Origin of the sequence: Sphingobacterium wenxiniae (assembly GCF_900116225.1) — a bacterium.
GTDB lineage: Bacteria > Bacteroidota > Bacteroidia > Sphingobacteriales > Sphingobacteriaceae > Sphingobacterium > Sphingobacterium wenxiniae.
Genome location: NZ_FOZZ01000006.1, coordinates 173,015 through 275,944 on the forward strand (window position 1 = coordinate 173,015; position 102,930 = coordinate 275,944).

Sequence of the window (102,930 nt, forward strand, 5' to 3'; positions counted from 1 at the left end):
TCAGTATATGTCGGACTATAAGGTATTGATAACTAATTCCAAATTCTTTAAGGAGACAGATGGAAAATCTTTTGGAACATATCAAGCGAGTGAATTATTAAAATCGATCGAGGATAACTCCTTTTTTGAGGCTGGTCATAAGTTTGTTTTGGAAGATGGAACGGAGATAACTGATTCTCAAGCCTTAAAAGATGTTGTTAAAACTGAAATAGATAAGATTGTTAATGATGTTAAACTGAAAGCCTCTTTTGAGAAAGTTGATAAGGCCATTGCTTCAAATGTAGAGTTGAGAGCTTTCAAAAGAGCTATTGAACGAGATAATTTGCTGCTAGTTGAGTTGAAAAATTATGATGCTTTTAAAAAGAAAGTGTGGGTTAGTTTTTTGTCTGAACTTAAATCAGACACGGAACTATTGGTTGGATTTTATCTGTCAAAAAAGGCAGAGTTAGAACAAATTATAGAAGAAGCAAAGAGAGAAGTTGAATTGTGGAAGCAAATTATCACCACATTTAATAGTCGTTTCTATGTGCCATTTAAAGTTGGATTAACTAACCAAGAAGATGTAATATTAAAGCAACAAACAGCAAATTTAGAGTTCCATTACTTCGATGGAGTAGAACCCCCAGTTCTGAAAGGAAGGCAAGATTTACTAGACGTGTTGAGTAGAGGTGAACGGCGTGCGTATTTTATCCTTCAGTTTCTTTTTGAAATTGAGTCAAGAAAAAATAGTGGTATTAAAAATCTTTTAATATTTGATGATGTAGCTGATTCTTTTGACTATAAAAACAAATACGCAATAATCGAGTACATAAGAGATCTTAGGGAATCAGACAAATTCAAAATGATTCTTTTGACACATAATTTTGATTTTTATCGTACTATTATTGCTAGGCTATATTTGTATCAACCTCACTGTTCATATTATATAGCAACTAAGAATAGTAATAAAGATATCTATTTATCGGAAGGATTCAATACCAAGAATGTGTTTGAAGATTTTGTCAAGGAGATTGATCAACCCAAGGCGTTTGTTAGTTGTATTGCTTTTGTACGTAACATTATCGAGTTTTCAGATTCAAGAAAATGTGATGACTATAAGCTGTTAACAAACTCTCTACATCTAAAGGAGGCCTCTAAAACTATTAAGGCTTTAGATGTATTTAGTGTTTTTCAAGGACGTCTCACTGGAGTGACAGATAAGACTATTAGTTTTGCAGAGGAGAATATTGTTGATTTGATAGGTACTACCGCTGATAGTATCTTAGCAGAGGAAAATCCTAGCGAGGTTGACCTATATAATAAGATTGTTTTAGCTATAGCTATAAGAATTGAGGCAGAAAGATATTTACTAAGTAAGCTGCCTGAGGCTAAGGAAAAAGATCACCCTAATCCAACAAACTATTTGTATAATAAATATCGGGGCAAATATCCCGATAGCTCAAACTTAGGAGTATTGGATCGTGTTAACTTAATGACCCCAGAAAACATACATATCAATGCATTTATGTATGAACCTTTAGTGGATATGTCTTTTTATCACTTGTGTGATTTGTACACTGATATCAAAGCTTTAGTTTAAGAAATTTAAGATAATTTATAGGATTGATTTAATGTAACAAGATGGGATGGTTAAAGTCAATAATAGGTAGTTATAAATCGACATTATCGAGAGACATGAAGATAAACAATCAGATTGTGATTTTTTCGGGATTGTTTAGTTATAGTGTATGGGAAAAATCATTGATTCAAAAACGAACATACTATAAAAAAGCAAAATTCAATACTGACCTAGTTGATATAATTAAAAGTCAATACTACCCAGTCTTTGGGAAATTTATCTTAAATGACTCTCCGAATGATTACTTAGAAATAGAGTCATCTTCAACTTACACATTCGATGTTGTTGATATAAGTGGAACCGAAAATAAACAAGTAATACTTGAGGATATAAAACTGTCTTTCTTTGATGATACGATTGGCTTGGGGATATATAGCTTTAGTGTCAAATTACCCGAGAATATATCTTTTGCTGAAGATATTCGAATGTTACGTATACTTCGTGATTTTGAATCAGAAGTGAGGGTGAGGTCTACAAGTTATTCTTTAAGGGAGTTTATTCAGTTAAATATATTGAGATGTGAAGATAATGTTGATACGGCATTTAAGATGAACATTGACAGTAATTCAGATGTTTTTGGTTATAGTGGTTCAAAACTAAAATCATTTATAGCCGTAGAGATTGACGAGTTTGCACCAAGATATACAATAGAAGAGGCTCTTTATGAATTAGGAACTTTCACTGAATACTTAACTTCCAAACAGAATGTAGGATCTCATTCTCCTTCCTCAGAATACTTCGATTCAATATTGTCGAATCAAATTTCAGTTTTCCAAAATTGGTCGGCGTTGGCTTTATTTGATTCTTTTATTTTAATTGGAAAGCAGGGATATTTGAAAAAAACTAATACTGTTAGTACGATTCGAGGTTCATACTTCAAAATTTTCCTTTTTAATTTATATTCCAAATTCTATCTTTTCAAAACAAATTCTGATATAGAGACCAACAAAAGAAAGGAGATTACTCATACATTGTATTCTTTTCTAAGAAATTATGATATTTCGTATATATCTTTCAATTTTCTGCCAAACCTCTTGCACGAAAAGATTAGAACTGCTTTTCAAATACATTCAGAATTAAATTCCGTTCGATCAAAAATTGAACTTATGGAATCTCAGAAAAAAGAAAAGGAAACAAATTTGATTAATGCATTACTCTTTTTTATTGCTGCATTGGGGATTGTTTCGGTACTTGCTGATCTTCCTGCTGTATTAAAGAATGTTTTTAATAATTTTAATGAGAGAGAAGCAACATTTTTAGGTGTTGGTCTTGTTTTCATTGCCCTTATGGCGTTGGTTTGGTATTTTAAGATTTTTAAGAGTAAACGATAATGTTAAGCTTTAAGTATTTCCGTCCATTTTTTTAAAACTACTGCTCCCCCTACTAAAATATTTGTAATAATATGAGTATATGTCTTATCTACATAACCCAGTTTGTGCATTAGCTTATCGTAATCCTTATCTTTATTATGAGCGACACTTCTAGAGCGGATAGACTGAATAGTTCTCAAGATTGCAACGAATTCCTTTTCATCTGATAAGTGAGTTCTAGTAAACTCTTCTAAAGCATCAATTTTATATTCGTAATGCTTTTTAACGAAATTATTGATTGATTTAATATCAATGGCATCACATAAAAGCTTACTTAGGTTTAGGATTATTTTATCAAACTCGTGTATACTTTCAGTCAACGGTACCCTGACCGTAACTAAATAGGCCTGATCCAATTCATGTAAAGGTTTAAATAGTGAGAATTTAAATTCTTCCTTAAATTTTTCGGAAAATATTACATAGTACTTTCTGAAAAGCAAATCAGGCATTTCTGGATCAAGAAATGGGACTGCCAATACATCTCGTTTATATTGTACATCGCTTAAATCCTGGGATGAAGCTACGTTGTGTGCCAACCAATGACTCTGCTCAGATTTATCTAAACAACCTAAATCGCCGAGGTATACCTTAACTAAGTGAGGGTTATTGTTATCTATGTTTAGGCGCCAACTTCCCATTTTGATTATCGTTCCATCAGTAATGGTATACAGATTTGGAAGCTCATAGTACCGTTGTAATACAAGTCGGTTAAAACTAATTACTTTATAGTAATTAAGATCATATTTCTTGGTATTGGAAGATTCTAAAATTTCTTGTCCATTTTCGTCAATTTCTGTTATAAAGGATAAATAATCACTTTCACACCTGTCTAGGAAAATACTGAACTGATCTTTGTGTTTATAATCCTTATATCCAGAGACAAAACATTTTCCCAGTAATCTACTATCGTAGGATTTTGACGGTATTGAATAATCATTAAAATTGATTAGGAAGTTTCCATTTGTAGTTTTTATATTATACTCTTTTTCGATATCAATCCCATATTTAGATAGTGGGGTCACCGTACTTCTATAAAAATCGTATTGCACCGCTAATACATAGTTTTTTACAGATAGGAACTGTCTTAATTCATGGGTTCGAACTCTGAAGGTGGTTGTTTGGCTGTCATACTGAATGACCAGATTTTGGTCGGAGTTCATATTTACACTATAGAAATGTCCATTTCGACTATCTTCATGTAGATTAAAGAATAGAATAAACTCTTCCAACACTTTGTACTGAGTAGGGTATATATTATTGTAGAATCTTTGATAAACAAGTGGGACTATACCACGTTCATTTCCCCAGCTATAGTATTTATCTTTTTGTTTTTCAGAATATCTGACAAATCCAGGTGTAAGATGAGCGATATTGGATATCCATTGATAGTCGTTATGGTGACTGTTATATACATTAGGAATAAAAACGCTTTGTATTGTGTCTCTGTAGGTTATTCCTTCCTTAAGGTATTCGTTTTCCGCAAATACGGTAATATAGTCGTCCAAAGCTAAGAGTTCAGTGTCAGCTATCTTTTTCTCGAACATTAATATTTCTTTCATGAACACCTGTTTATAATTCAATCATGTAAGCTAGGGCGTCTTCTGTTCTTTGTTTTAGTAGCGATAACTGTGTAGTATTGAATTTGCCTGAATTTCCATGTGTGCCATCATTCAGTGTGCGGAAAAGTGATAGAATTTCATTTATATCAGCATCGAGAAAGCTGATTAATTCATCAGAATGTATCGAGTTCTCAGTTAATACATATTTTATTTTAGTGCGCCTAGTAGGTGAGCTATTATATAGCTCACAATCAGGGAATCGGTTTAACACCATCTGATCAGGGGCTTTGATATCTAGTAATAATGTGAAAATTTCTCTTACGCTTGTACAAAAGTGGCGACTGGCATCAGGGTTAGATGGGTTCAGGGAAAACAAGGCACCTTTCCACCTGTCTCCCAAATCAAAAGAAATATTAGTAAGCTCTTCATGAATATAGCTGTTTTGGAGACTTTCTGTAGGCGTGATTTCAGCGTGATGTGGATTGTTAAGTGCATTATATAACTCCAAGCTATTTTGGGTTTCTTGGAGTGGATAATCTACAAAGATATTAGAGTTCCTTTGATTGGACTCATTGTAGTAGTTAAGGTTGTCGTAACTTTTCTCTAATCTTTCAACGCTATTGGTATAGCTAGTCGAAATATTTGACGAGTGCTTAATACTATTAAAAGAGGAAATTGCGTGATTCAACTTTTGTCTTCTAGTTCTTTGGTCTGTATTGAATTTTCTTACTGCACGGTTATAGTTTTCAATATTTCTTTTTACCTGCGTATTATGTTGTTGAGCTAAACGATTATAATCATTAACAGATTTTTTAACAGCAGAGTTATATTTTCTTACTGCCTGATTGTATTTGTTGATTGCTTGACTAAGTTTAGCTGTGGATATACGTTTTGCCATGTTAATTTTGATTATTAGTGATATAAACTGAAACTGCTTGAAAAGAATTAATGATCGAATTTATAATCAGCTTTGTTCTACCAAAAATATTATATTAGTTCCTGTCAGATTGAGAGCATAACGTGTCATCTCGTCGTCAACCTTTTGTGGAATCTTTCCCTGTCCATGTCCTCCAAGATTATTGCGTAGTGTAGGTATGCCGCTTTCTAGCAAACTTCGGAGTGAAGTAAATTGATTTTGTGTGAATGTTGGTATCAGTCCATTATCAAAACATATTTGTATTAGTCCTTTTGCTGTAATATTGGGTGCGAACGACCATCCTTTTTCTTGGCAGATTATTTTTAGGGTACTTTCAAATGCTTTTAAGCATTCTGTGAGACACTCTTTGTTTCGTCCATTTTTGTAGTGTTCATGTGCTTTTAGATATTCTTCATTTGCACCTTTGAATTTGCCTCTGTTTAGTAAATTTAAGGTAGGTTTGGTTATTTCAGAATGAGTGTATGTCGAATCTATACGTATGATATGACCGGACTCGTACGAATATCCTATACCGTTCTCTTTAAATCTAATGTTCAAATCTTGAATAGCCTGATCAGGATGTATTTTACTATGATAGAGATGTCGAAAATCATGGTGCTTTGGTAATATAATTTTCTCAATAACTTTGCAAGCCAGTTCAATTACGTCTAAGGCTTTTTCTACATCATCTGTTTCTAAGAAAAAATCTAGTAATTCATCTTTTGCTTCTCCCCCATATAAAGAGGTTGTTGTTCTTAATTCAAAAACACCGTACTCTCTACGTAATATATCTCGAATGTGCTGATAAATATCGCTAGGGAGATCTTCTCTGAAATCGTGGTCGTTATAACCGAAGCAATCCTTTATAATATGCACGATTTGTACTTTTAATGTATTAGGTAACACATCATATGTGAATATATCTAGTACCTCACCACGAAGTCTTTTTTGCCGTTTAGAATATAAGTCGATTATTGCCATACCAAGTCATATTAGTTTTTTTAATGTTTTTAAAGTATAAGTGTTTCTTGAAAGAATTTTTTATTTGTCGGGGTGCCTTTTTTTTAGCAGAAACCCCGACAAAACTCTTACCTTTTGCTTATTTCTTGATACAGTTCTTTTGTTTTGGTTTCATCAACCAACAGTTCTAAGAATTTTTTGGTTTCGTCTTTTATTTCAGGCTTATTTAACAAGATGTCTCCCAAAGTTCTCAGTCTCCTTAATTGTTCAGTACCAGATATCCTAGATTTTAACGTGTTATTTTTTTTAATTACACCAACAAATTCTTCAGCGGATTTGTTATCAAAGTTTTCAAACATCCTAGAAATACGAGGAGCAGCAGCATTTGAGTAGAATGCTGTTCTGTTAAAACGATAGCTGTTTCCTTTATATCCGACAAAAGTTAAGGTTAATGCTGACACGAGACGGCCAATATATTCTTCAGGAACAACTGAACCATACGATTCAAGGATCTTAACAACCTTAGCTTCTTCGTTCCAATCATCTAAATTGTCTTCTAAAAACTTAATTTTAGGCTCATAAATTAGGCGTCGTGTTGTTGTACTTGTGTATCTTAAACCATCAACTAGAGAAAGTAATTCTACTGATTTTTGATTTTTTGGAGCATCTCCTTCTAAATATGTTTTATCAAACCTTTGTCCAATCTGCTGCCTTATTTCTCTAGGGGAGACTTTCCATAAAATCGGAAAGCTGAATTCAATGTTGCTTCTAAACCTTGTGGATATTGTATCACTTGTATAATAAGTGAATAGCTTATTGCACATTTCTCCCTTATATAATTCAGGTAAATCAATAAATGCTTGTTCAACTGCCAACTCATGCTTATCATAAGTGTCAGTATCCATTTTCAAGAGATAATCATTTACATTGATAATAGGAATTGGATATTCTTGAGAAAGAACGTACTGGTTGCAGTCAGCGATCATATTCAGAACCTTAAATAAGCTAGGATCGGAACTATCTGGATGTCCATCGTAAATATTTCTTGTTTCCCTTGCTTGATGCATTATTTTCTTTGCTTCCCAACTTAATGCCCCAATTTTATATGCTCCTTCGATGAGGTCGTTGTCAGTAACATGGGTTTGGAAGTCTTCATATGTTTTGACATTTTTGTTCATCTCCTTGTTAAATAAATCAAGGCTTCTATGTATCACTTTTCGTCTAAGATCATCACTTACGGCGTTCCAGTAAGATCCTATAGCACTTCTTAAACCGCCCGCCTGTAAAACTCTTCTAGCTTCTAGAATGTACTTGTTATCGGTAAGCTCGTGCCTTACATTTGTTAGTTCTCTTTGTAGATATTCCAATTTTTCCTGAGGTAGAACTATTTCCTCGGTAGTTTTATTTAATATTGTTGTCATTTATATTAATCACTAAGTTGTCAAATATTTTTTTTTAATAGAGCAATCTGTAGAGACGATATACTAAAGAAAGCTTTATGCTTGGTTTATCCCTTCCCCTTAAATAGGGGAAGGGGAAAGATGTTAAAGATTATTCTTTAACCATTCATTTGAGCATTCTACGTTTTGCCAAGCAGCTTCTTTTCCTGACTTAACAACGAAGATGCCGTCATCGCTATCCATAACAGATAGTAGATGATCTCTTACTTGTTTAGCAGGTTTTGTCGTAACCACCGCCCAACACGATTTTAGAATTCTTGCCCATGTTCCATAAGATTTTATAGCCTCGTATAAGCTTTCGTAATCCTTGGAGTTGTTTAGATCATAATTGATAATGTAACAATTAGCCATATACACATGATTATCCGTCTCAACAAAACAGGTGAGATTGCATTTCCTGTTGTTTGAATTTTCTAAAAGTGTATATTTGCGACGCTAATTCGAATATTCCTTCGGGTATTCAAACTTTAAACCATTCTAGTCATATCAATAAGGATACCTTTTAGGTAAAAATATGACAGAATGGTTTGTTTTTTTTGTGTATGGAGAAATGTCTGTGATAGAACTGTCATATTGACGTAAAAACTACTTTTTACGATTGGTAATATGTCATAAAATAGTTTCGAATGTCAGTGTTGTGCATATCCACTTCTCGTATTACCACCATCAGCCACACGGATGACCTTTCCTGTTATGGTTTGGCTTAAACAAGCTTGAGAAATGAAAAATAAAGCTATAGATATTATTGTCTTCATATTATTTGCCTGTATTAACTATTGGTTTTGATTTCAAGGTATCACAAAGTGTGATACCTTGTTACTTCCTCTTATACCAATGCGTTCCTCCCTTAGTAGAGTGAGGTTCAACTTGAACCTTTGGATGCTTTTTCAGCTCGTTTTGTAGGTTGTCCCCAACATTCTACACACTCGGTTATTTATTTTTTCTTGTATACATTCACTTTATTTCCATCAACTATCTTAGTGCCTGCAACATATATTTGTTTTTTATGCCTGCTCATTGAACTAGATATGTATGAGCTAGAATACTCCCACCCTAAGGAATTGAAGAAATCGTTGATCTTGTCTACAATCATACCTGATGTTTGAAATTCGTGGTATTCTAATAAATAGTATTTTATAGCATAAGTTATAGTTGGACGTTTTTCTAATACAGCATAAAAAGATGTGTTGGATTTGTGGATATCTTTGAGTTTATTGCGATAGTTTTCTTCGAATTCAACTTTTATAGTATTTAATTCATCTAAAGTCTTATCGAAGAATTGTGTTGCAATGTTAATACTTTCAATAGTAAATAACGCCTCGCCCTTACGTATTCTAACCATCGTTCTTGATGATTTCTCAATGAGGTTTGCAAAATCACTATCCGCAACTCCACTATAATCGAGTAGTTTAAGGATGTTTTCTGTAATAAATTTTCTGTCAATACTAGTCATTAATCAAAATTGACGCGTATTCGAATTACAAAAAGTGACATTTAATTCTTTTTTTGTAATTAGGTTTTTGTATATTTGTTTTATTAATAGAGGATTAATGATCTTCTTTGGTGTTTAAACTATAGAGTCTTGCGGCTACAATTTCTGAGGTCACGGCGCAAGGCAGCAGATTAAACACCCATGTCTATGCTTTTATGCTATCTTTGCATATCAGATAGATGTGGGGCTGCTGTAATTCCGTGTCGTGTAAAGCCTCAGAAACTTTTGTAGCCACGGTTTGTAGCCCCACATGTATCAAATATGGCTACTTCCAAGAGACTCGCTAATCATAAGCGAGTATGAACCATAAAAAACAAATTCTAAAAAACAAAATCTCAGCCCCCGAATAATCTCGGTAGGGCTTGTCTGCATTTGCGGACATTCCTAAAATCGGTAAATGCTTCAAAGAAAACCGTTTTAAAAGTTATGAAAGAGAGTAATAGCATTCCGATAAGTAATCAACAATTGTACTAACTGTGTGACCTAAGCAAAGCTTAGGAGCATAGATGTTTTGACAGCCGAAAAAAGGTAAAAAGCACAGACTTAGGTCACACCCTAAAAACCTTAAAAACCGAGTGAAACGAGCTCTTTCATTCCATTAAGGTTCAATTAAATCCATGAAAAAATGAAGAATTTTTACAAGGGTGGGAGAGGTCTGTGCCTTTTACAAAGTGACAAACATAACCATCCTACTAAGCAAACCACAAGATTAAAAAGCTTATGGCTTAATGCATATGGCTTACTGCTGATATTTGTTTCAATGTTTAGTTTATCTGACGCCTGGGCGCAGTCGGGTCGTACGCTCTCCGGAGTGGTACGCTCGGCTGCCGAAGGGCAACCTTTGCAGGGTGTATCCATTCGAACCGATCAGCGACAGGCCATAACCGATAAAGACGGCCGATTTCAAATCCCAACATCACAGCAGGAGGGAAGCTTTGAAGTAAAGCACCTTGGGTACAAGACACAGCAGATTGCTTTTGATACGCGTTTTACCGTCTTCGACATTCAGCTTGAAGCCGATGAAAGTTATATCGAAGAAGTGGAGATTGTCAATACAGGTTACCAGTCCATCCCAAAAGAAAGAGCGACAGGGAGTTTTGTGCAGGTGGATAATGAGCTGTTTAATCGAAGGGTATCGACAAATGTCCTTGACCGTCTGGCAGATGTAACACCGGGTTTGATATTCAACAACGGTAAAGGAGCAGCTGCGCAAATGCGTATTAGGGGGCAGAACACCATCCGATCGGACGCATCAGCGTTAATCATCGTTGACAATTTTCCTTATGAAGGTGATATCAGCAATATTAATCCCAATGATGTCGAAAGTATAACTGTGCTTAAAGACGCGGCAGCAGCAAGTATCTGGGGTGCGCGTGCTGGCAATGGTGTGATTGTCATTACCACAAAAAGAAATAATATAACTCAACAGCCAAAGGTCACTTTGAATGCGAATACTACTTTTGGACAGCGACCTGATCTACATTATCAGCCGTTGATATCAAGTGCAGACTTTATCGATATTGAGCAGATGCTTTTTGAAAAAGGTTTTTATACTACGTATGAAAACTCGCTGAATAAAGTCCCACTTAATCCTGCCGTGGAATTATTTATAGAAAAGAGAGATAATCCCGAACGTGCAGAAGAGATAGATGGAAAGATTGCGCTCTTAAAGACCTATGATATCCGTTCGGATTATGAAAAATTCTTATACCAATCTCCTCTGATGCAACAGTATGCATTACGTATGGAAGGAGGTAATTCCAATAATCAGTACTATGCTTCCATTGGGTTCGATAAGAACCGTACCGAAGTTATACGAAACAACAATGATCGGTACAGTGCTACCTTGGGCAATCGCATTGTTTTCTTTGGTGACAAGTTGCAGCTTTCTACGCAAGCTGCATTCTCTCAACGGAAAGTTGAAAATAACGGATTTGGTAGCCTAACTTACAGTAGCCATAGAGGAGTACCTTCTACACCATTATTTCCCTATGCTCGATTGGTGGATGAAGATGGGAACCCCTTGGCCGTAACCAAAGATTATCGTGTCAGTTATCTGGAATCTGTATCGAATGATGGTTTATTGGATTGGTCTTATATTCCTCTGCTCGATCGGGACAACAACGACAACACTACTATTGGAAAAGACCTTCGACTAGACGCAGGGATTACATATAAATTACTGGATGCTGTGACATTAAGCGCCCAATACCAATATTGGAGTGGTAGTACGGTAACTCGTGGGCTGAATAACTTAGATAGCTATTTTACCCGAAATGAGATAAACAGGCTGACACAGCGAGATCCGTTAACCGGAAACCTGAGTTACGCTATTCCAATGGGAAGCATATTGGATATAAATGATGGAAGTACCCACGCACACAACTTACGTCTACAAGCCGATTTTAGCCATAGACTACAAGATGTACATGAGATTAACGGACTTGGGGGGTATGAAATTCGTGATCAGCAGATGGTTGGCGTACAATCGCGTCTTTACGGTTACGATGAACGTGTTGGAGTAAGCCAATCTGTAAATTACAAAGGAAGATTTACATCTTATTTCAATCCTTATAATACGTATAACATTATTCCGTATGTGGATAGGGAAATAGGAACTGTAGACCGATTCCGTTCTGTTTTTGGGAATATAGCCTATACCTATGATAGGCGTTATACGGCAACTGGAAGCCTGCGTTTTGATGAGAGTAATTTATTTGGCGTGAACACAAATCAAAAACGTGTACCGTTGTATTCCGTTGGTCTGGGGTGGAATTTAACAAATGAACGTTTCCTTAAGGTTAATGGTATAGACAGGCTTCACCTACGGGCAACGTATGGCAAAAGTGGAAATGTGAACAGAAGTATGACTGCCTATACAACAGCCTATTATAATATGCAGGATTACCTGACAGGTTTGCCTATGGCTAGCATTGCAACGCCTCGGAATCCTGATTTGCGGTGGGAGAAAATTACGACCTATAATGTAGGTCTTGATTTCTCTTTACTTAAATCAAGAATTTTTGGATCTGTCGAGTTCTATAATAAAGACGGAAGTGATGTCATCAGCCAGATGCCATCTCCGGGTACAAGCGGAATAAAGCTTTTGACAGGCAATTTCTCCGCGACAAATACAAGAGGGGTAGAAGTCATGATCAATACCCGACCTATTGATAAAGTTATCCGGTGGAGCAATCAGTTTCATTTTAACACAGTAAGAGATAAAGTGACCGATTATAACGGACCATCGTTTACAGCGTTAAATCTCATGAGCAATTCAGACGGTCTGACGGCCTATCCGATTGAAGGACGACCACTATGGGCTTTGTACAGCATGCCGTGGGGTGGCCTTGACTCCGAGAACGGTGATCCAATTGGATACTTAGAAGGGCAGCCCTCGAAAGACTATACTGCGATTATGAGAACACTTTCTGTAGACGGTCTAATTTATCATGGATCGGTTAGGCCGACATGGTACGGTTCATTTCGTAATATGTTGGAATGGAGGCGGTTTATGCTTTCTTTTAATATCAGCTATAGGGGCGGTTATTATTTTAAGAAACCCACGGCAAGCTATTATGATCTGCTAACTGGGATATCAACACATGGTGATTTTGAAAGAAGTTGGCAAAAGCAGGGTGACGAACAGCATACACAGGTGCCATCTTTTCAAGAAACTATAAATACACCAAGGGCACAGGTTTATACCTATTCTTCTGTACTTATTCATCGGGCAGATCATATACGTTTGCAGGATATACGAGTAGAGTATGAGTTGCCTTTGGAAAAGCTCCGTACGGATCGCAATATGCGATTGCGGGTATACGGTTACGCCAATAATTTGGGACTGCTCTGGAAAAAATCTAAAACTGAATATGACCCTGATTACGCTAGTGTCAACTATTTGCCAGTCAAAACCTTTAGTATCGGGTTAAATGCAACGCTCTAATTAAATAGTTCTAATTTAAAAGCATTCACATGAAAATTCAATTTATCTATTTATTGCCTCTGGTTATTTTGTCAGCCTGTTCTGCTGAATTCCTCGAGGTAAAGCCACAAAAGCAACAGGTTATAGTCGAAACGCTGAATGATGTCACAGCATTATTAGACAACTCAAGTTCGGTAATGAACCTTATAGATTACTGGCGGTTGATTTCCGATGGTGATTTATATTATACCGCTGATAAGTTATCCTCTATGTATGATTTTGATAGAAATCTATATCTATGGAAAAAGGATTATGACCCCAGTGGACTGTATACCTCGGCATGGGATTTACCTTATCAGCAAATCTTTTATGCCAACATAGTCATAGAAACCATTGATGATATAAAGAAAAGAAAGGGTAATGAGTTGAATTGGGAAAATCTGTATGGTAGAGCCTTATTCCATCGAGCATGGGCGCATTATCATGCACTACAGGACTTTGCAGAAGGTTTTGATATGGAGGTTTCTTTTCAATTGGGTATTCCCATTATTAAAGATAGCAGTTTTCCAAAGACTACTACACGAAATTCATTAATGGAAGTCTACGAATTTATTCTAGATGATCTTGATAAGGCGGAGGAATTACTTCCTGAACAGGCGGAGATAAAAACCAGAGCTTCCAGACAGGCGGTCTATAGTTTGAAGGCTAGGGTATACCAGAACTTAAACGATTACGGTTCATCATTGGTGAATGCAGAGAAAGCTCTAAACATAAGTAATCAATTGTTAGATTATAACCAAGTTTCTTTGACAGGAGGTTTACCCTTCTCAGGGTTTACTTACAATACCCACCCTGAAATTATCTTTTTTGCCAGTTCCAATATGCCATTTGTGGGCATCGTCGGAATAGAAGTAGCCGAGGATATTCGATCTTCCTATGAAGAAGGAGATATACGTAAGCTTGCTTATTTTGATGATAAAGGACTTTATATAGGTACCTATTCTGGAAATGCACAATACCAGTTTACTGGTTTGTCCATTGACGAGCTTTATCTAGTAAAAGCTGAGTGCTTGGTGAGGTTGGATAGGGTGGACGAAGGTATTGACGTGTTAAACACACTATTGAAGAACAGGTATAAAAGCAATCAATTTACACCTATTGGACATCTGCAAGCCGATAAGGCGTTGCAACTGGTGCTTAAAGAACGTCAGAAAGAACTGATTGGAAGAGGAACCCGTTGGACGGATTTGAAGCGTCTTAATCAGATGGAATCGACTAAAATCGATCTTTATCGAACCTATTTAGGAGAGACATATATGCTGCCAGCGAAAGATAGCCGGTATCAATTTGAGATACCAAAAGATGAACTGGAAATGTCAGGTCTTGAACCAAATGTCAGATAACAAGTATGGAAAAAATCAATTTAAAAAATACATCGTTCCTTTTTTTACTACTACTGAGTAGTTTAAGCGGAGTATCGCAAACCGAAATGCGAAATATCAATATCGGGCATGACGTTTCGGAAATCATTATAAACGGTATTCACGATGCACCATTCGAAAGCGTTATACTAGCCGATTATACCAAGGATAAATTATTAGTATTGGATTTTTGGGCTACTTGGTGTGTATCGTGTGTACACGAATTACCGAAGTTAGACACGTTGCAGAAGGAGTTTGCTGGTCAGTTGCAGATTATAACGGTCACATCACAAAGTCAAGAGGTCGTTAGAGGTTTTTTTGATAAAAGAGCAGTTAGGGGGCAATTCGTGTCGAAGTTGCCGAAAATATTTGCTGATACTACTTTAAAACAATTATTTCCGCATAATATAATACCCCATTATGTCTGGATTAAAGACGGTAAAGTTGTGGGAATTACAGAGAAAGTTGAAAAAAACAACATCCTAGAAGCACTAAGGGGCAGGACAATCAGCCTGCAAGAAAAAGTGGATATCCGGAAGGCAGACTATGACAGATATAAAACGTCGCTACTGGAGTTTTTTAACGGTCGAGGGACATCTTCACATCTTATGACAAACTATTCTTTTTTAACGCGGTTTGTACCTGAATTAGGCTATAACGGAGGTTATTCATCTATTCGTGATTCTACTGGGAACAGACGGATTACTGTGACCAATTTGAATCTGTTGAGCTTGTATAGAATAGCTTATGGACGAATGAAAACTTTTATCAATTTTGGCGCAATAGATGTATTGTCTACGGATAGTTTGGTGAAAATTTTTGATGTTTCTGGCCTAGTAGCGATGCCGATAATAGAAAACACATCGCTGTGCTATGAAGTTGTTTGGAAAGATGATCCAGAAGGCACTATTTTCGAAAAAATACAACAAGATATTAAAGTCGCATTTCCGCAATTTGAAGCAAGTTTAATTCCTGCAAATGACACCTGTTTAGTGATTGAAAGACTTAACGAAAATTTACTACATTTTACTTCTGTCAACACTTCAGATAAGACAAAGTATACTTTCGAAGAAGATTGTATTGTTATAGAAAATTGTCCAATGGATGGATTTCGTACGGCATTAGAATCATTGGTGTTTCAAAATAGTATGTTGCCTGTCGTCGATCAAACAGGCTTTACTGGCAGATTTGACATCAAGTTATGTGGGGATCTGAAAAATCTAGCGGTGTTAAACAAATCGCTCTTACCTTATGGACTGCAAATTGTGAGAAAAAAAGCAGAACATTTACGGCTCGTAATAACCCAAAAATAAAAAAAAGGGAGCATTTACAATGCTCCCCTTTTTTACAAACCAGGATAATTACCTCGTTGAACTTCTTGAAATTCGTTATTTGAATCTAAGATGGCCTTACATGGTCTGTTGGGATTTGGGGTGCAAGTTGCACTTCCAGCCCCTCCGGGAACAATTGTTTCCCAATTTGGTGTTTGGTCCTCGGCATCTGTTGGGGTAGTATTATAATGCGTTGCAACTTGAGTACTTGTCGCTCCGACATAACCTACTCCGGCGGAGAGCATAACGGCTGCTGCAGCCATTACTCGCCATAAATTGAATTGTTTTTTCATGATTCTTTAATTTTTATGAAATAAGATTTTAATGCCTACTCTTTTCTAGGTTTTCGGCTTTCCCCTTTATTCTATCATATATGATTAATCCTAATATGGCTATCAGTAACATGCTTATATTAAAAAAAAGATGGGTCTTGTGTCCCATACCCTGAAAGATGCCTCCACATGAACAGGGAATGTCTCCAAAGACGTGTAGTAAAATCAACCCGATATATAAACTAAAAGCACTTAAAAGGGTGATGGAGAGTAAGAAACCTGTTCTAATTCGAATCAATAGGAATACTACAGCCAAGAGTTCCGATATGGGTACAGTGTAGGCAAGTATGTTGGCAACGGGTTTGCTAAAAATCTGCTTCTGCATGGCATCAAAGTTTGCTTCCATATTCCCTAACTTCACAAAAGCAGCATAAACCCATAGCATAATTAATAATAGCCTGATGAGCTCAATGCTCGTATAATTCATTTTATTTTGAGTAGTAACTATCATCTTGATCTTAAACTTTACACCTCAAAGTTCGTGGCTAATAATTTCCAAAACGTACGCTATAGCGTACATTTTAAAAAAGTTTTGAAAACTATGAATGACGAAGATAATAGGCCAAAGCATGGTAATACTGACGGGTCGTGCTGTACCCTAGAAGGCTGCTGATCTGTCTGACGGTGAGTCGGGTCGCTAGGTTTGGAAAGTGTGTATGGAAATAAGCCAATCGCTCTTCCCGCGAAATCTTGGCCAGCCGTAAGAAATGCCGAAGCCTATTGAGTTGCTGTTGTTTCAGGATATGGTAGAGGTGTTGTAGCTCTGTGAATTCCTCGATAGCCTTTCTAAAATGTATGTGTGGAAGTTCGTAGATCGCGCTTTGCTTGTAGAACCTGATGTGGGTCTGTTCCGCACTTGCGCTGAAAGGATGCTTGCTGCCGTTGAAATAATCGTTTTCGGCAAGCACCTGCTCAATCTGGATATTGCTCGATGCGTCATGATGTTCCATTCCGACTACGCCCTCGAGGATAAAGCACCAATTATTTTTGACTTCATCTGCATGCAGATAGGTGTCTTGGCGATTATAGACCATGACCCTGCCTCGGTTCCTCAGGAAGTCCTGCGCATCTTCGCTTAAGATACCATAGCGTCCAAAATATTGAAACATCCTTACCATTTCCGAAGGGCTTATTGGCTTTTATGGTCAATATCTGCATCACTTAATAAACAGCAAAATAAAAGCGCAAACAGGGAGAAACGAGCGTGAACAGGGCAGTTGATGGCGTGAACCTGCCCTCTTTAGGCCAAAGTAGCCCTAGTTGCACCTTTTGTTGTTTTCTGTCTTTTTACTTTTCCATCTTCGGGCTATTGATTCAATAACCTCTGTCGACGGAGTCTGGGAAATCCAACCCTGCGATGTTTGGATACAGATTAAACAGTATAAACTAAACAATAATGGCCAATACAGTATCATTGGAAGAACTTGTTCAGGATGTAAGCATTTCGTTGGAGGCTATCTCCTTGTGTGAATTTGTAGCGCTGTTTTATGGCGGCGATGATGACAAGCAGGAGCCTGTTGACAAATGTGATATCTGGACATTTTAGCTACATGACGATCCCCGGCTCCGTGCCGGGGATCTTAAAATTTTCTGGAATAAGCATATGAAAAATGAACATTTAAATTTTACGTTTTTTAGCGCCAATATTCACCGATTCGCTCCCCATATCGGCTGGGATAAACATGAAGAACTGTACAAACAGTTTAAGGCATTCCATACCGTGGCGGATAAATGGGAGACGAAGGTGAACATAAAGACTTCTGGTGACCTGAAAAAAGCGGGTATTTTGACTGTTTTTCACTTGGGAAACCATGAAATATTACCTGTTGCGCTGGCCCGTTATGGCCTGGATTTCGACATTCTCCTGAGCCGGGATGTGTACAAACGCTTTGCTGCAGTATTGCAACGCCATCAAGCATACTTTCAGAGGCAGGGGAAGTCCGTGAATTTTCTATTTGCGGAAGAAAATGGGGTTATTTTTCAGCTCAAGAAAAGTATTCTGGAAAACCGACATATTCTCATCTTTGCGGATGGTAATCTAGGAAGTGGCGATCATAGGGCGAAGATGCTCCCTGTATCTTTTATGAATGGAAAGCTCTGGGTAAAATCAGGAATTGCATTTTTATCCTATCTCTTGCAGATTCCTGTATACGTCCTGTTGGACGATATGCGAAAAGAGGAATTGGTCATCGACATACAAAGCCCCATTGAAATCCATGCTGAGGAAAAGGGAGAAATCTTTATCCAACGCTGTATGCAAGAAATCTATGATAGATTGGCCACCCGTTTGGAACAGAGACTGTTTCACTGGGCTTGTTGGGCTTCTCTGCATACCAACGGTATGTTTAAAGAAGAAAGCCAACCGGCAGAAGTAGAAGCTGGTGCACAATTGGTTTGTTTGGAAGTTGGGAACGAGACATACCTTTTTGATAAAAGCAGCTATCGGTCCTTTAGGATAGAAAGGCAGATACCTTGACAACATACCTTGAAATTATGTAAATTTAGGCCTAAATAATCATTCCATAATTGGCCAATGTGGAAGACTAGCGTACGATATAGACCTCTTTTTGTGGTTTTTCTTGTAGTAGGTGTATTGTTGGTAGGCAATTACCTTACCTACGGCATTTTGCTGACTTTGCCGAAGGTGGGGGCGGTTCTATGTCCGTTCATATTGTACTACGGTTTGTTGTATAAGGTATTGTGGATGTTTTTGGATGATGGTACTTGGGAGAAGAACAAAGTTGTTCTGTTGTTCATAACAATCATCGTCAGTGTATATCCCGTATGTTACCTATTGATCTATAAGCTATACCCCATGTTGGGCGTTGTATTGTACAAGGAACACATTGTGTTTAGGTGGCCGGCTTTTTTAGGAAAGATAACATCAAGCCTTGTCACGTTGGTGCTTTTTAGCTTTGGGGCGGTTATCCTTTCTTATACACGGAGCAAGAGGCAGACGTGGAAAAATGAATTGGAAGAGGCTAAGGTACAACTGGAGGATATGAGTTATAGGCTAGGCCTGCGCGACATTAATCCACATTTTGTACAGGCGGTGATGATTACTGGTATTGGACGGACATTGATGGGGGCGGGTAAGCAGAACCACACCGCCATTATAAAGCTGACGGAGGTGATGCGGTATGTTTGGAATCTGGATGATGTGGGTATGCCCGACGTGATGCTTCTAAGGGAATGGGAACAGGTGAAAAACTTATGGGATATTCTGCTGTGGAAATATGGTCAGAAAAAAGTGAAACTGATACAGGAGGGGGATCCCGACAGACAGATAATGGTTGTCTCTATGTCCTTGCTGACTTTGATGGAAAATGCGATTAAGTATACGGATTTCCAGAAAGAGAATGCTTTGGTGATTTCTTTGTCATGCTGTGGACAAGGGTTCCGGTTTGTCTGTCAGAATTATTATGACCCACAACAGCGGATGCAACAAAAGTCTTCGAGATATGGCCTACAAAATCTTAAGCAGCGGTTGAAGCGATCTTCCTTGCCACTCGATCTGATTATACAAGAAGGGCAAGGATATTTTAAAGCCGAACTAAACAACATCAACACACATGGAAAACAAAAAGACATATACTGTAGCGATAATAGATGACTTCTTGGAGGAAATGTTCCTGATACAGAAATATGTGGAAGATCTGCCTTTTCTGAAACTACAGATCGTTGAGTCGGATCCTGTATTGGGGTTGGAGGAAGTGGAAAGAAGGACCGTTGATATACTGATATTGGATATGCAGATGCCCCGTCTTAACGGTGTGGCGTTTCTTCAAGCTTTGGAGCATGTGCCGGTATTGATCGTATGCTCCAATTATACGGAATACGTGTATGATACGGCTTTATACCAGGTGGCTTATATTCGTAAGACGATCGGAAGGCTTGACTTTGAAAAGGTTATTCAAAAGGCCATTCAGGAATGTGACGAACGCCGGGCGGCTTTAAAGAAAGAAGAAAACGTCATTTCGGTAAAGGCAGTCAAAGCTGCAGAGGGCAATATCTTAGTAGATTGTGATAAGCTCGGATATGCCGAGATTAGGGACAAGGTGATGCATTTCTATGGCGATGGTTACTTCTTGTCTGGGCGGATAACCATGCAAGAATTGAGTGAAGTGCTGAAGGCGCCACCTTTTATGCGCATACATAAGAGCTTTTTGGTCAATCTCGATTATATCGACTCATTCAACAGCAGGGTGGTCGTCATGAAGAAATCCAAAGAGATAATCAACATAGGGGACGAATATTACCCCAGTTTTAAAGAAGCTATGAAAACGTGGCAAACTAAGCCACAGACATAAACCTATTTTAATTTTGTTTTTAATTGTATGTAGCTATCAATTTTCCAGAATAGATACTGGAATGGTCATGCCCTGTTAAAAATGATGAAACGTAAGATTAATCAGTTAATTGAAACAGTAGCGACCATGAAAGATTTATTAGAACAGATTTCGGCAGTTCTTGTGCCGACTGACACCCCTGTGCAACAGCATGCGCTGATGACTGCAAAGGAAGTGCAGCACTTATTCGGCATTGTGCACAGTACGTATTACAGGTGGATTGAACGAGGTTATCTAAAACCCATTATTCTCGGCGGGAAGCATTATTATCAAGCGAAAGATATCTATCTGCTCTTAGAAAAGAGGAAATATCGGGAAAGGGGAGGCATGGAACAGGCTCCTTGATTTCTTCGACTTCTGTTCGAGAGTTGTTCGAGAGTTGTTCGACTATTGTTCGGCTGTGCTTCGGGACATGTTCGAGACAGCTTCGGGACAGCTTCGGGTTTTCTTCGACTGCGCTTCGACAATCCTTCGACTACGACTCGAAGGATTGTCGAAGCGTTCCCGAAGAGTTGTCGAACCCGAGTCGAACATGATAGGGAGAAGGTCGGGAGCATATCCGAAGAAATGCAGACCCATTCCCCGAAAATTATTCGAACAATATCCCATCTTATCCCACTTTATCCCGTATTGTCCCTTTAATTGTTGAACCGCCTCAATAGCGATAGTTTAGCTCTCGATATCAAAAAAAAGAGAGTTCGTAGCGCGCACGACGACAATGGTTTAACAAGTAAAGTAAAAAAGAAAATGGCAAGATTTTTAAAAGGAATCAATGGTGCCTACTCCGGGAAGGTAGGCAGTGTAATCGGAAGTAGATGGCGCAGTGTGGACTATGTACGTTCACTTTCTCGTCCAAGTAACAAATCGGCCTCTGATCTTCAAGTGGCACAGCGTGCAAGATTTAGATTGGCTATCGCTTTTTTATCCCCGATCAAGGATCTGCTGAATCTTGGTTATTCCGACAAACTGGAGGGACGGGCAACAGGCTACAATAAGGCTGTTCAGCATGCGATTAATCATGCGATTGTAGGCGACTATCCGGATTATGAACTGAACTATGCGGCTGTCCAGATAGCAAAAGGAGGGTTGTCCAACCTGTTGGCTGTACAATGGGAACAAAGCGCTCCGCAGGAAATATCCCTAACCTGGGATACCAGTACCAATAGATTCAATGCTTTCTCGGACGATACCGTGATTCTGCTCACGTACAATACAAACAAATCGTTTTTCAGCATCTTGGAGTCGGGAGAAAGAAAAGATGGAAGCTTGATAATTAACCTGCCGGCAGCCTATGCGGGTGACCATCTAGTCGGATGGGTGTTCGCAGGGCATCGGAATGGAGTGAAAACCTCCATGAGCTATTACCTGGGTGAAATTCTTCTCAATTAATCCTGTACACAGAATAGCCTAAGCGTAGAGGCACGATTAAATCGTGCCTCTTATTCAAAGAGCGCCTGTAACACAAAGACGAATCTGTTACATGATGCATCGCTTAACAAGAAGGATAGATAGAAAGAAATCTAATATCTCACATCTAATATCACAATACGCAAATCTCAATACCCAATACTAACAAAATGAACACACAACAATTACAACTCCCTCGGTCTATCCAGGATATCACCAAGGAAATAACCACAGCGCATAAAATAGGTCTTACGCTTACCTTCCTGTTGGGGCTGTTCCTCTTCTCGGGTACGCTCTTGCAGATCCTTGACCCCGCAGCAGGCGTGCTGGACATCGGTATGCTGTCGGTGCTGCTGTTCGGACTATTGGCCGGACTGGTCGCCGTTTTCGTTAGCCTATGGCTGCAGGAGATACTCTGGCGTCCGTTCAAATACTTTCGCAAACAGTTCTTTCACCATTTTAATCAATTGACATCATGGCAACAATGTATAATCTATTTTTCGGTATTCTTTTTATTGCTGTATGCAGCGCTGTATATGTTAAAAATTATGCTGTAGGGGCAGATGTGTCTATCCTTCGACAGGCTCAGGATGACAACTTTCGACAGGCTCAGGATGTCAACTCGGGCATTGTTAGGCTGAGCATTTTTAGACCTGTCACGTTGAGCCTGTCGAAACGCAACAGGTCTACCCCTGCGGATCCCAATATCTACCGTGAAAAAGATGTTCCCCCTTTGGCCTGTCTCGCCCAAGGCGATGGGCGTAGGTGGACTATCCTCCAGATCGCTACTGCCGAAATCGGCGTACACGAGGCCACGGGAAACAACGACGGCAAAAGGGTAGAGGAATACCTTGCCTACACAGGTTTGGGCAAAGGTCACCAATGGTGTGCCGCCTTCGTATCGTGGTGCTACGGACAGGCAGGGCTGTCCCGGCCCCGCAACCCCTGGAGTCCTGCATTATTTCCAAAGGAAAAGACATATCGCAAGGGCACCCACGAGGGGCGCCCCTACGAAAATCCTATCCAATCTGCAGATGTCTTTGGCATATACGGCATATCCGCAAAACGCATCAACCATGTCGGCTTGGTGAAATCCGTGCAGGGCAAATACCTCATCACGATCGAAGGCAACAGCAATGATCGCGTCGAATCCCGCCGCAGGCATCTCTCCACCATTTACGCCCTGGCAGATTGGTTGAAGAAAACGTAGGGGCAACCCTTGTGGTTGCCCTACTATCCGTAGAGTTGTCAGGGATTTGGAAGGGGCTCTCTACGGATTGCCCATAAAGGGGAGTCTTTGACTCCTGATGTCACATTGATTGGGGATATCCAAAAAGGTTGTTAATCATTAAAAAAACGCGTTCCCGAAAAAGCATTCGGGACGAGGAAAAATGACGAAGCCTGCCTACCGTAGGCAGGCTCATATCTCAATACTCATATCTCAATACCCAATACTATTAGACAATGAAAAGAATAATCTATATTATCCCGCTATTCACCATCACGGCCTGCCTCTCCACCAAGGAGAAAGCACAATGGTCAAATAAAACACAGAGTACACAGGAAGTAAGCAATGACAAACGTTACGGTTATACTTGGCAACAGGTGGACAGCTTCGGTCGTTGGTGGCATTTCCAGACCGATAGCAGTTTTCGTTACCATGCCGATAGCGGTATTACCGCAGGCTCCGGTTCACTATGGCTATGGGAAAAGGGGAGCAGTCTTACACAGCAGCAGGAACAGCTTGACCAACGGACAATCGAGAAGAAAGAACAAGCCCGTAAGGAGCAGTACAGCCAAAGGCAGTCCTTTAGGATGGAAGTCTATTGGCTGTTCGCGCTGCTGGCTATTGGGATTGTCGTTTGGTTAAAAATCAGGAGGCGAGTTTAAGAATTTCCCATATCTGTAGAAGAGTCAGCGAAAATACATTCCCATCGCGATCACTGATTATTCACCAGAATCGTTATGAGATGAACTTGATCTTTTATCCGGTCTCCGTCCGCGTTTGTAGATAATCAGTCCGTTGAGGAAATTGCGGAGAAACTGGTCACCACAAGGCTTGAAGTTCGGGTGGTCGTCTTTGCGGAATATTGCGCTCAGTTCAGTTTTCGTCACCTTGAAATCCACTAATTCCATGACCTTGATAATGTCGTCGTCCGTAAATTTTAAAGCCACACGGAGCTTTTTCATGATATCGTTGTTACTCATACTGTAAAAGTAGTGAAAACTCTGAAAAAATAAGATGCGTTTGGCCTGATTAGTTGATGTGCAATTTATTTTATTGCGTCTCTACGTCGTGGGGGATAGAAAAACGTATAAAACAAAAAAAGTCCCGCTCATAGAGCAGGACTTCTTACGTATTTTTAAATACTGTTGTTCGGATTACTGAACGTTTTTCAAAGAATCAGCGATAGAATCACCTTCAGCTTTGATTGAATCAGCTACATTGTTCAATGAATCAGCGATTGAATCAGTAGTGTTTTCGATTTCGTTAGCCAATGAATCAGCAGTCTCTTCTGTTTTAGTTTCTGCACCACCACAAGCAGCGAAAGCAACTGTCAAAGCTAAACCTAAGAATCCGAATTTGAATAAATTTTTCATTTTTTTAATTTTCTATTTAATTGAAACAAATTTGTTTTACATCCCTTTATACCTGTTACACGAACAAGGTAACCCAACTTTGTAAAAATATTTTAAAAACGTTTTGTCATATCTTTTTTACAAAGCCGGCGCAAATATAGGATTGTTTTGTCAAACTGCAAGAAAAAAAATGTTTTTTTTATGACTTTTTTAATTTCTCTCTGCTGTCGCAAGCTTAATGTCGTTAAAAAGCTTCCCCAACTCTCTCGCAAGATTGAGCGTAGCGGTATCTTGTGAGTATAATATAGCCTAAGTTTTCAACTTAGAAACGATGAGGTGGCAAGTTGAAAACTTGCTTTATTGCCCTTCCAAGTTACACTTCGTTAACCGAACGAAGTGAGTTCTGCGAAGTAAAACTTGAAAGAGGTGGGAGGCAACGAAGTCCCGCCTGAGGCGGGAATGATGTCAAAAACGCAGATTGGTTTCCTTCGGAGCTGCTTCGCGGTCGTCGCTGCGCTTCTCGCAATGACGCGTTTTGCGAACCTTTTTAGGCATCCTCCTACCGCTGGTGTAGGCGTGTCGCGTGTACCTCTATTTATAAAGCCACATCTGTTACCTTACCTCAGATTCCAATCACTCCCTCCACTTTCTCCCACGCATAGCTGTAAATACGCATTGTTGGCGTGAATTTATCCCTGCTTGATTGTCCTTTTATATATAAGGTACATATTACTGCCACGAAGGGTAATCGGATGAAAAGCCGTTTTAAGTGATTGTAGGCTATGTTTTTCTAGTAATTTGTAGCTTTTCTTCTATGTGGAAAACTTTTTTGTGTGATATTGTGGGGGAAAGTGGGAGAAAGTGTATACTTTTACTTTAAATTTAGTTAGGTATATAGACTAATGAACTATTTGATCGGAGAATACGAATGCAAGCTGGACGCCAAAGGAAGAATGGTGGTTCCTGCAGCGCTCAAAAGGCAACTGCCTGATGTTGAGCGTGAAGGGCTTGTTGTGAACCGTGGCTTCGAGCAAAATTTAGTGATTTATACCCGTGCGGAGTGGAACAGGATTCTGGGGCAGTTGTCTAAGTTGAACCAGTTCCAAGCTAAGAACAGAGAGTTTGTGCGCAAATTTACAAGTGGTGCAACGGAGCTGTTGTTGGACTCGGCGGGAAGAGTGTTGTTGCCTAAAAGTCTATTGGCGTATGCTTCTATTGATGCGGAAGTGGTGTTGATGTGTAATCTGGAGAAAGTGGAAGTGTGGTCAAAAGCGAAATATGAAGAGCAGATGGGTTCGTTGTCAGAGGAGGATTTCTCGGATTTGGCAGAACAGGTGATGGGTGGTCTTAATTTAGATGGAGGTGAAAATGGCTAACGAAATCGTATATCACGTGCCGGTGATGTTGCAGGAATGCATGGATGCTTTGGCTATTAAGCCGGATGGTGTTTATGTGGATGTGACATTTGGTGGTGGTGGGCACTCGCGGGAGCTGTTAAAGCGCCTAGGGCCAAAAGGACGTTTGATTGCCTTTGATCAGGATCCGGATGCGGTGCGCAATGCGATAGATGATGAGCGGTTTACCTTAGTGCATCAGAATTTTAAGTTCTTGAAAAACAACCTTCGCTTGTTGGGTATCAAAGAGGTGGATGGTATTTTGGCAGATTTGGGAGTTTCTTCCCATCAGTTTGATTCGCCGGGTCGTGGTTTTTCCATTCGTTTTGATGCGGATCTGGATATGCGGATGGATCAGATTTCGGATTTGGATGCCAAACGTGTGCTGAATACGTATGCGGAGGAAGATCTACATCGGATTTTTGGTATGTACGGTGAGATCCAGAATGCCAAGACGCTGGCCAAGACGATTGTAACGGCACGTCTGAATGGATCTATCGAGACAGTAGAGCAATTGAAAGAAGTGGTGAAAAGGCATGTGCCGAGAGGGAAAGAGCATAAATATCATGCGCAGCTTTTTCAGGCGTTGCGTATCGAGGTGAATCAGGAGCTGGAGGCTTTGCAGGATTTTCTGGAGCAAACGGTAGCGGTTCTGAAACCGGAAGCGCGTTTGGTGGTGATGTCTTATCACTCGTTGGAGGATCGCCTGGTTAAGAATTTTATGCAGAAGGGTAAGTTTAAAGGTGAGGTGGAGAAAGATTTTTTTGGAAATGAAATCAAGCCCTTCAAGGTGATCAGCCGCAAGGCGATTACTGCGGGTAAAGAAGAGCTTGAGGTGAATAATAGGTCGCGCAGTGCGAAACTGCGTATAGCTGAGAAAATGGCTTAATTTTTTTTGAAGATGTCGGGCAATACGATTAAAAATAAAGAATTGAGCGAAGAGGTCCAGAAGAAAATGGACGATAGCGTAGAGCAAAAGGTTGAAGAAACGCAACATTTCCTGCGCAGTATCTTCTCTGCAAAAAAAGTATCGAGTTATCTGGTTGCCAGAAACCTGCCTTTTGCGGCTTTTGTGGCTTTGCTGGGATTGTTGTATATCTCCAACAGGCACTTGGCAGAACGTACGGTACGGTCTATTGATAAGTTGGGAAGAGATGTGAAAGAGTTGAGTTGGGATTATAAATCGCTTTCGTCGGAATTGATGAAGCTAACCACGCAAACGGAGATTGCAAAGCGGGCGGATACCTTGGGTTTGAAGGAGCGCATGGAGCCGCCTATTAAGATAGAAGTAGTAAACGAGAAAAAATAACGCTTTTTGTCAATGAATATTAGGAAATCTATACTTATACGAGTGTACCTGGCGTTCGGGCTGATGGTGTTTGGGGCTTTATTGGTCTTCGGGAAGTTGCTGCATCTGCAATACGTGGATGGTGGTGAATGGCGTGCGATGGTGGATAGCTTGACTATACGCGAGCGTGTTATCGAAGCGGCGCGTGGTAATATTTATTCCAACGACGGAAGCCTTTTGGCTACTTCGGTGCCGGAATATGAGCTGCGTTTCGATGCAATGGCTATTCCGGAAGAGGAAAGTGATGTATTCAATATGAAGGTGGATTCTCTTGCGGAGCGATTGTCTGCGCATTTCAAGGATAAATCTTCGCGGCAATATCTGAATGCGCTGAAAGAAGCAAGGGCTAAGAAGCAGCGTTATATGCTGATTAAGCGGAATGTTTCGCACCAGGATTTGAAGGTTATCAAGACCTTTCCGCTGTTTCACACATTTAAAGAAGGAAAAAAACGGTATTCGACCAGTTTGGTGACGGTAAGGGAAAACAAGCGTATCCTGCCTTTTACCAACTTGGCGGCGCGTACCATTGGGTATAAAAATACCAAAGGCGATACGGTATTGGTGGGTCTGGAAGGAGCTTACGGTTCGTATATCGATGGAAAGAGCGGTTCGCAGTTGATGCAGCGCATTGCCGGTGGTGTATGGGTTCCGGTGAACCGGGAAGTGGAAGTTGCTCCAGTGGATGGTTCGGATATCATTTCCACTCTGGATGTTAACATGCAGGATATGGCGCAGCGTGCGCTGGAAAAGCAGCTGATTGCCAGTGATGCGGATAATGGCTGTGTGATTTTGATGGAGGTGGCGACGGGGGAAGTACGTGCGATTGCCAATTTCACGCGCGATAGCGAAGGTGTATTCCGGGAAAAATTTAATTATGCTATTGCGCAGGGTGCCGATCCGGGCTCTACGTTCAAGCTGGCGAGTTATTTGGCCTTGCTGGATGATGGTAAGGTCGATACTTCTTCTACGGTAGATATTGGAAATGGTACATACAAAGTGCCATCGCATACGATTAAAGATTCACATGCACCTAAAAAATCGGTTTTGACGGTTAAAGAAGGTTTTGAGGAGTCTTCTAACGTGGCGATTGCCAAGCTTATCAATACGCATTACGGTAGCAATCCCGCAAAATATACGGCTAAGTTGCATCAGTTTGGTTTGGGTAAGCCTCTTGGTCTGCAGATTCCGGGCGAAGCGACGCCTTGGGTGAAGACACCGGACAGCAAAACCTGGAGCAAATTGTCGTTGGTGCAGATGGCATATGGTTATGAATTGCGCTTGACGCCATTGCAAACCTTGACTTTGTACAATGCAGTAGCGAACGATGGTAAAATGGTGGCTCCTTTATTTGTAAAGGAAATCCGTCATTTGGGCAATACGGTACAACGATTTGAAGCGAAGGTGATCAACGGGCAGATTGCTTCTAAGGAAGCGATTAGCAAAGCGCAGAAGATGCTGGAAGGGGTGATGCTGGAAGGAACGGGCAAGCGTTTGCGCTCGCCGTTGTACAGTTCGGCAGGTAAAACCGGTACGGCACAGATGAATGATGGCGCACGTGGTTACGGTGCAAGACGTTATCAATCTTCTTTTGCGGGTTATTTCCCGGCTGAAAACCCGAAATATTCCATGATCGTGGTGATCCGTAATCCACGCAAAGGTTATTACGGTGGAGCGATTGCGGGTCCGGTATTTAAGGAACTGGCAGATATGGTTTACGCGAATGATCTGTCTTTGCACGGTACGTTGGCTAACCGGAAAGTAAATGTGGCGGGAGCGAAGGCGCCTTCTACATTGCAGGGCTCTAAAGAAGCTTCTTTAAAAGTGTATCAGGCGCTGGATCTTAATCCGACGAACCTGAATGCATTGATACAGCATAAAGATACGGCTGCAAAAGGTGTTCCTTTTGTGGAAGTGCAGATCAAGGAAGGTGTTGTTCCGAATGTAGCGGGTATGGGCTTGACCGATGCTATCTACGCGATGGAAAATGCTGGATTTAAAACGAAGGTAGCGGGCAAAGGTCGTGTAGTGAGTCAGTCATTGGCTGCCGGAGCGAAAATGAAAATGGGGTCATCTGTTGAATTGTTATTGAATTAAGTATGAAACTCAAAGAACTATTGCATGCGGTTCCTGTAAAACAGTTGGAAGGTCAGCTTGAAGTTGACGTTCTTTCCGTTTGTTTCGATTCACGTAAGGTGGTCGAGGGCAGTATGTTTGTTGCGGTGCGTGGAGTGCATACGGATGGGCATCTGTATGTGGACAAGGCGATCGGGCTGGGCGCAAAGGTTCTTTTGGTGGATACACTGCCGGAAAATGTAAGCAAAGAGGTGACTTATGTGCTGGTAGATGATACGGCTTATGTGCTGGGATTGGTCGCAACAAATTTCTATGGCGATCCTTCCAAAGAGTTGAAGCTGGTCGGGGTGACAGGCACAAATGGTAAGACCACGGTGGCAACCCTATTGTTCAACTTATTTGCAAAATTGGGCTATCACGTAGGTCTGCTTTCTACGGTTGAAAATAAAATTGGTGACCGGGTGATTCCGGCTACCCATACAACGCCAGATCCTATTGCGCTTAACGCATTGTTGTGCGAGATGGTGGATGAAGGCTGTGATTATTGTTTTATGGAGGTCAGCTCGCATGCGGTCGTGCAGCAGCGTATTGCCGGACTGCGTTTCGCAGGTGGGATCTTCACGAACATTACCCATGACCACTTGGACTTCCACGGCAGCTTTGACCATTATATCAAGGCGAAGAAGAAGTTCTTTGATGATTTGGACCGCTTTGCTTTTGCCTTGACCAATGTGGATGACCGCAATGGTTCGGTGATGTTGCAGAATACCTTTGGCTATAAAAAGACCTATGGCCTTAAAAATATGGCCGACTTCAAGGCGCGCATTGTGGAAAGCCACTTTGACGGAATGTTGTTGCAGATTGATGGGCATGAGTTGTGGGTGAAATTGGTAGGTGGTTTTAATGCCTACAATTTGCTTGCGGTGTATGGCACGGCAATTTTATTGGAACAGGAAACCATGAAAGTGCTTACGGCAATGAGTGAGATCAGCGGTGCAGAAGGGCGTTTTGAAACGATCCGTTCCAAGAATGGGGTTGTCGGTATCGTTGATTATGCACATACACCGGATGCAGTGGCGAATGTATTGGATACTATCCGAAACTTGCGCCAACCGACACAGCAGATCATTACCGTATTGGGCTGTGGAGGCGACAGGGACAAAACCAAACGGCCAGAGATGGCTGCTACAGCGGTGAAATTGAGCGATAAGGTTATCATCACTTCGGACAATCCGCGTACGGAGGATCCTATGCAGATTATCAAAGATATGGAGGCCGGGGTTGATGCAAAGGACAGAAAACATGTATTTACCATAGCTGACCGCAAGGAGGCTATTCGGGCAGCTTGTCATCTGGCGCAGGAAGGGGATATTATCCTGATTGCGGGCAAGGGACACGAAAAATATCAGGAAGTAAACGGTGTGCGTCAGCATTTTGACGATAAAGAGATTTTAGAACAAACATTTAACGAACAATAAAAGAAACGATGCTGTATTATTTATTCACTTGGTTGCAAGAGCAGTTTCACATTCCAGGAGCAGGATTATTCCAATATATATCCTTCCGTACGGCTATGGCTGTTATTGTTTCGTTGATTATTACCACGGTCTATGGTAGCCGATTGATTCGCGCCCTGCACAATAAACAGGTTGGGGAGACAATTCGTGACTTGGGCTTGGAAGGCGAGAAGCAAAAAGCGGGTACGCCAACCATGGGTGGTTTGATTATCATTGCCGGTATTTTGATTCCGACCTTGCTCTTTGCCAAGCTGGACAATATCTATGTCATCATCATGATTGTGACGACGGTATGGATGGGGGCTATCGGTTTCGTGGATGACTATATTAAAGTGTTCCGTAAGAACAAAGAGGGTTTGGCTGGCCGTTTCAAGATTATCGGTCAGGTTGGCTTGGGAACCTTGATTGCCATTACCATGTATTTCCATCCGGAAATTGTCGTGCGTCAGCAGGTCAGTAACCCGACTTCCATGAAGGCGGTGGAAATCATGACGGACACCCAAACAGGACAGCACTATTATGCAGAGAATGTGAAATCGACCAAGACGAACATTCCTTTTTATAAAAACAATGAATTTGACTACGCGAAAGTACTAAGCTCTTTCGGACTGAATGGAAACTTGGTTACGTTCTTGGTGTTTTTGGTGGTGGTGGTGTTCATTGTCACGGCCGTATCCAATGGTGCTAATATTACCGATGGTATCGATGGGCTCGCCACGGGAACCTCGGCTATTATCGGGATTACCTTGGCGATACTGGCGTATGTATCGGGTAACGTTATCTTCTCCGATTATCTGAACATCATGTACATCCCGAACTCGGGTGAGCTGGTGATTTTTGCGGGGGCATTTGTAGGGGCCTGTACAGGATTCTTGTGGTATAATGCCTTCCCTGCACAGGTGTTTATGGGCGATACGGGTAGTTTGGCGATCGGTGGTATTATTGCTGCTTTTGCGATTCTTATCCGCAAAGAATTATTGATTCCTGTATTGTGTGGTATTTTCTTGTTGGAGAACGTATCGGTCATCTTGCAGGTGTCGTATTTTAAATACACGAAAAAGAAATACGGTGAGGGGCGAAGGATATTTTTGATGTCGCCGTTGCATCACCATTATCAGAAGAAGGGGTACCATGAATCAAAGATCGTTATGCGTTTTTTCATTGTATCCATCATCTTGGCAATTTTAACAATAGTAACCTTAAAAGTAAGATAGTATTATGCCCAACATCGCTCATACATATTATCCGCAGCAAGGCTCTTTGGTTGTCTTAGGGGCAGGAGAGAGTGGTGTTGGCGCTGCTATCTTGGGTAAGGACAAGGGGTTTGATGTATTTGTTTCTGATAAAGGAGCAATTGCGGAGAACTATAAAAACACTTTATTAAGTGAGGGGATTGCTTTTGAAGAGTTGAACCACTCGGAAGAGCGTATCCTAAAGGCGGACTTGGTGGTGAAAAGCCCGGGGATTCCGGAGAAAGCGCCCTTAGTGAAAGCCTTGCGTGCAGCAGGGGTGCCGATGATTTCGGAGATTGAGTTTGCGGCGCAATATACCGATGCCAGATTGTTGTGCATCACGGGATCAAACGGGAAGTCCACCACGACGATGCTGACATATTACATGTTGCAAAAGGGTGGTGTGGATGTAGGATTGGCTGGCAATATCGGAAAGAGCTTTGCCTGGCAGGTGGCTCGCGAAAAGCATGCCGTCTATGTCTTGGAGATCTCCAGCTTCATGTTGGACGATATGTACCACTTCCGTGCGGATGTGGCGGTATTGTTGAACATCACGCCGGATCACCTGGATCGTTACGATTACAAAATGGAGAACTATGTGGCCTCCAAATTTAGAATGATAAGAAACCAGACAGCAGCGGATTATTTCATCTACTGCCTGGATGACAGTGAGATTGTCAAGGGACTGGAAAAATATAGCACCAAGGCTGTGCATCTGCCTTTTACACAGGAGCAGATTGTTAACGTTGGAGCTTATTTAGACGAACAGAAAGATATACAGATAAACGTACCAAATAAAGAAACATTCGCCATGAATATTGAAGAGTTATCATTACAGGGAAAGCACAATGTCTATAACAATATGGCATCGGGTTTAGTTGCCAAAGCGCAGGAATTGCGCAATCAGACGATGAAGGAGAGTATGGGCTCTTATGTGAATATTGAACATCGTTTGGAACATGTGGCCTGTATTGGTGGCGTGAACTATATCAATGATTCTAAAGCGACGAATGTCAATTCGGTATGGTACGCATTGGAAAGTTTTTCGCCGGACATCATCCTGATTATGGGCGGGGTGGATAAAGGCAATGATTACGAAATGCTGCGCGACCTGGTGAAAAGCAAGGTAAAGGCTATCGTGTGTATCGGTGAAGATACAGTACGCATCCATGAATCTTTTGAAGAAGATACGGATGTGATCGTTAACAGTTCGTCTATGCAGGATGCTGTAGAAATGGCTTCCCACTTAGCGCAGAAAGGGGATACGGTGTTGTTGTCTCCGGCATGTGCTAGTTTCGATTGGTTTAAGAATTACGAAGAGCGTGGCGATAAATTTAAAGAAGCGGTAATGGAATTGTAGTAGTGCGATAAGCGTATTGCGATGTGCGATATGCGAGTTGCGATAAAAGAGATGTTTAAATGGATAAGTAAAAAGGATTTTAGATAAAATTAGATGTTAGGCAGGTTATCTCAATACGCAATACTAAAATCTCAATACTAAAAAAATAAGAACAAATGAGTAAGGTATAGCGAGGTTATCTCAATAAGCAATACTCAAATCTCAATACTAAAAAAATGGTTGAACAAATTTTTAACAAACTAAAAGGCGATAAGTGGATCTGGATTATAGTTATCATCCTTTCTGGTTGGTCGTTGTTGGCTGTTTACAGTTCGGTGGGTACGTTGGCCTATAAAGAGGGTAAGGGTACAGAATTGTATTTGTTCAAACACTTCTCCATTGTTGCCGTGGGATTGGTGCTGATGTATCTATCGCATAAGCTGGACTACCGCTATTATGCCGGTATCTCCAAATTGCTGATGATTATCACAATTCCGTTGTTGCTGTACACCTTGATTTTTGGTAGTTCGGTCAATGATGCCTCCCGTTGGGTGACTATTCCGGTTATCAACCAAACGTTTCAGACTTCGGATTTGGCAAAATTAGCTTTGATTACCTTCTTGGCAAGAATGCTGTCGCGTAAGCAAGAAGAAATTAAAGACGTGAAGAAGTCCTTTGCGCCGATTATGGGAGCGGTCTGTATCGTGTTTGTGCTTATTGCTTGGGCGAACCTTTCGACAGCGGTAATGCTATTCGGAACAAGTGTATTGTTGTTACTTATTGGGCGTATTTCTTTTAAGCAGATAGCACTGGTGTCTTTCGGAGTTGGTCTATTGGGCTTGATTGTAATCTCCGTTGGCCCTCGTCGTGCGACTTACTTTAGCCGTGTGAAAGGATTTTTCGCTACGGAAGAGGTGCATAAATCGAATGTGCCTTTTCAGGAGGATAAAAACTATCAGGCCAATCTGGCAAAGATGACCATTGCATCCGGCGAACTATTTGGTAAAGGAGCAGGAAATAGTGTTGGCAGGAATCTGTTGCCTCACCCGTATTCCGATTTCATCTTTGCAATCATTATTGAGGAGTACGGAACGATTGGCGGTGCAATCTTATTGTTCCTGTACATCGCGTTGATGTACCGCTGTATACGTATCGTAACATTGAGTCCACGTGCATTTGGGGCCTTCCTGGCTGCGGGATTGGGCTTCAGTCTGACGATACAAGCATTGGCCAATATGGCAGTAGCGGTAGGTTTAGGGCCGGTAACCGGGGTGCCATTGCCATTGGTGAGTATGGGAGGAACATCGATTTTGTTTACAAGCGTTGCATTGGGCATTATTCTCAGTGTGAGTAGAAATATTGAAGAACTTAAAGGCAAAGAAGAACTAAATGAGGTTCAATTGCCGAAGAAAGTAGTTGTGGGGACGATATAGGAGAGCAAAGAGCAAAGAAGAAAGAGCAAAGAGTAAAGAAGAAAGAGTAAAGAGTAAAGAAGAAAGAGTAAAGTTTAAGGAGGTTATCTCAATACGCAATACTCAAATCTCAATACTAAAAAAATAGGAACAAAAGAGTAAAGTTTAAAGAGGTTATCTCAATACGCAATACTCAAATCTCAATACTAAAAAAATAAGAACAAAAGAGTAAAGTTTAAAGAGGTTATCTCAATACGCAATACTCAAATCTCAATACTAAGAAATGGCGCATAAAATAATCATAAGCGGAGGGGGTACAGGAGGACATATCTTTCCTGCCATTGCGATTGCTAATGCATTGCGTCGCTTGGATCCTCAGATTGAAATTCTATTCGTTGGGGCAAACGGGCGGATGGAGATGGAGCGTGTGCCCGCCGCAGGGTATGATATTGTTGGGTTGGATATTCAGGGGATTTCCCGCGGTTCTATATTGAAAAATCTGCAATTGCCATTTAAGTTGCTGAAAAGCCTTAGAGAGTCAAAGCGTATTATTAAAGAGTTCAAAGCAGATGTGGCTGTTGGTGTGGGTGGTTATGCCTCGGGGCCGCTTTTGTGGGCTGCCGGACGAATGGGCGTGCCTACACTGATACAGGAGCAAAACTCATACGCTGGTGTGACGAATAAAATATTAGGAAAGAAAGCACGGAAAATCTGTGTGGCATACGAAGGTATGGAGAATTTCTTTTCTGCTGAACAGATTTTGCTGACCGGCAATCCGGTACGCAGAGCATCTGTAGAGATTGAAGGAAAACGCAAAGAAGCGTTGGATTTCTTCGGATTGGAAGAAGGTAAGAAAACCATTTTCGTTACCAGCGGAAGTCTGGGCGCAAAAACGGTGAACGCATTTATGTTGGAAGCCATGGACGAAATCCGGGAACGCAACGATTTACAGGTTATCTGGCAGACCGGGCCAACTTACTACAACAACATGAAGGAGGTGCTGGTCATGGATAAATTGATTCCTGCGCATGTCAAGGTTATGCCTTTTGTGGATCGTATGGATTATGCGTATGCAGCGGCTGATCTGATTATTTCCCGCGCAGGTGCAGGGACGATCTCCGAGTTGTGCATTGTCGGTAAACCGGTGATATTGGTGCCTTCGCCAAATGTGGCTGAGGATCACCAGACCAAAAATGCAGAGGCATTGGTATCCAAAGGGGCAGCTGTGTTGGTAAAAGACGATGTGGCGAGGGATACATTGTATGAAGAAGCGATGAAATTGTTTGCCGATGAAGCAAAATTAGCTTCCTTAAGTGCAGCGATAAAGAAAATGGCCTTGCTGGATGCAGATGAGGTCATAGCAAAAGAGGTGTTAAAATTAATTAAGTAGATAGGATGAATCTTGAACGTATAAAGCGGGTTTACCTTTTGGGTATCGGTGGTATAGGGATGAGTGGCCTGGCGCGTTACTTCCATCATTTGGGATGTGAAGTGCAGGGATATGACCGTACCGAAACTGAGCTGACGCAAGCTTTGGTTGCTGAAGGTATTGCGGTGTCGTATCAAGATGAACCTGAAAATCTTCCGATAGATTACCGAACGCCATCGGAAGAAACGCTATTGATTTTCACGCCTGCGGTTCCTAAAGATTTGAAATTGAAAAATTTCTTTCAGGGGCAGGGATGCAGATTGTATAAGCGTTCGGAGGTGTTGGGTATTATCAGTGGTAGTCGGTATACGATTGCTGTAGCGGGCACGCATGGCAAGACGACAACCTCGAGCATGATAGCCCATCTGTTGAAAGCGACAGGATATGATTGCTCAGCCTTCCTGGGTGGTATAAGCGCCAACTACAACAGCAATGTGCTGTATGGTGATAATAATGTGGTGGTGGTTGAGGCCGATGAATATGATCGTTCGTTCTTGACCTTACATCCCAATATTGCGATAGTGACTTCGACAGATGCAGACCATTTGGATATCTACGGTGATGAAAGTCATCTGATTGAATCTTTTGAGCTGTTTTTAGATCGCGTGATAGAAGGTGGAAAAGCCATTGTGAAGAAAGGTTTGCCTTTTTCGGGTGAGATAACTTATGCGAAAGAAGAGGAATGTGATGCCTATGCGCAGCATATTCGTGTAGAAGATGGTGAATTCTATTTTGACTATGTGTCGGGTGAATTGCTGATTTCGGATATACACCTGGGGATTCCGGGTACGCACAATGTGGAGAATGCAGTAGCAGCGATCACTGTAGCGCTGCTATTGGGAATTGAAGTAGAGAAAATCAAAGAAGCGTTGTCTTCTTTCTGTGGGGTAAAACGGCGGTTTGAGTATATCGTGCGTCAGGCTAATCACGTTTATATCGACGATTATGCCCATCACCCAGAGGAATTGCGCGCTTTCTTGTCATCGATGCGGAAGCTATATCCGGAAAAGAAATTGACGGTAGTATTTCAACCGCACTTGTTCAGCCGTACACGTGATTTTGTGGATGGTTTTGCTGAGGTGCTGGCTATGGCAGATGAGCTGCTTTTGATGGAAATCTATCCGGCTAGGGAATTGCCGATTGAGGGCGTAAATTCTACATGGCTATTGGAGAAAATAGCGTTGGAAAATAAACGGGTTGTGGCTCCAAACGAGGTGTTGGAGCTGGTGGAAGCCGAGAGACCGGAGTTGATCGTGACTGTTGGTGCAGGTGATATTGACAGATTGGTGAAACCGTTAAAAGAAATATTGTCAAATGCTTAAAAAGGTGCAAAACATACCGTGGAGAATAGTGGGTTATGTATGCTTGGCTTTCATAGCCTTGGTGGGGATAGGTATGTTGATGGGATTGGTGAAGAAAAAGGATGTCAACCAGCCTTGCACGGCGATGAAAGTAGTGGTGGAAGGCAAAGAGACATTCATCGACCAAAAGGATATTTCAGAATTGGTGAAAAACAAGTTTGGTGCGGTAGTGGGCAAGCCGATGATCGATATTCCGGTACAGCAGATGGAAGAATCCTTGACAGAATTGCCTTATGTATCTTCGGCAGAAGTGCATACAGACATGGATGGTGTGCTGCATATTGCGGTACAGCAACGCGAGGTGATTTTGCGGGTGATTAATAGAGATGGACAGGAATATTATATCGATACAAAAGGGGCAAAAGTGCCTGTCACGCTAAAATACGTGCCACATGTATTGGTGGCGAATGGAAATATCGCAGAAGGTTATAAGCAGGCTCTGGATACAATACATACGCAGGTGGTAAAAGACCTGGTGAAGATTGTGGACCATGTCCGAGGTGATGCGTTATGGGAGAATCAAATTGTGCAGCTTTATGTGAATGATAACCGTGATATCGAAATCATCCCACGCTTAGGTACGCAGCAATTGATCTTAGGGGATGCGAACAACCTCGATGGTAAGTTGAAACGTTTGACGATATTTTATAAAAATATCCTACCAAAAGTAGGGGAAGGGGCTTACGAGAAGGTCAATGTGAAATATGACGACCAGATTATCTGCGAACGCAAAAAAGGATGGTTTTTGGACAGCTTGCAGATGACAATGAAAATGAATTAAAGTAATACAGGAAATATACAGCAACAAATACACAGCATATGAAACCAAGATTAGCAGAAAACGAAAAAGAGAATCCAATCATCGTAGGATTGGATATCGGTACGACCAAGATTTGCGTAACGGTAGGACGCCGTAGTGGTACTAACAAGATTGAGCTTTTGGGTGTAGGTAAAGCCGAATCGTCTGGGGTGAACCGTGGGGTGGTAGCTAATATCCAGAAGACGGTAAGCAGCATCCGGGAGGCGGTCTCTATTGCGGAATCGCAGTCCAATGTAGATATCAAAGTTGTAAACGTAGGTATTGCTGGCCAGCATATCAAAAGTATACAACACCGTGGTATCTTGACTAAGCGGGATTACGATGAGGTAGGCCGATTGGATGTCGAGCAATTGATTTCCGACATGTATAAGCTGGTGCTCCCTCCGGGAGAAGAGATTATCCATGTCTTGCCGCAAGAGTTCACCATCGATAACGAGCCGGGAATCAAAGAGCCTATTGGTATGGCTGGTCGTCGTGTTGAAGCTAACTTCCATATTATTTCTGGTCGTGTGACCGATATCCGTAATATTAAGCGTTGTGTAGATAATGCGGATTTGGAAGTGTCTTCTTTGGTTTTGGAACCTCTTGCTTCATCCGAGGCTGTGTTGGATGAAGAGGAGAAAACTGCTGGTGTTGTTTTGGTTGATATCGGTGGCGGTACAACGGATGTGGCTATCTTCCATGAGGGAATTATCCGCCATACTGCTGTTATTCCATTGGGTGGGAATATCGTGACGGAAGATATCAAGCAAGGTTGCTCTGTATTGCGTAATCAGGCTGAACAGTTGAAAGTGCGCTATGGCTCTGCTTTGGCAGATGAGAATAAAGATAATGAGGTTATCTGTGTGCCAGGGATCCGTGGCCGTGAGGCGAAAGAGATTTCGGTGAAAAATCTGGCTTATATTATTCAGGCACGGATGGAGGAAATCATCGAGCACGTATACTACGAGATTAAATCTTCAGGTTATGAGGATAAGCTGATCGCTGGTATTGTGATTACAGGTGGTGGTGCTCAATTGAAACATCTGGTACAATTGGTGGAGTATATCACGGGCATTGGTTGCCGCATTGGTTATCCGAACGAATATTTGGCTAAAACCGAAATGTTGAACCGCCAGGCATTGGAAGAACTGAAAAGCCCGATGTATGCGACTTCGATCGGTTTGTTGATTAAAGGTGTGCAGACCCTTGAAGAGGAAGAAGCAACGCAGCAGGAGGTGGTTTTGAAGAAAACGCCTGCAAAAGATAAAGATAAGGTTGCGGAGATCGCAAAAGGAAAAGATAAAAAGGAAAGCTGGTTTACAAAAATCCTGTCGGATTTCATCAAGGATGATGCGGGAATTGATGACGATACGTTTATCGGTAAGAAGTAAGTTTTCCACAAGGGGTAATTTTTCCACATTCTAACAATTGTGGAAAACTCTTGTTAAGATTTTGGTATAATTACATTTGTATTGCTGAGCCTAAGTTGGTTTTGTAAGTGGTTTAGCAAGAGTTAAATAGGGTATTTTTATGTCGATACAATTTGAAATGTTAAAGGAAAACTCATCAATAATTAAGGTTATTGGTGTGGGAGGTGGTGGCGGCAATGCCGTAAACCACATGTACAAGCAAGGAATCAGCGGGGTCGATTTTATCGTTTGCAATACAGATGCGCAAGCTTTGGAGCTGAGTCCAATCCCGAACAAGGTACAGTTGGGCGCGAGCTTAACCGAGGGTATGGGAGCTGGAGCAGATCCTGATGTTGGTGAGAACTCGGCTATCGAGAGCATCGAGGACATCAAGCGTATGCTGGGGACGAATACCAAAATGCTTTTTATCACTGCTGGTATGGGTGGTGGTACAGGTACGGGGGCAAGCCCTGTATTGGCCAAAGCAGCAAAAGAATTGGGTATCCTGACTGTGGCTATTGTGACTACTCCTTTTACGTTTGAAGGTAAACGACGTCGTTCACAGGCGGAAGAAGGTATGGCCGAACTACGTAAATATGTAGACTCATACTTGGTCATTTCCAACGATCGCCTACGGGAGATTTTTGGTAACTTGACGATGCAGGCCGCTTTTGCGAAAGCAGATGATATTTTGACAACTGCAGCCAAAGGTATTGCCGAGATTATCACCATTCCGGGTTATGTGAACGTGGATTTTAAAGATGTGCGTACGGTGATGAACGATAGTGGTGTGGCTATCATGGGTAATGGTGTTTCTACAGGTGAGAACCGCGCGATAGAAGCCGTTACTGGTGCATTGGCTTCACCGTTGTTGAAAGATAACGAAATTGAGGGTGCACGCTATATCCTATTAAACATCACTTCGGGTAAAAACGAAGTAACAATGGATGAAGTAGCTATTGTTACGGATTATATTCAGGAAAAAGCAGGCTTATCTGCGGATCTTATCTGGGGTAACTGTATTGATGAAAATCTGGATGACGAGTTGTCTGTAACGATCATCGCTACAGGATTCCAAACGGCTGAAGAGCGTGTTAAAGAGAAAGAAAAAGAGAAAATTGCTTTGCCTTTGACACCTGAGCCTACAGCAACACAATTTGTTAAACCGGTTGCGCAAAATCAGTTTGTGGCTAAACAAGAGCCTGCTGCACAGCCTTTCATCAAACCGGTTGAAAACACAGTAAACAATATTGTACCTCCGACGCAACCTGTGGATTTGTTCACGACACCAAAGCCCATTCATGCGGCAGTGGTGAAAAATGAGGAACCACAAATCATCCGCCACACGCTGAATGTGGAAGAGCAGGAAGAAGAGCAACAGCCGGAGCCTGATAATTCTGGCTTTGAATTGAAGACTTCGCCTTCGATGTTTGAATTCAAACTGCCATCGATGTTTGACGCTTACGGAGCTAAAGAAGAAACGAAAGAGGAGGAGTATCCATCTTTTGAAGATAAACAAGAAGAGGAAGTTGTTGCGTATGTTGCGCCAGAGCAACCGAAAGAGATTGATTTCGAAGATCAGCTGATGAAGACCAAGGAGCGTATCTTGCGTCTGAAAGAGTTGAGTATGAAATTGAAATCGTCTAACGGATTGCAGGAATTGGAGAATGAGCCGGCATATAAAAGAAGACAGAAGTCGTTAGAAGATGTGCCGCACTCTTCGCAATCGCAGATTTCCAGATTCACTTTGTCCTTTGATGAAGGAGAAACTGAAATCCGCCCGAACAACTCGTTCTTGCACGATAACGTAGATTAATCTTATCCTATTTAAATAAAAGGAGCTGTTCATTATTGGACAGCTCTTTTTTTGTCCTATCCTTGGCTCTAATAAAACCCTCCATTTTACCTCAACACAGATTCCATTGAAAATAATTTATGATGTGTTTACCTTGGGAAGTCCGGGGATATCCACTATTTTTATAGTTGTTTTTTTATATATTTACATGTGAAACTAATCCTAATAAAAAAATATGTCAGCTAAATTGAATAACCCGATTTGGGTCATGAGTTCGGCCTACGATAAATTATCTTTGGACGAATTGATTGATACAGCGAAAGAAGTTGGTGCCCAAGGTATCGATTTGTGTGTGTTTAGAAAAGACGGAACACGCGAGGATCATACGGCAACTCATTTAGAATACGAAAACTTTACGGCAGAGGACGGTAAACGACTAATTGAGAAGTTTAACCAAGCGGAGCTGCGCTTATCCTTAGGTGCTTTCGAGAATATGATCGGTGGTGATCCAGAGCAACGTGTTAAAAACCAAAACCACTTGTTGCGTTTGATCCGTATTGCGTATTTGCTAGGGGGCGATGCTAACGATGTTAAAGTAGGTACTTTTGTGGGCTATAACCATGAACTAGGCAATGAGATTGATGGCTTCCAGAAAAACTTAGATGAATATAAGCGTGTTTTTGAGCCTATTGTTAAGTATGCGGAAAGCTTAGGGGTGACTATCGTATACGAGAACTGTCCGATGGAAGGCTGGCGTTCATCCCGCTATTCTTCTACTTATAATAATTTACCTGCGGTATTGGCTGCACGTAAACTGATGTATGCCATGATTCCGAGCAAGGCACATGGAGAGATATATGACCCGTCGCATGATATTTGGCAAAATACCAATCCAGTTGATGTTATGGAGCAGATGGATATTAGCCGGTTAAAGCGTATCCATGTGAAGACCACACGCAACTTGAAAAATGAGGCACGTGTAGCATGGGGCGGTATGTACCCGATGCAGCATGTGGATGTTGCACTGGCAGAAAAAGCAGGAGTAGACATTCCGAAACATGACTGGGATCGTCATCACTATGAAGCGATGTTGCCTGGCTTTGGCGGAACGGATAATATGGATTGGAACGATTTTGTCTCGGTGTTGCACAGACGCGGTTTCGATGGCGCTTTTGAAATAGAAAACGAAGCGAAGAACTCGAAAGATACGGGTATTTTGGCAGCGACCAATCAAGGCTTTAAAAACTGCATCAACTTCTTAGCACCTTTGCTGTGGGATTTGGATGCAAGCGAAGGATATGTGTATAAGTCCTATAAGGCCTTAACTATTCCTGATGTGCAGGATATTCCGGAAGTAACGGTAGGGGAGTTATAAGCCTTAAGTTAAGCCATGGCTCAAAATAAAATTATCATTTTGAATGAGCGGTAAAGAAGAGAGCCTGAATCTAATCTGCAGATTAGATTCAGGCTCTTTTTCTTTCCTATAGTATTCGAGAAAATATCTCGAAAATGTTGTGTCGATTTGACTTATTGTTCTTCTGCGTGTAATTTGAATAGCTCAATCAGTTCAGGAACGTTGTGTACATTGAGCTTTTCGAAGATACGGCTCTTATAGGTGCTGACAGTTGAAGAACTTAAGTTTAGTAGACTGGACATCTCCATGATACCAAGTCCCTTGATAAGGTGCTTAGCGACATCCATTTCCCGATTGGATAATTTGTTAAGCTGGTTGCTGCCATCTACCGATGATTTTGTTGTGGTGAGCTTCTGTATATAAAGGTCTTTTACCGCTTCTGACATATATTTACCACGTAGCATTATGCTGCTAATGGCATTGTTCAGCTCAGACATGGCAGTGTTTTTATTTAGGTAGCCGCTGGCTCCGGCAGTAATATAACGAAGAGCGTATATATTTTCTTCATACGAGGAGAATACCAATATTTTGGCGTCTTCTTGGATTTGAAGAATTTCCTTGATGACCTGTATATTATTACCGCCTGGCATGTTGATATCCAGCAATAAGAGGTCAAACCTTTCTTGTTTTAAATGCTGATAAACTTCGTCATAGCTCTGAGCTTGTAGAATCTGCACATCAGGAAAATTCTCTTTAATGACTATGGACGCTCCCAATATCACGATGCTATGGTCGTCAGCTATTAATATCTTTTTCATGTAATTGCGATTAACTCGTTCAGTTTCTGGTGTTTGAAAATTAATTTAATGGTGATGTAGCTTACCTATTAGAGGCAAATATACATAAATTGATAAGAAAATCTAAGCCTATGGCAGATATTACGGTTTTTTTATGGATAGATGTTAAAAAAAAGTTTTAATCTTTTTGAATATTGCGCTTTTAATTATCATTTTTGTTAGGAATTATATAATTTTAAGGTATGGGGTTTTTAAAAGAATTTAAGGAATTTGCGATGCGCGGCAGCGTTATCGATTTGGCTGTCGGTGTGGTTATCGGCGGTGCATTTGGTAAGATAGTGACTTCCTTGGTGGATGATGTCATTATGCCACCTATTGGATTCATCACCGGAGGAGTAGATTTCTCCAATTTGCAATATGTCTTGACCGAAGCTAATGAAGCAGAAGGTGTTGCAGAAGTAGCGATTAAATATGGTAACTTCATCAATGTGATCATCCAGTTTTTGATTATTGCTTTTTGTATCTTTTTGGTAATTAAAGGGATAAACTCGTTGAAGAGAAAAGAAGAGGTTGCGCCTGAGCCGGAAGCTCCTGCAGAACCATCGAAAGAAGAAGTGCTTCTTGCTGAAATACGTGATATCTTAAGAAGTAAATAATCGAGTGGTTATCTTTTTTTAAGATTATTTTGCTTCTTTTCTAAAATAACTGTACTTTTGCGTTCCCTTGTAGGGAAACATATAGATTAAGAAAAATTAAAATAAGCATATTAGCGTCATGAAAAGAACATTTCAGCCTTCGCAAAGAAAAAGAAGAAATAAGCACGGATTCAGAGAGCGTATGAGTTCTGCAAATGGTAGAAGAGTATTGGCTTCTCGTAGAGCTAAAGGAAGAAAACGCCTTACAGTATCTGACGAATACCGTCATAAAGGATAATAATCTTCGCCGGTGACTAACTATCCGAGCTCACGAGCCGGCACGCAGTCATCCATGAACCATAGATTTTCAAAAGAAGAACGGTTATGTAGCAAAAGACTTATTGATAGTCTTTTCCATAATGGTTCTTCTTTTATTATGTACCCCTATAGGGTGGTGTTCTTGGTTATTGATGAACGTCCTCATAAGGCGGAAGCACCTGCACAGGTAATTATATCTGTGCCTAAGCGCCGCTACAAGCATGCGGTAGATCGCAATCTGTTGAAGCGCAGGATGCGGGAGTGCTATAGACTTCAGAAATCAAAGTTATATCCTTTTCTACAGGAACATTCTTTACATTTGCTTATTGCCTTTCAGTACGTAGGGAAAGAAAAATTACTTTCTTCCTACCTGTATGAACGTATGGACGGTGTATTGACAAAGATAATTGATGAGCTTGCTAAAAAATATGTGGAACAAACTGATTAAGCAGCCGTTGCAATGGCTTTTTGTGCTTATCATTCGCATGTATCAGCTTTTCATATCTCCATTATTGGGAGCTAATTGTCGTTATACACCAACCTGCTCGCAATATGGGAAAGAGGCTATCTTGAAATATGGTCCGTTTAAAGGCGGAGCAATGGCTATTAAGCGAATATTGCGTTGCCATCCTTGGGGTGGTCATGGGCATGATCCTGTCCCTTGATTATTTATGGAAAATAGTTATATACTACATATCGAAACGGCAACGCCTGTTTGTTCGGTTGCCTTGAGCTTGAATGGAGAAATCATTGCGTTGAAAGAGGCCAATGAGCAAAACTTGCATGCAACCCATCTGACCCAATTTATAGCGAAGGTAATGGAGCTAGCTGGGGTAGAGTTATCGGCGCTTAATGCGGTGGCAGTGAGCCAGGGTCCGGGTTCCTATACAGGGCTTCGTATTGGAGTGTCTACGGCTAAGGGGTTATGCTATGCCTTGGATGTTCCGTTGATTGCAGTGCCTACATTGGATGCTATGGTACAAGGTTTCTTAGGTAAGAATCAAGGGGAAGCGTATAACGTATTATTTCCGATGATAGATGCACGCCGCATGGAAGTGTATACGGCTTCTTATGATATACAAGGAAAGCCTTTAAGCAGTACCGTGGCCAAGATTGTGGATGAAACCTCGTTTGAGCAGTGGAGTGGACAGCAGGTAGTATTGTTCGGAAGTGGTGCGGATAAGTTCAGCGAACTATTTCAGCAGACACCTTATGTCACAGTACATCCGGCGTTTGTTGCTTCAGCAGCCTTTTTAAGCAGCATAGCTTTTCAGAAATTCCAGGCTAAGGATTTTGAGGACGTTATTTACTTTGAACCTTTCTACCTCAAGGACTTCATACCAACGACGCCGAAGAAAAGAGTTTAAAGCCACTTTTTCCGTTTGAACCAAAAGTAGATCAATAGCGCTAAGAGCATCATGAAAATCATGATCGCTGGATAGCCGTAATACCATTCTAATTCGGGCATATTTTTGAAATTCATCCCATATACCCCGACAATAAACGTCAAAGGCATAAAGAACACGGATATGATGGTGAGTGTGCGCATAATATCATTCGTGTGGTTGGACTCGATGTTGAAATATACACTGAGCAATTGTGCGGTGTTCTCCGCAATGTTACGGTATAAGGTGGCTGAGCGGGCATAGATGTCTTTCAGGTCCTGCGTATATATATTCTGGAATGCGGGTAGATGGAAATAGTCAACAATATCCCGGTATAGGGTCAATATGATGCGGATAACATCGATTTGCCGTTTTATATAATACAATTGACGCAGGAAGCCTTTCTTGCGTTTGTTGAGAAATACCATTTCCTCGTAGTTGTCCAATTGCGGGTTTAGCTTATGGATAACAAAATTTTCAAATGTCTTTAGTGCTTCTGATGTGATATGATTGATGAATGTTCGACTGGATTGTAGCTTTGTTGTGGGGTAACGGTCTATCAGGCGTTCTAAATAATCTACTTTTTCGCGATGAACGGTGATGACAAAACTTTCGCTGAAAAACACGGATACACGTTCTGTTATCTCCGTCAGCGAATCAGAGAAATTGTCAAAATCCGTCGGAATGGAACGCAGGATAAGAAAGTGGTAGTTGTCGAACTCTTCAATTTTTGGCAGTTGTCCGGTTTGAAGACAGTCTTTGATAGAAGCTTCATTCAGATTGAAGAGCGGTTTTAATTGTACGAAGTCTTCTTCTGTTGGATTCGTGATGTCATACCACTCAAAAGTACTGTTCGTTTTGTCCAAGATGTGCCTTACCATAGCCTGTCGTATTTATGTTTTAAGTAAATGTAAAAGCCCGCATCTGCGGGCTTTTACATTTACTTAAAAAAAGTCTTATTTTTTCTCTTTCGCTTTTTTGTCTTTATATTCTTTGTTCAACGATTCGATCACTTCGTTTGTAATTTCCAGTTTGGAGTCAGCGTATAATACTGTTGGGTTAGATTTTGAATAGGTTAACACTAAGGTGTATCCCTTTTCTTCCGCATGTTTCTTTAAGTATTCTGTGATGCTATTGTACACATTGTTGAACTCGGTAGCTTCGTCCTGTGCTAGTGAAGCGGAAGCATTTTGATCTAAACGTCCCAATTCATCTTGCTTGCGAGCCAATTTTTCTTCCGTTGCCTGACGCTCAGATGCACTCATAGACGGGGCTTTTTGCTGATATTCTGCTACCTCGCGTTGGAAAGCCTGACCTTTAGACTGCAAATCGTTCTGTGCTTTCTTTACTTTAGCTTCTAAGTTAGCTCTGATGTCTTTGAAATATTCATATTTTTCAGAAAGGGAATCTGAATTGATGTACACAATCTTTTCCTCCTTAGCAGACGGAGATGTCGAAGTGTTAGATGAATCATTGGTTTTGTTTGCTGCTGTATTGGCATTTTGATTACATGATGCAATGCTTGCCACTACGATCAACCCGAAGGCTGCTTGTGATAAAGTTTTAAATAATTTATTCATTCTTTCTATTAATTTTCCAATTTTTGAATTTCAAGCAACAAACCTACTATAAAAAAATTAAATTTCCTTAGCTTCCTCCGTAATCTTGATAAAAATCTATTTTATCTTGCTTTGGTTCAAGGCAAAATATAGCATTCTTGGTTTGATTTTTATGGATAAAATTCGTATTTTTGACTGTTAAACATTCTCATTTTAATTTAGTTTCATGAGCGAAGAAAAGAAGAACAATTCCACGTATTCAGCCGATAATATTCAGGTTTTAGAAGGGTTAGAGGCGGTACGTAAGAGACCTTCCATGTATATTGGGGATACGGGTGTCAAAGGTTTGCACCACTTGGTATATGAGGTGGTTGACAACTCGATAGATGAGGCGGTCGCAGGCTATTGTACGGATATCCAAGTGACTATTCATGAAGATAATTCTATATCTGTAAAGGATAATGGGCGTGGTATCCCAACAGGAATAAACAAGAAAGAAAATAAATCGGCTCTGGAGTTGGTTATGACCGTTCTACATGCCGGAGGTAAATTTGATAAAGATACGTACAAGGTTTCCGGCGGTCTGCACGGGGTAGGGGTATCCTGTGTGAATGCACTCTCTACGCTCCTTTCGGCAGTTGTGCATCGTGAAGGCAAGATATTCCAACAGGAATATGAGAAAGGTAAACCATTGTATGAGGTAAAAGAAATCGGTGTCAGTGATGTTACCGGGACGATTGTAACTTTCCATCCGGATCCCGAAATCTTTACCATGACAACGGTTTATAACTACGACACCTTGGCAAACCGCTTGCGTGAGCTTGCGTTTTTGAACAAAGGTGTACGTCTGGTATTGACCGATGAACGTGAGAAAGACGATAATGGTAACCTTAAAACTGACGAATTCTACTCAGAAGACGGTCTGCAAGGATTTGTAAAGTTCTTGGATGGCACGCGTCAATCGCTTATTCCTACACCGATCTATGTAGAAGGGGTAAAGCAGGGCGTTCCTGTAGAATTGGCTTTGCAGTATAACGATACGTATGCGGAGAATGTGCACTCCTACGTCAATAATATCAATACCATTGAAGGTGGTACCCACGTGGCGGGATTTCGTCGCGGATTGACTCGGACGTTGAAAGCGTATGCGGACAAGTCTGGTTTATTGAAAAATCTGAAAGTAGATATTACGGGTGACGACTTCCGTGAGGGCTTGACTGCGGTAATTTCTGTGAAAGTTGCTGAACCACAGTTTGAGGGTCAGACCAAGACCAAATTGGGTAACAATGAGGTAATGGGAGCTGTCGATGTTGCGGTAGGAGAGATCTTAGGCGTCTATCTGGAAGAGAATCCGCGCGAGGCCAAAGCTATCGTGCAGAAAGTGATTATCGCTGCGCAAGCGCGTGCAGCAGCGCGAAAAGCACGTGAGCTGGTACAGCGTAAAACCGTGATGGGCGGCTCTGGACTTCCGGGTAAATTAGCAGATTGTTCGGATAATGATCCAAAAACATGTGAGATTTTCTTTGTCGAGGGAGATTCTGCGGGTGGTACAGCCAAGCAAGGTCGTGACCGTCGCTTCCAAGCAATTATGCCGTTAAGAGGTAAGATCCTTAACGTGGAGAAAGCCATGGAGCACAAGATATACGAAAACGAAGAGATCAAGAATATGTTCACGGCTCTTGGTGTGAGCGTGGGTACGGCAGAGGATTCTAAAGCACTTAACTTAGACAAACTGCGTTACCACAAAATCATCATCATGACGGATGCCGATGTGGATGGTTCGCACATTGCTACCTTAATTTTGACCTTCTATTTCCGCTATATGAAAGAGTTGATCGAAAGAGGGTATGTGTATATCGCCACTCCACCTCTTTATATGGTGAAAAAGGGTAAAGAATTTGAATATGCTTGGAATGAAGACCAGCGTATAGCTGCCATTCAGCGTCTGAAAGGGGCTGGTAGAGAGGATTCAGTACACGTACAGCGCTATAAAGGTTTGGGTGAGATGAACGCGGAACAATTGTGGCATACGACAATGGATCCTGATCAACGTACCTTACGCCAGGTAACCATCGAAAATGCTGCGGAATGTGACCGTATTTTCTCGATGTTGATGGGTGATGAGGTTGCTCCTCGTCGTGAATTCATCGAGCGTAATGCAAAATATGCGAAGATTGACGTGTAAATGTTATTCTCAATATTATATAAAAAGCTCCCAATCAATTTGATTGGGAGCTTTTTTATTATAGTAAGATATTATTCCTCAATTTTTATACTGATGTTTCCAGAACGGGCATTGACTGTAGGGTTGTACATACCTATTATCTGGGCGATTCCGCTACTGAATGAACCACTATTATTCGTTTTTACTTCATACTCATACAGATGACGACCTGGGGGTAGGAAATCGAAGAAATAATTAGTGGATGCATCATTTATAGTAAAATAATACCCTTTCCAAAACTGATAACCTGATGACTGATAAACTGGTTCGAAACCTGCGGCTCTGTCGTCTCGTAGATGAACATAGTGCAGAGGTTCATTGTTAACCACCATTAATTGTACCTTTATCTTATCGCCTGTCTTGAACGATGTGCTTTCAATCCATTCCGCTCCTTTCTGAACGAATACCTTTTTAGAGATAGAAAGCTCTTTTTGCGTTGATCGGACATCTTTCAGTGACACAAAGTATTGATGATAAATACCACCATATATTTTTCGGTTATTATTGTTTATGATATTGATCGCTTTATCTGTCCTCAGTTCTGCTGAGGTTAATACTTTACTGACTTGTCCCAAGACCTTATCATCGGTTATTACAGGTTTATTATCTATGGCTATGCTGACGTTATTATCCAATGTGAAGTCCAGAGGATTATTCGTTAGCAACAGCGCATAAATGGCATCGACTGTGTTCCAGGTGGTTTTCCAGTGTTCGTTTTGTTTGCTATAGTAGACCCATTGGGCAATGTAATCCAGTTTGGTTGAATCAAGTTGTTTGTAGGCTTCGATCATATAGCTCTGCATGCTCATACTATTATAATATCGTGCATTGCTTTCCCAATACATTCCCCGCTCTTGATCGTATATGGCTTCTTGCAAAATTCTGTTTTTAACTTCTACGCTCGCAATGCAATAGTCATATTGCATGTTGACCAACCAAGCTTTGGCAGCGAATCCTGCCGGTTGATCTGCTGTATAGGACGAAGTTAGATCGATATGCTTGCGTAGGTGCTCGATTTTTTCAGTAGATAAAGGCTGTTCGTTCCACAAGGAGCGTGCATAAAGATAGTCCAATGCTATCTGCGTAGAGGCATGTGTTCCATATACTGTGGTATCTTGATCTAAGAAATGGATTAATTGTCTCCCTATATTGCGGATGTCGTCTGTTATTAACGCTTCATCGAGTTTACCTACTTTCCCAAATATTTCCAGAAGACGTATGGATATATTTGTGTCTGATTTCCCGCCTGAGAACCAACTGAAAGCACCATTCTCCAATTGTGCTTTTTGAAGTTTCTGTTCTAATGTGTATATCTCCGAACGGAAATTGGTTTTAAATAACCGAGCTAAAGATTTTACCTTGTCTTTATCGTTTTGAATTTGCTTCACCCATGGCATTTCTGCTATAACCAATTCACTAAGCGTGCTGTTTTCCTCCAGTTTGGTCGTTGCTTTGTCCGGATTGATTCGGTCAAAATAATTGTGTATTGAAGGATAATGTGATTGTATGTATTGGAGCATTTTTAACGCATACCATTTGCTTGCAATCTGTTCGTTGCACTCATAAGGATAATTTTTCAGGTAATCCAATGCGGAGATAATTTCCAGTATTGGATTGCTCTGTATCTGAATTTTGGCTTGCAGATTGTCTTTTGCGGCAGCAGGAATAGTAAATGTATCTGATTGATCAGATTCTAATACGATTTTCCTACTGTCGGTAATCAGAATACGGTTAGGCAATATAGCCAGTTCATGTACTTCGCCGTCGGAGAACTCTTCGGTCGCCCCAACCACTTTAATCTGTACAATAGGGTAGTCTTTGGGTATTTGCAATTTCCATGATACCATGGTGTTCCCCTTGGCCTCGACGGAGAAATCACGTAATTCCGTGTCGTTAAAAAATGCAGCAGAAATTACTTCGTTATTTTCTGGATTTATAATTTCAAGCTTGGCTGTTCCTGTTTGGATAACCGTGCTAAGGTTTTGGATTTGTGACTTAATGACAATTTCATCCCCTTCCCGTAAAAACCGAGGTAGGTTTGGTCGAACCATCAGCTGTTTTTGTGTTTGAGTAAAGAAAGAAGAGGTCCCTGCTTTCAGATCTTCTGTATGGGCGAACAGCATCAATTTCCATCGCGTTAAGGCTTCTGGACTTTCGAATGTAAAGCGGATATTTCCTTCCGCATCTGTGTGGAGATCGGGCAAAAAGAAAGCTGTTTCCTGCAAATTGCTACGTGTTTGAGCCTGTGCAAGTTGGTTCACTTTGTGTCCCTCTTTCGTAATAATGAGGATAGCACCATTCGCGGCATCTGCTCCATATATCGCCACAGCTTCTTCGCTTTGTAGAACAGAGATGGTATGAATGTCATCTGAGCTTAATGTGTTTTGCTTAAAATCAACGATGATGTTTCCATCAATGATGTAAAGAGGCTGTTGCTCACTATTTGTTGAAACAGCTCCTCGGACTGCGACACCCGATGTATTGCTTTCTAACCGATCTGTAAAATCGCCATCGTATCCCACAACGACAACTTCATCTAAAGTCCCTTCTCCACCAATAAACATGAGGTTAGTTTCTCCTAATCCATAATTTCTGAAGGTGGGAGGACTTGGAGGACGCATGGAAATCTGTCTGTCCCAATTGTTGGAGAATAGGTTATGAGCTGGTATATAATGATTGTAGTTGTACATTGACCATCCGCTTCGTATTTGATGCCAATATGAGTTGCGTGACAAAGGAAAAACACTTGGAAAAGTATGTTCTCTGAATTGATCCAGCGCTGTATCGTACATAGAGGCTAATACCTCGATATTATCGGTTTTGTTCTCTTTGTTTTTGATGGTAAAGCTCCATGTTTCTTTTTGACCGGGGGTGATTTTATCCCGAAATGTATTTGTTTGGATAGCAAGGGATTTATCGGTTCGTATTATCGGGATATTTTTGCGTCTGGTTACCATCTTATTCTCTTGCATCATCATGATTTCGAACCAGGTGTTGTGCTGGAAATCTTCTTCTGATATGGATTGGGTATATGAGGTGTGTCCACCTTTAAAAGGAAGAAATACAACTGGACTTTTGGTGTCCCCTTTTACTTTCCAAAGATATATGCCTCCCGCTTGCTCAAAGTCGGTTTTGAAGTCCATTGTAACTTTATCTCCGATCGCATAGGTGGATCTGTCCAACTGGACCGTCAGAAACTCTTTGTCCGTTGTTTTCTGGCTGTTTTCTATAAATAGCTGTATTGTCCGACTTGCTTTGATGGTGTCGCTTCCTTGGATACTATGGGCTTCTATGAGATATGAACCATAAGTATAGTGTTTGCTGTCAATACGAACGGTGTCTATACCTGTACTTTCAAAAGCGAAGGTGCCGACCAAGGTTTTCGGTCTTTCCGTCATGATGTCCTGCTTGTCAAAGTCGTGGGGGAAATAAGTCTGATAATCGGCAGTATCCAAGATATGGTATTCGCTTTTGAAGTCGAAAGCTTTGCGGTCGCTTTGAATGATGGTGGGACTATCGTATTTGTAAACGTGGAGGATGCCTTTGGCTGATAAAGGAAATCCATTTGGATTGGTAGTTTTGACGATTATATTTTCCCATTTTTCTGCGGCGATTGGACTTGGTGTAATAATCGCTATGTCCAAAGGTTGGTCTGCGTAGTTATAGCTCCCGTATCCTTGTTGAATTTCTCCAGTTTCATTGATTGCTTCTGCGTAAAATTGTAGGGAGATCTCCTTTTGGCTATGAAAGATTGGATCCGTCAGTGGAATGTTGAACGTGAATTTGCCGTTAAGATCGGTGGTTGTTATGCTGTCTACATAGTCGATTTGTTTATAGTGTTCCTCATCATAAAATGAAACTTTGTACTTCACAGAGGTATGGGATAGACTGGCTCCTGATAAGGTCTCTACAGTTCCAGTAAATCTGGCCGTGTCTTGCTTGGTGTAGGTATTCTTATTCTCGTTAAAGCTCACCTTAAAGGTTGGGCGTTTGTATTCTTCGACAGAATAATATTTTTCAGCCAATAGACGATTGTTTTGGTGGATCTCTAGATGAAATGAACCGTTTAGTGTCTTTTGAGGGATTTGAAAACGCCCATCAACTGATCCAAAAGCATTGGTTACGAGGTTCAGTGTGTCTATGGGTTGATCGTTAGCATCTTTATGTACTATTTTTACAGATTGGTTTGGTATTACCTTGCCTTTTAATGCATCATCAATATAAAGGATAGCTTTAAAGAAGACTTCTTGTCCGGGACGATAAATAGCTCTATCGATAAGAAGCAATGCATCATTCTGCGGTGTTTTAGTCTCTTGTTCGCGTATGTGATTGGGTATATTGTTTAGATAATCCAATGGAATAAATTGGTCTTCGGAAGGGATAAACAGCAGCTGGTCTTCCAGCTCATATCGGTTTTTATGATAATCTGCTAGGTAATTGAATACACCATTTTTGTCTGTTTTTAGCGTACTTATCTGTGTAGGTTTGTCTTTTTCAAAATAGTAAAGACTTATGTTTTCGTTGGCATAGGGCAGACCTGTTTTACGATTGACAAGTAGCGTAGTATAGAGATAATCGGTTGTGTGGTTCCCTTCTGCTTCAATGACTGGAGAAACAAAGATATTGCTTACTATAAAATCTATCTGCGATACATCGTATTCTTGTCCGTTATCAAGAAAATCAGGATTGTTGGCAATGAGCACTTTATAATTTCCGTAAGGCAAAGGGTTGATTTTATAATTGGTAATATGCGAATTATAGTCGTCAAAGGACTTTAGATATACTGTTTCTTCATAGGATAAAGGCGCATTTATGTTTACTCGATGGCTTAGACTGTCGTATTGGGTTTTATACTCTTTGTAGCTTTGGGGTGTATTCGTAATGTTGTAAACCCGAATAAATACTTTGTCTGTGTTTCGCGCGTGCAGTTTGACGGGCGTGTATTTGTTGGGCAAAGCAAAGTTCGATATTTCCATCGTAGCGGAGGCTTGGGTCAATTCATCGTACAACTTCTTCACATCGTCCGCCCACGGGGAGGTAGGGTAGTCTTGAAGTGCTTTGTTTAGGTATTGTATTGCTTTCCGGTTGTCGTCGTGTATTTTCCAGGCATTGGCCAAGAGCAAGAGTATGTGGGCATTGTAATCACTCTGATGGTCATTCAACAGCTTTTCGATCTGCGTTTCCTGTCTGTGGATTTCCCAAAGATTAGTATGGGTATAGGGATAGAATAGGAGATAGGCGTAGGCATTTGTATATCCCTGTGTCTTGTTTATTTGCTGCAGGGAATTGAATAGTAATGTCCCATTTTTGTTTATTTCTTTCGCAGACCCATAACTATTCAAAAAATCATTGTACGCATACACCAGTAGATGATATACAGTGGGAGCCAAACTTTGGTTTTGTTGGTGGCTTAATAAGGTATGCCATTTTTCGATCGGTTGCTTTAGCAATAAGTCTGGATCATTTAATGAACTGTTGAAAATTGAATCGACAAATGATTTTCGGCGGTTTTCTTCCCATGATAAGAAGTGACCTGTGTTCTCTACTCTGGTCTGGAATATGTTTCTGGACAGAAATTGAGCGTATAGGTTGTTTAAAATATTTTTTTCTATCTTATTTGCAATGGACAGTTGTTCTTCAAAATGTCTTTGAACCCGATAAAATGCCGAATCTGTAGTCATATTTACGGTTAAGGCATGGTGTTCTGCTAAGATGGCTCTAATCCATTCGGGGCTATTTCCAGTAGCTTTTGCATCCCTTTTTATTGCGGAGAGTATCGGTTGTGTCTGTGCATAGTTTTTTATCTGGATCAAACGCTCTACTTCTTTCCATTGTGCCTCAAAGGATTGAGCAAGACCCAATAGGGGGAGTATGCTGATAATTACCGATATAAAAAGAGATTTCATGCTGCCTGTAGGTTTAAAACTATCCTAATTTAAGCAATTTTTAAATACATTAATTCGTTTTTGTTATTGTAAGCGTTGTGCTTTTTTGGAATATCATCATATTATGTGAAAAGTAGTGTTTGCGCATACTGTTATACTTTTATTATTTGCGATCTTTTTAGATTAGGAACTAAATCTATATCAGTTTAGAGCCGTCCTGAATGTTTCGGGACGGCTCCTGCAAAAAAAAGTAATACGATTTAACATGCCATGAAATATGGCATTAAGAAAGGCAAAAGGATAAAATTCTTATACCTGAAAGGTAAGAACCTAAAACTTAAACGTAATGCCGACATTCAGTACAGATACACCATAGCCTAACTCTGCATATCCTCCTATATTTTGACTGAAGAACCAGCGGCCACCTAAGAACCCAGAGAATCCAACTCCGCTACCGTAGGTGTTCGACATGTTCACATCACTGCCATCAGAGCTGTATTTTACTATATTGTAACCTAACATTGCGCCTCCGTATACATCTAAATTAGGTACAGATGTAAAACCATTATAGTGATAAGCTCCGCGGACACCGGCAATGATATAGTTCCACTTTGCTGTATATCCCGCATCGGTATATTTATATCCTGTATTTCCAATGTAGCCTCCCATGCTGATGACGCCAGGACCACCGACTTCCCATAAGCCATGATCCAATGAGGCACTGATGGCCGGGCGTGCTTTCCCGAGTCCCCCTAAAGCTGTTCCTAGACCTATACCAACGTTTGCTGTGGTCGTTCCTTTCTGAAAGGGTTGCGCGTGAGCAGCTACAGCGATAAAAATCGCGACGAGAATAAAGATTGATTTTTTCATTTTCTTGTGTATTTAAATATGTTTATGATGTATTCTTTAGTTTGCTTGTTCGTAGGTGTATGTACGGGTTTCTATTAGGGTATTGGAAGTTTTATCATACACCTCTGCCTTAATAGGATAGCCTGCACTATTATAGGTGAACTCCCAATGTTGGGTTATTGCCGTGCTGCCGCCTATTCCCGATGTAGTCTGGGAATACGAACGGGCATTGTTCACTGAGCTTAACTTCCAGTTCCAAGGGTAGCCTGTATAGCGGTAAGGTTTGTCGTCATAGTCACCCAGGGTCTGGGTGCTGGTCATTGAATTGTTTGCTGCGGTTATCTGCCAGATGAGCGGATTGCCTTTGTCATCAAATGTATAGGTAGAGGTTATCACATGTTCACCATCCTTGTTAAACGATTTTTCTGTAATCGATTTGCTCGAATAGCTGTAGGTAATATGCGTCATGAGCTCTCCTTTTTCATCTTTAAGAGCTCCTGTTGCGGGCTTATTCCCGTTGCCGTAAGTATATTCTTCAGACATCACAAGCTGACCATTGGATTTTCGTTCGATTTTCGTCAGCTTCTCTCCATTGTAGGTGAAATTTTCGACAGTTATGTTTCCCTCTCTGTCATGTACATGGCGTACAACAACCTGATTGCGGTTATTATACTCAAATTTTAATTCTGTTTTACCATTATTCTTTTCTTCGATAAGCAGTAGTTTTTCACCCGGCTTTACTCCTGCATAACAAGGGCTTTCTTCATCGTCGGGATTGCAGTTGTCTTCATCCTTAGAACAGGACGTAATTGCAATGGCTATAAATAGTAGCCAGATTGTTTTTTGGATTATTGTTTTCATCTTGTTTATCATTTAGTTTTATAACTCGTGTTCTTCATGAGAGATGTTATTCATCCACTGTAAGAGCAAAGTTACACGGGATACCGTGCGTGGCTTACCCCCCAAAAGGGGGGATTTGTTCTCACCCTGCCCCTCTCCAAAGGAAAGGGAGTTCGTTTACTACCTATATAACTATAAAGCAATCCTTATACGAGGTGATTATACACCACAGATTCACTCCTTCTTCAAGGTTATTATATGCGCCTGGTCGTCTTTTAGGATGAGTTCACGATCGGTAAGGCTTAATACCGAATAGCCTGTCTTTTTTCCGTTTTCAACAAGTATTAACCGGTTTTCAAGGATGTTAAATGTTCCGGAACTTCCCGACACCGGCGTGCAGTCTTTGCTATACAGTAAATGAGTATAGTTACTTCCCGAAAAGGTGAAATACGATTTTGCCTGACAGTTGTCTTCCGGCTTTCCTGTTTCAGAAACATAGTACCATTTCCCGGTATATTTTGTTACATCTCCGATCTGCGGACTGTTGTTTTCACGCTGAGCTTGTTGTTCTTTTTTGCGTTTTTGCTTTTCCCGTTTCTTTGCTGGATCGCCATCTACCGCCCGGTCAATGGTCTTACCTACTTTTTCCGATGTTTTCTGTTCGGTTTTCCGCAATACGGTACGCTCGGCTGCCTTTTCTGCACTTTTCCCCACTTTCTCGAAGAACTGGGCTTCTGCCACAAAGGCACACAGCAGCATAGCCAGCGCGAACAAATGTTTTAAGGTTTTCATAGCTTTGTTTTTTAGTTGGCTTTTTTATAGAAATATTCGTGTGTTTGTACCGCGACATCAGAACCTCTGTTATAGACTTCGGCTTTCATCGGGTAGCCGGCTTGGTTGTATGTGTATTTATATATCTGGTCTGTTACCCATCCGGGCGAAGTTGTTTTTATCGCTTGTGGGTTATTGACTGCACTGAATTTCCATGGCCAAGGTTGGCTGGCTAAATTTCCGTTCTTGTCATCATAATTGCCATTTTCGATAATGCTACCGGTCGTGACTAAATTCGCATTTATCAGGTTTCCTTTATTATCAAAGGTGTAGGTATTCGTGACTGTACCTCCATCATCCTCATCAATAAAGGTTTGCGTAACAGTGTTTTGGGAATAGGTGTAGCGAATGGTCAGTGGATCGTTGTTATCGTTCGGACTGTACAGAATGCCCGATACAGGCTTATCGCCAGTTCCTCCGTAACTGTATTCTTCTCTCAAATGGACGTTACCCCCAGCCGCTAAATGGTCGAGCCTAATCAGTTTGCCTGTATTGTCTCGGGTTAAATCAAAACCTCCGCCTGTCTCCGGATTACGGACGTCAGTCAGCAGGTTTTGGGTATTATATTGATACGTCTCGATTATTTTTCCATTCACCTTCCACTCGACGAGCAAAAGTTTATCCCCCGGAGATACTGCCGATGGTCCGGCATAGCACGGGCTTTCTTCATCGTTGGGGTCACAATATTCTTTGTCCTTAGAACAGGATGTCACCACAATGGTTATAAAAAACAGCCAGATGGTTTTTTTGATTATTGTTTTCATTCTCTTTTTCTTTAAATCATTCATTATTTTATTCATAACTGATTCGGAAAGGCACCTGTATTTCACCTCCAAAAGGGAAACGGATCGTAATCTCGTGTGTAATATCGCCACTTCCCTGAAAGAGGTTAGGTGAATCGGTGTGGCTTATCGTCCATTCCGTTTGATAATAGATTGCTGTATTGGATAGCAACTTGCCCAGATTACCGAAAATACTGATTAGCTGCCGAGCATCTTTGGCATACATGAATGCTCCTCCGGTCGCTACTGCCTGCTGTTGTAAATGTACCGTATTTACATCGCCCAAACCGACATTATACAAGGACACGTCTTGACTTAGAGCATGCGACGCTACATTATCGGAAGAACCGCTTCCTTGCCCATCTGTAAATGTTAAAACAGCTTTATTGGGTTTGGCGGAATTACTTTTTGTATAGGAGATTGCTTCGTATTGGGATTGGTACAGGGGCGTCCCGCCTCCTTCCTTGCCACGAAGCTTTTCAATTTCCTGTATCACCATGGCGGTGTCGGTCGTAAAAGCCACTAATTCGTTATGTGTCGAACCAGAAAACGACCACAAAGCCACATCATTTCCTGTACCTAAGTTATTGCAGAAAATTTTGGCAGCATCTAGCCGGTAATTCTCTCTATCGGTTGAGCTGATGCTACCACTTTGATCCATTAGCATTAGAGCTGAATAGTTTTTTTTAGCAGTTCCGTTGATCAGTTTGGAGAGGTTATGCGAAAAACCAAAATCATTACCCCGAAACGTCAGACTGTCTATACTAAAGTTTTCAGATTTTAGGTTGTCTTCGATATTTTCTGAATCGCGAAATACCGCCAGATCCAGCCGGAATTTGAGCCTATCATTTGTTTTTTCCAACACCACGACACGTAGAATAGCCGCAGAAGGCAAGGAATTATCATCAATAGGATCGATAATTGGTGCTGGACCGTTATCTTTTTTACAGCCGAAAAGACAGCCCAAGAGTAAAACTCCTGTCAAAATAAATTTAATGTTCGTTTTCATCTTGTTTACCGTTTTGTTTATAAAAATGGGTTCAATGCCTGAACTTTTGATTGCTTTCATGATTGATGTGACTTATATAATTTCACCTGTCTCCCTTACCTCATACTTGCAAAAAGCATCCTCTATCTCCTTTTGTAAAAGCAAAGTTACAGGAGCATGTCCGCCCGACTTACCCCCAAAAGGGGGTTTTTATTGGGGATAAATAACTTACCTTTGTTATAGCATTGCTAACAGAAGTTGTAAACACTTAATAAAGACCATGATGGGAAGGTATCGGAAAATAAGGATAAGGATGGGTGGGTTATTTTGCTGTATTTTATTGGGACTAACTTTTCCTTTGAATCTTTTGGCTCAATCTTTAGATTCTTTGATTTTGAAACATACGGATAGTGCAGGAAAAGTGCATATAAAATTGTTGTTAGAAGATAGTAAAAAGCATATGTATAGCCATCCCACCGAAACTTTTCATTTAGCTGAGCGAGTACTTAATATTGCTGAAATGCAAAAAGATAAATTAGGAAGAGCTCGAAGCTATCAATTTTTGGGAATCTGCCATTTTCAGGTTACGGCCGATTATGATTCGGCTGTTTTTTATTTGCAGAAAGCTGAAAGGTTATTTCTATCCTTACCAAGTAAGGAAGCTATTGAAGGGAATGCCATGGTGCAACATAACTTCGGAACTATAAAGCAGGTGAAAGGTGAATATGCATTAGCGATTGATTATTATATTCAAGCGTTGAAGCTATTTGATGAGGTAGAGAATACAAAATTTTATGCTTATACGCTGAACAATATTTCTACGTTGTACGCCTTGGTGAAAGATAACCAAAAGGCTGAAAAATATGCAAGAGCGTGTATTAAACTCTCTCAACAGCAAGGCGATGCTTTTATGAAAGCAACGGGTAGCATAGCTTTGGCTGACGCATTATTGCAACAAGGGGAGTATAATGAGATAATGCCTCTGTTGGAAGTCATTCTGGAATATGGACAAACTCATAATGACCCATATAAGGTCTTATTATACCACTTAAATTATGGGACTTATCTTATGAAATATAAGAAGGATTATGCATCTGCGGTGAAAGAATATGAGAAAGCACTCGCGTTAACAGAATCCATTGGAGACGAATGGGAATTGATGCGGCAAAACTCTGCCTTATCAGAAGCCTATTTGCAAAATAATCAATTTGACGAAGCTTATTCATCAGCTCAACGCAGTATGCTGCTGAGTGAAAAGTTGGGTGCTAAGGATAAGAAGGAAATTGCCTTGTTTGTTTTGGCACAAGTTAATGTCCATAAAAGAAAATTTGAACAAGCATATCAACAGCTATATTCAGCTTATTTGCTTAAAGACACTCTTTTCAATGATGACAGTCAGCAACATACTGCATTTATAGAAACAGTATACCAAACGGAAAAGAAAGAACTCAAAATCGAAGCTTTGGAAAAACAACGGCAACTCTATATTTGGCTTGGTATTGCCGGGGGGACTATTCTGCTTACGGTACTCGCATTTGCTTTGATACGTTATCGATTAGCGGTTAATAAACGTAAACTGGCCGAAGAAGAAGCCCAACGTTTGCAACAGGAAAAACAGCTGGTGGCCGTGCAGGCCACCTTGGATGGTGAAGCAGCTGAACGCTCGCGCTTAGCGAAAGACTTGCATGATGGCTTGGGGAGTATGCTTTCTTTGGTGAAATTTAATTTGCCACAGATGAAAGGAGAGGCTGCTGTATTGGATACAATTGACGTTACCCGTTTTCAGAAAGCTTTAGGAATGCTGGATGATTCCATACAGGAGTTACGACGTGTAGCACATCATATGATGCCAGAATCATTGCTTCGTTATGGCTTGAGAGTATCCCTGACAGATTTCTGCGAAGCAATTCCGATTGCTGATTTTCATTACTTCGGCGATGAAAGTCGTCTGTCCGAAAAAATGGAAATCATGATTTACCGCTGTATCCATGAATTGGTTAACAATGCCTTGAAACATGCCCAAGCAAATCACATCAATGTGCAACTGGTACAGGAGGAAGACCGTATCTCATTTACTGTGCAGGACGACGGTATCGGTTTCGATCAGGAAAAGGTGACGGAAGGCATGGGCTTGCAGAATGTGCGACAGCGTGTTGCCGCTTTTGCAGGGGAGATGCATATCTATTCTACGGAACAGGGTACTGAGATCCACGTTGAAATAGAATTACCAAAAACCGAAAACAATGATTAAGGTAGCCATAGTTGACGACTTGGACTATCCTTAGACTGTCGCTAGGGAAAGTGTGTTGGAATCTAAGGATTTTTATAATAAAGGTAGTCTGAGACTACCCTGTATTTAAAGGTTCGTAGAGCGCTTTGCTAACTCTACGAACAGTATAGAATATCCCAAACAATATGATTAAAGTAGCCATCGTAGACGACCATAAGATATTAACAGAGGGTTTACAGAATCTTATCGAGGAATCTGGTATAGCCCAAGTAGTCGGCGTTGCACACAGTGCTGTGGAATGCCGTTTGTCACTGGGGTTCTGGAGACCCGATGTACTGCTTCTGGATGTTGGTTTGCCAGATATGAGCGGCTTGGACTTCTGCAAGGAAATCAAAGCACAATTTCCGGAAATCAAGGTTTTGGCACTAACAACGCATAATGAATATGCGGTGGTGCGTCAGATGTTGGATAATGGTGCTTCGGGTTATCTCATTAAGAATGCGATGGCGGATGAGGTGTTGGCCGGTATAGAGGCTGTAACCCAAGGGGAAGTGTTTCTATGTCATGAAGTGGATGTGCTCTTAAAGCGTCCTTCGGAGAAAAATATATGGTTAAGTCCTCGTGAACGTGAATTGCTAAAATTGATTTCTGAAGGACTCACGAATGCAGAAATTGCAGATCGTATTTTTTTAAGTGCAGAAACTATTCGGGGGTATCGCAAAAATCTCTTACTCAAATTAGGTGCGAAGAATACGGCGGTGTTGGTCAAGATAGCGATAGAGCAAAAGTTAATATAAAAAAAGCGGCTGTCCTTTTGGACAGCCGCTTTAGAAAGTTATGGGGTTAAAACCTAATTATTTAGATTTTTTTTCGTCACCTTCCATTTGCTCTTTCAATTGAGCAAGAACATCTAAATCACCTAAAGTAGATTTCTCAACAGAGTCTTTTACTTTTTTCACGGCTGAAGTAGCAGCTTTTGCTTCTTTTTTACGAGCATTGAATTCTTCAATACGCGCTTCAGCTTTTTGGTCTTCCCAAATACGTGAGTGAGAGATTACAAGACGTTTGTTTTCTTTGTTGAACTCGATGATTTTGAATTCGTTAACCTCGTCAACTTTCAACGCAGTACCATCTTCTTTTACAGAGTGTTTAGAAGGACAGAAACCTTCAACACCGTATTGTAAAGCTACGATATCACCTTTGTCACCAACTTTGATTACTGTACCTTCGTGAACTGAACCTTCAGTGAAGATCGTTTCGAAAGTATCCCAAGGGTTTTCTTCTAATTGTTTGTGACCTAAAGAAAGTTTGCGGTTTTCTTCGTCAAGTTCCAACACAACAACCTCTAATGTTTCACCTACTTTAGTGAATTCGTTAGGGTGGTTGATTTTCTTAGACCAAGAAAGGTCAGAGATATGGATCAATCCATCGATACCGTCTTCCAATTCTACGAACACACCGAAGTTAGTCATGTTCTTAACAACAGCTGATTGTTTAGAACCTACTGGGTAACGCTCAGTGATGTTTTTCCATGGGTCAGGAGTCAATTGTTTGATACCTAAGCTCATTTTACGCTCTTCGCGATCCAATGTCAAGATTTGTGCTTCGATTTCGTCACCTACTTTCAAGAACTCTTGAGGTGAACGCAAGTTTTGCGACCATGACATTTCAGAAACGTGAATCAAACCTTCAACACCTGGAGTGATTTCTAAGAACGCACCATAGTCAGCTACAGTAACGATTTTACCTTTCACTTTAGAACCTACTTCTAGTGCAGTGTCCAAAGATTCCCAAGGGTGCTCTGACAATTGTTTAAGACCTAATGCGATACGTTTTTTCTCGTCATCAAAGTCTAATACAACCACGTTGATAGTTTGGTCTAAAGACAATACTTCTTTTGGATGCTCGATACGGCCCCAAGAGATGTCAGTAATGTGAAGCAATCCGTCAACACCACCCAAGTCGATGAACACACCGAAGTCAGTGATATTTTTAACAGTACCTTCCAATACTTGTCCTTTTTCCAATTTCGCAACGATTTCTGATTTTTGGTTTTCTAAATCGTCTTCGATCAATACTTTGTGTGATACAACAACGTTTTTGAATTCATGGTTGATTTTAACCACTTTGAATTCCATAGTTTTACCTACGTAAACGTCATAGTCACGGATAGGTTTGATGTCGATCTGTGAACCAGGTAAGAAAGCTTCTACACCTTTGATGTCCACGATCAAACCACCTTTAGTACGTGATTTTACGAAACCATCGATAATTGCATCGTTCTCCAATGCTTCGTTGATAGCTTCCCAAGATTTTTGTGTTTTAGCACGTTTGCGTGACAATACCAACTGACCGTTTGCATCCTCTTGTGATTCAACAAATACGTCAACTTTGTCACCAACTTTCAAGTCAGGTAAGTCGCGGAACTCAGATAATGCTACAAGACCGTCTGATTTGAAGCCTACGTTCAAAACAACATCTTTATTATTGATAGATACTACAGTACCTTCAATAATCTCACCTTGGTTGATTTGGTTGAACGTTCCAGCGTACTGCTCTTCTAATTTAGTACGCTCAGCTTCGCTGTAGTTACCGAAAGCTTTTTCATCGAAATCCCAGTCGAAGTCACCTTCTGGTGTGCTCCATGTGCTGGATTTGATGTCGTCGATTAATTTTGAATCTGCTTCAGACTCGATTTTCTCAGTGTCTTTCACTACTTTAGTGTCAGCACCTTGTAGCTCTGCGTTTTTCGCCGCTAACTCTTTTTCTGCTTCTTGTTTTTTTGCCATTAATTATTAATTCTCCTTTTCCCTGCATTGCAAGGACTGCAAAGATACGAAAAACTTTTATTTACAAGAGATTATATAGAAAAAAAGTAAGTCGAGAGAGAAAAGTCGTTTGCGTATGATTTGTCTCACTGTTTAAAGGAGTTATACACCCGCGGTTTCACGATTTTAATGCTCTGTTTGGAAAGAGCAATAGCGGCGTTCAGTTCAAAGCCTATCAGGAGAATCAGCGAGTTGAGGTACATCCAGATCATGACGACAATCAATGTCCCGATGGAGCCATAAAGCTTGTTGTATGCCCCGAAATTGTTAATGTAGAATGTGAATCCCGAAAAGGTGAGTATCGCCAAAATTGTCGCAAGCGTAGCGCCGGCATTGATAAAGTGCCATTTCTTAGCATCACTGGGTCCAAATTTATACAGCATGCTGACGGTTATAAAATAAATCCCGAATAGGACTATCCAACGCGAAAGTATGAGGGCAAATGTCCAGAACCAAGAAAGATCATATTCGATATGTTGCTTTAGGTAGTTGATTACCCAGCCAGTACCAGTGAATATACCGATGCCTAAGGTCAGTGCCAAAACGATGGCAAAGGAAAGCGCAATAGCCAGCATCCTACGTCTGAACCAGCTTCTTTTTTCTTTGGAAAGGGAGGCTTTATTAAAGGCAACCATCAGGGTGGCCATGCCGTTGGTGGCAAAGAAGGTAGCCAATAGAAAACCGAAAGATAGCAAGCCGGAATTTTGGTTTTTGATGATGTCTACCAAAGTGGATTGCAGAAACTCGTATGCGTTATCCGGTAGTGCTATCTGTAACAGTTCCAATAGCGTCTCCTGAAAGTTGTTGACAGGTATATAAGGGATTAAAGTAAAGAGAAAAAGTATCCCCGGAAAGATAGCCAACATAAAGTTATAGGCGAGGGAAGAAGCTTTGTTCCAGATGGACTCGCGGGCTATCTCCTGAAAGAAAAATGCGAACACGGTATAGAGGGGGAGCGAGCCAAATCCGGGAATAACAGCGACTTTCGTCCATTCGATGAACTGGTCATAGGGTTTGAACCGCAATAATGTGCTGTGTATCCTCCGCTTCATGTTTTAGGGAAAGAAAGGTTCCATCTTCTCTTGAAAGACTTGCGGGGCACGGCAAGGTTTGTTCTTGGCCATATCCACAAACACCAGTTGAGTGGAGCCGGTGTTGAGTAGAGTTCCCTCTTCATTGAAGATTTCGTATTCAAACTTGATACGTACCAGTGGCTTTTCCTTGATGTAGGTCACGATGGTGATGAGATCGTCATACCGTGCAGGCTGATAGTATTTACAGGTCAAATCCGTCACGGGCAGCATCACGCCCATTTCTTCCAGTTCCCTGTAAGAAATTCCTGTACTGCGAAGCATTTCCGTACGCGCTACCTCATAGAATGAAGCATAGTTGCCGTAGTAGACATAGCCCATTTGGTCAGTTTCTGCATATCGGATGCGTAAGGTGGTTTCGTGTTTGAACATTCTTCTTTAGTATTGAGTAGAGCGTATTGGGTATTGAGATGTTTTAAAATTCTTTTTGTCTCTATACGCAATACGCATATCGCACTACTTTTTAATATTCCTTTCGTCCAATGCGCGTTGGAATTTGCGGGCATTCACTAAGTGCTCTGCCTGTGTTTTGGCAAAGTTGTGGTATCCCGAGAAGTCATCCTTGGCGCACATGTAGATATAATCGTGTTTTTGATAATTAAGCACAGCATCGATAGCGGCAATGCTCGGAAGCATGATTGGTCCCGGAGGTAGCCCTTTGTACCGATAGGTGTTGTAAGGATTGTCAATTGTCAAATGGCGGTTCAGTACCCGACGGATAGTGAAATCCTGATTAGCAAAGATAACGGTCGGGTCTGCCTGTAGCAACATCCCTTTTTGCAGTCTGTTGATATACAATCCTGCAATGGCAGGCATTTCGTCTGTATGTAAGGCTTCCCCGCGTACGATAGAGGCTAAAATACTGACTTCTTGGGGAGTCATATTCAGCGCTTGAGCCTTTTGTTTGCGTTCATCGGTCCAGAATTTATTGTACTCGTCGTGCAGTCGGTCAATAACTTTCTCTGGCGCTGTATTCCAATAGATTTCATAAGTATTCGGGATGAACATACTAAAGAAACTCTCCTTGGTAAAACCGTAAGATTGGGCCAGTGTGTCGCTATGTAGCAAATGTGAAAAGGTAGCAGAGTCTGCTTCAAAATTTTGGGCTAAAATCGCGGCAAAGTTATCTATCAATCTAATGTTCTGGAAACGGAATTTGACGGCTTCTTGATATCCGCCGCGTAAGTTGCCGATAAGCTGTCGGTTGGACATACCTTCGGTTAGTTTGAAACGTCCCGGTTTTACGGCATCAGAGTAGCTCATTGCTTTTGCAGCATAGTCGAAGAGTTGCACATCTTTTACGATATCCTGCTCCCTCAGCGTATTCAGCACATCCTGATAGGTAGAGCCGGTCTTGATATACAGGTATTCCTGTTGTGCTGTTACACTTGGGCCAAGAAAAGCCTGATAAGCTTTAAAGCCTATAAAAGCACCCACGGCAAAAACGATAAAGAATGCTATCGTAAGCCATTTTGGGAAGCGTCTTTTTTTTTCTGTCATCATATTAAAGTTATGGAAGTGAACGAAGTTATGGGGTGAAGGAAGCTGTATCTTACATCACCATCTTTACTACCATTTCTGTCTTCACCTTATTTTAAAGCTTTATTTTAATTTGACAGTGTTATATTGACTGCCGTTCCTATACTCACAATACCAGCCGTTGTGTCCGGTTGTTGGCTTATCACTTTTGCGGAGAGACTGTCCAAGCCAGAGAAAGAAACTGCCCCAAGATTAAGCCCTACTCCTGTAAGTGCAAATTTAGCTTCATTGAGCGAAAGGCCAATCAGATAAGGTATTTCCACTTCGTTGGCACCACGTCCATTCCCCAGCACCAATGTCACAGCAGAGCCTTTGGCAATCATACGCCCGGTTTTAAGTGGTTGGCCTGCGAATTTCACTTCGAGAACGACATCTCTTGCAATGTCAGCAATATATGTCGTATCCGCTACCTTAAGCGATTGATTGCGTAAAATAGCCGTTGCCTCAATCAAAGTTTTGTCAATGATTTCAGGGAAAGCTACTTCCGGTGCTACCTGCGTAATGATGGTCAAATAGATCGTACGCCCGGTTTTAACTTGTGACTGTGGATCAGGATCTTGTTCGATAACCGTTCCGGGTTTCATCTCCATTTGGTATACCGAGTCGATATTATATTCCAGATCTGCACGTTCCAAAACTTTGATAGCCTCATTGATATGGAGTCCTTTTACTACAGGTACTTCAATGGAATCGCCATGTTTGGTGTATATCTTCAATCCAAAATAAATCGATAGAAATAAGACAATGATAAAAATAACAGCACCAATCAGGTTTTTTCTGAACGAATCTGTTTTGAGGTATGAAAAGAATTTCGACATATATTATTCTATATAAACGTAATAGGGGAGCTGTATGGTATATCTCACCTTCTATATCAAAGTATATTATACTTCAAGGCAAACCTACATAAATTCACTTTTATATGCAATATAATTTAAAGCGATCGAGGTGAAGGCATTATGTAGGTGACGGTAGCAATAGCCCTAGTGAGGAAGGCAAAAAACGCATCTGAAACAGAGGATGTATCGTGGTATTTTTTGTATATTTGTGAGTAGCAATATCAATAAGGTATGACAACGATAACTATAAACAAACGGACTAAGGCTGGAAAATTAATTTTGGAAATGGCAAAGTTTCTCTCTGAGAATGCTAAGGGCGTTGTTATTACAGAAGACGAAACACCGCGTTATAATAAAGAAACTGAAAAAGCAATTAAAGAAGCTAAATTAGGTATTGACTTGATAGAAGCGGAGAGCGTAGATGAGTTATTTGAAAAGTTGCGTGATTAATGTATAAGATTGTTGCTACAAATAAGTTTAAAAAAGACTTTAAAAAATCTATAAAAAGCGGTTTGGAAGAACGTTTGTTGAGGGATGTCGTCAACCTTCTTGAGAAGAGCGGAAAACTGCCTGCGAAATATAAGCCACATAAGCTTTCTGGTAATTATCAGGGGAATTGGGAATGCCATATTCAACCTGATTGGTTGTTGGTCTGGGAGCAGAATGAGGAAATAAAAAATTAGAACAGGAACACATTCTGATTTATTTTAAGCTTTCATAAATTAAATTATAAAATAGGAGAAAATAACGAAAGAAATTTTATGGGAAAGGCTCTTTTTTGCCTAACCGAAAGATTTAACATTAATTATGACCATTAGAGCCTATTTTTCCTGCTTTTGCGGATATAGAGGTTCCCCTAAAATAAGGATAAAAAAAGAATGAAGACAAAAGTAGCATTAATCACCGGGGGCTATACCGGCGAAGCGGAAGTTTCTTTTAAAAGTGCAGCGTTCGTGCAATCCCAATTGGATACGGATAAATATGATGTGTATCCAATTACCATTGGTCTGGATGCTTGGTTTCATGTCAATGAAAACGGTATCCGATACAAGGTGAATAAAGAGGACTTTACCTTGGATATGGATGGACATATCGTAAAATTTGATGTTGCTTTTATCATTCTGCATGGCTCGCCGGGTGAAGATGGACGTTTGCAAGGCTACTTGGATATGATTGGACTTCCTTATACTTCCTGTGGAACATTGACCTCTGCCTTGACCATGAATAAGGGCTATACGAAAGCTATCTTAGCGGATATTCCAGAAATGTCTGTGGCCAATTCGGTGTTACTTTTTGAGAATCACCGTGCAGAGGCGGTAAACTTAGTTAGAGAGAAGTTGCAACTGCCTTATTTTGTGAAGCCTAATGCTGGCGGAAGTAGTATCGGTATGAGCAAGGTGAAGGCCTTTGACGAACTGCAGGAAGCTTTGGATAAGGCTTATGATGCTGAAAATACCGGTAAGCAGGTGCTTGTCGAAGAATTTGTGAGCGGTAGGGAATTTTCGCAGGGTATATTTCGTAATGCTGCTGGGGAGCTTGTTGTATTGCCAGCTACAGAGGTGCGTACTACGCGCGAATTTTTTGACTTCGAGGCGAAGTATATTCCCGGCCTTACAGAGGAAATCACACCAGCAGATCTGACAACCGAACAACAGGAGAGAGCTGCGCGTATTATTCAAGAGATTTATATACGCCTTAATTGTAAAGGTATGGTGCGCGTGGATTTCTTTTTGGAAAACGACACCGATAAGTTTTATTTTATCGAAATCAATACAATTCCCGGACAGACTGCCCAAAGTTTTATCCCACAGCAGGTAAGGGCTTTTGGGATGAAAGAAGGCGATTTCTACAGTGAGCTGATCGAGGCAGCTTTGTAAATAGTATAATAGGGATGTCTAAAAGTTCGCCGTCACCGTCATTGCGAGGCAACGAAGCAATCTTGTGACGGCAAAACGCCGATTGCCTGCCTGCGGTAGGAAGGCTTCCTCGCTGCGCTTCTCCATCGCCAGAGGCGAGGCACAATGACGCGTTTTTGCAGACTTTTTTAGACATCCCCCATCTATTTACCTATATAAATTATTAAGTAGGAGCTTAAATGTACCGTGGGTTTGACTACGGAAAGTAATGTTCGGCGTAAACACGGTTAATTTCCCTTTATCCATTTCTTTCTCAAAAGCAACCACACCATCTTTCAGATATTTCTCTCCCCATGACCAACCACTTTTTAAGACTTTGTCGGAAGCGAACCATAACAATGGCTTAATAGAAGTGTCTTTGATCCGATAAACTTGGTCATTACTGAAATATAAGTCCATCTGTTGTCCGTAACCGTAAGTGGAAGCATGGGGTGCTACATCGACCGTAAGGACAGAGCCAGGAGTATAATAGACTTCTCTACGCAGGGGATTGCCACTGTCATCGACTAAGGCATTTTCCACACCTAATTTAAAATGTTCTGCTAAACTCGCGCTATTGCCGATAGTAACGATATGTCCACCTTCACGTACAAATTTTTCCAGTTGAGGAATGGATTTTTCTACGGTTGTACGTCCCCACATCGATTTGTAATTTTCCGGAAGGCTTTCGGGCATTTCATTCGGCACACCGCGAAAAGTAGGATTGCTACTTAGTGAAGGAATTGAACCGCCAACTAAAACAATCACATCAAAACGTTTGTTCAAATCGCCTTTATCAATGTCAGGAGCGTAAAAGACTTCGTAATCGTAGTGGAATTTCTCGAAAAGGAAGCGCATCCATCCCGAAGGCATGCTCCCGCCATACGTATCCCATAAACCAATGCGTAAGGACTGTATAGCATCGGCTCCGTTAGGGATCTGAGCCGCCTCAAGGATGGTTAATCCTGCTGTTTCTAAGATGCTACGTGACTCTTTGTTGTTCAATACGAAGAAATCGCCTTGCGTTTGGTCACGGTAAACTTTCTGTTTGTTCTTTAACAAAAGATTGGCATAGGCAAAGCTGTCATTTTCTTTAGCTGACAGCTGTAAGAACTTTCCGTTGGGCAGTGGCTTGGCAATAGGTGGTATGGGTTCGCCATAAGGCAGAGCCTCAAGCGGTGCTGTAAAGTCATCCATGATGCGGTCGAAATCCACATGCATCAGATAAGCTAATGTCCATCCTGCGGCATCATAAGGTGCGATAGGAGGACCTCCCGGATATTCAAAATCATTAGGATGGTCTTGTGGCTCAAACATGTCCAATACGTGTGGACGAAAAGCCTGATCGGTCTTCACAACAAAACTCTTCGCAGGGTATGTTTTGCCGTTTACAGAGAAAGGCTGTGTCGCCTGGTGTATCTTTACTCCGTTTGCAGATAATGCATTCAGGAATTTGATTGCTGTATTGAGATCGGCTTGTTCTGCGGGGATGATGAATGCCCGAGGGTCACGATATGTCGGATTCTTGAACAGGGAGTCCATAAATTCCCTTGGCATATAACGTTGGTTCGCCAATTCTTTATTTTCCCGTTTAGCCTTATTGAATGCGCTGTCGATGACGGCTATTTTGCTTGGAGACAGTGACCAAGTATCTTTTTGTCCCTTCTCAATGGAGTTTTTGCCCATCCGGTAAATATTGAAAAGCAACTCGTTTTTGTATTTTGCCCCATAGCCCATCACTGCGTAGTTCAATGAAGTGGAATAATCTATGGATTGTTTGAAATGCCAGGTTTGTGGAATGACGGGATTGTGGGTATCGCTGCTTGGTAATAAGCGCGAGGTAACCAATGGAATCTCAAAAGGATTAGGACCACCGATGATTTCTGTCAAAAGACCTATGGTGTTATGGAAGTAGGTTGTGGTACGTAACCCTCCATTATACCAGGTAGAGAAAACAGATCCTCCACGCTGGGTATAACCAGGTTTATTCTCTGCATACAGACGGGAAGACATTGCCGCACCCAAAGATTCAATGCCGCTCATCAATAGCGGGTCAAATACATAATTGAACGGGTCGCGATAGGGGGCTCCTGCTACCACAGCTCCGGCAGGGGCAGTCTGGTGGTGGTTATACATAACCTGTGGATTCCACTCGATGAAAAGCTGGCGTGCCATGTTTTGCGACTCTTTGAGGTTCAGCATGAAGAAGTCGCGGTTGTTGTCATGGCCTGCATATTTTTGGTAGAGAAAAGGGACGTAAGACAAAGAACGTTTTTCTGGCGTTGCCTCGCGCATATACCAATTGGTGATGAGGTCTTGCCCATCCGGATTAGCGTGGGTAAGCAGTACAATACAGTTGTCCAAAATGGCCTGGGTTTCGTCATCGTTGCGGCTAGCTAAAAGATAGGCGATTTCTATCAACTGGTGCATACCTACTGTTTCTGTGGAATGTAGACCGCCGTCAATCCAAATAACGGACTTTCCTTCTTTTGCCAGTTGTTTTGCCTCAGTTTCTGATAATTCTGCACGAGCGAGCTGTTGTGCTATGGATTTGTAACGCTCCAAGTTTTTCTGGTTGGTTGCCGAAGTCACAATCAGCATAGGTTGATCCCGTCCTTCTTCTGTTTTGCCAATGACCGTATAACGGATGCGGTCGGATTCCTCAGCTAGTTTTTTGAAATAGGCTTCTGTTTGTCCGAATGTAGCTAAATGGTAATCATCGCCGATATTAAAGCCAAAGTGGGCTTTAGGCGGCGTAACCTGTGCGAAACTCTGTGTAGACAGTAGCACACAATAAATCACGAGTGAGGAAAATACTTTTAGATAGTTCATGTTTACGAGGTATGTTAGTATTACCTATAAAAATAAGAAATATGGTGGTAATATAAAAAAGAGGAGAGAAGAGGTATTTGTATTGTTACAAGAGAAGGGGGCTAGCGGTGGGTATATAAAAAAACCTATAAGGTTTTCCGAAACCTTATAGGTTTGATTTACTGTTTGCTATCGCGTGTGATTGTGTGAGAGGCAAATCCTAAACATCATCGCGAGGTAATGAAGTCCCGCCTGAGGCGGGAATGATGTTAAAAACACAGATTGCTTCGTCGTACCTCCTCGCAATGACGCGTTTTGCGGTTTGCAAGGCTTCTTAGACCGCCCCGTTTGTTAAGGAGACAAAAATATCCTCGAGTGATTTGCCTGGATATTTGACGGGCATGTCTTGTAGGGTGAAGTGGTCTTGTAGAACGCCTTTGTTCAATATAATAACCTCATCACAAATGGCTTCTACTTCCTGCATGATGTGGGTTGATACCAATACAGTTCTTTCTTTGCCCAATTCTTTAATCAAAGCGCGTATTTCCAGAATCTGATTAGGGTCCAAGCCGGAGGTAGGTTCGTCAAGGATGAGTACCTGCGGTTGATGGATAATGCACATGGCCAATCCTACCCGTTGTTTATATCCTTTGGAGAGCTGGCTTACTTTCTTGTGTTGCTCGGCCTGCAGTCCTGTTTGTCGGATCACCTCTTCCACCCGTCCTTTTTTTTCCTTTAGCTTATGGGTATTGGCTTCGAATAAGAGGATCTCGCGTACGTACATATCCCTGTATAGCGGATTGTTTTCCGGTAAAAAACCTAACAACTTCTTCACGGCCAAAGACTGCTGTTGTACATTAAGATTTTGTACGAAGGCCTGTCCTGAAGTAGGAGGTAAGAGCCCTGCCAAGATTTTCATGGTTGTGGACTTGCCAGCACCATTTGGACCTAAGAAACCAACGATACGGTTATCGCCTATCTCAAAAGAAACCTCATGGAGTGCCTTTTGGGTTCCATATTGTTTGGTCAATTTATCGACTTTGATAGACATGGCTTAGTTGATATACGGTGATGATAAGTCTCTTTTCCGGATATAGAAATCCAATGCTTTAGCAGCCTGCAGTGGTCTGTCTGTACTTAATATATCCGCTCCGTTTTCAATATAGTCGGCATAAACCTGATCTCCGTTCTGTTTAGCCTGGCGGTCAAGGTTGCCGATTGTTCCCAATATACACAATATGCCATGCTGATGAAGCAGATCGGTGACTTGTCTATCTACTTCACTGGTGCCAACAAAAGCAACAAGGCGTGTGTCCGGTACATCGCGGTCGTTGAGGCGTAATAAATCCTCTGTGCTTTTAATCGATGCGGAAATCATCAAATCGGGTGCTAAATTGTGTACTACGGCTGCTTGGTCAGCACTGTAGGTTATAATGACACTATAGGCCTCAGCTTTTGTGTTGCGGATGGCATCGATGACCATGTGGTATGGGACTTCGCGCTTGACATCCAAGGTAAAGATGACTTTACCAATTCCCCAAGATAAAGTTTCTTCCAAGGTCGGTATCCTAAAATTGGTTACATCTCCCGCTTTGTCTTTCAGATAAAGTGACTTTAACTCTTGGTAGGTATGATTTCTAACCCGACCTTTCCCTGTTGTTGTACGATCTACAGTCTCGTCATGCATCAATACCAGAACAGAGTCTTTTGTCAAAGCAATATCGCACTCGATAATTGCGGGTGTTTTATAAGCGATGCGCTGAAAAGTTTCTAACGCATTTTCAGGGTAGCCTATATCCGGCCCGCCGCGGTGGGCGCTGACTAGAGGAACACGTTTCTCCGAATAGGTAAGGAAACGGTACAAATCTTCTACATCTTGGAAATTAAATACTTGGTTATGATTGCTAACCGTGGTTAAATCCGAAGCTGAATTGCTTCTGAAGCAACCTATCGACAGCATCGTCAGAGATAGGCAAAGGAAAAGGTTAAACTTCTTGGTCATGTTGTGCTATAAGTTGACTAAGTCCCTCCAAGGAGATGTTTAGTTGATCTACTTTGATATGTGCTTGGTCGTAATAAGGACTGCGTTCGGTTAATTTTTCTTCGATAAAAGCCAAGAGATGTTCTCCGGTCAATCCCTTTAATGCGGGTCTTTTAGCGATATTGGATTTCTCTAAACGGGAAAATAAGGCTTTGGGTGTTAAATAAAGATAGATAGATAGCCCATTATCTTTTATCCAAGTCATGTTATCGAAGTAGCAGGGGCTGCCACCTCCTGTGGAGATAATAGCTGATTTGCCTTCCATTTCTTTTAAAACCTCACTTTCCAATGCTCTAAAAGCAGCTTCGCCATGTTGTTGGAAATATTCAGGGATGGACATGCCGACACGTTCTACGATGTAATGGTCCAAATCAATAAACTCTTTGTTCAAGTGGTTAGCAAGCTTTTTCCCCCAGGTGGTCTTACCGCTTCCCATGAATCCCAGTAAAAAAATAGGTCTGTTCATGTTATTATTTGTTCATACATGACAAAGTGATGTCATCGTCATTGCGAGGTAACGAAGCAATCTGATGACATAAAAAACACAGATTGCTTCGTCGTAGCTCCTCGCAATGACGTGTTTTTTGTATGTTATTCTTTTTTATCATGTGGTGGAATTATTTTTGCAGATAAGCTTCTTCCAATTCTTCTTTGCTTGGGAAGGTTACTTTTGACCATTTTTTAATAACTACACCATTCTGCATCAACAGTACGCCCGGATTGGAACGCACCATGCTTTTTAATGGCACGGCATCAGCATAGAAAGCCTCCAGTACCAGATCCATTTCTTCGTTAAGCCGGTTGGCTATATCGGATGAACTTGCTGTGAGCAATACAGCACGTAGGTTGTAATCAGAAGACAAATCACGGATGGTAGTGTTGATTCTGTCCAGTGCAATAATATCGGCAGTGGAAAGTTTGTCTACATAGGTGCTGACGACCACGAAATTGTAATAAGGATTCGTGATGATTTCATCCGTCATGTCATTGCCTTCGGCATCTGAAATAAAGAGGTCAGGGATAGGGATCTGATACCCTTTTTTAACTAAGTGGGAACTGGGTTCGCCTATTACTTCCCAGTTTTCATCTTCCCAGATACCACCCATATATTCTTTATCGGTTACATCTTTTGTTTCCCCGGTGCTTGTGTGTTTGATCGTATAGATGAATTCATAAACATCACCTTCTTCACCCTCTGGCAATACACGTAAGGAAGGTATATGATGACCTTCTTTATAAGGTAAGAAGTCGATGAAAGGCAAGAAAAATACGGTATAAATACCAATGCCAAAAGATATGAGGAAAACCATAAAAGTGACAAAGCCTCTTCCGGTACCTTTAGCCATAATCGGCTGGATGTGGTCTTTATACTTGAAAATAATCAAGATAAAGGCGAGTAGTACCAAGTCCTTGATAAACGATTGCCATGGAGTCAGTGGAATGGCGTCGCCAAAGCAACCACAGGAGGTTACTACCTCAAAAAAAGCAGAGTAGAACGTCAGGAAAGTAAAAAAGATAATGAGGAGTAATAGCCCCCAAGCCACTTTCCGTCGATAAAAGCCCAATAGCAGAAAAGCACCTAAGATGATTTCCAATCCACAGATGATAACAGCCAGCCAAGTGCTGTAATCATTCAGAAAATCCATTTTGAATACATGGAAATACTCTTGTAGCTTGTAGCCAAAGCCCATGGGGTCATTTGCTTTTATCAGTCCGGAGAAGATAAAAAGAATGCCTACAAAGATTCTGCTAATGTTTAAGAGAATATCTGCCGTTTGTGTTTTCTTTCGGGTAGGGGTAAAATTTGTCTCCATCTGCTTATTTTTTATTGGCCACTCCAAGTTTAATCAATGCAAATACAGCATAGTTCAGCATATCCTGATAGTTGGCTTTTAGTCCTTCGGACACGAGGGTTTGACCGTTGTTGTCTTCGATCTGTTTCACACGGTATAATTTCATCAGAATAAGGTCAGTGAGCGAGGAAATGCGCATATCGCGCCATGCTTCGCCGTAGTCGTGGTTCTTGGCAAACATCAGGTCGCGTGTTTCATCAACCTTTGCTGTGTATTGTTCATCTACAAAGGCATAATCCAAGTTTTCACCTTGTTCTGCGGGAATTTCCAGTTGCATCATGGCAATTATACAGTAATTCACAATACCGATATATTCGTCCAAAATGCCTTCACCAACCTTGGAAATTTTCTTTTCCTCTAAGGTGCGGATGCGCTGCGCTTTGATATAGATCTGATCTGTAATGGAGGCAGGACGCATAATGCGCCAAGCGGTGCCGTAGTCTTTGGTCTTCTTTAAAAATAAATCCTTGCAATGGCTAATTACGCTGTTGTACTCTGCCGTTGTATCCATATCTGATGTTTGCTGTTAATGAATGTTACAAACCTAAATAAATTCACCTTGATATGCAATATAATAGCGTCAGCATATAATCAGAATATGATGCTGATTGAAAAACCTTTGATGAAAGATGATAAAAATTATCCCTATTTTTGAGTTTGACAGAAATGAAGATGAAAAAGTTTGATACCATAGCTTATCTACAGAAAGGCAGTGCTGTACAGCAACAGGCTTTTCGGGTATTGCAGGATTATCAAATAATGGAAAAATTGGGAAAGTTTCAACCGCTTTTAATCGGCACAGTTCCGATAGATATTGCTGTTGAAAACAGTGATTTGGATATAGCATGTACCACCTTGGATTTGAAAGGCTTTAAAGAGGAAGTGTCAAAACAATTCGGAGGCTTTCTTGGCTTTACTATTAAGGATACGTTTATTCGGGAGGAGATTGCCGTGGTTGTAAATTTTACCATATCAGCATTTCAGATAGAGTTGTTCTGCCAAACTATACCTGTGAAACAACAATATGGCTATCGGCACATGATAAAAGAATATGCTATCTTAAAAGAGCGGGGAGAGGCGTTTAGACAGCAAATTATCAGGTTAAAAGCACAGGGGATAAAAACCGAACCAGCCTTTGCTCAATTATTGAATATATCGGGCGATCCTTATGAGGGGTTGCTTCAGTAATAAGAAAACATGAAAATTTTTAAACCAGAAATACGCGATGTTAATATCACCCGTTATGTGCAACCCTTTCGTGAGGGAGGCTCGTTGCCTGCGTTGGTTGATGCGGATGATGGCTTTAGTTACGTCATTAAATTTAGGGGTGCCGGACAGGGTAAGAAAGCACTTATCGCCGAATTGATCGGCGGGGAGCTGGCGAGGTTTTTAGACTTACGGATGCCGGAAATGGTGTTTGCTGAACTGGATGAGTCTTTTGCCCGAACGGAGCCTGATGAAGAGATACAGGATTTACTGAAATTTTCAGTGGGGAAAAACCTTGGTGTACATTTTCTAAATGGCGCGATTACCTTTGATGCGAATGTGGATAAGGTAGGAGGCGAAGAGGCTTCTAAAATCGTATGGTTGGATGCTCTGTTGATGAATGTAGACCGTACAGTGAGGAACACCAATATGTTGATATGGCATAATGAACTTTGGCTTATTGACCATGGCGCTTCCCTGTATTTCCACCACAGTTGGGATAATTGGGCGGAGCAGGCAACCAAACCTTTTGTGCAGATAAAGGATCATGTACTGTTACGTTTTGCGGATGCGGTACAGCAAGTGGATGATACCTACAAAACCTTATTTACGGAGGAAAACCTGCGTAATGTGTTGTCTGTTATCCCCGATGAATGGTTAGTGGATGAGAGCAGAGGGTTGCAGGCTGCAGATGCACGCGAGGTGTATCTGGAGTTCCTTATGAAGCGATTGGAACATTCGGCAAATTTTATAAAGCAGATTGAAGATGAACGAAAGAACCGTATATGAGTATGCCGTGGTAAGGGTTGTGCCACGCGTGGAACGGGAGGAATTCGTAAACGTGGGGGTGGCACTATACTGCAAGAAAAAGAAATATGCCCAAGTCAAGATTTATGTGGACGAGGCAAAGTGTAGGGCGTTATATCCTGAGATCGATCTGGAGCTTATCAAAAAGCACCTGGACTCTTTCCAATATATCTGTGTAGGTGATAAGCGTGGTGGAAAGTTAGCCGCTTTAGAATTACCGGAGCGCTTCCGTTGGCTGACAGCAAAACGTAGTACCTTGATACAATGCTCTGTTACCCATCCGGGGTTGTGTGTAGAACCGGAAGAGACTTTGCAGGAACTGTTTGATAAATTAGTTCTATAGAATTAATGGATTTTTAAAATCTAATCTTACCTTTATAGGATATTGATTTTAGTAGAATAAAAGTAATGTCGTCGTCATTGCGAGGAAACGAAGTCCCTCCTGAGGCGGGAATGACATTAAAACGCAGATTGCTTCGTCATGCTTCCTCGTCCCGAATGCTTTCGGGAACGCGTTTTATGATTAATAGAGTTTTGTCATATTCTTGAAGCATTAACATTAAAGCCTTCTGCGAAAGGTTTTTTAGAATATAATAAGGAAGATGTCAGCAAAGATGGAAGATTTCTATAAAAAGATATATCAAAAACAGCTTGAGGTACAAGATATGCCCAGCAACAAACGTATTGCGTCTTGGGCACAAAATCTGTTAAACATGTTGTTTCCCGAGCGGAATTCCTCGGCCTTTCAAGGTGTAGAGGATGTGCGTAAAGCGTTTGAACATGCCGAGAAAGAGCTTTTAGAGTTGTTGGAAAAGACCAAAGCTTGTTCTCAATGTGATAACCCATTGATTGCAAAGCGTTTTTTCGAAACACTGCCTGAGGTTTATCAGACTATGTGGACAGATGCGCAGGCTATTATGGACGGCGACCCTGCGGCCAAGAGCATCCGGGAAGTTATCCGTACCTATCCCGGGTTTACGGCAATATGTATTTATCGTATCGCCCATCAACTTTGGGAGGCTAAGGTGCCACTTATCCCACGTATTCTGACCGAGCATGCACACTCGAAGACTGGTATAGATATTCATCCCGGAGCAAAAATTGGCGAGTACCTGTATATTGACCACGGGACCGGGCTGGTGATTGGCGAAACCTGTATCATTGGCAATCACGTGAAACTTTATCAAGGCGTTACTTTAGGGGCTTTAAGTGTAGAGAAGAACCTGGCCAATGTGCAACGTCATCCCATCATTGAAGACCATGTCATTATCTATGCCGGAGCAACTATATTGGGTGGGCAGACTGTGATAGGGCGCCACTCAATTATCGGTGGAAATGTGTGGCTGACTTCCAGTGTAGATCCTTATACAACAGTTTATCATCAGCCTACATCCAAGTTTGTGTACGATAGAATGGAATCGTGAAATTGGTTAATTGTGGAATATCGGTTTAAACCTCAATCGGTTCGTCATTTTGTCGATTAATCGATTCAACAAAAAATAAATATGAAGAACTTAATAGATACCATTGGAAATACGCCGTTGGTTGAAATAAAACATTTGCATAATAACCCAAAGGTAAAAGTCTTTGCAAAACTCGAAGGCAACAACCCTGCCGGTTCTGTAAAAGACCGTGCGGCGCTGAACATGATACGGTCGGCCTTGGAAAGAGGAGAGATTAATCAGCAATCCAAGCTTATTGAAGCTACTTCTGGAAATACAGGAATAGCCTTGGCTATGATTGCTTCGCTGTATGGTCTGGAATTGGAATTGGTTATGCCAGCATCTTCTACCCGTGAACGAACCTTGACTATGGAGGCTTATGGGGCTAAGGTTACCTTGCTGGACAATATGGAGGTTTGCCGGGACTACGCCGAAGAGAAAGCTGCTTCTGGAGAGTATTATATTTTGAACCAGTTTGCCAATCCCGATAATTACAATGCACACATTAAGACAACAGGTCCGGAAATATGGAAGGATACCAGTGGGAAGATCACACATTTCGTAAGTGCTATGGGAACTACCGGGACGATTATGGGTTGTTCTATATATCTTAAAGAACAGAATCCCAATATACAGATTGTCGGCTGTCAACCTACCGAAGAGTCATCGATTCCGGGTATACGTCGTTGGCCGGAGGCTTATTTACCTAAGATTTTCGATGCGTCGAGAGTAGACCGTATCATTGATGTCTCCCAAACGGAGGCTACTGCAAGGACAAGGGATTTGGTGCGTAAAGAAGGAATCTTTGCGGGTATGAGTACAGGAGGTGCTTGTCAAGCAGCAATACAGGTTGCTAATGAGATTGAGGAGGGAGTTATTGTTTTTATAGCTTGCGATAGAGGTGATCGGTATTTGAGCTCAGATTTATTTGGGTAGTTTTTTTGCCCCAGCACAGCTGGGGCAAAAAAACTACTGTGTATCCCTACTCCATATCTCATAAATAGGGTCACCTTTAGAACTTAACCCACTGTGATGCCATTCTCCATTTTTTATTTCGCCATCAAAACTCAAATGTGCATCCACTCGGGAATTATCGCGTGAGAAAAACAGAATATGTTCCCCATATTTTCCATCGATAAATGTGTAATGACCTCCGCCAGTGCCGGAGAACGTCTTTGCCCCCGGATCTATCGCCATCCATTGGAAATAGCCATCGACTAAAAGTTTAATGGTTTTGCGGGTGCCGGTTTGGTGAATCTGGACGATATTATCGCCCTGTTTGCGTCCTGTAATATGCCATAGCCCATCCAAATCTTGGTTTTTAGCAGCTTGTTTGACCAAGGTGATACCCCCGGTTTGCAGATTGTCGCCGTCTTTCGATACAGGAAATGTGAGTTCTTGACCAATGGTTGACAGGTCTTCCGTCATGTCATCATATTCTACTTTTAAAGTAATCTTTTGTCCGTCAAAAGTATAAGGTCCGCCCGTTGTGCCTTTATAGGTGTCATCGGTGTAGTAGATATGGGATAAATAACCATCCACCAATAGCCATAAGACGTTGGTGTCGCCACCTTTTCCTAAGTAGGCTCCTTGTAGATTGTTCGTTTGTTGTGCCAGTAGGAGTGAGCTGGATAAGAAAAATGTCAGTAAGAATGAAAAAAATGTCTTCATGGTTTCCTTTATTTTTGGTTGAACAATAAAAGTAGTAAAAAAACAAACTTATGGTGAATTTGTTTTAATACTCTAAAGGTATTGCTAATTTTGCTGACCAAATGAGATTCATGAAAATACGACATCCTTATATTTTAATATGCTTGTTGAGCGTATGTTTCTTCTTTCCAAGTAAGGGACAGCACATATCGCTACCGGTGGCAAAGGATACGACCTATAAAAGTTTTTCAAGTTATAACCAACAGGACTCGATTTCGGATTTTATCCGTACGGCCAGAGAGCCTCTTCGCCAGAAGAAATTCTGGCGTGCGGGTACTGAATGGTTTTTGGCGCAGGCTTTTCCAGCTACGTTTAATCGTTTTATTACCAAGGATCCATATTCTTATATTTCTTTTAAGAATTTTATTGACCACCAACGTCTGTCTGCTTGGGACTGGGATGATAATCAATTTACAACCAATCACCTTGACCACCCTTATCATGGGCAGCTTTATTTTAACTCTTTCCGGAGTAATGGTTATAATTTTTATGAATCTAGTATAGCGACTTTCGTAGGAAGTTATATCTGGGAAACGGGAGGGGAGACACAAGCGCCTTCGATTAATGACCTGGTGAATACAACTTATGGTGGTATTATATTGGGGGAAATTACGCACCGTATAGCCCGGAATATTTTAGGTCGAGGAAGTCGGGATCCGCGGTCGCGTACGGGGAATGAAATAGGCGCTTTTTTTGTCAATCCGGTTAACGGGCTGAATCGTTTGTTAGATGGAAAATGGGGAAAGGTGGATGAGTATAATGCCGTGGATTCTTCTACGATCTGGGCAGAGGTAAATATTGGAGTGCGAAGATTCGACACGAAAGAAGTAGACCTTTTGGAACGTGGAAAAAATGGGTCTTATGGACGGTTACGATTATGGTATAGTAATGGTGAACATAGTATCAAACGACCTTTTGACCAATTCTATGTGAATCTGGAGTTCGGTAAGGGAGACAGTACGTTTATCAATGCAGTGAATGTACATGCTTTATTGTATGGACACGAATTCTTTAGCACGAAGAAAGGTTCGCATTATGGAGTTCTCTCTGCCAACTATGACTTTTATAACAATGACGCTTTTTTCTATGGTGCGCAGAATCTGATATATAGTTGGAATTCGGAATTTCGTTATAAAAATAATAATCGACTAAATATGAGTGTGGGTGCAGGTGCTATCTTGCTAGCTGGAGTGCCAGACCCTTATCTCCTCTATGGAGCAAGCCGTAACTATAACTATGGCTCCGGAGCTGGCTATCGTTATCGTGGCGAGTTGAGTCTTTTGAATAGATTGCTGGTGACTGCTGATTATAATGGAGGGATTTTCTATACCATAAGTGGTAATAAATCGTATTATTTATTGCATGCTGGTACGTTGGAAGCCAGTCTGCGAATCATTAAGAACTTTTCAGTGAATGTGAGTTCGGGGTACTTTGCCTTGGAAGGGCATTTTGATGACGAACAGTATACCGATTTTAATCGACGATTTCCATTTGGGCGATTGTCTGTTGGTTATAATGTAAGGTTTTAAGAGGTTTGTGCCATATACAGCACAAATCTCTTAGAATTGTAAATGTTCCATATCTTTTTGAAAGATGTGACATTCGTTGACTGCTTTGAATCCTACTTTTAGATAGAGTTTCTTTGCATCGGGATTATCTTTATCGACCAATAGGCCTAACGTTTGCTTGCGCTTGTAGACATATTCATCGATAGCGTAGTGTAAAAGTTTCTTCCCAATACCTTTTCCTTGTGCATTTGTACTCACCGCTATGGTGTCGATATAAATTTCGCCAGCTTGCGTTTCTGCTTCCAGTAGAAAATCTTGTCCGTATTTTTCTTTTAGCTGCTGGAGAATAGGGCTTCGTAATTTATCCAGATCTTCACCCGGATAGAGACAAATCTGCCCCAGTATCTCACCTTTTTCTTCTGCAACAAGTATGTTTTCGTAGGAATACTGATTGCAGGGCTGTTCAATCCAATACTGTAAAAATGCTACTGCTTCCTGATAGTCACGCTTACCAATGAAATAGTAAATTATGTCTTCCATTGCCAGAAGCATGATAGACGCGAGCTGGGTCGCATCTGTAATATGGGCTCTTCGTAATGTAATCATATTCTAAATTATCTCTCTAACTTCTACGCCTGAGAAGCTGTTTAAAAATATAATTTTTACGTCATTTCGACGAAGAACGAGGAGAACCGAACGAAGTGAGTTCTGCGAAGCAAAATCTATGGACAAGAGAATCAAAACACAGATTATCACGTCGCTATCGTTCCTCATAATGACGTGTTTTGAGGTGAAAGCAAAAATTTAAACAGTCTCTAATCCGTTAAATATAAAACAAAAGCGGTTACAGGATATTCCTGCAACCGCTTTCCTTAAGTGAATACCTTAAATTTATTTGTCCAGTTTCTCGAAATCTGTGTATTGGATTTCTTTGCTGTTCAATTTGATGCTCTCTTTTAAGAAATCGAACACTTTTAAAGCTTTTGCTTCTTCAAATAAGCGGTTGGCTTGCTCTCTGTCTTGCAACAACTGCATAGCAAACTGGTTCAATTGCTCGTCAGTTGGTTCATCGTTGATGTTGTACATCTTGATTTGTGCATAGATTCTTTCTTTAGCTAAGTTAACCACCTCATCGTATTTCACTTCCAAGTTGTTTTTGGTAACGATGCGGTTTTCAATGATTGTCCATTTCAAGTTGCTCAAGAAATCTGCAAAACCTTCTTCCAACTCTTCATCAGTGATGTTCGGGTTGGTTGCTTTCAACCATTTTTTCAAGAAAGCTTCCGGGAATTTTACATCAACTTTCTCCATACCGAAAGTATAAAGATCGTTACGCAATTTTTGGTCAGCATTTTGTTTGAACAAGTTCTCTACTTCTTCTCTAACTTTAGCTGTAAAATCTTCTTCTGTAGTCACTTCGCCAGCAGGGAATAGCTTGTCGAAGAACTCTTGGTTCAAATCTGATTCTTCTAAACGGTTAATGTTTTTTACAGTAACTTTAAATTTGGTAACATCAAGATCTGCAGCTTCGTCTTCCGTTACACCTAAGATACGCGCTAAATCTTCTACTTTGAATGCTTTTTTAACATCAATTTTAACGCTATCATCTTTTTTCAAGCCTACCAAAGATTTTTTAATCTTCGCATCCTGGATGATGTCCGTACGTACAGAAGTTGTTTTTTCGATGCCTTCTTCTTTGTCTTGTTTCAAAGTAGCGTAAAGCACGTCACCTTCTTCAGACACTTCAGGGTTGGTCATCTTACCATAACTGCGGCGTAGGTTTTTGATACGTTCAGCAAGTGTCTCATCGTCAGCTTTGATGTCGTATGCTGTGAATTCTGTTTCAGCGGTGAAAGGAATTTCAAATTCAGGAGCGATACCGATTTCATAATTGAAGGTAAAGTTGTCCTTGAAATCCCAATTGTAGTTAGCGTCTGCATCGCTGTCTACTGGAAGAGGCTGGCCTAAAACTTCCAATTTGTTCTCGCCGATGTACTCAGAAATCTTGTCATTAACCACGCGGTTGATTTCATCGAATAAGATAGCTTTACCGTAGGTACGTCTGATGTGTCCTACTGGAACCATACCCGGACGGAATCCTGGTAATTTTGCTTTCTTAGCTTGCTCTTTAATGGCTTTATCTACCGAAGGGTTATAATCTTCTGGTGCTAATTCAACCGTGATGTTCGCGTTGACATCGTCAACTTTTTGGTGTGAAATATTCATACTCTCTTATCGCTTTTACGCATTATTACAAAAAAAATCCTCCCGAGTTATTAAGTTCGGGAGGACATCAAGTGCGGAAGAAGGGACTCGAACCCCCACGCCTTGCGGCGCCAGATCCTAAGTCTGGTGCGGCTACCAATTACGCCACTTCCGCAGTTATTAGGACTTTTATTGTGGCACAAAGATAGTAACCCTAACCTTATCTTGCAAGACTTTTTTAGATTATTTTATAAAAAATATTTTTTTGTCGAAATGTCTTGTATAAATGCTTTGTATTCATTTACTTTGTTTTTCAAAGTTCTTTGGTGTTTGTTTGCTCTCCTTGATGAGAATGGAGCAAAATAGAGCAGAGGCTTTTCTAAAGATAGGTTATACGATATGAATCAGCAGGATTTGATAAAAGAGATAGGTAATATACGCTCCTTGATGGAACGGTCCTCTAAAGTACTTTCTATTTCAGGATTGTCCGGTGTGCTGATCGGAATATATGCACTAGTTGGTGCAGCGGCAGCTTATTATATGGTGTATGGCTTTGATAGCCAATTTGCTTATCGCGACCATTACGTTACAGAGCCCGCTATTATTAGAAATCTGTTCTGGATAGCTTTAACGGTACTGTTGGCTTCGTTAACCACAGGACTGTGGATGGCACGTCGGAAGGCGAATAAGGCGGGGCAGGTCGTGTGGAATGCTTCCAGTAAAGCCATGTTGTTGGCAATGGCCATCCCGTTAATAACAGGAGGCTTGCTGGCATTGATATTCCTGTCGAAAGGCCTGTTCGGATTAATTGCCTCGACCTTGCTTATTTTCTATGGTCTGGCATTGACCTCTGCTAGTGTCTATACGTTTAAAGAAGTACGTTGGTTGGGTCTTTTGGAAATTGTGCTTGGACTTTTGGCATTGCTGCTTCCGGGATATGGATTATGGTTTTGGGTATTAGGGTTCGGGGTGTTGCACATTATCTATGGTTTTATTGTCCATAAAAAATACGAATAACGGTGAGTGTGGATTTCTCTTTATATAACAAGGTTTTCGAGAACCGTATTCGTCTACAGATCATGAGTGTGCTCATGGCCAATGAGGGATATGATTTTAGTTCATTGAAGGATTTGCTGGACGTGACGGATGGAAACCTGGCTTCAAACCTAAAAACCTTAGAGAAAGAAGGGTACATCACTGTGGAGAAAAGCTTCGTGGATCGAAAACCGAATACGCGTTATAAGCGTACGGATAAAGGAGCTAAAGCCTTTGAAAACCACCTCTCTGCATTGGAAAATTTGATAAAACAACAGTATAAATAATTTTTTTTATTCATAAACTTTGAAACACAAAGTACTTTAATAATTATAAAAATGGAAAATCAAAACATCCCTCCAGCATTCAATGCACCTCAACCGTCATTTTTCGAACGGTTGGCAAACTCTGTAATCGTCAAATTAGGTATTATCCTTTTTCTGGTGTTGCTCCTGCTTATCCCTATGGAGCTGATAAAGGATTTAATCGGAGAGCGTAAGGCACGTGAGCGTTCTGTAAGTTATGAAATTGCCAGTAAGTGGGGCAATCAGCAGGTGATTTCCGGGCCTATTATCGGGATTCCCTATCGTTATCAATATAGTGTGAGTACAACCGACGACAAAGGGAAGGTAAAAACGGAAACTGAGGTGGGACAAGATTATATCTTTTTAGCTTCTAAACAATTGCACGTGAAGTCGGTTGTAGAACCAGAATATCTTAAGCGCGGCATCTACCAAAGTGTGGTTTATAATGCTACCGTGGAACTGACGGGTAATTTTGATGAATTGGATTTACAGAAATTAGACATTAAGCCGGAGGATTTGGATTGGGCACATGCTAAAGTGTTCATTGGGTTAAGTGATCTTAAAGGTGTGAAGTCAGTTCCACAACTGACAGTGGATGGACAAAAGCTTGAGTTTCAGGTAGCGAATGGTGAAGTTTCGCTGTTTGAACAGACGATGGCAGCGGATTGGGATTTATCGGGTCAATCTACCAAACAGCGTTTTGCAATCCATTTGGATATCCGGGGATCGAAATCTTTTACTGTTTTTCCTACAGGCAACGAGACCGATATTGCGGTGTCGGGTAAATGGTCAAACCCAAGCTTCAATGGCGGTTTTCTTCCAGAGGAACGCACCGTTTCCGATCAAGATTTTGAAGCGACCTGGCGTATACCAAGTTTCAGCCGTAAATTTCCGCAACAATGGAAGGGAGCGAAAGGCAGACTCTACGAAATAGTGAACTATGAACCGGTCTATACCGAGTATGATTATCCTTCAACCGCTGTCGCAGTCGCAAGTGCAGGACAAAGTGTAGGAACATCAACAGAGCAGGATATGGTACAGGTTAACTTTTTGGAGACGGTGAACAATTACCAGAAAACTACACGTGTGGCGAAGTATGGTATCCTTGTGGTACTCCTCACCTTTACGTCGCTCTTTTTTACGGAGATCATCAAAAAGCAACGGGTACATATTGTACAATATGTACTGATCGGTTGTGCGATGGTGCTTTTCTACTCCTTGTTATTAGCTGTTGGCGAACACATTGGGTTTAACTGGGCTTATCTGTTGTCTGCATTGGCGACAATCTTGTTGATTGCTTCTTTTATTTATGGCATTACGAAGGATAAAAAAGTAGGTTTGGTATTCAGTGCGATACTGGCTACATTCTATGCGTTTATTTTCTTCCTAATGCAATTGCAGGATTATGCACTAATTGTAGGAACGATAGGCGTATTTATTATTCTCGCGGTGTTAATGCGATTTTCCATCAAAATCAATTGGTATCAATTCGAAAGAAAATAAAATCAGGAAACGAGCTGTCGTACCTCTACCAACGCTGTACGGCAGCTTATTTTCTTATAATCTATTAGCTATCATGCAACATTTTATATTTGGTTGGAAGTTCTACTGGACCTTTGTTTATATATTTTCTCGGCGCAGGTTTCTGAAATGGTGAGCGATTTCCTATCTTCGGGGTTAAAACGAGATAATTATGCGTAAAATATCCATTTTAGCGGCAGCCCTTGTTGTGAGTGCTTCGGTATTAGCACAACGGACTCCCGAAAAGATAATTGATAAGAGCTTGATTACAGAAAAATTGACACATTTGGGGAAAGACGTCATGACGCCTGAAAGGCTTTGGGAATTGGGACGGGTGTCGGCAGAGGGATTGTCGGCCGATGGAAAACAGGTAATTTATGGGGTTTCTCAGTATAGTTTTGGCGAAAATAAATCGGAGAAGAAACTCTTTGTGGCGCCTATTTCTGGCGGAGAGGCTACTCCTTTTTTACAGGAAAGCGGCGGCTCTGTAATCGAAATCGCCGAAAACGGTGATGTTATTTATTTGTTAAAAGGTCAACTTTGGTCCAAAAACCTCCATGGAGGCGAAGCAAAGAAACTTACCGATGTAGAAGGTGGGTTGGAAAATGTAAAGTTATCGCCTGATAAAAAACAGATTCTTTTTAGTAGATCGATGCTGGTAAAATCTTACCATAGCAAGGATAAATATGCTGATCTGGACAAATCGGATGTGTATGTTTACGATGATTTGGACTATAGGCATTGGGATAGCTTTAATGACGGACGTTTTAACCACCCTTTTGTGGCTTCTTATGATAACGGAAAAATAGGAGAGGCAATAGACTTGTTGAAAGACGAGCCTTACTACAGTCCGCAAGCACCGTTTGGTGGAGCAGAAGATTTCACTTGGTCGCCGGATGGAAAGGCAGTGCTTTACGTCTGCAAGAAAAAATTTGGTAAGGACTATGCGGTAAGTACCAATACGGATATCTATCGCTATGATTTAGATAGCAAAACGACGACCAACCTAACGGAAGGAATGAACGGCTATGATACCAATCCAACCTATAGCCCAAAAGGGAATCATTTGGCTTGGTTGAGTATGAAGACAGATGGTTATGAAGCGGATAAAAATGATATTATCGTTTTTGACAAAGCCAGTAGCAGACGCTTGAATTTGACAGCGCATTGGGATGGTACAGTAAATGGGTTTACATGGAGCAAAGATGGTCGTAAACTCTATTTTACGGCTCCAGTTCGTGGTACGGTGCAATTGTTTGCGGTAGAAATACCGAGTAACTTTGCACAAAACAGCCAGCCAAAAGTTGCGCAGCTGAGTGAAGGACAATTTGATATTGGAGGTATTGTGGGAGAAGTGGATGGTGGATTGATCGTAACATCAACTACGATGACCCGTGCAGCTGAGATTTATAAATATGATTTTCAGCGAAAAGCACTGTTGTCTATCACCGGTGTTAATGATGCAGCGTACGAGCGTATTGCGGAAACGAAGGTTGAAGGACGTTTCACCAAAGCTTCTGATGGAGCAGATTTGTTCTCCTGGGTTATCTATCCACCTGATTTTGATCCGAAGAAAAAATATCCAACATTGTTGTTCTGTCAGGGGGGGCCACAATCTGCTACCACATTAGGTTATTCCTATCGTTGGAATTTTCAGCTGATGGCCTCACAAGGCTATATTGTCATCTTGCCTAACCGCCGAGGTATGCCGGGATGGGGAGTGAAATGGAACGAAGATATCTCCAAAGACTGGGGTGGACAGGCTATCCGTGATTACCTTTCGGCTATTGATGACTTGGCAAAAGAATCCTATGTTGATAAAGAACGGATTGGGGCAGTGGGAGCCAGCTATGGCGGTTATTCTGTATTTATGTTAGCAGGTGTACATGAAGGTCGTTTCAAAACATTTATTTCGCACTGCGGTCTGTTTGATATGACTTCTTGGTATGGTACGACCGAAGAGCTATTTTTCGCAAATTACGATTTAGGTGGCCCATATTGGGATAAAAAAAATAGTAAGACGTATACCGACTTTAATCCTATTAAGCACATCGACAAGTGGAATACGCCAATTATGGTGATTCAAGGTGGGAAAGATTTTCGTGTGCCTATCGGGCAAGGGTTGGCAGCATTTCAAGCCGCGCAATTAAAGAATATCAAGAGCCGTTTGGTTTATCTTCCCGAAGAAAACCACTGGGTTTTATCGGGACATAATGCCCAAGTGTGGCAACGGGAGTTTTTCGGTTGGTTGAAAGAGACTCTTTAATACACAGATCGCCCGAAGCGCCTATAACTTCGGGCGATTTGTTAATAGAGGAGATAACCAATTCTATATCGACGAAGACACACTTTTTTAAGGATATTTACATTATTCCTATACTATTTACCAACCACCCTAAACACCAAATCCGCAACTAATCGAGCAGTACGGTTATCGATGTCGTATCGTGGGTTTAGTTCGGCGAAATCGATACTTCGGTATTTGGGTGAACGGATGAGCTTTTCGAAAATATGTAAGAAAAAATTGTCTGGAACGATACCATTATAGGCTGGCGCACTGACGCCCGGAGCATAGACGGATGCGAAAACATCCATGTCTATCGTCATGTATAAGTGGTCAATCTGTGCTAAGAACATGTCTATTTCTTCGATTATCTGTTGACGATTTTCACGATTAAAATCCTGCGCTTCTATCCATGTGCACTGTTTCTGTTGCATGGTTTGGAAGAGCGCCTCTGTATTGCTGATACGTTGAATACCTATAGGAAGGTAATGGAGGTATTCTTCCATTTGGGCAATCTGATAGAATCCTGTTCCCGAGGTTGCCTGGTTTTCTTTGGACTGGCGAATATCAAAGTGCGCATCAAAGTTGATGATGCCTATTTTGCCATTGTACGCTTCACGTAGGCCCAAATAGTGACCATACGTCACCTCATGACCTCCTCCCAGTATAATCGGGAGTCCGCCATGTTTTAGAATCAATGAAACGGCGACACCCAAAGCTTGCTGTGCTTCTTCGAGTTGTTCGTCTTCACAAATAATATTCCCTGCATCTATCAATCTTCGATTGTTATCACCTTGCAATGGTAGGTTTGCGCATATTTTGCGAAGTACCACCGGAGCCTCTGCGGCTCCCGTTCTACCTAAATTACGTTGTACACCCTCGTCGCATGGAAAGCCCAATAGTACAAAAGCTCCGTCTAAACTATTGGTTTCCCTTAGGTCAATACAAGATATAATCTGATGCCAACGGAGATGTTCCCCGCTTTCCCCATCTACCCGGCCAGACCAATCTGTTGTACAGGCAGGTATATAATATTGTTGAAATTGTGCGTGCATGTTTATTCGAATAGCTGATCTAATAGTTGATTATCAACTTCATTTGCCAAGGTGACCTGTAATGATTTCGTCCGGTTCAATTCCACCTCTATGGCTTTTCGCGCCTCTTTATTGCGTGCCCATGCCCGTCGTGCAATACCGTTGTTTACATCATAGAATAGCATGTTTTCCAATTTACGGTCAGCATCTTCACTGCCATCCAGCACCAGGCCGAAACCTCCATTAATCACTTCGCCCCAACCCACACCACCTCCATTGTGTATGGACACCCATGTTGCCCCGCGAAAACTGTCACCGATAACATTGTGTATGGCCATATCGGCGGTATAACGACTTCCGTCGTATATGTTGCTGGTTTCGCGATAAGGTGAGTCGGTTCCGCTCACATCGTGATGATCCCTTCCCAACACAATCGGGGCACTTATTTTTGCTTCGCGGATAGCCGCGTTAAAAGCCTTTGCTATCCGAATACGTCCAATAGTATCCGCATAGAGGATGCGTGCCTGCGAACCGACTACGAGCCTGTTTTGTTCGGCTTGTTCAATCCACTGTATATTATCAGCCAATTGCTGCTGAATATCCGTATAAGCATCTTGTTTGAGTTCTTGCAAGACCTGTAGTGCAAGCATATCGGTTGTTTGTAAGTCCTGTGCTTCGCCTGAAGTACAGACCCATCGAAAAGGGCCAAACCCATAATCGAAACACATAGGGCCTAAGATGTCTTGTACATAGGAGGGATAGCGGAAGTTGATGCCATCTGCCGCCATGACATCTGCACCTGCTCGACTACTCTCCAGAAGGAAGGCGTTGCCGTAATCAAAAAAGTAAGTGCCACGTGCAACATGCCGATTAATGGCTGCTATATGGCGGATAAGCGACTGTTGAACGGCTTGTTTGAATTGTTCGGGCTGTTCTGCCATTTGTTTTACAGCAGTTTCAAAGCTTAATCCTACGGGATAATAGCCCCCTGCCCAAGGATTATGCAGGGAAGTTTGATCAGAACCCACCGTCACGAAGATGTCGTGGTCGTAAAAGCTTTCCCATACATCTACAATATTCCCTATATAAGCGATAGAAGTAACTTCCTGATTTTTGACGGCTTGTTTTACCCGGGCAATAAGTTCAGGCATGTCATCGATCAACAGGTCAACCCAGCCTTGACTGTGGCGTTTCCGTGCTGCGGAAGGGTTGACTTCCGCACAGACGGTAATACATCCGGCGATATTGCCTGCCTTTGGTTGCGCTCCGCTCATTCCTCCTAAGCCGGAAGTTAGAAATACCTTGCCGCGGATATTGTCCTGCGGAGCTAACTTTTTGCGAAAAGCATTCATAACGGTAATGGTTGTCCCGTGGACGATGCCTTGTGGCCCAATATACATATAAGAACCTGCGGTCATCTGTCCGTATTGTGTAACCCCTAATGCATTAAACCGCTCCCAATCATCGGGTTGGGAGTAGTTCGGTATCATCATGCCATTCGTAACCACCACACGTGGGGCGTCTTTGGAGGAAGGAAACAACCCCATAGGATGCCCACTGTACAGATGCAATGTCTGCGTGTCTGTCATCTGGGACAAGTATTGCATTGTTAAAAGATACTGCGCCCAATTTTGGAATACCGCACCGTTTCCGCCGTAAGTAATCAGCTCATGCGGATGTTGTGCTACGGCAGGATCAAGGTTGTTTTGTATCATCAGCATGATAGCGGCGGCCTGTTGGCACTGTGCCGGATATACACTGATCGGACGGGCATGCATGGGATACCGTGGACGAAAACGATACATATAAATACGTCCGTAGGTCTGCAGTTCGTATAGAAACTCTTTCGCTAATTCCGCATGCCATGCGGCAGGGAAATAACGTAATGCATTTTGAAGAGCCAGCCGTTTTTCACTGGGTGTTAATATGTCTTTTCGGCGCGGTGCATGGCTGACGGTTTCGTCATATTTTGCAGGAGGCGGCAATGTCGCCGGGATTCCCTGTTGTATTTCTTCTTGGAATGTCATGTTAAGCTCCTTTCGTGAAGATTTGTTTTCCTTTTTTCCATACTTGCTCAGGCTGCAACGAACCTTGCAGGTAAGGGATATTTTGATAGTTGTCGGTTCTGTACAGGCTGAAATCAGCCAGTTCTCCGACGGCTAACCTGCCGCGATCGGTCAGGTTAAGTGCTTTTGCTGCGCGGAAAGTGAGTGCGGCAAATACTTCTGCGTTCGTCAATTTCTCAGCGGCGGCAAGAACGGCTGCTTGCGTCATCAATTGCCCCATAGGTGCAGAACCAGGGTTCCAGTCGGTGGCTATGGCCAGCGAAGCGCCTTTATCCAATAAGCGTCGCGCGGGTGTATACCCGCAGCCTAAGCCAAGTGATGCACCGGGAAGCGCTACGGCTACGGTATCCGATGCGGCCAATAGCGCGATCTCCTGTTCGGTTGACGCTTCCAGGTGATCCGCACTTACTGCTTGATATTCGACCGCTACAGCAGAACCCGAAGTGGAGAACTGATCCGCGTGTACCGTGATGTCAAAACCCATGGATCTGGCGGTTTCAAAGTAGGGTTTTATTTCCGCAGCTGAAAAAGCGCTTTGCTCGACAAAAGCATCAATTCTATTGGATAGCTTTTCTGTTCGCAATATCGGGAAGAGCTGTGTAGCGATTTCCTGAAGATAGCTTGCGGCATCTCCGTTATAGTCTTTGGGTTTCATATGTGCCGCTAAGCAAGTTGGAATTAGATCGACTGCTACGTGTTGCTGTGCAGTTTTTATGGCGCGTAGCATTTTCAGTTCTTCTGCAACCGAAAGCCCATAGCCACTTTTTACCTCGATAGTGGTGATGCCTTGTGCAAGCAATGCTTGGACACGGTTGATGATAGCATCCACGAGTTCGTCCTCGGTAGCCTGACGGGTGTGGCGCACTGTACTCCAAATACCTCCTCCTGCCTCGGCAATATCCAGATAGCTTGCTCCGGCATTGCGAAGGGCAAAATCGTTGGCTCTATTTCCTCCGAAAGCAATGTGGGTATGGCAATCGACATATCCGGGCGTACAGATCCAATGACCTGCTAATTGAAGGATTTCAACATCGGAAGATTGTTGATCCCGCAGCTGTGCAAAATTTCCGATTGCGGTGATGGTTTCTCCTTCAACTAATATGCCCGATTCCGTAATTATGTTTAGGGCACTATCTGTTAACGAACCTTTTAATGGAAGGTCTGTCAGGGATAATATTTGTTTGAATGGCCCTATAAGTTTCTTTTTCATCATCGTTGTTATTTAGCGTGTCCTATTTAAAAATAGAATTAAATACTTACGGTACATGACAAAAAATAATGTCATCGTCCTTGCGAGGTAACGAAGCAATCTGATGACATTAAAAACGCAGATTGCTTCGTCATACTTCCTCGCAATGACGCGTTTTTTTATGACTTATTCAGTTTTTTCATGTACTAAATTAAATACTTGATATTTTTTTCTTTTTGTCACGCTGAGCTTGTCGAAGCGCGATAAAAACAATACATGTTAGACAGGCTCTAAAATACTTTAAAAAGATCCGCATACTTACCGTAATAAGACAGATTGTGTGCCGATGCGGTTTGCTCGGCTATTTGTACTAACCTTCCCGAAGCGACTAAATCTTCGGCAGAAAGTAAGATCTGTTCCATGGGTTGATCCGCCGTAATATGGGGTATGACGGAACGAATCTCTTGATGCACCGCTTCTAATATCGACGACGACTTTAGTGGACGATGAAAATCGAATGCCTGTGCTGCGCAGATAAGTTCAATACTGAGGATTTTGCGTACATGCTCGATAACCTGTAAAAGTTTTCGTCCGCCTATCGATCCCATGCTTACATGGTCTTCCTGTCCCAAAGAGGTTGGAATACTATCCGCACTGGCAGGGAAGCATAGGCCCTTGTTCTCACTCGCCAGTGCAGCGGTGGTGTATTGCAGGATCATGAAACCAGAGTTTAGCCCTGTTTCACGGAGAAGTAATTTCGGAACGTTCGGTGTATCGCCCTCTAAGGACAAATATACCCGGCGATCCGATACATTGCCGATTTCGGAAATAGCCAAGGTGGCATAATCTATCGGTAGTGCTATTGGCTGTCCATGAAAGCTACCTCCGCTAATGGTTAGCTCTTCGTTAATGATAATCGGGTTATCGGTCACCGCGTTGATTTCGGTTTCTATCGTGTCTTTTAGGTGTAGCCAAGCGTTGCGAGATGCACCATGTATCTGTGGGATACAACGTAGGGAGTACGGATCTTGTACGCGGGAGCAATTTTTATGGGAAATGAGGATTTCTGAACCTTGGAGTACATTGTAAATTGTGCTGGCGACGAATTGATTGCCTTTGTGTGGGCGCAGTTGGTGGAGTTCTGTAAAGAACGGTTTGATAGAGCCGTTTAGACCTTCCAGCATCAACGAAGCAATCAAATCAGCATTTGACAATAAATTTTCCATCTCAATCACGGCTTTTACAGCATGCGCTGCCATAAACTGTGTGCCGTTGATCAAAGCCAGTCCTTCTTTTGCACCCAAGGTGATTGGCGATAATCCATAATGCGACAATACTTCTTCCGCGGTGGTAATATTGCCTTTATACCAGACTTTTCCCAGTCCGATCAGCGGCAGGAAAAGATGGGACAGGGGTGCCAGATCACCTGATGCACCAACAGAGCCTTGTTTAGGCACAACTGGGATAATATCGTTGTCAATATGCCAGCATATACGTTCTATGGTGGTCCACTGTATCCCTGAAAAACCCTGTGCTAACGCATGTACTTTGAGGATAAGCATCAATTTGGATAATTCTTTATCTATGGGATCACCGACACCTACCGCATGGCTTTTGAGAATGTTTTCCTGTAATTTTTTGGTGTCAGCCCGATTGATTAATGTGGTGCAAAGTGGGCCAAACCCGGTATTGATCCCGTAAACGACCTTTTCTGCATCGACAATCTGCTGTACGTATCGGGCGCTCCTTTCGATGGCCTCACGCGTCTCGTCTAATAGCGAACCTCTGCATGTCCCTTTGGCTATTTGCATAGCTATGGAGCTGGTTAAATGTTGTATGCCGTATTGGAAGTCTTTCATCTTGTTTCTTGTTGTTATTCCAAATTTAAGGGCTATATTTAATAATTATAAATACCATTATTGTTAATGATTGATTACAATGGGTTATCAAATTGAATTAAGACATCTCTATTATTTTAAGATATTAGCAGAGGAATTGCACTTTAGGAAAGCTGCTGAACGCTTGTTTATTTCACAGCCTGGTCTTAGTCGGCAGATTAAACAGATGGAGGAAATCTATCAAGTGGCTTTATTGGAACGCGGGAAAAGATACGTGCGTTTGACACATGCTGGTAGCTATTTAAAAAAGGAAGTAGACGATCTGTTTTCGCGACTCGATAAAGTTGAACGCGAACTGCGTTTTATGGGCGAACATCATGTGTCGGAGTTACGGGTTGGGTTTATTGGTTCGGCAGTACAATCGGTGTTGGCGCAGTTACTGATTACGTTGCAACAGGAATATCCATTGATGGAGATTGATCTGCAAGAACTTCCGAATGAAATGCAGGTGGCGAAACTGCTTAAGGAGGAACTGGATTTTGGATTTGTGCGCATTGATTATGTTCCGAAAGGACTTCAAGGAATTCCGGTACGACAGGAACATTTTTCGCTGGTTGTCCCCGAGAATTTTAAGGCGGATAGCTTGTCGTTGTATGACTTACGCCAAGAGCCGTTTATCCTTTTTTCAAAAGATTATAGCCATTCCTATTTTGACCTGGTCATGAGTATCTTTAAAGATGCAGGATTTGAACCGAATGTCGCGTTGCGTACGGTGAATGCCTTATCCATTTTCAATCTGGTGGAACAGGGGTTGGGCATCGCCATTGTTCCTGCGTCGCTCCAGAAGGGTTACACAACGAATGTAAAGTTTATTGACTTGGTCGATATTCCGCAACGCACTACGCTATGGCTGATCTGGAATGCGAATCTCAATAATGCGGCGATGAAATTATTCTTAGAAGCCGTGGAAAGAGAAAGACAGAAATAAAGCTGTATGATTATTATAAACCAATCACAACGACAACTACATCCTCGTTGCGATATGACGGGTGATAATTCGCTATCGCACCACTTCTTTTGTAATAGGCCAATTCTTCGTATACGGCCTTGCGTAATATGCCTTTTCCCTTGCCATGAATGAAACGGATCTCCGGGTAGTCCCAATAAATTGCGGCATCAAGCATCTCACGGAGCAAATCGATGGATTCGGCCAAAAGCTCGTCAGCTTCGTATTCATCCAATTGGTGGATAAAAGCATCAGCGTGTAAGTCTACTTCTTTCGGAGGACGGGGTAATTCTCTTGCCATTTTCCAAAAATAATACATAAATTTAGCTTTTCTAAGCACCAATTTAAAATGAAGAATATTCTTTCAGCGCTTGTTGTAGCGGTTAGTTTGAGCGCTCCGCTATATGCACAGCAGGATTCCGCCATGTTAAGTAAGATTTACCATGAATCTTTTTATAACGGACAGGCTTATGATAATCTACGCTATCTTACCAAAGAGATTGGGCATCGGATTGCTGGTTCGCCAAAAGCGGAAGAGGCTGTCCTCTGGTCTAAAAGTTTAATGGAAAAATTATCTTTCGATAAAGTATATCTTCAAGATGTGGATGTTAGACACTGGGATAGAGGCGAGGCTGAAAGAGCAGTAGTTGTCGGAACAAATGAAAAGCTGAATGTTCTTGCTTTAGGAGGGTCAGTTGCTACGCCTGCCGAAGGAATCGAAGCCGAGGTGCTTGAAGTGGAGCTTTTGAGTGATTTGCGGAAACACGGCGAAGAGGTATATGGGAAGATTGTCTTTGTAAACAAACCGTGGGAAGAATCGCTCGTGGAAACGGACGTTGCTTACGGACTGAATAGTGGACAGCGCAGCCGTGGTCCTGTAGAAGTTGCCAAATTGGGAGGGATAGCTTATTTATTCCGTTCGCTTTCATCATCTGCTATTGACGATTATCCGCATACGGGTGGGACACGTTACGTGGAAGGGATCGATAGTATCCCTGCGTTGGCGATTTCTGCTGTGGGTGGCAATAGGCTTTCCGATATTTTGAAGGAAAATCCGAAGACACGTTTATTTCTGAAAAACACTTCATCATGGAAAGGTATTGTTCACAGCCATAACGTAATTGCGGAATGGCGTGGAACAGAAAAACCTGATGAGATTATTACCATCGGCGGGCATATTGATTCCTGGGATGTGGGTGAGGGCGCGCATGATAACGGTACCGGCACGATGGGGACGCTGGACGCGATAAGGACATTGATGCAGTTAGGTTACAGGCCTCGGCATACGATAAGACTTGTATTTTATATGAACGAAGAGAATGGTGTCAATGGTTCGTTAAAGTATGGCGAAATCGCTAAAGAGAAAAATGAGAAAATTATTGCAGCTATAGAGAGTGATTTAGGCGGCTTCGCACCTCGGGGCTTTGATATTAAAGCTTCTGCGGAACATGTCGCCTGGATACAGCAGCAATGGAAACCCTTGTTCGAAGAAAAATTCTGGGTGTCCCGATTCTTGAAGGGCAGTCCAGGAGTGGATTCCGGCGTTTGGGGAAGACATTTTCCGAATACGGTGATGTTCAATTTCCGCTCGGATCCGCATCGTTATTTCGACCTCCATCATACAGCTAAAGATGTATTTGAAGCAGTAGATCGTCGAGAGTTGCAATCAGGAGTCGCTGCTATAGCATCCTTACTTTATTTGGTGGATCAACAGATTGACAAATTACAATAATGGCTTGAAAGGTGATTGGCGGATGTGCTCCAGTTTTATTTGGAAAAGAGCAGCCATTTTATGGCCTCTTGATTTGGCTTCGTCCGCAATTGGGCCCTCGAAAAGGGAATCTACTGTAGCGTCAAACAATTGAAGCCAACGTTCGAAGTGTTCCTGATGGATAGGTAATTGGGCATGGGGAGGAAAGGGGCGACCTTGGTAGGTGTACTCGTCCAGCAGTATGGTTTGCCAAAAGGTGTACATCTTCTCCAAATGCTTCGGCCAGTGCCCTTCCAGTTTCTCGTTAAAGATCGGGCCAATCAAATCGTCTTGCTGTACCGTCCCGTAAAAGGTGTTCACCAATCTCTTTATATCGTCCAGATTCTTAATATCCTGTTTTTCCATAATATCCTGTTTTACCTCTGAGTAGCTTTAGCAGCCCATTATTTCATGTAAAGTTACTCAAGTTTGCAGATATAAAATATGACCGTAGACATATTTGAAGATAATCCGTTGTGCATTGTGGTTTACGGTTGAAAAAATCCTACGTAACATGGAAACAATGACGACATACATAGTTATAAAGACAACATACATTAAAGCAAAGTCAAAAGGAATTAACAATGGGACTGTTGTGTTTTAGATTCGTGCAATGCTCTTTTTCTTGATGATATTTGTCTTTTTTGCATAGTGCATTGGAATTTTGCTGTTGTCATAGTGATTTTGCATGCACGTTATGTGCAGAACGATTATGTCTATTGTCTTTTGTATAGGAACAGTCTACAAGTTGTATTTGTTTGTTTGATTTAAAATGAAGATAGTGTTCTTTTAAAGAAATTTATATTTCGCTAAAGGCATGTTACGTAGCAAAACAACTAAGACACATTACTCTAACTGTATGAGTGTGTAAGTTATCATAAAGTCTATTGTATCTCTTGTTTAGAATATGTACATCACGAAAAGGATTGTCTACACTGTGCAATAAACAGTTGAGTCCGTGAATATGATCTTATACGGAAAGCATAGATATATTCTCATGTTATGGAAAACAGTTGTGTCTGTTGAGTTGTTCATGCGGTTCGGTAATATGTATATGTAGGGAGTTCTCTTGTATAACGTTAGCAAGATAAACTCATCTTTACTTGTGCAATTCTTTGTGCATTCAGAAGTAAAAAGCATCCTAATTTCAGTTTAAGCCATGCGTTTTTTTATTCATTAAATATTGATCACATAGTTAAATACATACATCAATAACTGAGTCGTGAACATTATCAACAAGTGGAATAGAGAAGCGGCTTACAGTTGTCAATCAAATCTTGTACATGAGATATAGGATAATTTAGAGGCGGTAATAAAAAAAATTGCCGCAAAAAGGCTTTTGCGACAATTCGATTATTGAGAAGAGATAATGATTATTTTTATTTAGAATGAATAAAAACAACAATTCAAAGGTAATATTAATCTACAGACTTTATGTTAATAATCGGAAATTAATGTTTAACAATCGGAAATTATTAGGATAATAGGTTTTTATTCTCTGGAAGTACGGTTTGATTTAAACAGGGTGAAGGTGTGGTGATAAATTATTTTTCAATAAATCAATTACTTATGTGTTTATTGTGTATTTAGGTTGTGATAAATAAAAAAACATTTCTATATTTGTGCCACACAAAACAAAGGTGATACCTTTTCGGGGTGTAGCGTAGCCCGGTATCGCGCCACATTTGGGATGTGGAGGTCGTAGGTTCGAATCCTGCCACCCCGACAAAAGCCACTGATAATCAGTGGCTTTTTCTATTTTCGGACATATTTCGGACAAATTATATCTGAATATTGATTATTCAATAACCTAAGCAAAGTTAAGTTAAGCTAGAAGAATAACCCTTCTTAAAGAATGATTGGAGCATAATGCTTGTTTCTATAGAGCGTGAAAAGTTCATCTTATTCTTATAAAAAATCAAGAGGGCTAGGAATCTTTTGCTTGTCTATGTCAGTGATATGAGTGTAGATCATAGTCGTTTTTATATTTTCATGACCCAATAACTCTTTTACAATTCGGATATCGATACCTGATTGGATTAAATGTGTGGCATAAGAATGTCGCAATGTATGTACAGAGCCTTCCGACTGAACATTTGCTTTGACCAATGCTTTTTTCAGAATCAACTGTACACTTCGTTCGCTATACTTGCCACCCTTCTCACCTTCGAAGAGGTACTCCTTTGGCTTGAATGCTTGATAATAATGTCTCAAAGTCGCCAGCAATTTGTCTGGTAATGATACAATCCGATCTTTATTACCTTTGCTTTGATGGATTCTGATAATTCCATCTGAAGATTTTATGTCTTTGATTTTGAGATTCAACAGTTCGCTAAGACGTAGTCCACAACTATAGATTGTCATCAGAATAGCCTTGTGTTTTAGATTTTGAGTGTTATCGAGAATATTTCTTACTTCTTCTTTTGAAAAGAATTTAGGTAATTTAGAAAAGGAGCGTTTCGGGTATAAGTAATCCAGTTGGATTTTTTTGTCCAATATCAGTTCGTACATCTTCTTGATTGCGCCCACTAATCCTTTTTGATAGGAAACACTAATTTTCCCATTTTGAACTTTTTCGTTTATAAACGCCTCAATATCTGACAGTGGAATTTCTTC

Annotated in this window: 94 protein-coding genes and 2 tRNA genes (1 of these 96 running past the window's edge); 52 read left to right on the forward strand and 44 right to left on the reverse strand. The window is 41.4% G+C overall.

Annotation, left to right across the window (positions count from 1 at the left end; genetic code table 11):
* On the forward strand, positions 1-1,579 hold the 3' portion of the coding sequence (locus BM375_RS09765) for an ATP-binding protein (protein WP_093365651.1). The gene continues 605 nt to the left of window position 1, outside the view; only the last 1,579 of its 2,184 coding nucleotides appear in the window; its start codon lies off the left edge, out of view; its stop codon occupies positions 1,577-1,579.
* A 41-nt stretch (positions 1,580-1,620) separates the two neighbouring features.
* Positions 1,621-2,949 (forward strand): hypothetical protein, encoded by a 1,329-nt coding sequence (locus tag BM375_RS09770; protein WP_093365653.1) that lies wholly within the window; start codon positions 1,621-1,623, stop codon positions 2,947-2,949.
* A gap of 2 nt (positions 2,950-2,951) precedes the next feature.
* On the opposite strand, the gene BM375_RS09775 is transcribed toward BM375_RS09770, so the two are convergent.
* The 7 genes from BM375_RS09775 to BM375_RS09800 all read right to left on the reverse strand — a co-directional run bounded on the left by BM375_RS09775 (position 2,952) and on the right by BM375_RS09800 (position 9,336).
* On the reverse strand, positions 2,952-4,547 hold the full coding sequence (locus BM375_RS09775; RefSeq protein WP_093365655.1) for a hypothetical protein: 1,596 nt from the start codon (positions 4,545-4,547) through the stop codon (positions 2,952-2,954).
* A 10-nt stretch (positions 4,548-4,557) separates the two neighbouring features.
* On the reverse strand, positions 4,558-5,445 hold the full coding sequence (locus tag BM375_RS09780) for a pPIWI-associating nuclease domain-containing protein (protein WP_093365657.1): 888 nt from the start codon (positions 5,443-5,445) through the stop codon (positions 4,558-4,560).
* A gap of 66 nt (positions 5,446-5,511) precedes the next feature.
* On the reverse strand, positions 5,512-6,444 hold the full coding sequence (locus tag BM375_RS09785) for an STM4504/CBY_0614 family protein (protein WP_093365658.1): 933 nt from the start codon (positions 6,442-6,444) through the stop codon (positions 5,512-5,514).
* A 107-nt stretch (positions 6,445-6,551) separates the two neighbouring features.
* Entirely contained in the window at positions 6,552-7,844 is a 1,293-nt protein-coding gene (locus tag BM375_RS09790) for a hypothetical protein (RefSeq protein WP_093365660.1), read from the reverse strand.
* Positions 7,845-7,967: 123 nt separating this feature from the next.
* Positions 7,968-8,234, reverse strand: a complete 267-nt coding sequence (locus BM375_RS09795; protein ID WP_093365662.1) for a hypothetical protein — start codon at positions 8,232-8,234, stop codon at positions 7,968-7,970.
* A 278-nt stretch (positions 8,235-8,512) separates the two neighbouring features.
* A complete protein-coding gene (locus tag BM375_RS17590; RefSeq protein ID WP_262987262.1) occupies positions 8,513-8,638 on the reverse strand; it encodes a hypothetical protein in 126 nt (41 codons plus the stop codon).
* A 179-nt stretch (positions 8,639-8,817) separates the two neighbouring features.
* A complete protein-coding gene (locus BM375_RS09800) occupies positions 8,818-9,336 on the reverse strand; it encodes a hypothetical protein (protein ID WP_093365663.1) in 519 nt (172 codons plus the stop codon).
* Positions 9,337-10,000: 664 nt separating this feature from the next.
* Here BM375_RS09800 and BM375_RS09805 point away from each other — a divergent pair.
* Genes BM375_RS09805 through BM375_RS09815 form a run of 3 tightly spaced genes read left to right on the forward strand, consistent with a single transcriptional unit; the run spans position 10,001 to position 16,037 of the window.
* On the forward strand, positions 10,001-13,324 hold the full coding sequence (locus BM375_RS09805) for a SusC/RagA family TonB-linked outer membrane protein (RefSeq protein WP_093365665.1): 3,324 nt from the start codon (positions 10,001-10,003) through the stop codon (positions 13,322-13,324).
* Between the two features lie 29 nt (positions 13,325-13,353).
* Positions 13,354-14,706, forward strand: coding sequence for a RagB/SusD family nutrient uptake outer membrane protein (locus tag BM375_RS09810; protein WP_093365667.1), 1,353 nt, complete (start codon positions 13,354-13,356; stop codon positions 14,704-14,706).
* Positions 14,707-14,711: 5 nt separating this feature from the next.
* Positions 14,712-16,037, forward strand: coding sequence for a TlpA family protein disulfide reductase (locus BM375_RS09815; protein ID WP_093365669.1), 1,326 nt, complete (start codon positions 14,712-14,714; stop codon positions 16,035-16,037).
* Between the two features lie 32 nt (positions 16,038-16,069).
* Here the strand turns inward: BM375_RS09815 and BM375_RS09820 are convergent, their stop codons facing one another.
* The 3 genes from BM375_RS09820 to BM375_RS09830 all read right to left on the reverse strand — a co-directional run bounded on the left by BM375_RS09820 (position 16,070) and on the right by BM375_RS09830 (position 17,505).
* On the reverse strand, positions 16,070-16,348 hold the full coding sequence (locus BM375_RS09820; RefSeq protein WP_093365670.1) for a hypothetical protein: 279 nt from the start codon (positions 16,346-16,348) through the stop codon (positions 16,070-16,072).
* Positions 16,349-16,376: 28 nt separating this feature from the next.
* Positions 16,377-16,814, reverse strand: coding sequence for a MauE/DoxX family redox-associated membrane protein (locus BM375_RS09825; protein ID WP_139227543.1), 438 nt, complete (start codon positions 16,812-16,814; stop codon positions 16,377-16,379).
* A 112-nt stretch (positions 16,815-16,926) separates the two neighbouring features.
* Positions 16,927-17,505 (reverse strand): Crp/Fnr family transcriptional regulator, encoded by a 579-nt coding sequence (locus BM375_RS09830; RefSeq protein ID WP_139227545.1) that lies wholly within the window; start codon positions 17,503-17,505, stop codon positions 16,927-16,929.
* Positions 17,506-17,783: 278 nt separating this feature from the next.
* Here BM375_RS09830 and BM375_RS17185 point away from each other — a divergent pair, with 278 nt between their 5' ends.
* The 5 genes from BM375_RS17185 to BM375_RS09850 all read left to right on the forward strand — a co-directional run bounded on the left by BM375_RS17185 (position 17,784) and on the right by BM375_RS09850 (position 21,081).
* Positions 17,784-17,933 (forward strand): hypothetical protein, encoded by a 150-nt coding sequence (locus BM375_RS17185; RefSeq protein ID WP_170852633.1) that lies wholly within the window; start codon positions 17,784-17,786, stop codon positions 17,931-17,933.
* Between the two features lie 57 nt (positions 17,934-17,990).
* On the forward strand, positions 17,991-18,863 hold the full coding sequence (locus tag BM375_RS09835; RefSeq protein ID WP_093365674.1) for a lysophospholipid acyltransferase family protein: 873 nt from the start codon (positions 17,991-17,993) through the stop codon (positions 18,861-18,863).
* A gap of 57 nt (positions 18,864-18,920) precedes the next feature.
* Positions 18,921-20,000 carry a LytS family sensor histidine kinase gene (locus BM375_RS09840; RefSeq protein WP_139227547.1) on the forward strand — a complete coding sequence of 360 codons (1,080 nt, stop codon included), beginning with the start codon at positions 18,921-18,923 and terminating at the stop codon, positions 19,998-20,000.
* Positions 19,960-20,697 carry a LytR/AlgR family response regulator transcription factor gene (locus tag BM375_RS09845; RefSeq protein ID WP_093365677.1) on the forward strand — a complete coding sequence of 246 codons (738 nt, stop codon included), beginning with the start codon at positions 19,960-19,962 and terminating at the stop codon, positions 20,695-20,697. The genes BM375_RS09840 and BM375_RS09845 overlap by 41 nt, the downstream gene beginning before the upstream one ends.
* 81 nt (positions 20,698-20,778) lie before the next feature.
* A complete protein-coding gene (locus BM375_RS09850) occupies positions 20,779-21,081 on the forward strand; it encodes a helix-turn-helix domain-containing protein (protein WP_093365679.1) in 303 nt (100 codons plus the stop codon).
* A gap of 42 nt (positions 21,082-21,123) precedes the next feature.
* Here the strand turns inward: BM375_RS09850 and BM375_RS17340 are convergent, their stop codons facing one another.
* The gene (locus BM375_RS17340; protein ID WP_139227549.1) at positions 21,124-21,345 is read right to left on the reverse strand and encodes a hypothetical protein; all 222 of its coding nucleotides are present in this window, start codon (positions 21,343-21,345) and stop codon (positions 21,124-21,126) included.
* Between the two features lie 138 nt (positions 21,346-21,483).
* On the opposite strand from BM375_RS17340, the gene BM375_RS09855 reads away from it, so the two are divergent.
* The 4 genes from BM375_RS09855 (at position 21,484) to BM375_RS09865 (ending at position 24,033) form a co-directional block, all read left to right on the forward strand.
* Positions 21,484-22,125 (forward strand): DUF6266 family protein, encoded by a 642-nt coding sequence (locus BM375_RS09855; protein WP_139227551.1) that lies wholly within the window; start codon positions 21,484-21,486, stop codon positions 22,123-22,125.
* Between the two features lie 188 nt (positions 22,126-22,313).
* Positions 22,314-22,700, forward strand: coding sequence for a hypothetical protein (locus BM375_RS17015; RefSeq protein ID WP_139227553.1), 387 nt, complete (start codon positions 22,314-22,316; stop codon positions 22,698-22,700).
* Positions 22,619-23,353, forward strand: a complete 735-nt coding sequence (locus BM375_RS09860) for a CHAP domain-containing protein (protein WP_244525869.1) — start codon at positions 22,619-22,621, stop codon at positions 23,351-23,353. The genes BM375_RS17015 and BM375_RS09860 overlap by 82 nt, the downstream gene beginning before the upstream one ends.
* A 254-nt stretch (positions 23,354-23,607) precedes the next feature.
* A complete protein-coding gene (locus BM375_RS09865) occupies positions 23,608-24,033 on the forward strand; it encodes a hypothetical protein (protein WP_093365683.1) in 426 nt (141 codons plus the stop codon).
* A gap of 57 nt (positions 24,034-24,090) precedes the next feature.
* Here the strand turns inward: BM375_RS09865 and BM375_RS09870 are convergent, their stop codons facing one another.
* Together BM375_RS09870 and BM375_RS09875 are read right to left on the reverse strand one after the other, a co-directional pair.
* Complete coding sequence (locus BM375_RS09870) at positions 24,091-24,351, reverse strand: DUF1456 family protein (RefSeq protein WP_093365684.1); 261 nt, start codon at positions 24,349-24,351, stop codon at positions 24,091-24,093.
* 174 nt (positions 24,352-24,525) lie between these two features.
* The gene (locus BM375_RS09875; RefSeq protein ID WP_093365686.1) at positions 24,526-24,744 is read right to left on the reverse strand and encodes a hypothetical protein; all 219 of its coding nucleotides are present in this window, start codon (positions 24,742-24,744) and stop codon (positions 24,526-24,528) included.
* Positions 24,745-25,625: 881 nt separating this feature from the next.
* Between BM375_RS09875 and mraZ the strand changes: the two genes are divergently transcribed.
* The 14 genes from mraZ (at position 25,626) to BM375_RS09945 (ending at position 43,209) form a co-directional block, all read left to right on the forward strand.
* Positions 25,626-26,099: a division/cell wall cluster transcriptional repressor MraZ gene (gene mraZ / locus BM375_RS09880; RefSeq protein WP_093365687.1), complete on the forward strand. Its 474-nt coding sequence runs from the start codon at positions 25,626-25,628 to the stop codon at positions 26,097-26,099.
* A complete protein-coding gene (gene rsmH / locus BM375_RS09885; RefSeq protein ID WP_093365798.1) occupies positions 26,092-27,006 on the forward strand; it encodes a 16S rRNA (cytosine(1402)-N(4))-methyltransferase RsmH in 915 nt (304 codons plus the stop codon). Before mraZ ends, rsmH begins: the two co-directional genes overlap by 8 nt.
* A 12-nt stretch (positions 27,007-27,018) precedes the next feature.
* Positions 27,019-27,426, forward strand: a complete 408-nt coding sequence (locus BM375_RS09890; RefSeq protein ID WP_093365688.1) for an FtsL-like putative cell division protein — start codon at positions 27,019-27,021, stop codon at positions 27,424-27,426.
* Positions 27,427-27,438: 12 nt separating this feature from the next.
* On the forward strand, positions 27,439-29,559 hold the full coding sequence (locus BM375_RS09895) for a penicillin-binding protein (RefSeq protein WP_093365690.1): 2,121 nt from the start codon (positions 27,439-27,441) through the stop codon (positions 29,557-29,559).
* Between the two features lie 2 nt (positions 29,560-29,561).
* Positions 29,562-31,016, forward strand: a complete 1,455-nt coding sequence (locus BM375_RS09900; protein ID WP_093365691.1) for a UDP-N-acetylmuramoyl-L-alanyl-D-glutamate--2,6-diaminopimelate ligase — start codon at positions 29,562-29,564, stop codon at positions 31,014-31,016.
* Positions 31,017-31,024: 8 nt separating this feature from the next.
* Positions 31,025-32,269, forward strand: a complete 1,245-nt coding sequence (gene mraY, locus BM375_RS09905; RefSeq protein ID WP_093365693.1) for a phospho-N-acetylmuramoyl-pentapeptide-transferase — start codon at positions 31,025-31,027, stop codon at positions 32,267-32,269.
* 4 nt (positions 32,270-32,273) lie between these two features.
* Positions 32,274-33,647: a UDP-N-acetylmuramoyl-L-alanine--D-glutamate ligase gene (gene murD, locus BM375_RS09910; RefSeq protein WP_093365694.1), complete on the forward strand. Its 1,374-nt coding sequence runs from the start codon at positions 32,274-32,276 to the stop codon at positions 33,645-33,647.
* Between the two features lie 215 nt (positions 33,648-33,862).
* On the forward strand, positions 33,863-35,059 hold the full coding sequence (locus tag BM375_RS09915; protein WP_093365696.1) for an FtsW/RodA/SpoVE family cell cycle protein: 1,197 nt from the start codon (positions 33,863-33,865) through the stop codon (positions 35,057-35,059).
* A 262-nt stretch (positions 35,060-35,321) separates the two neighbouring features.
* Positions 35,322-36,428 carry an undecaprenyldiphospho-muramoylpentapeptide beta-N-acetylglucosaminyltransferase gene (gene murG, locus BM375_RS09920; protein ID WP_093365697.1) on the forward strand — a complete coding sequence of 369 codons (1,107 nt, stop codon included), beginning with the start codon at positions 35,322-35,324 and terminating at the stop codon, positions 36,426-36,428.
* Between the two features lie 5 nt (positions 36,429-36,433).
* A complete protein-coding gene (gene murC, locus BM375_RS09925) occupies positions 36,434-37,789 on the forward strand; it encodes a UDP-N-acetylmuramate--L-alanine ligase (RefSeq protein ID WP_093365699.1) in 1,356 nt (451 codons plus the stop codon).
* A 4-nt stretch (positions 37,790-37,793) separates the two neighbouring features.
* A complete protein-coding gene (locus tag BM375_RS09930; RefSeq protein WP_244525870.1) occupies positions 37,794-38,609 on the forward strand; it encodes a cell division protein FtsQ/DivIB in 816 nt (271 codons plus the stop codon).
* Positions 38,610-38,647: 38 nt separating this feature from the next.
* Positions 38,648-40,021, forward strand: a complete 1,374-nt coding sequence (gene ftsA, locus BM375_RS09935; protein WP_093365701.1) for a cell division protein FtsA — start codon at positions 38,648-38,650, stop codon at positions 40,019-40,021.
* Positions 40,022-40,160: 139 nt separating this feature from the next.
* Positions 40,161-41,855 carry a cell division protein FtsZ gene (gene ftsZ, locus BM375_RS09940; protein ID WP_093365702.1) on the forward strand — a complete coding sequence of 565 codons (1,695 nt, stop codon included), beginning with the start codon at positions 40,161-40,163 and terminating at the stop codon, positions 41,853-41,855.
* 214 nt (positions 41,856-42,069) lie between these two features.
* The gene (locus BM375_RS09945) at positions 42,070-43,209 is read left to right on the forward strand and encodes a sugar phosphate isomerase/epimerase family protein (RefSeq protein WP_093365704.1); all 1,140 of its coding nucleotides are present in this window, start codon (positions 42,070-42,072) and stop codon (positions 43,207-43,209) included.
* Between the two features lie 152 nt (positions 43,210-43,361).
* On the opposite strand, the gene BM375_RS09950 is transcribed toward BM375_RS09945, so the two are convergent.
* Entirely contained in the window at positions 43,362-44,006 is a 645-nt protein-coding gene (locus BM375_RS09950; protein ID WP_093365705.1) for a response regulator transcription factor, read from the reverse strand.
* A gap of 221 nt (positions 44,007-44,227) precedes the next feature.
* On the opposite strand from BM375_RS09950, the gene mscL reads away from it, so the two are divergent.
* The 5 genes from mscL to tsaB all read left to right on the forward strand — a co-directional run bounded on the left by mscL (position 44,228) and on the right by tsaB (position 46,305).
* The gene (gene mscL, locus BM375_RS09955; protein ID WP_093365707.1) at positions 44,228-44,641 is read left to right on the forward strand and encodes a large-conductance mechanosensitive channel protein MscL; all 414 of its coding nucleotides are present in this window, start codon (positions 44,228-44,230) and stop codon (positions 44,639-44,641) included.
* 118 nt (positions 44,642-44,759) lie between these two features.
* Positions 44,760-44,918, forward strand: coding sequence for a 50S ribosomal protein L34 (gene rpmH, locus BM375_RS09960; RefSeq protein ID WP_075991291.1), 159 nt, complete (start codon positions 44,760-44,762; stop codon positions 44,916-44,918).
* Positions 44,919-44,930: 12 nt separating this feature from the next.
* On the forward strand, positions 44,931-45,386 hold the full coding sequence (locus BM375_RS09965; protein ID WP_244525871.1) for a ribonuclease P protein component: 456 nt from the start codon (positions 44,931-44,933) through the stop codon (positions 45,384-45,386).
* Positions 45,367-45,603, forward strand: a complete 237-nt coding sequence (gene yidD / locus BM375_RS09970) for a membrane protein insertion efficiency factor YidD (protein ID WP_244525872.1) — start codon at positions 45,367-45,369, stop codon at positions 45,601-45,603. The genes BM375_RS09965 and yidD overlap by 20 nt, the downstream gene beginning before the upstream one ends.
* 6 nt (positions 45,604-45,609) lie before the next feature.
* Positions 45,610-46,305 (forward strand): tRNA (adenosine(37)-N6)-threonylcarbamoyltransferase complex dimerization subunit type 1 TsaB, encoded by a 696-nt coding sequence (tsaB, locus tag BM375_RS09975; RefSeq protein ID WP_093365713.1) that lies wholly within the window; start codon positions 45,610-45,612, stop codon positions 46,303-46,305.
* On the opposite strand, the gene BM375_RS09980 is transcribed toward tsaB, so the two are convergent.
* On the reverse strand, positions 46,302-47,204 hold the full coding sequence (locus tag BM375_RS09980; RefSeq protein WP_093365715.1) for a CorA family divalent cation transporter: 903 nt from the start codon (positions 47,202-47,204) through the stop codon (positions 46,302-46,304). The two genes, tsaB and BM375_RS09980, sit on opposite strands and share 4 nt — an antisense overlap.
* A gap of 75 nt (positions 47,205-47,279) precedes the next feature.
* On the reverse strand, positions 47,280-47,903 hold the full coding sequence (locus tag BM375_RS09985; RefSeq protein WP_093365717.1) for an OmpH/Skp family outer membrane protein: 624 nt from the start codon (positions 47,901-47,903) through the stop codon (positions 47,280-47,282).
* A 205-nt stretch (positions 47,904-48,108) separates the two neighbouring features.
* Here BM375_RS09985 and gyrB point away from each other — a divergent pair, with 205 nt between their 5' ends.
* Positions 48,109-50,067, forward strand: coding sequence for a DNA topoisomerase (ATP-hydrolyzing) subunit B (gene gyrB, locus BM375_RS09990; RefSeq protein WP_093365719.1), 1,959 nt, complete (start codon positions 48,109-48,111; stop codon positions 50,065-50,067).
* Between the two features lie 71 nt (positions 50,068-50,138).
* On the opposite strand, the gene BM375_RS09995 is transcribed toward gyrB, so the two are convergent.
* The 6 genes from BM375_RS09995 to BM375_RS10020 all read right to left on the reverse strand — a co-directional run bounded on the left by BM375_RS09995 (position 50,139) and on the right by BM375_RS10020 (position 60,302).
* The gene (locus BM375_RS09995) at positions 50,139-56,012 is read right to left on the reverse strand and encodes an alpha-2-macroglobulin family protein (protein ID WP_093365721.1); all 5,874 of its coding nucleotides are present in this window, start codon (positions 56,010-56,012) and stop codon (positions 50,139-50,141) included.
* Between the two features lie 309 nt (positions 56,013-56,321).
* A complete protein-coding gene (locus BM375_RS10000; protein WP_093365724.1) occupies positions 56,322-56,861 on the reverse strand; it encodes a hypothetical protein in 540 nt (179 codons plus the stop codon).
* 36 nt (positions 56,862-56,897) lie between these two features.
* Positions 56,898-57,701, reverse strand: coding sequence for a hypothetical protein (locus BM375_RS10005; RefSeq protein ID WP_139227555.1), 804 nt, complete (start codon positions 57,699-57,701; stop codon positions 56,898-56,900).
* Positions 57,702-57,914: 213 nt separating this feature from the next.
* Complete coding sequence (locus BM375_RS10010) at positions 57,915-58,472, reverse strand: lipocalin-like domain-containing protein (RefSeq protein ID WP_093365728.1); 558 nt, start codon at positions 58,470-58,472, stop codon at positions 57,915-57,917.
* Between the two features lie 11 nt (positions 58,473-58,483).
* Positions 58,484-59,275 (reverse strand): hypothetical protein, encoded by a 792-nt coding sequence (locus BM375_RS10015; RefSeq protein ID WP_139227557.1) that lies wholly within the window; start codon positions 59,273-59,275, stop codon positions 58,484-58,486.
* 28 nt (positions 59,276-59,303) lie between these two features.
* Complete coding sequence (locus BM375_RS10020) at positions 59,304-60,302, reverse strand: vWA domain-containing protein (RefSeq protein WP_170852634.1); 999 nt, start codon at positions 60,300-60,302, stop codon at positions 59,304-59,306.
* A gap of 346 nt (positions 60,303-60,648) precedes the next feature.
* Between BM375_RS10020 and BM375_RS10025 the strand changes: the two genes are divergently transcribed.
* Together BM375_RS10025 and BM375_RS10030 are read left to right on the forward strand one after the other, a co-directional pair.
* On the forward strand, positions 60,649-62,532 hold the full coding sequence (locus tag BM375_RS10025; protein ID WP_212611662.1) for a tetratricopeptide repeat-containing sensor histidine kinase: 1,884 nt from the start codon (positions 60,649-60,651) through the stop codon (positions 62,530-62,532).
* 164 nt (positions 62,533-62,696) lie between these two features.
* Positions 62,697-63,308: a response regulator gene (locus BM375_RS10030; protein WP_093365734.1), complete on the forward strand. Its 612-nt coding sequence runs from the start codon at positions 62,697-62,699 to the stop codon at positions 63,306-63,308.
* A gap of 57 nt (positions 63,309-63,365) precedes the next feature.
* Here the strand turns inward: BM375_RS10030 and rpsA are convergent, their stop codons facing one another.
* The 5 genes from rpsA to BM375_RS10055 all read right to left on the reverse strand — a co-directional run bounded on the left by rpsA (position 63,366) and on the right by BM375_RS10055 (position 68,787).
* Positions 63,366-65,300: a 30S ribosomal protein S1 gene (gene rpsA, locus BM375_RS10035; RefSeq protein WP_093365736.1), complete on the reverse strand. Its 1,935-nt coding sequence runs from the start codon at positions 65,298-65,300 to the stop codon at positions 63,366-63,368.
* Between the two features lie 125 nt (positions 65,301-65,425).
* Positions 65,426-66,391 (reverse strand): YihY/virulence factor BrkB family protein, encoded by a 966-nt coding sequence (locus BM375_RS10040; RefSeq protein WP_093365738.1) that lies wholly within the window; start codon positions 66,389-66,391, stop codon positions 65,426-65,428.
* A 3-nt stretch (positions 66,392-66,394) separates the two neighbouring features.
* On the reverse strand, positions 66,395-66,802 hold the full coding sequence (locus tag BM375_RS10045; RefSeq protein ID WP_093365739.1) for an acyl-CoA thioesterase: 408 nt from the start codon (positions 66,800-66,802) through the stop codon (positions 66,395-66,397).
* A gap of 84 nt (positions 66,803-66,886) precedes the next feature.
* Positions 66,887-67,933: an endolytic transglycosylase MltG gene (gene mltG / locus BM375_RS10050; RefSeq protein ID WP_244525873.1), complete on the reverse strand. Its 1,047-nt coding sequence runs from the start codon at positions 67,931-67,933 to the stop codon at positions 66,887-66,889.
* Positions 67,934-68,037: 104 nt separating this feature from the next.
* A complete protein-coding gene (locus tag BM375_RS10055; RefSeq protein WP_093365742.1) occupies positions 68,038-68,787 on the reverse strand; it encodes a PASTA domain-containing protein in 750 nt (249 codons plus the stop codon).
* Positions 68,788-69,039: 252 nt separating this feature from the next.
* Here BM375_RS10055 and BM375_RS10060 point away from each other — a divergent pair, with 252 nt between their 5' ends.
* The 3 genes from BM375_RS10060 to BM375_RS10070 all read left to right on the forward strand — a co-directional run bounded on the left by BM375_RS10060 (position 69,040) and on the right by BM375_RS10070 (position 70,685).
* Positions 69,040-69,258 carry a hypothetical protein gene (locus tag BM375_RS10060; RefSeq protein WP_093365744.1) on the forward strand — a complete coding sequence of 73 codons (219 nt, stop codon included), beginning with the start codon at positions 69,040-69,042 and terminating at the stop codon, positions 69,256-69,258.
* The gene (locus BM375_RS10065) at positions 69,258-69,491 is read left to right on the forward strand and encodes a type II toxin-antitoxin system RelE/ParE family toxin (RefSeq protein ID WP_317614817.1); all 234 of its coding nucleotides are present in this window, start codon (positions 69,258-69,260) and stop codon (positions 69,489-69,491) included. The genes BM375_RS10060 and BM375_RS10065 overlap by 1 nt, the downstream gene beginning before the upstream one ends.
* 195 nt (positions 69,492-69,686) lie before the next feature.
* The gene (locus BM375_RS10070) at positions 69,687-70,685 is read left to right on the forward strand and encodes a D-alanine--D-alanine ligase family protein (protein ID WP_093365745.1); all 999 of its coding nucleotides are present in this window, start codon (positions 69,687-69,689) and stop codon (positions 70,683-70,685) included.
* 186 nt (positions 70,686-70,871) lie between these two features.
* On the opposite strand, the gene BM375_RS10075 is transcribed toward BM375_RS10070, so the two are convergent.
* From BM375_RS10075 to BM375_RS10100, 6 genes are all read right to left on the reverse strand, one after another.
* The gene (locus tag BM375_RS10075; protein ID WP_093365747.1) at positions 70,872-73,535 is read right to left on the reverse strand and encodes a M14 family metallopeptidase; all 2,664 of its coding nucleotides are present in this window, start codon (positions 73,533-73,535) and stop codon (positions 70,872-70,874) included.
* 313 nt (positions 73,536-73,848) lie between these two features.
* A complete protein-coding gene (locus BM375_RS10080) occupies positions 73,849-74,565 on the reverse strand; it encodes an ATP-binding cassette domain-containing protein (protein WP_093365748.1) in 717 nt (238 codons plus the stop codon).
* 3 nt (positions 74,566-74,568) lie between these two features.
* Positions 74,569-75,516, reverse strand: a complete 948-nt coding sequence (locus BM375_RS10085) for a glycerophosphodiester phosphodiesterase family protein (RefSeq protein ID WP_093365750.1) — start codon at positions 75,514-75,516, stop codon at positions 74,569-74,571.
* Positions 75,500-76,021 (reverse strand): shikimate kinase, encoded by a 522-nt coding sequence (locus BM375_RS10090; protein WP_093365751.1) that lies wholly within the window; start codon positions 76,019-76,021, stop codon positions 75,500-75,502. The genes BM375_RS10085 and BM375_RS10090 overlap by 17 nt, the downstream gene beginning before the upstream one ends.
* Positions 76,022-76,172: 151 nt before the next feature.
* Positions 76,173-77,369: a BT_3928 family protein gene (locus BM375_RS10095; RefSeq protein WP_093365753.1), complete on the reverse strand. Its 1,197-nt coding sequence runs from the start codon at positions 77,367-77,369 to the stop codon at positions 76,173-76,175.
* A gap of 4 nt (positions 77,370-77,373) precedes the next feature.
* Positions 77,374-77,919 (reverse strand): DUF1599 domain-containing protein, encoded by a 546-nt coding sequence (locus BM375_RS10100; protein WP_093365754.1) that lies wholly within the window; start codon positions 77,917-77,919, stop codon positions 77,374-77,376.
* A 161-nt stretch (positions 77,920-78,080) separates the two neighbouring features.
* Here BM375_RS10100 and BM375_RS10105 point away from each other — a divergent pair, with 161 nt between their 5' ends.
* The 5 genes from BM375_RS10105 to cysM all read left to right on the forward strand — a co-directional run bounded on the left by BM375_RS10105 (position 78,081) and on the right by cysM (position 81,799).
* Positions 78,081-78,596 (forward strand): DUF4269 domain-containing protein, encoded by a 516-nt coding sequence (locus BM375_RS10105; protein WP_212611663.1) that lies wholly within the window; start codon positions 78,081-78,083, stop codon positions 78,594-78,596.
* Between the two features lie 9 nt (positions 78,597-78,605).
* Complete coding sequence (locus BM375_RS10110; RefSeq protein WP_093365756.1) at positions 78,606-79,403, forward strand: HipA family kinase; 798 nt, start codon at positions 78,606-78,608, stop codon at positions 79,401-79,403.
* Positions 79,381-79,764 carry a DUF3037 domain-containing protein gene (locus BM375_RS10115; RefSeq protein WP_093365757.1) on the forward strand — a complete coding sequence of 128 codons (384 nt, stop codon included), beginning with the start codon at positions 79,381-79,383 and terminating at the stop codon, positions 79,762-79,764. Before BM375_RS10110 ends, BM375_RS10115 begins: the two co-directional genes overlap by 23 nt.
* A gap of 259 nt (positions 79,765-80,023) precedes the next feature.
* The gene (epsC, locus tag BM375_RS10120; protein WP_093365759.1) at positions 80,024-80,845 is read left to right on the forward strand and encodes a serine O-acetyltransferase EpsC; all 822 of its coding nucleotides are present in this window, start codon (positions 80,024-80,026) and stop codon (positions 80,843-80,845) included.
* A gap of 81 nt (positions 80,846-80,926) precedes the next feature.
* The gene (gene cysM / locus BM375_RS10125; protein ID WP_093365760.1) at positions 80,927-81,799 is read left to right on the forward strand and encodes a cysteine synthase CysM; all 873 of its coding nucleotides are present in this window, start codon (positions 80,927-80,929) and stop codon (positions 81,797-81,799) included.
* Positions 81,800-81,832: 33 nt separating this feature from the next.
* Here the strand turns inward: cysM and BM375_RS10130 are convergent, their stop codons facing one another.
* Positions 81,833-82,534, reverse strand: a complete 702-nt coding sequence (locus BM375_RS10130) for a hypothetical protein (protein WP_093365762.1) — start codon at positions 82,532-82,534, stop codon at positions 81,833-81,835.
* A gap of 110 nt (positions 82,535-82,644) precedes the next feature.
* On the opposite strand from BM375_RS10130, the gene BM375_RS10135 reads away from it, so the two are divergent.
* On the forward strand, positions 82,645-84,102 hold the full coding sequence (locus tag BM375_RS10135) for a DUF3943 domain-containing protein (protein ID WP_244525874.1): 1,458 nt from the start codon (positions 82,645-82,647) through the stop codon (positions 84,100-84,102).
* 30 nt (positions 84,103-84,132) lie between these two features.
* On the opposite strand, the gene BM375_RS10140 is transcribed toward BM375_RS10135, so the two are convergent.
* The 3 genes from BM375_RS10140 to BM375_RS10150 form a co-directional block, all read right to left on the reverse strand.
* Positions 84,133-84,687, reverse strand: coding sequence for a GNAT family N-acetyltransferase (locus BM375_RS10140; protein WP_244525875.1), 555 nt, complete (start codon positions 84,685-84,687; stop codon positions 84,133-84,135).
* 285 nt (positions 84,688-84,972) lie between these two features.
* Positions 84,973-86,307 (reverse strand): trigger factor, encoded by a 1,335-nt coding sequence (tig, locus tag BM375_RS10145; RefSeq protein ID WP_093365766.1) that lies wholly within the window; start codon positions 86,305-86,307, stop codon positions 84,973-84,975.
* 72 nt (positions 86,308-86,379) lie between these two features.
* Positions 86,380-86,461: transfer RNA gene (locus BM375_RS10150), tRNA-Leu, on the reverse strand.
* Between the two features lie 224 nt (positions 86,462-86,685).
* Between BM375_RS10150 and BM375_RS10155 the strand changes: the two genes are divergently transcribed.
* From BM375_RS10155 to BM375_RS10170, 4 genes are all read left to right on the forward strand, one after another.
* Positions 86,686-87,303, forward strand: a complete 618-nt coding sequence (locus tag BM375_RS10155; RefSeq protein ID WP_093365768.1) for a hypothetical protein — start codon at positions 86,686-86,688, stop codon at positions 87,301-87,303.
* Positions 87,304-87,311: 8 nt separating this feature from the next.
* On the forward strand, positions 87,312-87,608 hold the full coding sequence (locus BM375_RS10160; protein ID WP_398357867.1) for a winged helix-turn-helix domain-containing protein: 297 nt from the start codon (positions 87,312-87,314) through the stop codon (positions 87,606-87,608).
* A 51-nt stretch (positions 87,609-87,659) separates the two neighbouring features.
* On the forward strand, positions 87,660-89,129 hold the full coding sequence (gene creD / locus BM375_RS10165; RefSeq protein WP_093365772.1) for a cell envelope integrity protein CreD: 1,470 nt from the start codon (positions 87,660-87,662) through the stop codon (positions 89,127-89,129).
* A gap of 190 nt (positions 89,130-89,319) precedes the next feature.
* Positions 89,320-91,413, forward strand: coding sequence for a S9 family peptidase (locus BM375_RS10170; protein WP_093365774.1), 2,094 nt, complete (start codon positions 89,320-89,322; stop codon positions 91,411-91,413).
* Positions 91,414-91,526: 113 nt separating this feature from the next.
* Here the strand turns inward: BM375_RS10170 and hutG are convergent, their stop codons facing one another.
* From hutG to hutH, 4 genes are all read right to left on the reverse strand, one after another.
* Positions 91,527-92,486 (reverse strand): formimidoylglutamase, encoded by a 960-nt coding sequence (hutG, locus tag BM375_RS10175; protein WP_093365776.1) that lies wholly within the window; start codon positions 92,484-92,486, stop codon positions 91,527-91,529.
* 2 nt (positions 92,487-92,488) lie between these two features.
* Positions 92,489-94,492 (reverse strand): urocanate hydratase, encoded by a 2,004-nt coding sequence (locus BM375_RS10180; protein WP_093365778.1) that lies wholly within the window; start codon positions 94,490-94,492, stop codon positions 92,489-92,491.
* Between the two features lies 1 nt (position 94,493).
* The gene (gene hutI, locus BM375_RS10185; RefSeq protein WP_093365781.1) at positions 94,494-95,744 is read right to left on the reverse strand and encodes an imidazolonepropionase; all 1,251 of its coding nucleotides are present in this window, start codon (positions 95,742-95,744) and stop codon (positions 94,494-94,496) included.
* Positions 95,745-96,010: 266 nt separating this feature from the next.
* Positions 96,011-97,579 (reverse strand): histidine ammonia-lyase, encoded by a 1,569-nt coding sequence (gene hutH / locus BM375_RS10190; protein ID WP_093365782.1) that lies wholly within the window; start codon positions 97,577-97,579, stop codon positions 96,011-96,013.
* A 79-nt stretch (positions 97,580-97,658) separates the two neighbouring features.
* On the opposite strand from hutH, the gene BM375_RS10195 reads away from it, so the two are divergent.
* Positions 97,659-98,546 carry a LysR family transcriptional regulator gene (locus BM375_RS10195; RefSeq protein WP_093365784.1) on the forward strand — a complete coding sequence of 296 codons (888 nt, stop codon included), beginning with the start codon at positions 97,659-97,661 and terminating at the stop codon, positions 98,544-98,546.
* 13 nt (positions 98,547-98,559) lie between these two features.
* Here the strand turns inward: BM375_RS10195 and BM375_RS10200 are convergent, their stop codons facing one another.
* Positions 98,560-98,865: a Smr/MutS family protein gene (locus tag BM375_RS10200; protein ID WP_170852636.1), complete on the reverse strand. Its 306-nt coding sequence runs from the start codon at positions 98,863-98,865 to the stop codon at positions 98,560-98,562.
* Positions 98,866-98,913: 48 nt separating this feature from the next.
* Here BM375_RS10200 and BM375_RS10205 point away from each other — a divergent pair, with 48 nt between their 5' ends.
* The gene (locus tag BM375_RS10205; RefSeq protein WP_093365787.1) at positions 98,914-100,296 is read left to right on the forward strand and encodes a M20/M25/M40 family metallo-hydrolase; all 1,383 of its coding nucleotides are present in this window, start codon (positions 98,914-98,916) and stop codon (positions 100,294-100,296) included.
* On the opposite strand, the gene BM375_RS10210 is transcribed toward BM375_RS10205, so the two are convergent.
* Positions 100,288-100,680: a group III truncated hemoglobin gene (locus BM375_RS10210; protein ID WP_093365788.1), complete on the reverse strand. Its 393-nt coding sequence runs from the start codon at positions 100,678-100,680 to the stop codon at positions 100,288-100,290. The genes BM375_RS10205 and BM375_RS10210 overlap by 9 nt on opposite strands.
* A 1,286-nt stretch (positions 100,681-101,966) precedes the next feature.
* On the opposite strand from BM375_RS10210, the gene BM375_RS10215 reads away from it, so the two are divergent.
* A tRNA-Pro gene (locus tag BM375_RS10215) sits at positions 101,967-102,040 on the forward strand.
* A gap of 182 nt (positions 102,041-102,222) precedes the next feature.
* Here the strand turns inward: BM375_RS10215 and BM375_RS10220 are convergent.
* Positions 102,223-102,930 (reverse strand): tyrosine-type recombinase/integrase (locus BM375_RS10220; RefSeq protein ID WP_093365790.1); only part of this gene is annotated, 708 nt, incomplete at its 5' end.

What these genes read in the sequence shown, in the direction of transcription:
- BM375_RS09770 (WP_093365653.1), top strand. Translation starts at nt 1,621, where the DNA reads ATGGGATGGTTAAAGTCAATAATAGGTAGTTATAAATCGACATTATCG.
- BM375_RS09775 (WP_093365655.1), bottom strand. Translation starts at nt 4,547, where the DNA reads ATGAAAGAAATATTAATGTTCGAGAAAAAGATAGCTGACACTGAACTC.
- BM375_RS09780 (WP_093365657.1), bottom strand. Translation starts at nt 5,445, where the DNA reads ATGGCAAAACGTATATCCACAGCTAAACTTAGTCAAGCAATCAACAAA.
- BM375_RS09785 (WP_093365658.1), bottom strand. Translation starts at nt 6,444, where the DNA reads ATGGCAATAATCGACTTATATTCTAAACGGCAAAAAAGACTTCGTGGT.
- BM375_RS09790 (WP_093365660.1), bottom strand. Translation starts at nt 7,844, where the DNA reads ATGACAACAATATTAAATAAAACTACCGAGGAAATAGTTCTACCTCAG.
- BM375_RS09795 (WP_093365662.1), bottom strand. Translation starts at nt 8,234, where the DNA reads ATGGCTAATTGTTACATTATCAATTATGATCTAAACAACTCCAAGGAT.
- BM375_RS17590 (WP_262987262.1), bottom strand. Translation starts at nt 8,638, where the DNA reads ATGAAGACAATAATATCTATAGCTTTATTTTTCATTTCTCAAGCTTGT.
- BM375_RS09800 (WP_093365663.1), bottom strand. Translation starts at nt 9,336, where the DNA reads ATGACTAGTATTGACAGAAAATTTATTACAGAAAACATCCTTAAACTA.
- BM375_RS09805 (WP_093365665.1), top strand. Translation starts at nt 10,001, where the DNA reads ATGAAGAATTTTTACAAGGGTGGGAGAGGTCTGTGCCTTTTACAAAGT.
- BM375_RS09810 (WP_093365667.1), top strand. Translation starts at nt 13,354, where the DNA reads ATGAAAATTCAATTTATCTATTTATTGCCTCTGGTTATTTTGTCAGCC.
- BM375_RS09815 (WP_093365669.1), top strand. Translation starts at nt 14,712, where the DNA reads ATGGAAAAAATCAATTTAAAAAATACATCGTTCCTTTTTTTACTACTA.
- BM375_RS09820 (WP_093365670.1), bottom strand. Translation starts at nt 16,348, where the DNA reads ATGAAAAAACAATTCAATTTATGGCGAGTAATGGCTGCAGCAGCCGTT.
- BM375_RS09825 (WP_139227543.1), bottom strand. Translation starts at nt 16,814, where the DNA reads ATGAATTATACGAGCATTGAGCTCATCAGGCTATTATTAATTATGCTA.
- BM375_RS09830 (WP_139227545.1), bottom strand. Translation starts at nt 17,505, where the DNA reads ATGGTAAGGATGTTTCAATATTTTGGACGCTATGGTATCTTAAGCGAA.
- BM375_RS17185 (WP_170852633.1), top strand. Translation starts at nt 17,784, where the DNA reads ATGGCCAATACAGTATCATTGGAAGAACTTGTTCAGGATGTAAGCATT.
- BM375_RS09835 (WP_093365674.1), top strand. Translation starts at nt 17,991, where the DNA reads ATGAAAAATGAACATTTAAATTTTACGTTTTTTAGCGCCAATATTCAC.
- BM375_RS09840 (WP_139227547.1), top strand. Translation starts at nt 18,921, where the DNA reads ATGTGGAAGACTAGCGTACGATATAGACCTCTTTTTGTGGTTTTTCTT.
- BM375_RS09845 (WP_093365677.1), top strand. Translation starts at nt 19,960, where the DNA reads ATGGAAAACAAAAAGACATATACTGTAGCGATAATAGATGACTTCTTG.
- BM375_RS09850 (WP_093365679.1), top strand. Translation starts at nt 20,779, where the DNA reads ATGATGAAACGTAAGATTAATCAGTTAATTGAAACAGTAGCGACCATG.
- BM375_RS17340 (WP_139227549.1), bottom strand. Translation starts at nt 21,345, where the DNA reads ATGGGATATTGTTCGAATAATTTTCGGGGAATGGGTCTGCATTTCTTC.
- BM375_RS09855 (WP_139227551.1), top strand. Translation starts at nt 21,484, where the DNA reads ATGGCAAGATTTTTAAAAGGAATCAATGGTGCCTACTCCGGGAAGGTA.
- BM375_RS17015 (WP_139227553.1), top strand. Translation starts at nt 22,314, where the DNA reads ATGAACACACAACAATTACAACTCCCTCGGTCTATCCAGGATATCACC.
- BM375_RS09860 (WP_244525869.1), top strand. Translation starts at nt 22,619, where the DNA reads ATGGCAACAATGTATAATCTATTTTTCGGTATTCTTTTTATTGCTGTA.
- BM375_RS09865 (WP_093365683.1), top strand. Translation starts at nt 23,608, where the DNA reads ATGAAAAGAATAATCTATATTATCCCGCTATTCACCATCACGGCCTGC.
- BM375_RS09870 (WP_093365684.1), bottom strand. Translation starts at nt 24,351, where the DNA reads ATGAGTAACAACGATATCATGAAAAAGCTCCGTGTGGCTTTAAAATTT.
- BM375_RS09875 (WP_093365686.1), bottom strand. Translation starts at nt 24,744, where the DNA reads ATGAAAAATTTATTCAAATTCGGATTCTTAGGTTTAGCTTTGACAGTT.
- mraZ (WP_093365687.1), top strand. Translation starts at nt 25,626, where the DNA reads ATGAACTATTTGATCGGAGAATACGAATGCAAGCTGGACGCCAAAGGA.
- rsmH (WP_093365798.1), top strand. Translation starts at nt 26,092, where the DNA reads ATGGCTAACGAAATCGTATATCACGTGCCGGTGATGTTGCAGGAATGC.
- BM375_RS09890 (WP_093365688.1), top strand. Translation starts at nt 27,019, where the DNA reads ATGTCGGGCAATACGATTAAAAATAAAGAATTGAGCGAAGAGGTCCAG.
- BM375_RS09895 (WP_093365690.1), top strand. Translation starts at nt 27,439, where the DNA reads ATGAATATTAGGAAATCTATACTTATACGAGTGTACCTGGCGTTCGGG.
- BM375_RS09900 (WP_093365691.1), top strand. Translation starts at nt 29,562, where the DNA reads ATGAAACTCAAAGAACTATTGCATGCGGTTCCTGTAAAACAGTTGGAA.
- mraY (WP_093365693.1), top strand. Translation starts at nt 31,025, where the DNA reads ATGCTGTATTATTTATTCACTTGGTTGCAAGAGCAGTTTCACATTCCA.
- murD (WP_093365694.1), top strand. Translation starts at nt 32,274, where the DNA reads ATGCCCAACATCGCTCATACATATTATCCGCAGCAAGGCTCTTTGGTT.
- BM375_RS09915 (WP_093365696.1), top strand. Translation starts at nt 33,863, where the DNA reads ATGGTTGAACAAATTTTTAACAAACTAAAAGGCGATAAGTGGATCTGG.
- murG (WP_093365697.1), top strand. Translation starts at nt 35,322, where the DNA reads ATGGCGCATAAAATAATCATAAGCGGAGGGGGTACAGGAGGACATATC.
- murC (WP_093365699.1), top strand. Translation starts at nt 36,434, where the DNA reads ATGAATCTTGAACGTATAAAGCGGGTTTACCTTTTGGGTATCGGTGGT.
- ftsA (WP_093365701.1), top strand. Translation starts at nt 38,648, where the DNA reads ATGAAACCAAGATTAGCAGAAAACGAAAAAGAGAATCCAATCATCGTA.
- ftsZ (WP_093365702.1), top strand. Translation starts at nt 40,161, where the DNA reads ATGTCGATACAATTTGAAATGTTAAAGGAAAACTCATCAATAATTAAG.
- BM375_RS09945 (WP_093365704.1), top strand. Translation starts at nt 42,070, where the DNA reads ATGTCAGCTAAATTGAATAACCCGATTTGGGTCATGAGTTCGGCCTAC.
- BM375_RS09950 (WP_093365705.1), bottom strand. Translation starts at nt 44,006, where the DNA reads ATGAAAAAGATATTAATAGCTGACGACCATAGCATCGTGATATTGGGA.
- mscL (WP_093365707.1), top strand. Translation starts at nt 44,228, where the DNA reads ATGGGGTTTTTAAAAGAATTTAAGGAATTTGCGATGCGCGGCAGCGTT.
- rpmH (WP_075991291.1), top strand. Translation starts at nt 44,760, where the DNA reads ATGAAAAGAACATTTCAGCCTTCGCAAAGAAAAAGAAGAAATAAGCAC.
- yidD (WP_244525872.1), top strand. Translation starts at nt 45,367, where the DNA reads ATGTGGAACAAACTGATTAAGCAGCCGTTGCAATGGCTTTTTGTGCTT.
- tsaB (WP_093365713.1), top strand. Translation starts at nt 45,610, where the DNA reads ATGGAAAATAGTTATATACTACATATCGAAACGGCAACGCCTGTTTGT.
- BM375_RS09980 (WP_093365715.1), bottom strand. Translation starts at nt 47,204, where the DNA reads ATGGTAAGGCACATCTTGGACAAAACGAACAGTACTTTTGAGTGGTAT.
- BM375_RS09985 (WP_093365717.1), bottom strand. Translation starts at nt 47,903, where the DNA reads ATGAATAAATTATTTAAAACTTTATCACAAGCAGCCTTCGGGTTGATC.
- gyrB (WP_093365719.1), top strand. Translation starts at nt 48,109, where the DNA reads ATGAGCGAAGAAAAGAAGAACAATTCCACGTATTCAGCCGATAATATT.
- BM375_RS09995 (WP_093365721.1), bottom strand. Translation starts at nt 56,012, where the DNA reads ATGAAATCTCTTTTTATATCGGTAATTATCAGCATACTCCCCCTATTG.
- BM375_RS10000 (WP_093365724.1), bottom strand. Translation starts at nt 56,861, where the DNA reads ATGAAAAAATCAATCTTTATTCTCGTCGCGATTTTTATCGCTGTAGCT.
- BM375_RS10005 (WP_139227555.1), bottom strand. Translation starts at nt 57,701, where the DNA reads ATGAAAACAATAATCCAAAAAACAATCTGGCTACTATTTATAGCCATT.
- BM375_RS10010 (WP_093365728.1), bottom strand. Translation starts at nt 58,472, where the DNA reads ATGAAAACCTTAAAACATTTGTTCGCGCTGGCTATGCTGCTGTGTGCC.
- BM375_RS10015 (WP_139227557.1), bottom strand. Translation starts at nt 59,275, where the DNA reads ATGAAAACAATAATCAAAAAAACCATCTGGCTGTTTTTTATAACCATT.
- BM375_RS10020 (WP_170852634.1), bottom strand. Translation starts at nt 60,302, where the DNA reads ATGAAAACGAACATTAAATTTATTTTGACAGGAGTTTTACTCTTGGGC.
- BM375_RS10030 (WP_093365734.1), top strand. Translation starts at nt 62,697, where the DNA reads ATGATTAAAGTAGCCATCGTAGACGACCATAAGATATTAACAGAGGGT.
- rpsA (WP_093365736.1), bottom strand. Translation starts at nt 65,300, where the DNA reads ATGGCAAAAAAACAAGAAGCAGAAAAAGAGTTAGCGGCGAAAAACGCA.
- BM375_RS10040 (WP_093365738.1), bottom strand. Translation starts at nt 66,391, where the DNA reads ATGAAGCGGAGGATACACAGCACATTATTGCGGTTCAAACCCTATGAC.
- BM375_RS10045 (WP_093365739.1), bottom strand. Translation starts at nt 66,802, where the DNA reads ATGTTCAAACACGAAACCACCTTACGCATCCGATATGCAGAAACTGAC.
- mltG (WP_244525873.1), bottom strand. Translation starts at nt 67,933, where the DNA reads ATGATGACAGAAAAAAAAAGACGCTTCCCAAAATGGCTTACGATAGCA.
- BM375_RS10055 (WP_093365742.1), bottom strand. Translation starts at nt 68,787, where the DNA reads ATGTCGAAATTCTTTTCATACCTCAAAACAGATTCGTTCAGAAAAAAC.
- BM375_RS10060 (WP_093365744.1), top strand. Translation starts at nt 69,040, where the DNA reads ATGACAACGATAACTATAAACAAACGGACTAAGGCTGGAAAATTAATT.
- BM375_RS10065 (WP_317614817.1), top strand. Translation starts at nt 69,258, where the DNA reads ATGTATAAGATTGTTGCTACAAATAAGTTTAAAAAAGACTTTAAAAAA.
- BM375_RS10070 (WP_093365745.1), top strand. Translation starts at nt 69,687, where the DNA reads ATGAAGACAAAAGTAGCATTAATCACCGGGGGCTATACCGGCGAAGCG.
- BM375_RS10075 (WP_093365747.1), bottom strand. Translation starts at nt 73,535, where the DNA reads ATGAACTATCTAAAAGTATTTTCCTCACTCGTGATTTATTGTGTGCTA.
- BM375_RS10080 (WP_093365748.1), bottom strand. Translation starts at nt 74,565, where the DNA reads ATGTCTATCAAAGTCGATAAATTGACCAAACAATATGGAACCCAAAAG.
- BM375_RS10085 (WP_093365750.1), bottom strand. Translation starts at nt 75,516, where the DNA reads ATGACCAAGAAGTTTAACCTTTTCCTTTGCCTATCTCTGACGATGCTG.
- BM375_RS10090 (WP_093365751.1), bottom strand. Translation starts at nt 76,021, where the DNA reads ATGAACAGACCTATTTTTTTACTGGGATTCATGGGAAGCGGTAAGACC.
- BM375_RS10095 (WP_093365753.1), bottom strand. Translation starts at nt 77,369, where the DNA reads ATGGAGACAAATTTTACCCCTACCCGAAAGAAAACACAAACGGCAGAT.
- BM375_RS10100 (WP_093365754.1), bottom strand. Translation starts at nt 77,919, where the DNA reads ATGGATACAACGGCAGAGTACAACAGCGTAATTAGCCATTGCAAGGAT.
- BM375_RS10105 (WP_212611663.1), top strand. Translation starts at nt 78,081, where the DNA reads ATGAAAAAGTTTGATACCATAGCTTATCTACAGAAAGGCAGTGCTGTA.
- BM375_RS10110 (WP_093365756.1), top strand. Translation starts at nt 78,606, where the DNA reads ATGAAAATTTTTAAACCAGAAATACGCGATGTTAATATCACCCGTTAT.
- BM375_RS10115 (WP_093365757.1), top strand. Translation starts at nt 79,381, where the DNA reads ATGAACGAAAGAACCGTATATGAGTATGCCGTGGTAAGGGTTGTGCCA.
- epsC (WP_093365759.1), top strand. Translation starts at nt 80,024, where the DNA reads ATGTCAGCAAAGATGGAAGATTTCTATAAAAAGATATATCAAAAACAG.
- cysM (WP_093365760.1), top strand. Translation starts at nt 80,927, where the DNA reads ATGAAGAACTTAATAGATACCATTGGAAATACGCCGTTGGTTGAAATA.
- BM375_RS10130 (WP_093365762.1), bottom strand. Translation starts at nt 82,534, where the DNA reads ATGAAGACATTTTTTTCATTCTTACTGACATTTTTCTTATCCAGCTCA.
- BM375_RS10135 (WP_244525874.1), top strand. Translation starts at nt 82,645, where the DNA reads ATGAAAATACGACATCCTTATATTTTAATATGCTTGTTGAGCGTATGT.
- BM375_RS10140 (WP_244525875.1), bottom strand. Translation starts at nt 84,687, where the DNA reads ATGATTACATTACGAAGAGCCCATATTACAGATGCGACCCAGCTCGCG.
- tig (WP_093365766.1), bottom strand. Translation starts at nt 86,307, where the DNA reads ATGAATATTTCACACCAAAAAGTTGACGATGTCAACGCGAACATCACG.
- BM375_RS10155 (WP_093365768.1), top strand. Translation starts at nt 86,686, where the DNA reads ATGAATCAGCAGGATTTGATAAAAGAGATAGGTAATATACGCTCCTTG.
- creD (WP_093365772.1), top strand. Translation starts at nt 87,660, where the DNA reads ATGGAAAATCAAAACATCCCTCCAGCATTCAATGCACCTCAACCGTCA.
- BM375_RS10170 (WP_093365774.1), top strand. Translation starts at nt 89,320, where the DNA reads ATGCGTAAAATATCCATTTTAGCGGCAGCCCTTGTTGTGAGTGCTTCG.
- hutG (WP_093365776.1), bottom strand. Translation starts at nt 92,486, where the DNA reads ATGCACGCACAATTTCAACAATATTATATACCTGCCTGTACAACAGAT.
- BM375_RS10180 (WP_093365778.1), bottom strand. Translation starts at nt 94,492, where the DNA reads ATGACATTCCAAGAAGAAATACAACAGGGAATCCCGGCGACATTGCCG.
- hutI (WP_093365781.1), bottom strand. Translation starts at nt 95,744, where the DNA reads ATGATGAAAAAGAAACTTATAGGGCCATTCAAACAAATATTATCCCTG.
- hutH (WP_093365782.1), bottom strand. Translation starts at nt 97,579, where the DNA reads ATGAAAGACTTCCAATACGGCATACAACATTTAACCAGCTCCATAGCT.
- BM375_RS10195 (WP_093365784.1), top strand. Translation starts at nt 97,659, where the DNA reads ATGGGTTATCAAATTGAATTAAGACATCTCTATTATTTTAAGATATTA.
- BM375_RS10200 (WP_170852636.1), bottom strand. Translation starts at nt 98,865, where the DNA reads ATGGCAAGAGAATTACCCCGTCCTCCGAAAGAAGTAGACTTACACGCT.
- BM375_RS10205 (WP_093365787.1), top strand. Translation starts at nt 98,914, where the DNA reads ATGAAGAATATTCTTTCAGCGCTTGTTGTAGCGGTTAGTTTGAGCGCT.
- BM375_RS10210 (WP_093365788.1), bottom strand. Translation starts at nt 100,680, where the DNA reads ATGGAAAAACAGGATATTAAGAATCTGGACGATATAAAGAGATTGGTG.